At 65.8% G+C, this 101,755-nt stretch carries 105 protein-coding genes and 1 tRNA gene; 70 read left to right on the top strand and 36 right to left on the bottom strand.

The genetic code is table 11. The features are described from left to right. Positions 1-80: IS3 family transposase (locus tag HV798_RS24060; RefSeq protein WP_175167342.1), on the top strand; the 80-nt coding region annotated here is incomplete at its 5' end. 63 nt (positions 81-143) lie between these two features. On the opposite strand, the gene HV798_RS24055 is transcribed toward HV798_RS24060, so the two are convergent. The 5 genes from HV798_RS24055 to HV798_RS24035 all read right to left on the bottom strand — a co-directional run bounded on the left by HV798_RS24055 (position 144) and on the right by HV798_RS24035 (position 3,810). Beyond that, positions 144-1,121, bottom strand: a complete 978-nt coding sequence (locus tag HV798_RS24055; protein WP_175193927.1) for a bile acid:sodium symporter family protein — start codon at positions 1,119-1,121, stop codon at positions 144-146. A 144-nt stretch (positions 1,122-1,265) separates the two neighbouring features. Further along, positions 1,266-2,246: a 4-hydroxythreonine-4-phosphate dehydrogenase PdxA gene (gene pdxA, locus HV798_RS24050; RefSeq protein WP_175193928.1), complete on the bottom strand. Its 981-nt coding sequence runs from the start codon at positions 2,244-2,246 to the stop codon at positions 1,266-1,268. A 13-nt stretch (positions 2,247-2,259) separates the two neighbouring features. Further along, positions 2,260-2,568, bottom strand: a complete 309-nt coding sequence (locus HV798_RS24045; RefSeq protein ID WP_175193929.1) for a hypothetical protein — start codon at positions 2,566-2,568, stop codon at positions 2,260-2,262. Between the two features lie 98 nt (positions 2,569-2,666). Then, positions 2,667-3,125, bottom strand: a complete 459-nt coding sequence (locus HV798_RS24040; RefSeq protein ID WP_175193930.1) for an Lrp/AsnC family transcriptional regulator — start codon at positions 3,123-3,125, stop codon at positions 2,667-2,669. Positions 3,126-3,204: 79 nt separating this feature from the next. Beyond that, a complete protein-coding gene (locus tag HV798_RS24035; RefSeq protein WP_175193931.1) occupies positions 3,205-3,810 on the bottom strand; it encodes a hypothetical protein in 606 nt (201 codons plus the stop codon). A gap of 133 nt (positions 3,811-3,943) precedes the next feature. On the opposite strand from HV798_RS24035, the gene HV798_RS24030 reads away from it, so the two are divergent. After that, positions 3,944-4,189, top strand: coding sequence for a hypothetical protein (locus HV798_RS24030; protein ID WP_025140270.1), 246 nt, complete (start codon positions 3,944-3,946; stop codon positions 4,187-4,189). Positions 4,190-4,404: 215 nt separating this feature from the next. After that, the gene (locus HV798_RS24025; protein WP_232786612.1) at positions 4,405-4,659 is read left to right on the top strand and encodes a hypothetical protein; all 255 of its coding nucleotides are present in this window, start codon (positions 4,405-4,407) and stop codon (positions 4,657-4,659) included. Between the two features lie 59 nt (positions 4,660-4,718). On the opposite strand, the gene HV798_RS24020 is transcribed toward HV798_RS24025, so the two are convergent. Together HV798_RS24020 and HV798_RS24015 are read right to left on the bottom strand one after the other, a co-directional pair. Beyond that, the gene (locus HV798_RS24020; RefSeq protein WP_025140272.1) at positions 4,719-5,291 is read right to left on the bottom strand and encodes a DedA family protein; all 573 of its coding nucleotides are present in this window, start codon (positions 5,289-5,291) and stop codon (positions 4,719-4,721) included. Then, a complete protein-coding gene (locus tag HV798_RS24015) occupies positions 5,288-6,727 on the bottom strand; it encodes an aminotransferase-like domain-containing protein (RefSeq protein WP_175193932.1) in 1,440 nt (479 codons plus the stop codon). The genes HV798_RS24020 and HV798_RS24015 overlap by 4 nt, the downstream gene beginning before the upstream one ends. 169 nt (positions 6,728-6,896) lie before the next feature. Between HV798_RS24015 and HV798_RS24010 the strand changes: the two genes are divergently transcribed. The 4 genes from HV798_RS24010 to HV798_RS23995 all read left to right on the top strand — a co-directional run bounded on the left by HV798_RS24010 (position 6,897) and on the right by HV798_RS23995 (position 9,474). Beyond that, positions 6,897-7,277, top strand: a complete 381-nt coding sequence (locus HV798_RS24010) for a hypothetical protein (RefSeq protein ID WP_175193933.1) — start codon at positions 6,897-6,899, stop codon at positions 7,275-7,277. Between the two features lie 20 nt (positions 7,278-7,297). Next, a tRNA-Met gene (locus HV798_RS24005) sits at positions 7,298-7,374 on the top strand. 224 nt (positions 7,375-7,598) lie between these two features. Further along, on the top strand, positions 7,599-7,943 hold the full coding sequence (locus HV798_RS24000) for a hypothetical protein (protein WP_025140275.1): 345 nt from the start codon (positions 7,599-7,601) through the stop codon (positions 7,941-7,943). 274 nt (positions 7,944-8,217) lie between these two features. After that, positions 8,218-9,474 (top strand): TIGR03862 family flavoprotein, encoded by a 1,257-nt coding sequence (locus HV798_RS23995; RefSeq protein ID WP_175193934.1) that lies wholly within the window; start codon positions 8,218-8,220, stop codon positions 9,472-9,474. 39 nt (positions 9,475-9,513) lie between these two features. Here the strand turns inward: HV798_RS23995 and HV798_RS23990 are convergent, their stop codons facing one another. Both HV798_RS23990 and HV798_RS23985 read right to left on the bottom strand, forming a co-directional pair. After that, positions 9,514-9,918, bottom strand: a complete 405-nt coding sequence (locus HV798_RS23990; RefSeq protein WP_175193935.1) for a hypothetical protein — start codon at positions 9,916-9,918, stop codon at positions 9,514-9,516. Positions 9,919-9,982: 64 nt separating this feature from the next. Further along, positions 9,983-10,345 carry a hypothetical protein gene (locus tag HV798_RS23985; RefSeq protein WP_025140278.1) on the bottom strand — a complete coding sequence of 121 codons (363 nt, stop codon included), beginning with the start codon at positions 10,343-10,345 and terminating at the stop codon, positions 9,983-9,985. A 172-nt stretch (positions 10,346-10,517) separates the two neighbouring features. On the opposite strand from HV798_RS23985, the gene HV798_RS23980 reads away from it, so the two are divergent. The 5 genes from HV798_RS23980 (at position 10,518) to HV798_RS23960 (ending at position 14,552) form a co-directional block, all read left to right on the top strand. Further along, positions 10,518-10,649: an entericidin A/B family lipoprotein gene (locus tag HV798_RS23980; RefSeq protein ID WP_025140279.1), complete on the top strand. Its 132-nt coding sequence runs from the start codon at positions 10,518-10,520 to the stop codon at positions 10,647-10,649. 129 nt (positions 10,650-10,778) lie between these two features. Beyond that, positions 10,779-11,201: a BPTD_2524 family lipoprotein gene (locus HV798_RS23975; RefSeq protein WP_025140280.1), complete on the top strand. Its 423-nt coding sequence runs from the start codon at positions 10,779-10,781 to the stop codon at positions 11,199-11,201. Positions 11,202-11,204: 3 nt separating this feature from the next. Next, positions 11,205-11,618, top strand: coding sequence for a hypothetical protein (locus HV798_RS23970; RefSeq protein WP_025140281.1), 414 nt, complete (start codon positions 11,205-11,207; stop codon positions 11,616-11,618). A gap of 100 nt (positions 11,619-11,718) precedes the next feature. Further along, positions 11,719-13,011 (top strand): aspartate carbamoyltransferase, encoded by a 1,293-nt coding sequence (locus tag HV798_RS23965; protein WP_025140282.1) that lies wholly within the window; start codon positions 11,719-11,721, stop codon positions 13,009-13,011. Positions 13,012-13,130: 119 nt separating this feature from the next. After that, entirely contained in the window at positions 13,131-14,552 is a 1,422-nt protein-coding gene (locus tag HV798_RS23960; RefSeq protein ID WP_175193936.1) for a diguanylate cyclase, read from the top strand. A gap of 126 nt (positions 14,553-14,678) precedes the next feature. On the opposite strand, the gene HV798_RS23955 is transcribed toward HV798_RS23960, so the two are convergent. Next, positions 14,679-15,578: a recombination-associated protein RdgC gene (locus tag HV798_RS23955; RefSeq protein WP_025140284.1), complete on the bottom strand. Its 900-nt coding sequence runs from the start codon at positions 15,576-15,578 to the stop codon at positions 14,679-14,681. 151 nt (positions 15,579-15,729) lie between these two features. On the opposite strand from HV798_RS23955, the gene HV798_RS23950 reads away from it, so the two are divergent. Then, positions 15,730-15,939: a hypothetical protein gene (locus HV798_RS23950; RefSeq protein WP_025140285.1), complete on the top strand. Its 210-nt coding sequence runs from the start codon at positions 15,730-15,732 to the stop codon at positions 15,937-15,939. A 406-nt stretch (positions 15,940-16,345) separates the two neighbouring features. Here the strand turns inward: HV798_RS23950 and HV798_RS23945 are convergent, their stop codons facing one another. The 3 genes from HV798_RS23945 to HV798_RS23935 form a co-directional block, all read right to left on the bottom strand. Then, positions 16,346-18,007, bottom strand: a complete 1,662-nt coding sequence (locus HV798_RS23945) for an MFS transporter (protein WP_425486167.1) — start codon at positions 18,005-18,007, stop codon at positions 16,346-16,348. A 220-nt stretch (positions 18,008-18,227) separates the two neighbouring features. Beyond that, positions 18,228-19,604, bottom strand: coding sequence for a sensor histidine kinase N-terminal domain-containing protein (locus HV798_RS23940; protein ID WP_175193991.1), 1,377 nt, complete (start codon positions 19,602-19,604; stop codon positions 18,228-18,230). A gap of 115 nt (positions 19,605-19,719) precedes the next feature. Continuing rightward, positions 19,720-20,409, bottom strand: coding sequence for a response regulator transcription factor (locus HV798_RS23935; protein ID WP_006393745.1), 690 nt, complete (start codon positions 20,407-20,409; stop codon positions 19,720-19,722). A gap of 284 nt (positions 20,410-20,693) precedes the next feature. On the opposite strand from HV798_RS23935, the gene recA reads away from it, so the two are divergent. Together recA and recX are read left to right on the top strand one after the other, a co-directional pair. Continuing rightward, on the top strand, positions 20,694-21,755 hold the full coding sequence (recA, locus tag HV798_RS23930; RefSeq protein ID WP_025140288.1) for a recombinase RecA: 1,062 nt from the start codon (positions 20,694-20,696) through the stop codon (positions 21,753-21,755). A gap of 160 nt (positions 21,756-21,915) precedes the next feature. Continuing rightward, a complete protein-coding gene (gene recX / locus HV798_RS23925; protein WP_175193938.1) occupies positions 21,916-22,734 on the top strand; it encodes a recombination regulator RecX in 819 nt (272 codons plus the stop codon). A 121-nt stretch (positions 22,735-22,855) separates the two neighbouring features. On the opposite strand, the gene HV798_RS23920 is transcribed toward recX, so the two are convergent. Then, positions 22,856-23,773 carry a LysR family transcriptional regulator gene (locus HV798_RS23920; protein ID WP_175193939.1) on the bottom strand — a complete coding sequence of 306 codons (918 nt, stop codon included), beginning with the start codon at positions 23,771-23,773 and terminating at the stop codon, positions 22,856-22,858. Between the two features lie 184 nt (positions 23,774-23,957). Here HV798_RS23920 and metE point away from each other — a divergent pair, with 184 nt between their 5' ends. The 13 genes from metE to ppa all read left to right on the top strand — a co-directional run bounded on the left by metE (position 23,958) and on the right by ppa (position 40,367). Then, complete coding sequence (gene metE / locus HV798_RS23915) at positions 23,958-26,255, top strand: 5-methyltetrahydropteroyltriglutamate--homocysteine S-methyltransferase (RefSeq protein ID WP_175193940.1); 2,298 nt, start codon at positions 23,958-23,960, stop codon at positions 26,253-26,255. Between the two features lie 222 nt (positions 26,256-26,477). After that, positions 26,478-30,461 (top strand): Pls/PosA family non-ribosomal peptide synthetase, encoded by a 3,984-nt coding sequence (locus HV798_RS23910; RefSeq protein WP_175193941.1) that lies wholly within the window; start codon positions 26,478-26,480, stop codon positions 30,459-30,461. A gap of 145 nt (positions 30,462-30,606) precedes the next feature. Then, a complete protein-coding gene (locus HV798_RS23905) occupies positions 30,607-31,209 on the top strand; it encodes a DUF2889 domain-containing protein (RefSeq protein ID WP_175193942.1) in 603 nt (200 codons plus the stop codon). Positions 31,210-31,219: 10 nt separating this feature from the next. After that, positions 31,220-32,380, top strand: a complete 1,161-nt coding sequence (gene sucC / locus HV798_RS23900; protein WP_013392544.1) for an ADP-forming succinate--CoA ligase subunit beta — start codon at positions 31,220-31,222, stop codon at positions 32,378-32,380. Between the two features lie 22 nt (positions 32,381-32,402). After that, positions 32,403-33,284: a succinate--CoA ligase subunit alpha gene (gene sucD, locus HV798_RS23895; RefSeq protein WP_025140295.1), complete on the top strand. Its 882-nt coding sequence runs from the start codon at positions 32,403-32,405 to the stop codon at positions 33,282-33,284. A 260-nt stretch (positions 33,285-33,544) separates the two neighbouring features. Further along, complete coding sequence (locus tag HV798_RS23890) at positions 33,545-34,243, top strand: TerC family protein (RefSeq protein ID WP_175193943.1); 699 nt, start codon at positions 33,545-33,547, stop codon at positions 34,241-34,243. A gap of 113 nt (positions 34,244-34,356) precedes the next feature. Then, entirely contained in the window at positions 34,357-35,076 is a 720-nt protein-coding gene (locus HV798_RS23885) for a TerC family protein (protein ID WP_175193944.1), read from the top strand. After that, positions 35,063-35,185, top strand: coding sequence for a hypothetical protein (locus HV798_RS31860; protein ID WP_006218348.1), 123 nt, complete (start codon positions 35,063-35,065; stop codon positions 35,183-35,185). The genes HV798_RS23885 and HV798_RS31860 overlap by 14 nt, the downstream gene beginning before the upstream one ends. A 9-nt stretch (positions 35,186-35,194) precedes the next feature. Continuing rightward, the gene (hemC, locus tag HV798_RS23880; RefSeq protein ID WP_175193945.1) at positions 35,195-36,139 is read left to right on the top strand and encodes a hydroxymethylbilane synthase; all 945 of its coding nucleotides are present in this window, start codon (positions 35,195-35,197) and stop codon (positions 36,137-36,139) included. Next, positions 36,139-36,954: a uroporphyrinogen-III synthase gene (locus HV798_RS23875; RefSeq protein ID WP_175193946.1), complete on the top strand. Its 816-nt coding sequence runs from the start codon at positions 36,139-36,141 to the stop codon at positions 36,952-36,954. The genes hemC and HV798_RS23875 overlap by 1 nt, the downstream gene beginning before the upstream one ends. Before the next feature lie 37 nt (positions 36,955-36,991). Next, positions 36,992-38,182, top strand: coding sequence for a uroporphyrinogen-III C-methyltransferase (locus HV798_RS23870; RefSeq protein ID WP_175193947.1), 1,191 nt, complete (start codon positions 36,992-36,994; stop codon positions 38,180-38,182). Between the two features lie 4 nt (positions 38,183-38,186). Further along, on the top strand, positions 38,187-39,803 hold the full coding sequence (locus HV798_RS23865; protein ID WP_175193948.1) for a heme biosynthesis HemY N-terminal domain-containing protein: 1,617 nt from the start codon (positions 38,187-38,189) through the stop codon (positions 39,801-39,803). A 33-nt stretch (positions 39,804-39,836) separates the two neighbouring features. Next, a complete protein-coding gene (gene ppa / locus HV798_RS23860; RefSeq protein ID WP_025140302.1) occupies positions 39,837-40,367 on the top strand; it encodes an inorganic diphosphatase in 531 nt (176 codons plus the stop codon). Positions 40,368-40,370: 3 nt separating this feature from the next. On the opposite strand, the gene HV798_RS23855 is transcribed toward ppa, so the two are convergent. The 4 genes from HV798_RS23855 to HV798_RS23840 all read right to left on the bottom strand — a co-directional run bounded on the left by HV798_RS23855 (position 40,371) and on the right by HV798_RS23840 (position 43,674). After that, positions 40,371-41,207, bottom strand: coding sequence for an IclR family transcriptional regulator (locus tag HV798_RS23855; RefSeq protein WP_025140303.1), 837 nt, complete (start codon positions 41,205-41,207; stop codon positions 40,371-40,373). Positions 41,208-41,221: 14 nt separating this feature from the next. After that, positions 41,222-41,986, bottom strand: a complete 765-nt coding sequence (locus HV798_RS23850) for an SDR family NAD(P)-dependent oxidoreductase (protein ID WP_175193949.1) — start codon at positions 41,984-41,986, stop codon at positions 41,222-41,224. Beyond that, complete coding sequence (locus HV798_RS23845) at positions 41,983-43,194, bottom strand: ABC transporter substrate-binding protein (RefSeq protein WP_175193950.1); 1,212 nt, start codon at positions 43,192-43,194, stop codon at positions 41,983-41,985. The genes HV798_RS23850 and HV798_RS23845 overlap by 4 nt, the downstream gene beginning before the upstream one ends. Positions 43,195-43,275: 81 nt before the next feature. Continuing rightward, complete coding sequence (locus tag HV798_RS23840; protein ID WP_175193951.1) at positions 43,276-43,674, bottom strand: cupin domain-containing protein; 399 nt, start codon at positions 43,672-43,674, stop codon at positions 43,276-43,278. Positions 43,675-43,847: 173 nt separating this feature from the next. Between HV798_RS23840 and HV798_RS23835 the strand changes: the two genes are divergently transcribed. From HV798_RS23835 to HV798_RS23805, 7 genes are all read left to right on the top strand, one after another. Further along, positions 43,848-44,627 carry an SDR family NAD(P)-dependent oxidoreductase gene (locus tag HV798_RS23835; RefSeq protein ID WP_175193952.1) on the top strand — a complete coding sequence of 260 codons (780 nt, stop codon included), beginning with the start codon at positions 43,848-43,850 and terminating at the stop codon, positions 44,625-44,627. A gap of 10 nt (positions 44,628-44,637) precedes the next feature. Then, positions 44,638-45,399 carry an ABC transporter ATP-binding protein gene (locus HV798_RS23830; protein ID WP_025140308.1) on the top strand — a complete coding sequence of 254 codons (762 nt, stop codon included), beginning with the start codon at positions 44,638-44,640 and terminating at the stop codon, positions 45,397-45,399. Then, positions 45,399-46,091: an ABC transporter ATP-binding protein gene (locus HV798_RS23825; RefSeq protein ID WP_175193953.1), complete on the top strand. Its 693-nt coding sequence runs from the start codon at positions 45,399-45,401 to the stop codon at positions 46,089-46,091. The genes HV798_RS23830 and HV798_RS23825 overlap by 1 nt, the downstream gene beginning before the upstream one ends. A 13-nt stretch (positions 46,092-46,104) precedes the next feature. Beyond that, positions 46,105-47,982 (top strand): ABC transporter permease, encoded by a 1,878-nt coding sequence (locus tag HV798_RS23820; protein ID WP_175193954.1) that lies wholly within the window; start codon positions 46,105-46,107, stop codon positions 47,980-47,982. Then, entirely contained in the window at positions 47,982-48,284 is a 303-nt protein-coding gene (locus HV798_RS23815; RefSeq protein WP_175193955.1) for a Dabb family protein, read from the top strand. The genes HV798_RS23820 and HV798_RS23815 overlap by 1 nt, the downstream gene beginning before the upstream one ends. A 127-nt stretch (positions 48,285-48,411) precedes the next feature. Beyond that, positions 48,412-49,107, top strand: a complete 696-nt coding sequence (locus tag HV798_RS23810) for a fumarylacetoacetate hydrolase family protein (RefSeq protein ID WP_175193956.1) — start codon at positions 48,412-48,414, stop codon at positions 49,105-49,107. 41 nt (positions 49,108-49,148) lie between these two features. Further along, the gene (locus tag HV798_RS23805; RefSeq protein WP_006388428.1) at positions 49,149-49,280 is read left to right on the top strand and encodes an entericidin A/B family lipoprotein; all 132 of its coding nucleotides are present in this window, start codon (positions 49,149-49,151) and stop codon (positions 49,278-49,280) included. A gap of 74 nt (positions 49,281-49,354) precedes the next feature. Here the strand turns inward: HV798_RS23805 and HV798_RS23800 are convergent, their stop codons facing one another. The 3 genes from HV798_RS23800 to HV798_RS23790 are packed head-to-tail and all read right to left on the bottom strand — an operon-like array spanning position 49,355 to position 52,042. Further along, positions 49,355-51,061: a PhoH family protein gene (locus tag HV798_RS23800; RefSeq protein WP_175193957.1), complete on the bottom strand. Its 1,707-nt coding sequence runs from the start codon at positions 51,059-51,061 to the stop codon at positions 49,355-49,357. A 58-nt stretch (positions 51,062-51,119) separates the two neighbouring features. Then, positions 51,120-51,584: a peroxiredoxin gene (locus HV798_RS23795; protein WP_025140314.1), complete on the bottom strand. Its 465-nt coding sequence runs from the start codon at positions 51,582-51,584 to the stop codon at positions 51,120-51,122. After that, positions 51,581-52,042, bottom strand: a complete 462-nt coding sequence (locus HV798_RS23790) for an Mth938-like domain-containing protein (RefSeq protein WP_025140315.1) — start codon at positions 52,040-52,042, stop codon at positions 51,581-51,583. Before HV798_RS23790 ends, HV798_RS23795 begins: the two co-directional genes overlap by 4 nt. 235 nt (positions 52,043-52,277) lie before the next feature. On the opposite strand from HV798_RS23790, the gene alaC reads away from it, so the two are divergent. From alaC to HV798_RS23770, 4 genes are all read left to right on the top strand, one after another. Next, complete coding sequence (alaC, locus tag HV798_RS23785) at positions 52,278-53,465, top strand: alanine transaminase (protein WP_025140316.1); 1,188 nt, start codon at positions 52,278-52,280, stop codon at positions 53,463-53,465. Between the two features lie 173 nt (positions 53,466-53,638). Next, the gene (locus HV798_RS23780; protein ID WP_175193992.1) at positions 53,639-54,943 is read left to right on the top strand and encodes a homoserine dehydrogenase; all 1,305 of its coding nucleotides are present in this window, start codon (positions 53,639-53,641) and stop codon (positions 54,941-54,943) included. After that, positions 54,940-56,349 (top strand): threonine synthase, encoded by a 1,410-nt coding sequence (gene thrC / locus HV798_RS23775; protein WP_175193958.1) that lies wholly within the window; start codon positions 54,940-54,942, stop codon positions 56,347-56,349. The genes HV798_RS23780 and thrC overlap by 4 nt, the downstream gene beginning before the upstream one ends. A 154-nt stretch (positions 56,350-56,503) precedes the next feature. Continuing rightward, positions 56,504-56,725 (top strand): YgdI/YgdR family lipoprotein, encoded by a 222-nt coding sequence (locus HV798_RS23770; protein WP_006393778.1) that lies wholly within the window; start codon positions 56,504-56,506, stop codon positions 56,723-56,725. Between the two features lie 104 nt (positions 56,726-56,829). Here the strand turns inward: HV798_RS23770 and HV798_RS23765 are convergent, their stop codons facing one another. Together HV798_RS23765 and pepN are read right to left on the bottom strand one after the other, a co-directional pair. Next, positions 56,830-57,855 carry a class 1 fructose-bisphosphatase gene (locus HV798_RS23765; protein ID WP_175193959.1) on the bottom strand — a complete coding sequence of 342 codons (1,026 nt, stop codon included), beginning with the start codon at positions 57,853-57,855 and terminating at the stop codon, positions 56,830-56,832. A gap of 10 nt (positions 57,856-57,865) precedes the next feature. After that, the gene (pepN, locus tag HV798_RS23760; RefSeq protein WP_175193960.1) at positions 57,866-60,571 is read right to left on the bottom strand and encodes an aminopeptidase N; all 2,706 of its coding nucleotides are present in this window, start codon (positions 60,569-60,571) and stop codon (positions 57,866-57,868) included. 150 nt (positions 60,572-60,721) lie between these two features. Between pepN and HV798_RS23755 the strand changes: the two genes are divergently transcribed. Beyond that, a complete protein-coding gene (locus tag HV798_RS23755) occupies positions 60,722-61,360 on the top strand; it encodes a DUF4136 domain-containing protein (RefSeq protein WP_175193994.1) in 639 nt (212 codons plus the stop codon). 87 nt (positions 61,361-61,447) lie between these two features. Here HV798_RS23755 and HV798_RS23750 read toward each other — a convergent pair whose 3' ends face one another. Further along, positions 61,448-61,834 (bottom strand): H-NS histone family protein, encoded by a 387-nt coding sequence (locus tag HV798_RS23750; RefSeq protein WP_025140322.1) that lies wholly within the window; start codon positions 61,832-61,834, stop codon positions 61,448-61,450. 781 nt (positions 61,835-62,615) lie between these two features. Between HV798_RS23750 and tldD the strand changes: the two genes are divergently transcribed. From tldD to glcF, 6 genes are all read left to right on the top strand, one after another. Continuing rightward, entirely contained in the window at positions 62,616-64,076 is a 1,461-nt protein-coding gene (tldD, locus tag HV798_RS23745) for a metalloprotease TldD (protein ID WP_175193961.1), read from the top strand. Between the two features lie 334 nt (positions 64,077-64,410). Then, positions 64,411-65,484, top strand: coding sequence for a 3-deoxy-7-phosphoheptulonate synthase AroG (gene aroG, locus HV798_RS23740; protein ID WP_025140324.1), 1,074 nt, complete (start codon positions 64,411-64,413; stop codon positions 65,482-65,484). A 94-nt stretch (positions 65,485-65,578) separates the two neighbouring features. Then, on the top strand, positions 65,579-66,988 hold the full coding sequence (locus tag HV798_RS23735; protein ID WP_025140325.1) for an FAD-binding oxidoreductase: 1,410 nt from the start codon (positions 65,579-65,581) through the stop codon (positions 66,986-66,988). Positions 66,989-67,239: 251 nt separating this feature from the next. Continuing rightward, positions 67,240-68,739 carry an FAD-linked oxidase C-terminal domain-containing protein gene (locus tag HV798_RS23730; protein WP_025140326.1) on the top strand — a complete coding sequence of 500 codons (1,500 nt, stop codon included), beginning with the start codon at positions 67,240-67,242 and terminating at the stop codon, positions 68,737-68,739. Positions 68,740-68,751: 12 nt separating this feature from the next. After that, a complete protein-coding gene (gene glcE / locus HV798_RS23725; protein WP_175193962.1) occupies positions 68,752-69,855 on the top strand; it encodes a glycolate oxidase subunit GlcE in 1,104 nt (367 codons plus the stop codon). Between the two features lie 6 nt (positions 69,856-69,861). Next, positions 69,862-71,091 carry a glycolate oxidase subunit GlcF gene (gene glcF / locus HV798_RS23720; RefSeq protein WP_175193963.1) on the top strand — a complete coding sequence of 410 codons (1,230 nt, stop codon included), beginning with the start codon at positions 69,862-69,864 and terminating at the stop codon, positions 71,089-71,091. 116 nt (positions 71,092-71,207) lie between these two features. Here glcF and HV798_RS23715 read toward each other — a convergent pair whose 3' ends face one another. The 5 genes from HV798_RS23715 to HV798_RS23695 form a co-directional block, all read right to left on the bottom strand. Then, complete coding sequence (locus HV798_RS23715; RefSeq protein WP_175193964.1) at positions 71,208-72,647, bottom strand: NAD(P)(+) transhydrogenase (Re/Si-specific) subunit beta; 1,440 nt, start codon at positions 72,645-72,647, stop codon at positions 71,208-71,210. After that, positions 72,644-72,961 carry an NAD(P) transhydrogenase subunit alpha part 2 gene (locus tag HV798_RS23710; protein WP_006393790.1) on the bottom strand — a complete coding sequence of 106 codons (318 nt, stop codon included), beginning with the start codon at positions 72,959-72,961 and terminating at the stop codon, positions 72,644-72,646. The genes HV798_RS23715 and HV798_RS23710 overlap by 4 nt, the downstream gene beginning before the upstream one ends. 4 nt (positions 72,962-72,965) lie before the next feature. Next, entirely contained in the window at positions 72,966-74,084 is a 1,119-nt protein-coding gene (locus tag HV798_RS23705) for a Re/Si-specific NAD(P)(+) transhydrogenase subunit alpha (RefSeq protein WP_175193965.1), read from the bottom strand. 175 nt (positions 74,085-74,259) lie between these two features. Beyond that, complete coding sequence (locus HV798_RS23700; protein WP_025140331.1) at positions 74,260-75,135, bottom strand: N-formylglutamate amidohydrolase; 876 nt, start codon at positions 75,133-75,135, stop codon at positions 74,260-74,262. Positions 75,136-75,208: 73 nt separating this feature from the next. Further along, positions 75,209-76,198, bottom strand: a complete 990-nt coding sequence (locus tag HV798_RS23695) for a Bug family tripartite tricarboxylate transporter substrate binding protein (RefSeq protein ID WP_025140332.1) — start codon at positions 76,196-76,198, stop codon at positions 75,209-75,211. 188 nt (positions 76,199-76,386) lie between these two features. On the opposite strand from HV798_RS23695, the gene gcvA reads away from it, so the two are divergent. The 3 genes from gcvA (at position 76,387) to HV798_RS23680 (ending at position 79,383) form a co-directional block, all read left to right on the top strand. Then, positions 76,387-77,307, top strand: coding sequence for a transcriptional regulator GcvA (gene gcvA, locus HV798_RS23690; RefSeq protein ID WP_175193966.1), 921 nt, complete (start codon positions 76,387-76,389; stop codon positions 77,305-77,307). Between the two features lie 12 nt (positions 77,308-77,319). Continuing rightward, entirely contained in the window at positions 77,320-78,438 is a 1,119-nt protein-coding gene (mnmA, locus tag HV798_RS23685) for a tRNA 2-thiouridine(34) synthase MnmA (protein ID WP_175193967.1), read from the top strand. 123 nt (positions 78,439-78,561) lie between these two features. Continuing rightward, positions 78,562-79,383: a sulfite exporter TauE/SafE family protein gene (locus tag HV798_RS23680; protein WP_025140335.1), complete on the top strand. Its 822-nt coding sequence runs from the start codon at positions 78,562-78,564 to the stop codon at positions 79,381-79,383. Between the two features lie 95 nt (positions 79,384-79,478). Here the strand turns inward: HV798_RS23680 and HV798_RS23675 are convergent, their stop codons facing one another. Then, positions 79,479-80,090, bottom strand: a complete 612-nt coding sequence (locus HV798_RS23675; RefSeq protein WP_175193968.1) for a glutathione S-transferase — start codon at positions 80,088-80,090, stop codon at positions 79,479-79,481. 53 nt (positions 80,091-80,143) lie between these two features. Next, the gene (locus HV798_RS31740; RefSeq protein ID WP_246289092.1) at positions 80,144-80,368 is read right to left on the bottom strand and encodes a hypothetical protein; all 225 of its coding nucleotides are present in this window, start codon (positions 80,366-80,368) and stop codon (positions 80,144-80,146) included. On the opposite strand from HV798_RS31740, the gene purB reads away from it, so the two are divergent. Both purB and HV798_RS23665 read left to right on the top strand, forming a co-directional pair. Next, positions 80,297-81,628, top strand: coding sequence for an adenylosuccinate lyase (gene purB / locus HV798_RS23670; RefSeq protein WP_246289089.1), 1,332 nt, complete (start codon positions 80,297-80,299; stop codon positions 81,626-81,628). The two genes, HV798_RS31740 and purB, sit on opposite strands and share 72 nt — an antisense overlap. 57 nt (positions 81,629-81,685) lie before the next feature. Beyond that, a complete protein-coding gene (locus tag HV798_RS23665; protein WP_175193970.1) occupies positions 81,686-82,144 on the top strand; it encodes a c-type cytochrome in 459 nt (152 codons plus the stop codon). Between the two features lie 143 nt (positions 82,145-82,287). Here HV798_RS23665 and HV798_RS23660 read toward each other — a convergent pair whose 3' ends face one another. The 3 genes from HV798_RS23660 to HV798_RS23650 form a co-directional block, all read right to left on the bottom strand. Further along, positions 82,288-82,980 (bottom strand): cytochrome b/b6 domain-containing protein, encoded by a 693-nt coding sequence (locus HV798_RS23660; RefSeq protein ID WP_175193971.1) that lies wholly within the window; start codon positions 82,978-82,980, stop codon positions 82,288-82,290. Between the two features lie 190 nt (positions 82,981-83,170). Beyond that, positions 83,171-83,452, bottom strand: a complete 282-nt coding sequence (locus HV798_RS23655; RefSeq protein ID WP_025140340.1) for a hypothetical protein — start codon at positions 83,450-83,452, stop codon at positions 83,171-83,173. 680 nt (positions 83,453-84,132) lie between these two features. Further along, positions 84,133-84,492 carry a hypothetical protein gene (locus HV798_RS23650; RefSeq protein WP_175193972.1) on the bottom strand — a complete coding sequence of 120 codons (360 nt, stop codon included), beginning with the start codon at positions 84,490-84,492 and terminating at the stop codon, positions 84,133-84,135. 104 nt (positions 84,493-84,596) lie between these two features. Here HV798_RS23650 and HV798_RS23645 point away from each other — a divergent pair, with 104 nt between their 5' ends. The 4 genes from HV798_RS23645 (at position 84,597) to HV798_RS23630 (ending at position 87,605) form a co-directional block, all read left to right on the top strand. Continuing rightward, positions 84,597-85,112: a GNAT family N-acetyltransferase gene (locus HV798_RS23645; RefSeq protein ID WP_175193973.1), complete on the top strand. Its 516-nt coding sequence runs from the start codon at positions 84,597-84,599 to the stop codon at positions 85,110-85,112. A 160-nt stretch (positions 85,113-85,272) separates the two neighbouring features. Then, positions 85,273-85,977 (top strand): DUF3053 family protein, encoded by a 705-nt coding sequence (locus HV798_RS23640; RefSeq protein WP_175193974.1) that lies wholly within the window; start codon positions 85,273-85,275, stop codon positions 85,975-85,977. Between the two features lie 101 nt (positions 85,978-86,078). Then, positions 86,079-87,197: an AI-2E family transporter gene (locus HV798_RS23635; RefSeq protein ID WP_175193975.1), complete on the top strand. Its 1,119-nt coding sequence runs from the start codon at positions 86,079-86,081 to the stop codon at positions 87,195-87,197. A gap of 183 nt (positions 87,198-87,380) precedes the next feature. Beyond that, positions 87,381-87,605, top strand: coding sequence for a hypothetical protein (locus tag HV798_RS23630; protein WP_025140345.1), 225 nt, complete (start codon positions 87,381-87,383; stop codon positions 87,603-87,605). A 44-nt stretch (positions 87,606-87,649) separates the two neighbouring features. Here HV798_RS23630 and HV798_RS23625 read toward each other — a convergent pair whose 3' ends face one another. After that, positions 87,650-89,464, bottom strand: a complete 1,815-nt coding sequence (locus HV798_RS23625; protein WP_175193976.1) for a DUF4153 domain-containing protein — start codon at positions 89,462-89,464, stop codon at positions 87,650-87,652. A gap of 5 nt (positions 89,465-89,469) precedes the next feature. Then, the gene (locus tag HV798_RS23620) at positions 89,470-90,231 is read right to left on the bottom strand and encodes a S24 family peptidase (RefSeq protein WP_025140347.1); all 762 of its coding nucleotides are present in this window, start codon (positions 90,229-90,231) and stop codon (positions 89,470-89,472) included. Positions 90,232-90,430: 199 nt separating this feature from the next. On the opposite strand from HV798_RS23620, the gene HV798_RS23615 reads away from it, so the two are divergent. The 15 genes from HV798_RS23615 to HV798_RS23545 all read left to right on the top strand — a co-directional run bounded on the left by HV798_RS23615 (position 90,431) and on the right by HV798_RS23545 (position 101,733). Further along, entirely contained in the window at positions 90,431-90,688 is a 258-nt protein-coding gene (locus HV798_RS23615) for a hypothetical protein (RefSeq protein ID WP_025140348.1), read from the top strand. 269 nt (positions 90,689-90,957) lie between these two features. Then, complete coding sequence (locus tag HV798_RS23610) at positions 90,958-91,551, top strand: phage neck terminator protein (protein ID WP_175193977.1); 594 nt, start codon at positions 90,958-90,960, stop codon at positions 91,549-91,551. Between the two features lie 10 nt (positions 91,552-91,561). Next, complete coding sequence (locus HV798_RS23605) at positions 91,562-93,037, top strand: DUF3383 domain-containing protein (RefSeq protein ID WP_175193978.1); 1,476 nt, start codon at positions 91,562-91,564, stop codon at positions 93,035-93,037. Positions 93,038-93,050: 13 nt separating this feature from the next. Then, positions 93,051-93,491 (top strand): phage structural protein, encoded by a 441-nt coding sequence (locus HV798_RS23600; RefSeq protein ID WP_025140351.1) that lies wholly within the window; start codon positions 93,051-93,053, stop codon positions 93,489-93,491. A gap of 3 nt (positions 93,492-93,494) precedes the next feature. Further along, positions 93,495-93,944: a phage tail assembly chaperone gene (locus tag HV798_RS23595; protein ID WP_175193980.1), complete on the top strand. Its 450-nt coding sequence runs from the start codon at positions 93,495-93,497 to the stop codon at positions 93,942-93,944. Between the two features lie 26 nt (positions 93,945-93,970). Further along, a complete protein-coding gene (locus HV798_RS23590) occupies positions 93,971-94,129 on the top strand; it encodes a DUF6889 family protein (protein WP_198529762.1) in 159 nt (52 codons plus the stop codon). Next, on the top strand, positions 94,122-95,858 hold the full coding sequence (locus tag HV798_RS23585; protein WP_175193982.1) for a phage tail tape measure protein: 1,737 nt from the start codon (positions 94,122-94,124) through the stop codon (positions 95,856-95,858). The genes HV798_RS23590 and HV798_RS23585 overlap by 8 nt, the downstream gene beginning before the upstream one ends. Beyond that, the gene (locus tag HV798_RS23580; protein ID WP_025140354.1) at positions 95,855-96,436 is read left to right on the top strand and encodes a phage baseplate protein; all 582 of its coding nucleotides are present in this window, start codon (positions 95,855-95,857) and stop codon (positions 96,434-96,436) included. The genes HV798_RS23585 and HV798_RS23580 overlap by 4 nt, the downstream gene beginning before the upstream one ends. Further along, positions 96,436-96,738 carry a phage baseplate plug family protein gene (locus HV798_RS23575; RefSeq protein WP_025140355.1) on the top strand — a complete coding sequence of 101 codons (303 nt, stop codon included), beginning with the start codon at positions 96,436-96,438 and terminating at the stop codon, positions 96,736-96,738. The genes HV798_RS23580 and HV798_RS23575 overlap by 1 nt, the downstream gene beginning before the upstream one ends. A gap of 1 nt (position 96,739) precedes the next feature. Continuing rightward, positions 96,740-97,774, top strand: coding sequence for a phage protein (locus HV798_RS23570; RefSeq protein ID WP_051593698.1), 1,035 nt, complete (start codon positions 96,740-96,742; stop codon positions 97,772-97,774). Continuing rightward, positions 97,771-98,514 (top strand): Gp138 family membrane-puncturing spike protein, encoded by a 744-nt coding sequence (locus HV798_RS23565; RefSeq protein WP_025140357.1) that lies wholly within the window; start codon positions 97,771-97,773, stop codon positions 98,512-98,514. Before HV798_RS23570 ends, HV798_RS23565 begins: the two co-directional genes overlap by 4 nt. An 8-nt stretch (positions 98,515-98,522) precedes the next feature. Further along, positions 98,523-98,876 carry a contractile injection system sheath initiator gene (locus HV798_RS23560; protein ID WP_175193983.1) on the top strand — a complete coding sequence of 118 codons (354 nt, stop codon included), beginning with the start codon at positions 98,523-98,525 and terminating at the stop codon, positions 98,874-98,876. After that, positions 98,873-100,054: a baseplate J/gp47 family protein gene (locus tag HV798_RS23555; protein ID WP_175193985.1), complete on the top strand. Its 1,182-nt coding sequence runs from the start codon at positions 98,873-98,875 to the stop codon at positions 100,052-100,054. Before HV798_RS23560 ends, HV798_RS23555 begins: the two co-directional genes overlap by 4 nt. Position 100,055: 1 nt before the next feature. Next, positions 100,056-100,721 (top strand): DUF2612 domain-containing protein, encoded by a 666-nt coding sequence (locus HV798_RS23550; RefSeq protein ID WP_175193987.1) that lies wholly within the window; start codon positions 100,056-100,058, stop codon positions 100,719-100,721. Between the two features lie 13 nt (positions 100,722-100,734). Beyond that, the gene (locus tag HV798_RS23545; protein WP_175216580.1) at positions 100,735-101,733 is read left to right on the top strand and encodes a hypothetical protein; all 999 of its coding nucleotides are present in this window, start codon (positions 100,735-100,737) and stop codon (positions 101,731-101,733) included. Positions 101,734-101,755 lie beyond the last annotated feature (22 nt).

The following is a 101,755-nucleotide window of genomic DNA, read 5'->3' as shown; positions in this document are numbered from 1 at the left end:
ACTACAATCACGACCGTATCAAGCTCAAGCTGAAAGGCCTGAGCCCGGTGCAATACCGAGCCCAGGCCTTCGGGCTTTAGTTGACCGTCCAACTTCTGGGGGTCAGTTCACTGGGCGCGGTTTTTCATTGGGCAGCCGGACAGTCACTCTTCCGATTCGGGCCGCTTGCCGTAGCGCGCGGCCAGCACGCCGCAGACCATCAGCTGGATCTGGTGGAACAGCATCAGGGGCAGCACGATGGCGCCCACGGCGTGGCCGGCGAACAGTACCTGCGCCATGGGAATGCCGCTGGCCAGGCTTTTCTTGGAGCCGCAAAAGAGCAGGGTGATGCGGTCGGCCACGTTGAAGCCCAGCACCTTGCCCGCCAACGCCGACAGGCCCAGCGCCAACGCCAGGATTACGGCGCAGCAGACCACCAGGCCCAGGAGGGCGGGGATCGGCGTCGAGCTCCACAGGCCCTCGTTGATGGCTTCCGAGAACGCGGTGTAGACCACCAGCAGGATCGAACCCTGGTCCACGAATTTCAGCATCGCCTTGCGCTTGTGCACCCAGGCGCCGATCCAGCGGCGGGCGAACTGGCCCAGTACGAAGGGCAGCAGCAGTTGCAGCATGATCTTGCCGACGGCATCGAACGAGATCGGCGCGCTGCCGGCATTGGCCACCACCGTGCCCACCAGCAACGGCGTCAGGAAAATGCCCAGCAGGCTGGAGGCCGAGGCGCTGCAGACGGCCGCGGGCACGTTGCCGCGCGCCATCGAAGTGAAGGCGATGGCCGACTGCACCGTGGCGGGCAGGCAGCACAGGAACAGGATGCCCAGGTAGAGCTCGGGCGTCACCAGCGGTTCCAGCACGGGCTTGAGCGCCAGGCCCAGCAGCGGGAACATCAGGAAGGTGGCCGAGAAGATGGTCAGGTGCAGCTTCCAGTGAGTCAGGCCGGCGATGATGGCCTCGCGCGACAGGCGCGCGCCATGCAGGAAGAACAGCAGGCCGACCGCGATGTTGGTGATCCAGCCGAACACCACCACGCCCTGGCCGTGGGCGGGGACGATGCTGGCAATGATGACGGTGCAGATCAGGTAGAGGGTGAAGCGGTCGGGCAGGAGACGGACAAGGCGTGACATGGAGGTAGGTGGTAGAACGGAAAGCGGCGGCGCGCGGCGGGCGCCGGAATCGGGGCGTATTGTAGACCCGGGGCCCGCAGGCCGCCCCGCGGCGGGGCGCCGGTGTCCGTCAGCCGAGCGTGTGGCGCCGTGGGGCCAGGCCGCTCAGGGCGTCATGGCCAGAGCCAGGTCGAAGGCCGCCACCAGCGAGGCCTGGTCCGCGACGCCTTTGCCGGCGATGTCGAAGGCGGTGCCGTGGTCGACGCTGGTGCGCACGAACGGCAGGCCCACCGTGACGTTGACGCCGTGGTCCAGTCCCAGGTACTTGACCGGGATCAGGCCCTGGTCGTGGTACTGGGCCACCACGATGTCGAATTCACCGCGGCGCGCGCGCATGAAGACTGTGTCGCCGGGCCAGGGGCCGCTGGCGTCGATGCCTTCGTTGCGCGCCAGGCGGATGGCCGGTTCGATGATGTCCAGGTCTTCGCGGCCGAACTTGCCGCCTTCGCCGGCGTGCGGGTTCAGGCCGGCCACTGCCACGCGCGGCTGCGCAATGCCCATCTGGCGGCAGGCGCGATCGGCCAGGCGCATGGCGGTCAGTTCCGCCTGCGGCGTGATGCGCGCGATGACGTCGGCCAGCGCCACGTGGATGGTCACCAGCAGCACGCGCAGCTCATCGTTGGCGAGCATCATGGCGAAGTCCTGCGTGGCCGAGCGTTCGGCCAGGATCTCGGTGTGCCCGGGGTAGTCGATGCCGCCTTCGTGCATGGACTTCTTGTTCAGCGGCGCCGTTACGATGGCGCGGATGCGGCCGGCCTGGGCGTCGTCGATGGCGGCGCAGACGTAATCGTAGGCGGCGCGTCCGGCCGCCGCGTTGACCTGGCCATAGGGCAGGTCGGGCGGCAGGGCGGGGCCGCAGGCAATGACTTCGATCCGGCCGGCGTCGCCCGTCGCCAGGCCCGCATGGGCGATCTCGACGATGTCCAGACGCGCGCCCAGCAGCGCGGCGGCGCGCCGCAGCGCGCCTGCATCGCCGTACACCACACAGGGTGCATTCAAACCCTGGGCACAGGCCTTGACGACGATTTCGGGGCCGATGCCGGCGGCATCCCCCATGGTGATTCCCACGGGCGGCGGAGTCTTCACGATGGTTCCTGGCTTATTGCTTGTCGGTCTTGGGCGGATCGATCGCGCCGCATTCGAAATTGACCGTGGCGCGCTTGGAGCCCAGGCCCGTCGCGTGGTTGGACGTGACGGCGGGCTTTTGCAGCTTGCGGCCGATGGACTGGCAGTACTGGTCGGCGCGTTGCAGCGCCTGGTTCTTGATCTCGACCCAGGTCAGCAGCTGCGTGCCCGAACTGTACGTGACGCTGTAGCTGTTCTTGCCGGTGGACGTCACGTCGCTCATGCTGGAACAGGCGGCCAGCAGGGCGATCAGGGCAGAGGTGAAGGCAAGGCGTGCAAGCATGGGAGATCCGTAATTGGCGATAGACCACATTACAACATTATGCCGCCCCCGCCGTCCCGGCGGGCAGGGGGGAGGGCGCCGGATGGGGCCGGGCGGGGTCAGGGCGCGCCAACCGCGCTGCGGCGGTCGACCTTGCGGCTGAGCACAATGGACGTCTGGGTCTGCTTCACGCCGTCGATCAGGCCGATGCGGTCCAGCAGCGCGTCCAGCTGTTCGTGGGTCTCGCAGCGCAGGAAGATCAGGTAGTCGTACGGTCCGCTGACCGACGAGACCTCTTCGACTTCGGGCATTTTTTCCAGCTCGCGGATCACCGCCGCCGGCGTCTTGGGCAACACGCTGATGAAGCAATAGGCGCGCACCGCGGCTTCTTCCAGCAGGCGTCCCAGGCGCACGCCATAGCCGGCCACGATGCTCTCGCGTTCCAGGCGGGCGATGCGCGCCACCACGGTGGTGCGGGCCAGCCCCAGCTTGCGCGCCAGGATGGCGGCGGGTTCGCGGGCGTTGGCCTGCAGCAGGCTGAGCAGTTGGCGGTCGATGGTGTCCAGGCGTTCGTTCATGCGCCCGACCATACAAGGGCGACGCGGCGCAAGTCAATGCGCGCGCGCGGGCCTGCCGTTCTGGCGGTCCAGCGCATCGTCAACCGTCGGACTCGGGCGGTATGCCGCCTTGGTAGACGCGGCCGTCGAACTCGAAGCGCGTGATGGTCTTGAAGGCGGCATCGAAGACGCGGTCGCGGCGCGCCGGGTCTTGCGCCTGCGCCGCATCGAGCGTGAAGCGGCACAGGTCGGCGCCGCTGTCGTAGCGGGCGGCGCGCACCAGCTCGCTGACGCCGAATTCGTTGGCAAAGTGCGCGAATTCACGCAGTTGCTCCATTTCGTGGAAGGCGCCGTGGTCGCTCACCAGGCGCATGCCGAACTTGCTTTCTTCCTCGGGGCTGGGAGCGGGGGCCGGCGGCGTCGGCGCGGCGGCGGGCGCGCCGTAGTCGAAACGCGCACCCGCATCGCGCATGGCGGCCAGCACGCGCTGCCAAGCCGCCTCATCCAGCGCCAGCCGGGCGGCCATGGCGATCAGCCGCTGCCGGCCCAGGGTGCGTGGCTGCGGACCGCCGACATAGCTGGACCAGGGCGTGGCATCGTCCAGTCCGGCCAGTTCGGTCATCTGCGCGTCGCTGTAGCCCAACCGTTCCTGCAGGCGCCGCAGGGACGCGGCATCCGGGGGCAGATAGTTCTGGATCGTCTTCATGGGCACGCTCCGGTTGCGCCGCGCCGTCGGCGCCGCGCTACGCTTCATGCTAGCGCGGGCGGCGGGGCTTGCCCAGCGGCCGCGCGCACCCATGCTAGGATTTGCGCCGACATCATTGCCAGGAGGCTTACCCATGGACACCCAGGAACAAATCGCGGTCATCGTGCACACCATCTCGCACCAGGGCGGCCGCATCGATGCGCTCAACTCGGCGCTGCTGACGATGCTGCATCTGGCCAAGGGCTCGCCCGGCCTGCGCGAGGCCATCGAGGCCCAGCTCGAACAGAACTACTCCAGCCTCCTGGCCCGCTCGGAAAATCCGCAGTACGTGGCCGGCTTCGAAAGCGTGCGCGACCAGGTCATCGCCGCCCTCAAGTAGGCCTTCGGCCGGCTGCCGCCGGCAAAGTTACCCACAACTTCTGTGGACAAGCCTTGGGATAGTGCGGGCATAGACAGCCTTTTTCCTTTGATTACAAGGGCTTGCAAAAGGCGATCAAAGGCCGCGCCAAATGGCTCTGTAACCGCCGTGCGTGCGAGGCCGGCACGCACCCGCCAAGCCGGGTAATATGCGGCCCCATGCGGAATCAGTATCCATTGGAATACCGGAACAAGCCCCTGGCGGCGCGGGTTTCGGAAGCGGCAAAGCTGGCGGCGTTCGACCCCGGCAAACTTTCTCCCGAGGCGCGTGAAAGCTGGGAACGCCTGGGCCATGGTTTCAAGGCGTGGCACGACTTCGACCAGCGCCATCCCATCCTGCGACGGCTGGCCTTGCTGCCGTTCATCGGCCCCCTGTACCGCAAGGCGCGGCGCCGCCACGTCATGCTCGCCAGCGGCAAGCTGGTGTTCTGACACGGCGGGTCAGGGGCGGCCGACGCCTGGCTTGACCACGCAGCGGGCCAGTACGTCTTTCAACCCTGCTTGCGCCGCCGCCGCGCATACAGGCGATAGGCCAGCCAGACCGCAATGCCGATGGCGGCGGCCACCGCCAGCTTGGTCTCCACGCCGTGCAAACGGCCCAGCATCGACTCGATGGTCTCGCCGAACACATAACCCACCAGGCTGAAGCACACCGCCCAGATCGCGGCGGCAATGGCATTGAGCACCAGAAAACGCAGTGGCGACACGCGCGACACGCCCAGCGCAACCGGCCCTACCGTGCGCAGGCCATACAGAAAGCGCAGTGCCAGGATGAAGCCGTGCGGATAGCGGTCGATGGCGGCCAGCGCCTTGCCAAATGCCGGCTGCGCGCGGATCCGAGCCACGTAGCGATGGTCCCGGTAGCGCCGTCCCAGGTAGAACAGCGCCTGGTCGGCCAGGAACGAGCCGGCGAACGCGCACAGCATGACGTAGGGCAGATGCAGCAGGCGTTGGTGCGACAGGAAGCCCGCCAGCACCACCACGCTTTCGCCTTCGAGCAGGGTGCCGCCAAAGACCGCCCACAGGCCGTAGTCGACGATGAACTGGTGCAGGTGCGGATTCATGCGGGGCGCTCACCGACGATGCGCGCCAGGGTGCCCAGCGCCTGCGCGATGTCCGGCGTGTGCCGCTGTCCGCAACTGATGCGCAGGAAGTGGTTGTAGCGGGTGCTGTTGGAAAACATCGCGCCCGGCGCCACGCGGATGCCTTGCTTGAGCGCGGCTTCGAATACGTCCAGCCCCGAACGGCCTTCGGGCATTTCCACCCACAGCAGCATGCCGCCCTTGGGCACGCTCAGGCGCGTGCCGCGCGGGAAGTGCGCCGCGATGATTTCGGCGGTCTGGTCGCGCTGGGTCTTCAGTTGCCGGCGCAATCGCGCCAGGTGCCGGTCGTACGCGCGCGAGCCCAGGTAGTCGGCCACCGCGATCTGCGCCAGCGGCTCATTGGGCCGGCTTTGCGCGAACTTCAGCATGGCGATACGGGCCTTCCAGCGGCCGCCCAGCAGCCAGCCCAGCCGCATGCCGGGCGCCAGCGTCTTGTGCATCGACGAGCAGTAGATGACGTTGCCGGTCGGGTCCCAGGATTTGGCGGCGGCCAGGGGCGTGTCGTCGTCGGTCAGCGCGCCATAGGTGTCGTCTTCGATCAGCGGCACCTGCTGGCGCTCGCACAACGCCACCAGGCGGGCCTTTTCGGCATCGGGCATGACGCAGCCCAGCGGGTTCTGGAAGTTCGGCACGACCACCACCGCGCGGATGTTGCCGTGCGTCTGGAAGGCCAGGTCCAACGCCTCGATCGACAGTCCGTGCTGCGGACTGGTGGGAATCTCCAGCGCGCGCATGCCCAGGCTTTCCAGGATCTGCAACAGACCGAAGTAGGTGGGTGACTCGACCGCGATGGTGTCGCCCGGGCGGGCCACGGCACGCAGCGCCAGGTTCAGGGCCTCGATGCAGCCGTGCGTGACGATGACGTCGTCGGGCGTGGCATTGATGCCATTGGCCAGCGCGCGGCGTGCCAGCACGGTGCGCAGGTCCGGATGGCCTTGCGGGGGCACCGGGCTGACCAGCACCTGGGGCGATTGCCGCAACGTGCGGATCATGGCCTGTTTCAGGTCTTCCATCGGGTAGGCGTCCGGCAGCGCCGCGGCCAGCGCGAAATTGGCACTGACCGGATGGGCCTCGCACTTGGCCACGAAGTCCGACACGCGGTCATGGATGCCGACGTACTGCGCGGCGCCCAGGGACTGGCGGATGTCCGGTTCGTTCACGGGGGGGATGCTGCTGCGGCGCGGCTTGAGCACGAAGTAGCCGGAACGGGGGCGGGCCTCGATCAGGCCGTCGTCTTCGAGCAGGCGGCAGGCCTGCAGGGCGGTGGACAGGCTGACATGATGGGTACGCACCAGCGTGCGCACCGACGGCATGCGCTGCGCCGGGGCCAGGACCCCCGTCTGGATGGCGCGCCGGTAGTGGTTGGCCAGGCGTAGATAGAGCGGTTGCGGTTCCATCCGCCGATCATGCTCCCCTAGGTTGGTGTGAGGGTAGGCACAGATTCACGCAAAGTACACCAGAACAGCGGCAAAATCGAGAGTCTGCATCGGTACAGAAAGCCGGATTGTGTGGCTGTTGCGCAAAGCAGGGGACTCGTAGGCTACAGGGGTCAGATTGGAGATGACCATGGCCCTTTTTCCCGCCCCCGAATTGCCCGCCCAACGTCTTGAAATCCTGTCCGGCGCCAGCCGGCAGGTGCACCTGCGTGGGGGCGCGACCGTCGTCTGCGTCAGCGGCAGCCTGCTGGTCGTCGAGCCGCCTTATCGCTCGGAAGTGCCGCCTGGCCGGCATTTGCCGCCGCCGGTCCGCTTGAACGCGGGCGAAAGCTACCCTTTGCCGGAAGGCGGTCCGCTGGTGTTGACGGCGCTGTGCCGGACGCAGGCGATCTGCCTGGATGTTCCCAGCCCCGCGCAGCGTTTCTGGGCCATTGCCCGGGGTGTTTTTCGGGCCGTCAGCAAAAATAATCGGCAAAATGGCCTGGGTGCGCTGCACAAGATTTCAAAATGATGTATGATTCACACATCAGACGCGGGGTGGAGCAGTCTGGCAGCTCGTCGGGCTCATAACCCGAAGGTCGTAGGTTCAAATCCTGCCCCCGCAACCAGTTTCAAGCAGTCCCTGGCCCCATCGGCAGCATGCTTTTCCCGCCTGCCCAGGGCGCCACGAAAAAACCGCGACACAGGTCGCGGTTTTTTTTCGTCCCCGCCTTGCCCTGCATCAAGTCATCGTTCCAGTCCGGAGTTTCCCGGGGTCTGGCGGCCGCACAGCCGGCGGACGCTGCGCTACCATGGGTCACGCGCGCTAGTTCGCCGCACACGAGGAGGGTCCATGGGCACAGCAAAATACGATCATCCCGGCTACGTGGCCGATACCGGCACCGAAGGCAAGTATCACGTGGGCATCTGGTGCCCGCATGGCTATCCGGCCCACATCCATATCGGCCGACCGGCCGAACGGGGCGATCCCCAGGCACTGCTGCGCTTGCGCATTCCCGATGGCGTATTCCAGTCGCTGCCCGACGATCCCGAAACCCTCTGCCGCCGTGCGTTGGGCCAGGCGTTGGGTGCGGGCCTGCTGCGGTCTGTGTCGGTCGATGGCGAATACCAGGAGCTGCGCTTTCAGCTCGACGCTGAACCCTGGTCGGGGCCCATGCAGGCCGCGGGCAACGCCTAGCGGGCGCAAGTTACCCACAGCGATTGTGGACAAGCCTTGGGATAGCCACTGTGCATGTCGTAATATCCCTGTCATATCAAAGGCTTGTGGCCAACGATGAATAAATGCCCCATTCGGGGCATTTTTTTGTCCCATATGGGGCGTGCGGCATCGCGCCAGGCCCGCATGCGACAATCGCTGCCCCGGCGGCACCTGCCGCCCTGGTCCTTCCGAATCGCTTCTTCATGTACCTGCACCCGCATCCGTTGTTTGACTGCGCCAAGGCGTCGACGCCATGAACTCGTCCCTCAAGCGCGTCGCCGTCATCGGCGGCGGTCCTGCGGGCTTGATGGCGGCCGAAGGCCTGGCCGCGCAGGGGTTGGCGGTCGATGTCTATGACGCCATGCCGTCGGTGGGCCGCAAGTTCCTGATGGCTGGCCGCGGCGGCCTGAACCTGACGCACAGCGAGGCTGCGGCGCCGTTCCTGGCCCGCTATGGCGAGCGGACCGAGCACATCGAGCCCTGGTTGCGTGTGCTGGATGCCGGCGGCCTGCGCGAATGGGCGCGGCAACTGGGAATCGAGACCTTTGTCGGTTCGTCCGGCCGCGTGTTTCCGTCCGAAATGAAGGCCGCCCCCTTGCTGCGGGCCTGGCTGGCGCGGCTGCGCGCCAGTGGTGTGCGTTTTCACATGCGTCATCGCTGGCTGGGTTGGCCCGCCACGGCTGCGCCCACGGCGGCTGATCTGCGCTTCGATACGCCGGAAGGCCCGCGCAGCCAGACGGCCGATGCCGTGGTGCTGGCGCTGGGCGGCGGCAGCTGGGCCAAGCTGGGTTCCGACGGCGCCTGGCTGCCAGGACTGGCCGCGCACGGCGTCGGGGTGGCGCCGCTGCGCCCCGCCAATTGCGGTTTCGACGTGGCCTGGTCCGAGCATTTCCGGCAGCGTCATGCGGGTCAGCCGGTGAAGTCCGTGGCCATGCGTGCGGTCGGCGCGGCTGGTCCGGGGCGTGCGCGCCAGGGCGAATTCGTGGTGACGGAAAACGGCATCGAAGGCAGCCTGGTCTATGCCTTGTCGGCGCCGCTGCGCGACCAGATCGCCACGGCGGGCCACGCCGTGGCGTTGTTGGACCTGGCGCCGGACTGGACGGCCGAAAAGGTCATGGCCGCGGTGACGCATCCGCGCGGCGCGCGGTCCATGTCCAGCCACTTGCAGAGCCGGTTGGGGCTGACGGGGGTGAAGGCGGGTTTGCTGCGCGAATGCGCGGGGGCCGACGATTTTCGCGATGCGCAGCGTCTGGGCGGGTTGATCAAGGCGTTGCCGGTGACGCTGTTGCGGGCGCGCCCCATGGATGAAGCCATCAGCACGGCCGGCGGCGTGCGCTTCGAGGCGCTGACGCCCGGCTTGATGCTGCAGGCTTTGCCAGGTGTTTTCTGCGCAGGTGAAATGCTGGACTGGGAAGCGCCGACGGGCGGCTATCTGCTCACCGCGTGCATGGCCAGCGGCCGCGTCGCGGCGCGAGGCGTGGCGGACTTCCTGGCAGGCGCCAACGCGTAAGGCCGGGCCACCGGGCCCGGCGGCAGTGGCAGGGTGGCCTCAGGAGCCGTGAGGATAGGGCTGGGCGCTCTGGCCCGGACGCGGCGGCGCCAGGTCATTGACGACATGGCCCACCACGAGGCCCCCGTCGGGTTGCGCGACGATGCCGATGACTCGGGTGATGGCGCTGGCGGGCATGCTGGCATCCTGGCCGGGGTCCTGCACCAGTTGCCAGATCTTGGCCTCGCCCGACGGCATTTCGGCCTCGGCCGCTTCCGAGGCATCCAGACAGCCGCGGGCGAATACAGACCAGTCAGAAGCGCTGCAAGGCAAGCCGTGCGCGGTGGCCAGGCGTGCCAACGCCAGAGGTGCATCCGCCTGGCCAGCGGCGTGCTGGGCGGCGGCGCCCAGCGACACGTCCAGCGACAGCAAGCGGAGGAACTCTACGACATTGTCTGTATTCATTTGTGCGGTCTCCCTCGTTAGAGCTGTTCTGGCTGACCGCCGGCGGCACGCGCCGGGTGGGGGGTCAGCCGGGTCCTTGTCCTAGCATTGCGACCAGCGATTGTTTCAGGCGCGCCGAAAAAATGGGTACCGTATGCGAAACGCCATTGCGGTCGACGCCTTCCTTGAGCTGGACCGATTGGCCCAGGAAAATCTCGGGCGCCGCGGCAATGCCGTTGTAGCGCGCCAGCAGGTCATCGACCTGTTCCTGCGCGTCGGCCAGCGTGCTGCTGTCGGCCAACTGGCCCGCGGCATGGTTCTGCAAGATACGGTGCAGATCGTCGATGAAGAGCGCCAATGCGGCTTGTCCGCGGCATTGCGGCTGTTCCCAGCCCCACGCCTGCGGCGAGCCGCCGTTGTTGTTTTCCGATAGGTGTTTCTTGGTCATTTGCGAATCCTAATCCATTGCCGGCAAATAGGCGACAAGCGCGCAGCGCCTGGCGATGTGACCAATCGGTCGCACCTTGGCCGCGGCCCGGGGGGCGGGACGGCCACCCTGCGCAAACGGCGGTCTTTGCGGTATGCTGGCTTCGGTTTCCACGCCTCGATAGGAGATGCCCATGAAGAACAAAGTCATTCTTGTCATGATGCTTTCGATTGCCGCCCTGACGGCGGGGTGCAATACCGTTGCAGGCGCCGGCAAGGACATCCAGCGCGGCGGCGAGAAAATCGAGGGTGCCGCCAACAAGTAGTGGCGTTACGTTGTCCGCGCGCCCTCGGCGCCGCAAAGGCCACGCAGAAATGTTCCGGCATTTCGGGCGTGGCCTTTTTACGGCCGCTGGCATAATCGCGGGAATCCGAATCTGAAGGCAGGAAGAATCATGCGCAAGTCTGTATGGGTGGGCGTCACGTTGATGGCAGTGCTGGCTGGATGCGCCAGCAAGGGCGTCTACGAGTCCGATACCGTGCTCAAGGAAACCTTCAGCGTGGACACCAATTACCAGGCGGCCTTCCGCCGCGCCGGCGAATACGTGCGTACCTGCCACGTCAATGTGCAGCACCCCTACAACGTGGCCTACGCCTGGCGCCACACCATCGGCGAAAAGGGCGCGCCCGACGAGGTGCAGGTCTTCAAGGTAGGCGAGCCCGCCACGGTGCTGGAGCTGGTGTCCGCCGAGTCCGACGGCCCTGCCAAGTCCAAGGTCACCGTCACGGTCCTGGGCCAAGGCCGCTGGGACGCCGCTGAAATCGCCGCCGCACGCGCCTCGATCCAGAGCGCCACGCCGGTCTGCCGCAAGGGCTGATCCATGGACCCCCGCGCCCAGCAGATCCGCGCCGCCGGCATGCCGTTCGCGCTGCTGGCGGGCGCCTTTCGGTTCCTGGGCTGGTTGAACGGCGCCGCGGCGCTGGGCCTGGCGGCGTTTTCGCTGGGCATGGTGGGCGGTGATATCGCCGCCCCCGATCTGCAGTTACCCCTGTTCCTGCTGCTGGCCGGCCTGCTGACGGCCTGCCTGGGGGCCATGTTCGGGTATCTGGCGCAGGTCAGCCTGTTGCGCCAGGGCTACAACGGCCGTGTGACGCGCGGGCACCTGCCGGCGCAGACGCTGGCCCTGCTGTGCTATGTGGCCAGCGCCCTGGCTTTCTGCGCCGGCTGCTGGCTGGCGGCCGGGCAAGCCGCCGCGGACGCCTCGCCCCACATGACCACCTACGCTCGCCGATAAAAACAACGGGTAAACCCGTGTGCGCAAAAGTGTTGGACTTGCACTTGCGTTGGGAATAATATGCGCAGTGCGTATATAAACCCTTTATCCGGGACCTGTCATGACCATTTCCCAGCAAGCTTTCCTGCGCGACGCGATGCGACGCCTGAACCTCACGCGCGACGTGTTCGCGACCCGGATCGGCGTCAAGCGCCGTGCCCTGGATACCTGGCTGCTGCCTGAGGGCTCGCAGGAATTCCGGGCCATGCCGGAAGTGGTGCAGCGCTTCGTCAGCGAAATCGTCCAAAACGGCGTGTTGCTCGAAAAGTATACGCAAAGCGTACAAGACGGCCCGCTGCGTGACCGGATCGCGGTGGAAGGCAAGAACCAGTTGCTGTCGGTGGACCAGTTCACCCGGGAATCGGTCGAAGACCTGTTCCGCGTGGCCGACATGATGCAGCCCATCGCGCGCCGCCAGAAAGTGTCGCGCGTGCTCGAAGGCGCCGTGCTGGGCAACCTGTTCTTCGAGGCCAGCACCCGTACCCGCGTCAGCTTCGGCTCGGCATTCTGCCGCCTGGGCGGCTCGGTGTGCGACACCACGGGCTTCACGTTCTCGTCCATGGCCAAGGGCGAATCCATCTACGACACCAGCCGCGTCATGAGCGGCTACGTGGATGCCATGGTGATCCGCCATCCCGAGCAGGGCTCGGTCGCGGAATTCGCGCGCGCCACCAACATTCCGGTGGTCAACGGCGGTGACGGCCCCGGCGAGCACCCCAGCCAGGCCCTGCTGGACCTGTACACCATCCTGACCGAGTTCTCGCGCCTGGGCAAACTGCTGGACGGCGCGCACATCGCCATGGTCGGCGACCTGAAGTACGGCCGCACCGTGCACTCGCTGATCAAGCTGATGGCCCTGTACAAGAACGTCAAGTTCTCGCTGGTGTCGCCCAAGGGCCTGGAAATGCCCTCGTACATCATCGAACAGGCCAGCCGCAACGGCAACATCATCGAGCAGAAGACCACGCTGGCCGAAGGCCTGGCCGGCGCCGACGTCATCTATGCGACGCGCGTGCAGAAAGAGCGTTTCGCCAACGAAGAGAACGAAGGCTACACGCCCGATTTCCAGATCAACCGCGCCATCATCGACGCGTACTGCAGCCCCGAGACCATCGTCATGCACCCGCTGCCGCGCGATAGCCGTCCGGGCGCCAACGACCTGAGCGTGGACCTGAACCATGATCCGCGCCTGGCGATCTTCCGCCAGACCGACAACGGCATTCCCATCCGCATGGCCATCTTCGCGGTGCTGCTGGGCGTGGAAGGGCTGGTGCAGCACTCGCTGCGCGACGTGACGTGGCAGCACCCGTCGCACGTCGGTCCCGACGATTCGGTCTTCCACGGCCTGGAATAAACCGCACGGGGCGACGCCGCTGCGGCGGCGCGCCCGCGATTTCAAGCATAATCCGCGCTGGTTTTTCCTGTCGCGTGTCGCTCCGAGACACGCCATGGAGTCTTCGGTCGGATGGTTTTATGTCTTCGATGAGTCGCGCGGTTCCGTCGTCCCCTGATCCTGCCGGTCAGGCCTGCTACCTCAGCGCGTCCAATGCGCAGGCCTGGCAGGCAGTCTATTCGTCGGTGGACGCCTACACCCGCGGCCAGGTCGCCGCGGTGGTGTCCGACAGCGCCCACGCCCTGGTCGACGCCTTCTATTCCACCTTGCTGGCCGACGCCGAAGCCGGCCCGCGCCTGTCGCACGAGATCGTCTCCAGCCGCCTGCACAAGGGCATGAAGCACTGGCTCAAGGGCCTGTTGTGCGTGCGCGACCAGGGTGACATCGCCGCGCTGATGGCCACACAGAAAAAGGTGGGCGAAGTGCATGCGCGCGTGCACATTCCGATTCACCTGGTGATGGCCGGCGCGCGCATCCTGAAGAACGAGATCGCGCAACGCCTGCGCGCCAGCGACCTGGATGGCACGGCGGCGTCGATCGCGACCCAGTACGTCTGTAATCTCTTTGACCTGGCGATCGAGCAGATGAGCCGCGCCTTCATGCGCGACATCAACCGCGGCGCGCGCAACGACGAGGCCTACCGGCTGTTCGCGCTGGGGCAGAACATCTCGACCGAACGCGAGCGCCAGCGCGCGGCGCTGCTCGAATGGAGCCAGGCCGTGCTGATCGGCCTGCACTACCGTGCGCCGGAGCAGGTCCTGCCGCGATTGGCGGCGTCCGAATTCGGCTTGTGGCTGCAGCACAAGGGCGGCGTGCTGTTCGAAAGCGCGCCGGCGCTGGGCCAGATCACCGAGGCCGTATCGCGGCTGGACGACGTGGTGCTGCCGCGCCTGCTGCAAGGCGGGCAGGCGGGCCAGCCATCGTTGCCCGACCAGGTGCGCGAGCTTCAGGAGCTGGTGGCGCGCATCAAGCACCTGCTCAATGGCCTCTTTGACATGGTGGCGGAAATCGAAAGCGGCAGCGACCCGCTGACCAATGTGCTGAACCGCCGTTTCCTGCCGTCGGTGATCGGCCGCGAGATCCTGATCGCCACGCGCGAGCATTCGGCGTTTTCGGTGCTGCTGCTGGATATCGACCATTTCAAGGCCATCAACGACCAGTACGGGCACTCCGGGGGCGACCAGGTGCTGCGCCAGTTTGCCGAAGTGGTGCACCAGTCATGCCGGTCCAGCGACTTCGTGTTCCGTTACGGCGGCGAGGAATTCCTGGTGGTGCTGGTGGATACGGCGCGCGATGCCGCCCTGGCAGTGGCCGAGAAGCTGGGCGCCGAAATCCGCCGGCATGCATTCAGCATTCCCGAGGCGGGCGCATTGCGCATCACGGCCAGCATCGGCGTGGCGACGTTTGACGGCCACCCTGATTACGCCTATCTGATCGATCGCGCCGACAAGGCGCTGTACCAGGCCAAGCAGGGCGGGCGCGACCGCAGCGTTGCGGCGTAGGGTTGGCCGGGTTGGGCGCGGTCTGGCCGGGCGCGCGTGACGCTGCGCTTTCCCGCCGTTGCGGCATGAAAAAGGCCGCCCGGAACGGGGCGGCCTGATAAGGCAAAGCCAGGTCGGCCAGGCGCCTTAGATCTTCTTTTCGCCGCCCAGGGCCTCGACCAGTTCGGCCAGCATCTTGGCCAGCTCGCCCGTCATGAGCATCATGTCGGAATCGAACTTTTCGTCGTCGTTGGTGGCCATGTTGTCATTGCCTTCCTTGAGCACGTCCAGGGGGGCAACGCGCTTGACGTCCAGGCCTTCGGTCAGCACGAACGAGATGCGGTCGGCCCAGGTCATGGCCAGGCGCGTGCACTGCTTGCCCGACTGGATGTGGCGGCGCACGTCGTCGGCGTCGATCGAGTGCTTGACGTAGCGGATGGCCGCGCCGCTTTCGCCGGACGAGCGCAGTTCGGTGTCCTGGTCGATGCTGAAGTTGGACGGCGCTTCGTCTTCGGCCAGCCAGCCGGTCATGGCCGAGGCGGGCGACTGCGCGACGTACAGGTTTTCGAGCGGGAACGGATCTACGCACTTGGCCAGCAGGCCGATGACTTCGTCGGCCTTGGCCGAGGCGGCGGCGTCGATGACCAGCCAGTGGTTCTGCGGGTCGATCCAGACGCGGGTGTCGCGGTAGACGCTGAAGGCGCGCGGCAGGAGCTCGTCGGTGACGCGTTCCTTGATTTCCTTCATCTGCTTGCGGCCGGGCTTGTAGCCTTGCTGCTCTTCGATTTCCTGGGCGCGGGCCTTGGCGACCTGATTCACGACCGTGCTGGGCAGCAGTTTCTTTTCGGCGCGCAGGTTGAGCAGGATCTGCCCGCCCACGACGTGGGCCAGGCCCCCGTTTTCGCGCGGGGGCACCCAGCCCAGGCTTTGCATTTCGAGGTTGTTGCCGGCTTGGTAGGCATGCCGCGCAAGCGTTTCTTCAAGCTGCTCGCCGGTCAGGGTCCACGGCGAGGAGAGGCGGTAAATCTTGAGATTCTTGAACCACATGAGCGTCGGCCAAAAGGGTAGATTCTATACGACCCTGGCCGCTTTGCCGCAGCGGTGCAATACGATGGGGCGAGGCGACACGTTCTGTCACTGACACATGTCCGCCCTTGCGGTAATGTCCGCGGCAACCGTGTGCAAGAGGAGAGAAAGCATGAAAGTCGTCGGCGCTATCCTGATCGTGCTGGGCATTGCCGCTTTGGCCTACAAGGGCTTCAGCTACAAGTCCGAGGAAACCGTGCTGCAGGTGGGTTCGGTCAAGGCTACGGCCGAAACCGAGAAGTCCGTGCCGATCCCCATGTGGGCCGGCATCGCGGCCATCGTGGCGGGCGTGCTGGTCATCGGCGTCGGCATGCGCCGCTAAAGCGCGCCTTCGCGTCATCCCGGGCGGCCGATTCATCGGCCGCTTTTTCATGCGCGCGCATCTGAGTGCACAAGCATTCGGGCGCATGAAAAAAAAGCGGCCCGGCTCAATAGAGGCCGGGCCGGTACGGGAGCACACAATACCGCGTCATAAAAGGCTCGCGGGGAACGCGGTATCGGTGTCAGAACACTAGCCCTGCAACCGCCTGACAGGGGGATCAATCGCCAGGCGATCAGGCGCAAGGCCGTAATCTGAGGCGCCAGTCTAATTGTCAAGGTCTGACAGCGTCCTGAATCCAGCAGGCCTTTCGCGCTACGCGCGACAGGCCTGCGAAAAAAAAAGCTCCCAAGGGAGCTTTTGAAAGGCCGGGTAGGCGCAGCAGTCCCACCCGGCGGGGGATGGTCGTTTAAGCGTTGATGTCGTTGTCCTTGGATTCGCGCACGAACAGCGTGCCGATGACCAGGGTCATGACTGCGATGATGATCGGGTACCACAGGCCGTCGTAGATGTTGCCGGTGGCGGCGACGACGGCGAAGGCGACCGGGGGCAGGAAGCCGCCGAACCAGCCGTTGCCGATGTGGTACGGCAGGCTCATCGAGGTGTAGCGGATGCGGGTCGGGAACATTTCCACCAGCATGGCCGCGATCGGGCCGTACACCATGGTCACGTAGATCACCAGGATGGTCAGCAGCACGACGACCATGACGTTGTTGCTTTGCGCCGGGTCAGCCTTGGCGGGGTAGCCGTGGCTGCGGATCGCGGCGGTCAGGGCCTTGTCCAGTTCGGCGGCCTTGGCCTTGAAGTCGGCGGGCGCCATGGCCTTGCCGTCGAACGAGGCGAACTCGTCGTTGCCGATCTTGACCTTGGCGAGCGAACCGGCGGGGGCCGCTTCGTTCTTGTAGTTCACCGAGTTGCGGGCCATGAACGACTTGACCACGTCGCAAGAGCTGGTGAACGAGGCCGTACCCACGGGGTTGAACTGGAACGAGCAGGTGGTCGGGTCGGCGATGACCGTGACCGGGGCGCTGGCCTGGGCCTTTTCAAGCGCCGGGTTGGCGAAGTGCGTGATGCCCTGGAAGATCGGGAAGTACGTCGCCGCAGCGATCAGGCAGCCGGCCATGATGATGGGCTTGCGGCCGATCTTGTCCGACAGGGCGCCGAAGATCACGAAGAACGGGGTGCCGATCAGGAGCGCGATGGCGATCATGATGTTGGCGGTGTTGGCGTCGACCTTCAGCGTCTGCGTCAGGAAGAACAGCGAGTAGAACTGACCCGTGTACCAGACCACGGCCTGGCCGGCGGTCAGGCCCAGCAGCGCCAGGATCACGACCTTCAGGTTCTTCCACTGGCCGAACGATTCCTTGATCGGGGCCTTCGAACCCTTGCCTTCTTCCTTCATGCGCTTGAAGGTGGGGGATTCATTCAACTGCAGGCGGATCCAGACCGAGATGCCCAGCAGGATGACCGAGATCAGGAACGGAATGCGCCAGCCCCAGGCCTTGAAGTCGTCTTCGCCGAGGTAGGTGCGGATGCCCAGGATCACCAGCAGCGACAGGAACAGGCCCAGGGTCGCGGTGGTTTGAATCCAGGACGTGTAGAAGCCGCGGCGGCCATGCGGCGCGTGCTCGGCGACGTAGGTCGCGGCACCGCCGTATTCACCGCCCAGCGCCAGGCCTTGCAAGAGGCGCAGGATGATCAGGATGGCGGGAGCGGCCATGCCGATGCTGGCGTAGCTGGGCAGCACGCCCACCAGGAAGGTGGACAGGCCCATCAGCACGATGGTGACCAGGAACGTGTATTTGCGGCCGACCAGGTCGCCCAGGCGGCCGAACACCAGTGCGCCGAAGGGGCGCACCGCGAAGCCGGCGGCGAAGGCCAGCAGCGCGAAAATGAAGCCTGCGGTGGGGTTCACGCCCGAGAAAAAGTGCTGGGCGATGATCGCGGCCAGCGAACCGTAAAGATAAAAGTCGTACCACTCGAATACCGTGCCCAGCGACGAGGCAAAGATGACGCGGCGTTCATCCTTGGTCATCGGGCGCGGTTCCGCGGATGGACCGCGACCTGCCATGGTAGTTGTGCTCATGATGTCTCCTCGATTTTTTCTGGCCGGCGGTTTTCCGCCGTGCGTCACCCTCCGCCGGCGAGACCGACATCGAGCTATGCGCAAGGTTGGGGCGCGAGGCTGACGAGGTTCTGACGTGACCCTTACCTGAATCTTAAAATTGAAACTAAAAGTAACTTTCCCTGGGAGAGCTAGGGATAGTCCTAGGCAGGGCAGGACGGCGACGCTAGGCGTCCAGATCGTCGGCGGGTTCGGAATAGAGCGGGAACACCACCCGGATACGGGTGCCCGGCAGGTCGGAGTGCGGCGTCGGATGGTCGCTGATGAGCACGGTCGCCTGGTGCTTCTGGGCGATCTCCCTGACGATCGCCAGCCCCAGGCCGCTGCCGTCGGACAGCGTGCCCAGCACGCGATAGAAGCGGTCGAACACGCGTTCGCGCTCTTCGGGCGCGATGCCGGGGCCGGAGTCCTCGACCTCCAGCACGCCCTGGCCATCCTGTTCCTGCACGCGCACGGTGATGTGGCCGCCGCGTGGCGTGTAGCGCAGCGCGTTGTCCACCAGGTTGTTCAGCAATTCGGCCAGCAGCAGGGGGTTGCCATTGATCAGCACCGGGGTTTCCGAGCCTTCGAAGCCCAGGTCGGTGCTGAGCGACAGCGCCTGCGGCACCCAGTGCATGGCCTGCTCGTAGGCAATGGCGTTCAGGTCGGTGGCGGCCAGGCCGATGGCGCTGGGGTTCTCGGCGCGCGCCAGCAACAGCAATTGGTTCACCAGGCGCGTCGCGCGCTCGGAGCCGGTCACCAACTGGCGCAGGCTGGACTGCATTTCTTCGGGACTGGCGTCGCGCAGGGCCAGCTCGGCCTGCGTGCGCAGGCCGGCCAGCGGGGTCTTCAGTTGATGCGCGGCGTCGGCGACGAAGCGGCGCTGCGCCTGCACGTTGGCCGACAGGCGATCGAGCAGATCGTTCATGGCCGCGACCAGCGGCGCGATCTCGGATGGCGCGGCGCGTTCGTCGATGGGCGACAGGTCGTCGGGCCGGCGTGCCCGCAGCCGCTGCTGCAGCGCGTTCAGTGGCGCCACGCCGCGCGACAGCCCGAACCACACCAGCAGCACCGCGATCGGCAGCACCACGAACTGCGGAATGATCACGCCCTTGATGATGTCGTTGGCCAGCTGGGTGCGCTTTTCGACCGTCTCGGCCACGATCAGCAGCGCGGGTTGGGTATTGGGCAGGTTCAGGTCGACCCAGGTGTAGGCCAGGCGGATGCCGAAGCCGCGCAGGGTGTCGTCTTCGTACTGCACTTCGCCGGGACGCGGCTGGCCGACCGAGGCGGGCAGCGGCAGGGCGCGGTCGCCGCCCAGGTATTCGCCGCGGCTGCCCAGGGCCAGCCAGAAGACGCTGTCGGTCTCGTCGGCGCGCAGCACTTCGCGCGCCGGATCGGTCATGCGCAGCACGGCGCGGCCGTCCTGGGCGTGTACCTGGCGGGTCAGCACGTGCAGGTTGTTGGCCAGCGCCCGGTCGTAGGGCACGTTGGCGATGTTCTGCGCCACCACGTAAGTGATGGCCACGCTCATGGGCCATAGCAGGAACAGGGGCGCCAGCATCCAGTCCAGGATCTCGCCCAGCAGCGAGCGCTGCGGCGGCGCGAAGCTGGGGCCGCGGGCGCCGGCCCGCATGACATCCAGCGCTTCCTGGTTGAGCGCCTCTGGCGTGGCGGGCTCAGCTTGCGAGGTACGCCGCACCCTGGTCCCGTTCGAGGCAATAGCCCAGGCCGCGCACCGTCACGATCTTCACGCCGCTGGGTTCCAGCTTCTTGCGCAGGCGGTGCACATAGACTTCGATGGCGTTGGTGCTGACTTCTTCGCCCCATTCGCACAGGTGGTCGACCAGTTGGGTCTTGCTGACCATGCGGCCGCTGCGGGTCAGCAGGATCTCGAGCAGGCTGACTTCGCGTGCGGACAGGTCCAGCGTCTGGTCATCGACCATGGCCACGCGGCCGGTCTGGTCGAACACCAGCCGGCCGTGCTTGAGCAGCGTGGCGCCGCCGCCCGCGCCGCGGCGGGTCAGGGCGCGCACCCGGGCTTCGAGTTCGGACAGCGCGAAAGGCTTGGCCATGTAGTCGTCGGCGCCCAGGTCCAGGCCTTTGACGCGTTGTTCGATGCTGTCGGCGGCGGTCAGGATGAGGACGGGCAGGGCGGAATTGCGGGCCCGCAGGCGGCGCAGCACTTCAAGCCCGGCCAGTTGCGGCAGGCCGAGGTCCAGGATGAGCAGGTCGAAGGCCTGGGCCGCCAGGGCGGAATCGGCGGCCAGGCCGTCGCGTACGGCGTCGACCGCGTAGCCGTTGTGGCGCAGCGAGCGTGACAGGCCGTCGGCCAGGATGCTGTCGTCTTCGGCGATCAGGATACGCATGGGCTGCTGAAAAATAAGGAAATCCGGCATCGCGCAGCGGGCGCGCGCTGGCCGCCGGGGGGCACGAAGCCCTGGGGCGGGAGGCCCGGCGGGCAAAGGGGACATATCGCCGGGGGTATCCGCGATTCTGTCACAGGCGACCGGGCTTGCCCACTCAGGGAATACGTGGAAAACTCTGGCACACTGGTTTTTTGTACAGTACAATCCGATGCCATAATCTGCGCTATCCGAAATCTCTCGACAACCCCGTACCGCGCCCCGATACGTTACAGACAGGACTCTACATGGACGACAAAACCACCAAGGCCGCCGCTTCGGAAAAAGCCAAGGCGCTTGCCGCCGCGCTTTCGCAGATCGAAAAGCAGTTCGGCAAGGGCTCGATCATGCGCTACGGCGACAACGAGGTCTCGCACGACATCCAGGTGGTGTCCACGGGGTCGTTGGGGCTGGATATCGCGCTGGGCGTCGGCGGTTTGCCGCGGGGCCGCGTGGTTGAAATCTACGGTCCGGAATCCTCGGGCAAGACCACGCTGACCCTGCAAGTCATTGCCGAAATGCAGAAAATCGGCGGCACCTGCGCCTTCGTCGACGCCGAACACGCGCTGGACGTGCAGTACGCCAACAAGCTGGGCGTCAACCTGACCGACCTCCTGATCTCGCAACCGGACACGGGCGAGCAGGCGCTGGAAATCACCGACGCCCTGGTGCGTTCGGGTTCGGTCGACCTGATCGTCATCGACTCGGTCGCGGCCCTGGTGCCCAAGGCCGAAATCGAAGGCGAAATGGGCGATTCGCTGCCGGGCCTGCAGGCCCGCCTGATGAGCCAGGCGCTGCGCAAGCTGACCGCCACCATCAAGCGCACCAACTGCATGGTCATCTTCATCAACCAGATCCGCATGAAGATCGGCGTCATGTTCGGCAACCCCGAAACCACCACCGGCGGCAATGCGCTCAAGTTCTACGCCTCGGTGCGCCTGGATATCCGCCGCATCGGCTCCATCAAGAAGGGCGACGAGGTCGTCGGCAACGAAACCCGCGTCAAGGTCGTCAAGAACAAGGTGGCGCCCCCGTTCAAGCAGGCCGAATTCGACATCATGTACGGCGCCGGCATCTCGCGCGAAGGCGAAATCATCGACCTGGGCGTGGCCGCCAACGTGGTGGACAAGTCCGGCGCGTGGTACAGCTACAACGGCAACCGCATCGGCCAGGGCAAGGACAACGTCCGCGAATACCTGAAAGAGCACAAGGAAATCGCGATCGAAATCGAAAACCGCGTGCGCGAAAACCAGGGCATCGTCAGCCGCGCCGCTGAATTCGTCCCCACCGCGGAAGACGACGCCGAGTAAATCGTTCGGTAATCCGTCGCCAGGCCCCGATGCCGGGTCCTGGCTTCGCCGCCGGGCTCACTTGCCCGGCGGCCAGCGGCAGGCTCCCATGCTTTCGGTCTCTATGTCTCAGGGGCCGGCATGAGAGACCTGCCGCTGGCACTTAGCAAGCAGGAAGCGCATGAGCTGGAAACCCTCCGCCGCGTCCGCTGACCGCCTACGCGCCAAGCTGGACGACGAATTCGAAACCGTGGCCAAGCCCGAAGGCTTGCGCCGCACGTCGGACGCACGGCGCGAGGCGGATGCGGCCGGCCAGGGCAGCAACGACGCGCCGCCCGATCAATGGCAGCGCAGTTCTGAAATGCGGGCGGCGGGCCGCAAGGGCGCGTCCGGCCGATACGGCTCGCGCGCAGGTTCTGCTCGAGAAGGAGAGGCTTCAGGCCGCGATCCGTCGGGCCGCGATCCGTCGGGCGGCGAACCGTCGGGCGGCGATCCGTCGGGCGGCGATCCGTCGGGCGGCGGACCGTCCGATCCCCCTCGCAAGGCCAAGGCCCCGCCCAAGGGGCCGTCCTTGAAGATGCGTGCCGTGGGGTATCTGTCGCGGCGCGAGCATGCCCGCGAAGAGCTGGCTCGCAAGCTTGCCCCCCATGCCGAAGATCCGGCCGAAGTCGACACTGTGCTCGACGCGCTGGAAAAAGAAGGCTGGCTGTCCACCGAACGCTTTGCGCAAAGCCTGGTGCACCGGCGCGCCTCGCGCCAGGGGGCGGCCCGCATTGTCCAGGAACTGCGTCAACACGGCGTGGACGACAACCAGGTGGCCGAACTGCGCGAACAACTGCGCGCCACGGAATACGACCGCGCGTTGGAAGTCTGGAAAAGAAAGTTCGACGCCAAGCCTGAAGATCGCGCGGCCTATGCCAAGCAGGCGCGCTTTCTGGCCAGCCGCGGCTTTGCGCACGATGTCATTCGCCGCATCCTGGGGGCGGGCGACGACGAATGACGTCGCCTGGCGGCGTCCCGTCGAATCACGCTAAGGCCGGATCGCCGGACCGCCGGCCGCTGGAACCTCGGACTGAGAGCAACGGGTTCGTGGCGCGATGGCCCCGCGTACGCCGCTGCCCTTACTTCGCCGACTTGATGCCGCTGAGCGTCTTGAAGCAGACGTCGCGCGTCAGTGTCAGGAATTCATCGATATAAGACGCGTCCGTGTCTTCGCTGCGCACCGTGGCGTACAGCGTGCGCCAGACGCCTTGCGGCCCCAGGCGGCACTGGCGCAGCCAGCCCTGGTTCATGTATTCGGTCAGCGCCCAGTTGGGCAGGGCGGCCACGCCCCGGTTGCTGGCGACCAACTGCGCGATGATCGGCGTCAGTTCGGCCTTGCGGATGGCGGCGGGTTCGACGTCGGCCGGGTCCAGGAAGGCCGTGAAGACATCCAGGCGCTGCTTGTCCACCGGGTAGGTGATGAGCGTCTGGTCGGCCAGTTGGTCGGGCATGACGAACTTGCTGCCGGCCAGCGGGTTGGACTCGGACACGGCCAGCACCAGCTCGTACTTGAAGAGCGGCAAGTATTGAACGGCATCCAGCGGCTGCGGGTCGGACGTGATCACCAGGTCCAGATCCCCCCGTACCAATGCCGGCAGGGGGGCGAAGGAAAACGCCGCCGACAGGTCGAGCGCGACATCCGGCCATTGCACGCGGAAAGCGTCCAGCGCCGGCATCAACCATTGAAAGCAGGAATGGCAATCGATCGCCAGGTGCAGGCGGCCGGTACGGCCAGCGGCCAGGCGCTGCAGTTCGCGCTCGGTGGCGCGCATGCGCGGCAGCACTTCGTCGGCCAGGGCCAGTACGCGCAGGCCTGCCGTGGTCAGCCGGGCCGGGCGGGTGCGGCGGTTCAGCAGCGGTGTGCCCAGCCGGGTTTCCAGGTCGCGCAATTGGTGCGACAGCGCGGATTGGGTCAGGTGCAGGCGCTCGGCGGCTTCCTGCAGGCTGCCGCCTTCACGGATGGCGGTCAGCGTTTCTAGGTGGCGGATTTCCAGCATGCGGGCGGTGTAAAGGGCAGGGCTTAGCCGGCGCGGCGGGGGCTCCCAACCCAGTAGGTGGGAATGAACTTATATTGTATGAGATTTTCTCATCTTATGAATGTAGACATTGATTTTGATTCATTTTGATTTGGCGGCAGAATAGCCTTCACATGAACAAATTTTGTCGAACAAAGGGATAGCCATGACTACGATTCATAATTTGGGTTTCCCCCGCATCGGGGCCCACCGCGAGTTGAAACGCGCTGTCGAAGCCTACTGGGCCGGCAAGCAGACCGCCGAAGCGTTGGAACAGACGGGCCGCGACCTGCGCGCCCAGCACTGGAATCTGCAGGCCGCCGCCGGCCTGAAGTTCGTGCCCGTGGGCGATTTCGCCTGGTACGACCAGATCCTGGAATGGACCACCCTGCTGGGCGCCGTGCCCGCGCGCTTCGGCCAGAAAGACAATGAACCGGTGTCGCTGGACACCTTGTTCCGCATGGGCCGTGGCCGTGCGCCGTCGGGCAAGCCCGCCGCTGCCTGCGAAATGACCAAGTGGTTCGACACCAACTATCACTACATCGTGCCGGAACTCGTTCCCGGCCAGACCTTCCGCATCGCGCGCGAATCGCTGTTCGAGCAGGTCCAGGAAGCCCAGGCGCAAGGCCATGCCGTCAAGCCGGTCATTCCGGGTCCGTTGACCTGGCTGTTCCAGGGCAAGGGCGACGCGTTCGCCGCGGGCGCCGCCGATCCGGCCAAGCTGCAACTGCTGGCCAACCTGGTGCCGGTGTACGAAGACGTGCTGGCGCGTTTTGCCAAGCTGGGCGTGGAATGGGTGCAGATCGACGAGCCGATCCTGGCGCTTGACCTGCCGCAAGCCTGGCGCGACGCCTTCAAGCAGGTGTACGCCACGTTGTCGTCCAGCCCGGTGAAACTGTTGATTGCCACGTACTTCGACGGCCTGAAGGACAACCTTGCCACGACGCTGGGCCTGCCGGTCGCCGGCCTGCACGTCGACCTGGTCCGTGCGCCGGAACAACTGGCCGACGTGGTGGCCGGCCTGGGCGCCGACAAGGTGCTGTCCGCCGGGGTGATCAATGGCCGCAACATCTGGCGCACCGACCTGGACGCGGCGATCGCCACGCTGGCGCCGGTCAAGCAACAACTGGGCGAACGCCTGTGGCTGGCGCCGTCGTGCTCGCTGCTGCATGTGCCGGTGGACCTGGCCAACGAAACCGAACTGGACGCCGAGCTCAAGAGCTGGCTGTCGTTCGCCGCGCAGAAACTGGAAGAACTGAGCCTGTTGGGCCGCGCCCTGGACAGCGCCACGGAACCGTCGGTACAGGAGGGGCTGGCCAGGCAGCGCGCCGCCCTGGCGGCTCGCCGTTCGTCGGCCCGCATTCACAACCCGGCCGTGGCCCAGCGCATGGCCGCCTCGGCCAGCGTGTCGCGCGACCGCGCGCCGTTTGCCGGCCGTATCGCTCGCCAACAGGAAGAGCTGGGCCTGCCCGCCTATCCGACCACCACCATTGGATCGTTCCCGCAGACCGCCGAAATCCGCGCGCTGCGTCGCGACTGGAAGTCGGGCGCGCTGACGGACTCGGCCTACGAGACGGCCATCCGCAAGGAAATCGAGGAAGTGATCCGCTTCCAGGAAAAGGTGGGCCTGGACGTCCTGGTGCACGGCGAACCCGAGCGCAACGACATGGTGGAATACTTCGGCGAGCTGCTGGCCGGTTTTGCCTTCACCAAGAACGGCTGGGTGCAGAGCTACGGCTCGCGTTGCGTCAAGCCGCCGATCATCTTTGGCGACGTGGCCCGCCCCGCGCCGATGACGGTGGGCTGGTCGTCCTACGCGCAGTCGCTGACCGACAAGCCGGTCAAGGGCATGCTGACCGGCCCGGTCACCATCCTGCAGTGGTCGTTCGTGCGTGACGACCAGCCGCGCGAACAGACCTGCCGCCAACTGGCGCTGGCCCTGCGCGACGAAGTGGTGGACCTGGAAGCGGCCGGCATCAGCGTCATCCAGATCGACGAGCCGGCCATCCGCGAAGGCCTGCCGCTGCGCCGCGCCGACTGGCAGGCGTACCTGGACTGGGCCGTGGATTGCTTCCGCCTGTCGACCGCCGGCGTGCGTGACGAGACGCAGATCCACACCCACATGTGCTATTCGGAGTTCAACGACATCATCGAATCCATCGCGGCCATGGACGCCGATGTGATCACGATCGAAACGTCGCGCTCCAACATGGAACTGCTCAAGGCGTTCGAAGACTTCCGCTATCCGAACGACATCGGTCCGGGCGTCTACGACATCCACTCGCCCAACGTGCCCGAAGTGGACTGGATGGTCGGCCTGATGGAAAAAGCCGCCGCCCGCCTGCCCAAGGAGCGCCTGTGGGTCAACCCGGACTGCGGCCTGAAGACGCGCGCCTGGCCCGAAACCGAAGCCGCCCTGATCGGCATGGTGCAAGCGGCCCGCGCGCTGCGCAACGCCGCATGACCACGCCGCAGAATCACGCCTCATAAGAAGCACGCGGCCAATCGGGCTGCGGCCTGATCTGCCGGGCAGGTTCGCGCCCGGACTGCCGGGCCCGGCAGCCCGGCCCCCTGGTTTGTGCACCTCACGCACAAATCAGGGGTTTTTTTGGGCCACCGCTTGAACGAAACCGCGCCTTGTGGGTCAATAAGCAAAAATCCTACTCACCGGATTGTTGCCGTACCTATGATTCTCCAAGGCCCTTATCGGCCGGATCTGCTTGCCGCGGAAACGTTGCCCGATATTCTGGAAGCCACGATCCTGCGGCATCCCGCCGCTGTCGCCATCCAATGGCTGGATCAATCACTGACCTACGACACGCTGGGGCGTCGGGCCGACCTGGCTGCGCACCACCTGATCGAGGCGGGCGTGCGGCCCGGCGACATCGTCGGCCTGTGCCTGCCGCGCGGCGATGACCTGCTGGTCATGCAGGCGGCCATCGCCAAGGCGGGCGCCGCCTGGCTGCCGTTCGAATCCGATACGCCCGCCGACCGCATGCTGGTCTGCCTGCAGGACGCGGGTTCGCGCGGCCTGATCGCCGGTGGCGACGTGCGGCTGGACGGCATGCTGACTTGGACCACCTGGCAGTTGTCCGAGCCGGTCGAGGGGTCACTGCGCCGGCGCGCGGGGCTGCTGCCCGAGCACCCGGCCTACGTCATCTACACCTCGGGGTCTACCGGCAAGCCCAAGGGCGTGCCCATCAGCCAGGCCAGCATCTGCCACTTCCTGCGCAGCGAAAACGAAGTGCTGGGCGTGCGCCTGGGCGACAAGGTGTACCAGGGCTTTTCGGTCGCCTTCGATATGTCGTTCGAGGAAATCTGGATCAGCTACCTGGTCGGCGCGACCCTCTGGGTGGCCCCCAAGATGCTGACCACCGATCCCGAAGCGCTGCCCGAGGCCCTGGTGCGCGAAGGCGTGACGGTGCTGCATGCGGTGCCCACGCTGCTGGCGCTGTTCGGCCGCGACGTGCCGGGCCTGCGCATCGTCAACCTGGGCGGCGAGATGTGCCCGGAATTCCTGGTGCAGCGCTGGGCCACGCCGGGCCGCCGCCTATTTAATACCTACGGCCCCACCGAAACCACCGTGTCGGCCAGCCTGGCCGAACTGCTGCCCGGACAACCGGTCACCATCGGCACGCCGCTGCCCAACTACGGCATGCTGATCCGCGGTGAAGACGGCGCGGTGCTGCCGCAAGGGCAGACCGGCGAACTCTGTATCACCGGCCCCGGCGTAGCCGGCGGCTATCTGGGGCGCCCCGAACTGACGGCCGAGAAGTTCCTGGCCAACCCGCGCCCCACGGGCGAGCACGACACCCGCATGTACCGCAGCGGCGACCTGGCCCGCATCGACGAAAACGGCCAGATCCAGTGCCTAGGCCGCAGCGACGACCAGGTCAAGGTGCGCGGCTTTCGGGTCGAACTGGGCGAGATCGAGGCGGCCCTGTACCGCCAGGCTGGTGTGGGCGCCGCCGCCGTGGTGCTGCGCGATCTGGCCGGCATCGACCAGCTGGTGGCATTCCTGACGCCCGAGGGCGACGCCCGGCTCGACCCCCACGCGCTGCGCGCGGCGCTGGCTGCCGAGTTGCCGGCCTACATGATTCCCGCCCGCTTCGAGCTGGTGGCCGAGGTGCCGCGGCTGACCTCGGGCAAGATCGACCGCAAGGCGCTCAAGGCGCGCGAACTGGCCACGGCTTCCGAACCCAGCGGCGAAGACGACATCCCGGCATCGGCCGGCGAACACGCGCTGTTCGAGGCATTGCGGCCGCTGTTTCCGGGCCAGCCGTTGCGCCTGGCCAGCGACTTCTTCCGCGACCTGGGCGGCCATTCGCTGCTGGCCGCGCGGCTGGTGTCGTCGCTGCGCAAGCATCCGCAATTCTCCGCGCTGACCATGCACGAGCTCTACCAGCATTCGGTGCTGGGGGCGCTGGCGGCCCGGCTGGACACGCTGGCGGACGAGGCGGCGGTGGTGCCGACCGAGGCTGGCGCCACAGGCGAGGGCGTAGCGCCAGAGCGTGCGCCCGAATGGCGCCGCTGGGCCTGCGGCCTGGCGCAGTTGGCCGTGCTGCCGCTCTTGATCGGCGTGCGCATGCTGATCTGGCTGACGCCGTTCTTCACCTATCACTACTTCACCGGCGACGAAGGCGATTCGGTCTGGGGCGCCGTGGCGCTGTCCATTGCCAGCTACCTGGCCTGCAACCTGCTCAGCTTCGGCGTGGCGGTGGTGTGCAAGTGGGGCATCCTGGGCCGGCTCAAGCCGGGCCGCTATCCGCTGTATGGCTGGACCTTCTACCGCTGGTGGCTGGTCGACCGCGTGCTGGACATCCCGCCCGCGCATCTGCTGGCCGGGTCGCCGCTGCAGGCCTGGTACCTGCGGGCGCTGGGCGCGCGCATCGGCCGCGACACCGCCATCAGCCGCATTTCCGTGCGTGCGCCCGACCTGCTGACCGTGGGCGACGGCGCCAGCATCGGCGCGGCGGTCAACCTGGAAAACTTCGAAGTGCGCGGCGCGCACTGGGAAGTCGCCCCGATCGTCCTGGCCGACAACGCCTATATCGGCTCGTATGCGGTGGTGCAGGGCAACGTCACGATGGAAGACGGCGCCCGCCTGGAAGGCCTGTCGTCCCTGCCGGCCGGTTCGCGCATTCCCGCCGGCCAGATCTGGACCGGCGCGCCGGCCCGCCACGATCCGCAGGCCCGTGCCCCCGAACTGCCGCCGCGTCCGGTGCGCGAAGGCCGTTGGGCCCGGCTGGACGTGCTGGCCTATGCCGGCGGCGGCACGCTGATCGCCGCGCTGTTCTTCATGCCGGTGTTCCCCAGCTTCGTCTTGATCGACTGGATCGACGCGCGCTGGCTCGACCTGATGGGCTCGCGTGTCTGGTGGCCCAACGCGTTCCTGGCCTATCTGTTGCTGGCCTTGCCCGCCAGCGCCTTGCTGCTGTTCCTGACCGTGCTGGTCTCGGCCATGCTGCGCTGGGCGTTGCTGCCGCGCCTGACGGGCGGGCGTTGGCCCGTCTACGGCCAGATCTACCTGCGGCGCTGGCTGACCAACCAGATCCAGGAATCCAGCCTGAGCGTGCTGCACGGCCTGTATGCCTCCATCTACGCCGGCACCTGGTACCGGCTGCTGGGCGCCAAGGTCGGGCGGGGCACCGAGATTTCCACCGCGATGGGCATCGTGCCCGACATGCTGACCCTGGGCCGCGACAGCTTCATCGCCGACGGCGTGATGCTGGGCGACGAGGAAATCGACCGTGGCTGGATGACCATGCGGCCCACCGTCATCGGCAACCGCAGCTTCGTCGGCAACGGCGCCTACGTGCCGGACGGCTCGGTGCTGCCCGACGATGTGCTCATCGGCGTGCAGAGCCGCGCCCCCGCCAACGCCCGCATGGCCAGCGGCCAGACCTGGCTGGGCAATCCGCCGCTGGCGCTGCCGGCGCGCGAGCAGACGGCCGGCTTTCCCGAGCACCTGACCTTCCGCCCCAGCCTGGGCCGCAAGGTGGCGCGCGGCGCGGTCGAGGGCATGCGCATGATCCTGCCGCTGGCCGTGGTCATCGCCGTGGGCTACCTGACGGTCATGAAGGTCATCCCCATCGCCGTGCGCGACGGCTTCCTGGCTGCCTTCGATGAGCTGATGCTGGCCGGCGTGCTGTATGGCGTGGGCACCTTCCTGTTCCTGGTGCTGCTCAAATGGCTGCTGATCGGCCGCTACCGGCCGCGCGCCGAGCCGATGTGGACGCCGTTCGTCTGGAAGAGCGAAGCCGTCACCAGCCTGTACGAGTCCATCGCGGTGCCCAACTTCTTCAATTTCCTGCGGGCCACGCCCTGGCTGCCGCTGGCGCTGCGCTGCATGGGCGCCAAGATCGGCAAGCGAGTGTTCATGGACACGACCGACGTCACCGAGTACGACTGCGTGTTTATTGGGGACGATGCCGTGCTGCACGCCTGGTCGGGGCCGCAGACTCACCTGTTCGAAGACCGGGTCATGAAAATCGGGCCGGTTCGCATTGGCAACGGCGTCAATGTCGGCCCGCGCACCACGATCCTGTACGACACCCGGGTCGAAGAGGGCGCCCGCCTGGGGCCGCTGACGCTGGTGCTCAAGGGCGAAAGCATTCCCGCCGGCCAGGCCTGGATGGGCAGTCCGGCCACCCCGTGGACGCGGCGCTGATGCGCCTGGCGGCCGCGGGGCCGGCGCCAGGGCCGCGCGGCGCGCATCAAGACGGTTGGGGCAGGGCGGGCTGCGCTATACTTTGAAGGTTTTGTTGCCGCGCACCATTCTTTGCCCGGCCCTTTTCGCCCCGCAGGCCCCAAGCATGCCCTTGCCACCGCCGGATTGTCCTCGCCAGCCGCTGCACACGCGTTCGATACGTGTGCAGTCGTATGCGCGCGATGACGGCAATTGGGACCTGGAAGCCGAGCTCATCGACGTCAAGGCGTACGATTTTCCCAAGCGCGACGGCGAAATGTTCAAGGCGGGGCAACCCATCCACCATATGCACCTGCGCATTACCATCGACGGCGATTTCACCATCGTCGCCGCGCAGGCCGTCTATGATGCCGCTCCCTATGGCGAGCATTGCATGGCCATCGAATCCGCCTACCAAGACCTGATCGGCATGAACCTGCTCAAGGGGTTCCGCCGCCAGGTCAAGGAACGGTTCGGCCATGTCGAAGGCTGTACGCACATGACCGAGCTGTCGCAGGTGCTTCCCACCGCGGCGGTCCAGACCATGGCCAACCGCCGGCGGCAGGAAAGCAACCCGAACCGGCGTCCATTCCAACTGGACGGCTGCCATGCCCTGAGCACCGGCGGCCCGGTGGTGGCTGAGCACTATCCCAAGTGGTACACCGGGGGCAGCGCTGAGGCATCGGCCGATTCGACCTCCGATTCACCTTCTCTTTCTCATACGTCCTGACAGGTAACACATGAAAATCCACGAGTATCAAGGCAAGGAACTGCTGAAGCAATTTGGCGTCCCCGTGCCGCGCGGGATCCCCGCACTTTCCGTCGACGAGGCCGTGGCTGCCGCTGAAAAGCTGGGTGGACCGGTTTGGGTCGTCAAGGCACAAATCCACGCGGGCGGCCGCGGCAAGGGCGGCGGCGTCAAGCTGGCGCGCTCGCTCGACGACGTGCGCAAGCTGGCCTCGGAAATCCTGGGCATGCAGCTGATCACGCACCAGACCGGCCCGGAAGGCCAGAAGGTCCGTCGCCTGTACATCGAAGACGGCGCCGACATCCAGAAGGAATACTACGTGTCGCTGGTCACTGACCGCGCCACGCAGAAGGTCGCCTTCATCGCCTCCAGCGAAGGCGGCATGGACATCGAGGAAGTGGCTCACTCCACCCCCGAAAAGATCATCACCGAATACATCGACCCGCTGACCGGCCTGTCCGCCGAGCAAGCCACCAAGATCGCCAACGCGATCGGCCTGCCCGCCGACTCGACCGCCCAGGCCGTTGACGTGTTCCAGAAGCTCTACAAGTGCTACATGGACACCGACGCCTCGCTGGTTGAAATCAACCCGCTGAACCGCGACAGCAAGGGCAACATCATCGCCCTGGACGCCAAGTTCAACTTCGACCCCAACGCCCTGTTCCGCCACCCGGAAATCGTCGCCTACCGCGACCTGGACGAAGAAGATCCCGCTGAAATCGAAGCCAGCAAGTTCGACCTGGCCTACATTCAGCTCGACGGCAACATCGGCTGCCTGGTGAACGGCGCCGGTCTGGCCATGGCCACGATGGACACCATCAAGCTGTTCGGCGGCGAGCCGGCCAACTTCCTGGACGTCGGCGGCGGCGCCACGGCCGAGAAGGTCACGGAAGCCTTCAAGATCATGCTCAAGAACAAGAGCGTGAAGGCCATCCTGGTCAACATCTTCGGCGGCATCATGCGCTGCGACGTCATCGCCGAAGGCGTGATCGCGGCTTGCAAGGCCGTCAACCTGAACGTGCCGCTGGTCGTCCGCATGAAGGGCACCAACGAAGAACTCGGCAAGAAGATGCTGGCCGACTCCGGTCTGCCGATCATCAGCGCCGACACGATGGCCGAAGCCGCCACCCGCGTCGTAGCCGCCGTCAAGTAAAGAAAAACCCAAGGATTCACAAATGTCGATTCTGATCAACAAGGACACCAAGGTCATCACCCAGGGCATCACGGGCAAGACGGGCCAGTTCCACACCCGTATGTGCCGTGAGTACGCCAATGGCAAGGCCGCTTTCGTGGCCGGCGTGAACCCCAAGAAGGCGGGTGAAGACTTCGAAGGCGTGCCGATTTTCGCTTCGGTGAAAGACGCCAAGGCCGACACCGGCGCGACCGTGTCCGTCATCTACGTGCCGCCGGCCGGCGCCGCCGCCGCCATCTGGGAAGCCGTCGAGGCCGAACTGGATCTGGTGATCTGCATCACCGAAGGCATCCCCGTCCGTGACATGCTGGAAGTCAAGAACCGCATGAAGGCCAAGGGCAGCAAGACGCTGCTGCTGGGCCCGAACTGCCCCGGCCTGATCACCCCCGACGAAATCAAGATCGGCATCATGCCCGGTCACATCCACCGCAAGGGCCGCATCGGCATCGTCAGCCGTTCGGGCACCCTGACGTACGAAGCCGTGGCGCAAGTCACCGAGCTGGGCCTGGGTCAATCCAGCGCCGTCGGCATCGGTGGTGACCCCATCAACGGCCTGAAGCACGTCGACGTCCTGCGCATGTTCAATGACGATCCCGACACCGACGCCGTCATCATGATCGGCGAAATCGGCGGTCCGGACGAAGTCAACGCCGCTGAGTGGGCCAAGGACAACATGAAGAAGCCGGTCGTCGGCTTCATCGCTGGTGTCACCGCCCCTCCCGGAAAGCGCATGGGCCACGCTGGCGCCCTGATCTCCGGTGGCGCCGACACGGCCGACGCCAAGCTGGAAGTCATGGAAGCTTGCGGTATCCGCACGACGCGCAACCCCTCCGAAATGGGCAAGCTGCTCAAGTCGGTGCTGTAAAGTCGGTTGCATGGCAAAAAGGCCCGCCTTGGCGGGCCTTTTTTTCGTTCGTTTTGCGGTGTTTCCTAGGGAAACCCCGTGTCCATGATGCGGCCGGTGAAACATACGGAAAGCTGAACGAAACTATAATGAAAGAAATTCCGCACGTACCCAGCAAGAATGCCGTCGGGCTCGCACCAAGACGGTCAGTACGTCTTTTTGTCTTTTTCACCCATTCATTTGGTTTGTCCTAGGGGGATCACGTCCTAGGAAAGAGAGGTATGGAACTCAGTTCAGCGGCATTCTGGTTAGCGTTGCTCCAGATCATTTGGGTCAACATTCTGCTGTCGGGCGATAACGCCGTGGTCATTGCGCTGGCCGCACGTTCGCTGCCCCCGGCGCAGCAAAAGAAAGCGATCGTGATCGGCTCGGCCGCCGCGATCATCATGCGTATCGTGCTGACGCTGGTCGCCGCCAAGCTGCTGATGCTGCCGTGGCTCAAGCTCATCGGCGCGCTGCTGCTGGTGTACATCGGCGTGACGCTGCTGCTGCCCGAAGGCGAAGAAGAGGGCGACGGCAAGACCCATGGCAACCTGATGACCGCAATCCGCACTATCATGATTGCCGACCTGGTCATGAGCCTGGACAACGTGGTGGCGGTTGCCGCCGCGGCGATGGGCGACACGACCCTGCTGGTGCTGGGTCTGGCGATCAGTATTCCGCTGGTGATTTTTGGCAGCACGCTGCTGCTCAAGGTCATCGAACGCTTCCCGCTCATCGTGTGGGTGGGGGCGGCGCTGTTGGGCTTCATTGCCGGCGAACTGCTGGTGGGTGATCCGGCCCTGCAAGAACCGGTGGCGCGCATCGACGCGGCATTGGGCATGACGCAGCACAGCTTCGGACTCCTGACCGGGGTACTGGGCGCGGTGCTGGTCCTGGCAATCGGTAAAGTTTTGCTGATTCGCCAGAAAGCTGACTGAAAGCTGAACTACAATAATAAGTTGTTTTGAATAGGCCCGCCGCGTGCACAACGCGGCGGGTCGGCCGGCACGGGGCCGGCTTTTCTTTTGATAAATGCCTTCGGGGGTTCAAATTGCTTGAGTTTTTCCAGACGCTGAGTTGGGCAGCGGTATTCCAGATCATCCTTATCGACATCCTGCTCGGCGGCGACAACGCGGTGGTCATCGCGCTGGCCTGCCGCAACCTGGAGCCCAAGCAACGCATGCAGGGCATCCTGTGGGGCACCGCCGGCGCCATCATCCTGCGCGTCGTGCTGATCGCCTTCGCACTGACCCTGCTGTCGATTCCGTTCCTGAAGGTCGTGGGCGGCCTGTTGCTGGTGTGGATCGGCGTCAAGCTGCTGGTCCCCGAGGACGACGCGCACGGGAACGTCAAGGGCGGGACATCCATCGTTGCCGCCATCAAGACCATCATCATTGCTGACTTCGTGATGAGCCTGGACAACGTCATCGCCATTGCCGGCGCCGCCCAGAACGCCCACGCCGATCACCAGATCGGCCTGGTGATCTTCGGCCTGGTCGTCAGCGTGCCCATCATCATCTGGGGCAGCACGCTGGTCCTGAAGCTGATCGACAAGTACCCGCTGGTTGTTACGTTTGGCGCGGCGCTGCTGGGCTGGATCGCGGGCGGCATGCTTATTACCGATGTGGTTGTCGAACGTCAATTCGGCGTTCAGCCCACTACGGTTAAAATCGCTGCTGAAATTATCGGCGCCTTGCTCGTTGTTGTCCTTGGACGGTGGCTGGCAAGCCGCAAAACCGCTTCCAAGGAATCAGCACATGAGTCTGCGTAGATCCGTCGATCCCCAGCAATCCGAATCGGGCCTGAGCCTGTTGCAGGGCCTGTTCGTGCTGGCCATCCTCGGGGTAGTCGCGACGGTCATCGTCTCCAACTTCGTTTGATGACGCCTCGTGTCACTGCCACAACGCCTGGTCATTGCGACCCGCGCCAGCCGGCTTGCCCTGTGGCAAGCCGAGCATGTGCGCGATCGGCTGCGCACGCTGTACCCAGCGTGCGCGGTTGAACTCCTCACCCTGACGACCCGAGGCGACCAGATCCTCGACCGCACCCTGTCCAAGGTGGGCGGCAAGGGCCTGTTCGTCAAGGAACTCGAAAACGCGTTGCTCGACGGCCGTGCCGATCTGGCCGTGCACAGTCTGAAAGACATGCCGGTCGATCTGCTGGCGCCATTCGAACTGTGCGCCGTGCTCGACCGTGCGGACCCGCGCGACGCCTTCGTCTCCAGCCGCTATGCCACACTGGCCGATCTGCCGGCCGGTGCGGTGGTGGGTACGTCCAGCCTGCGCCGCGAGTCCCAGATCCGTGCGCGCTATCCGCAACTGGTGGTCAAGCCGCTGCGCGGCAACCTGGATACTCGCCTGGGCAAGCTCGACCGCGGCGAGTACGACGCCATCGTGCTGGCTGCCGCTGGTTTGAACCGGCTGGGCCTGACCGACCGCATCCGCTGCCTGCTCGATCCGGCCGACTGCCTGCCGGCGGCCGGGCAGGGCGCGCTGGCCATCGAGATCCGCGACGACCGCGACGACCTGCGCGCCTGGCTGGCCCCGCTCAATGACGAGCATGCCACCTTGTGCTCGTTGGCCGAACGCGCCGTGTCGCGGCGCCTGGGCGGTTCCTGTCAGGTGCCGCTGGCGGCCTATGCCGAAATCTCGGGCGACAGCCTGACCCTGCGGGGCCTGGTGGCATCGCCCGATGGCACGCGCATGCTGCACGCCGAACGCACTGGCCCGTTGGCCCAGGCGCAGGCGATCGGCGAGGCGGTCGCCGCCGAGCTGTTCGATGCCGGCGCACAGGCCATTCTCGACGAGCTGCTGCAAGACGCCGAACCCGACTGATGGGCAAGGCCGCCGCCGCTCAAGCGCCGCGCGTGGCTGTCCTGACGCGGCCTGCCGGCCGCAACGAGGCCCTGGCCGGCCGGCTGCACGCCGCCGGCTGGACCGCCTTCATCCTGCCCGCCCTGGAAATCCATCCCTTGCCCGCACCCGCTGCCAGCCTGCCCCGGCCGGCCGACTACGACATGGTCGTGTTCGTCAGCGGCAATGCGGCGCGGCAGTACCTGGACCAGCTGCGCCAGGCCGACGGCGCGGTAGCCTGGCCGGCGCACGTCGCGGCGGCCACCGTGGGTCCCGCCAGCGCGGCGGGGCTGTTCGAGCTGCCCGGTTTTGGCGCGAATACAACAGTCCTGCATCCCGGCGAACACGCCGCCAGCCATGATTCCGAGGCCCTCTGGGACGTGCTTTGCGGCCTGCCGCAGCTGCCGCGGCGCGTGCTGCTGGTGCGCGGTACCCAGGGCAGGGACTGGCTGGGCGATCAATTGCAGGCGCATGGCGTTGCCGTGACACGTCATGCGGCCTACCAGCGCTGTCCGGCGCACTGGGACGCGAGCCAGTTGGCCACCCTGCAACGCTGGGCCGCGGACGGTGTGGCGCCCTGCTGGCTCATCACCAGCGGCGAGGGCGCCGATGCCGTGCGCGATGCCCTGCAGGCGGCCGGATTGGCCCCGTGGTGGGCCGACTGCGGCTTCGTGCTGACACACCCCTCGCTGGCACGGCGCGTGCCGCAGCCCGCGCCTGGCAAGGCTACGCAAGCAATGGTAAAAATCTGCTTGCCCAACGACGAGTCGATTTTCCAGGCTTTTGTTGCTGCTTGATTCGTTGCATCGGACGGACACCGAATACAATCGCGTCATGACAGACAAGACTCCCGCTACCGATCCGGCCGTTCACCCGGCCGCCCCGGGTGCCAGCGCGCCCGCATCGGCCCCGGCCGATCCCGTCAAGGCCCGTCCGGCCAAGCGCGGCAGTGGCCCATTGGTCACCGCGCTCATCCTCGTCATCCTCCTGGCCGTCGGCCTGGGCTTTGCGCTGTGGAAGCAACGCACCCAGTTCGTCGCCGCCGGACGCGAGGTCGCCACGCGCCTCGATACGCTCACGACCGATCTCGCGCAGGCCCGCAAGGACACCCGCGAAGCGCTGGCGCTGGCGCAAGCCCAGGCCGGCCGCCTGGGCGACCTGGAAGACACCGTCCGCGAAACCCAAAGCCAGTACAACGCCCTGCAACAGGCCTGGCAGAACTTCAACGACAGCGCCAGCGACGAACTGCTGGCCAACGACGTCGAACGCCTGCTCACCATCGGCAGCCAGCAACTGCGCCTGGCCGGCAACGTGTCCAACGCCATCGTTGCGCTGGAAACCGCGCAATCGCGCCTGGCGCGCGCCGACCGTCCGCGTTTCTCCAGCCTGCAGCAGGCCATCAACGGCGACCTGGATCGCCTGCGCGCCGTGTCCACCGTCGACATCCCGGCGCAGTCTGCCCGCATCGAGCGCCTGTCGGCGCTGCTCAGCAAGGCGCCCCTGCTGGTGCCGGACGCCGCTGCCCCCGGCATCGCTCCGGCCAGCGAGGCTCGTCCCGCGGCCCCGGCCCCGACGATCGATCCTCAGGCCGACCTGCCGGCCGACGCGCCCTGGTGGCAGCGCTGGCGTGCCGAAGTGGCCTCGTGGCCCGGTCGCGCCGGTTCCGCGCTGGCCCACGAACTGGGCGGCCTGATCACCATCCAGCGCGTCGACGAACCGGCTGCGTTGCTGCTGTCGCCCGAACAGGCCGACCAGGTGCGCGCCACGCTGCGCCAGCGCCTGCTCACCGTGCAGTTGTCCATGCTGATGCGCCAGCCCGCCGTCTGGAAGAGCGAACTCGACAACGTCGGCACCACGCTGGCCAAGTACTTCGACAATCGCTCTCCCGACACGGTCGCGGCACAGACCCTGGCCCGCGAACTGGCACAGACCGACATCGCGGTGCGCATGCCCGACGTCTCGGATAGCCTGAACGCCATCGCCGCCCTGCGCGCCGCCGGCTTCAAGACCACCGACCAGGACTAAGGCCATGCGTACCTGGTTCTGGACTCTGCTGCTTGCCGTCATCGCCGTTGCGCTGGCGGTGGTGCTGCGCTCCCATTCCGGCAACGTCCTGCTGCTGGTCTGGCCGTGGCGCATTTCCATGTCGCTCACGCTGGCGGTCCTGTTGATCGTGGCGGCGTTCGTGGTGCTGTACATCGGCCTGCGTCTGCTGGCGTGGCTGCTGGCCATTCCCGACCGCGTGCGTGCGTGGCGCGGCAAGCGTGCCCAGGCGCGCGACCACGAACTGCTCGAGCGCGGCTGGATCGGCCTGCTTGAAGGCCGCTATTCGCACGCCGAAAAAGACCTGACCAAACTGCTCGAGCAGACCAAGGTGCAGACCCGCCGCGTGCTGGCCGCCTTGTCCGCTGCCCGCGCCGCGCATGGCCTGGGCGAATTCGACCGCCGCGACCGTCTGCTGGCCAACGCCCAGGAACAAGCGGGCACCGACCCCGGCTTGGTTGAAGCGACCGCCACGGTGTCGGCCGACATGCTGCTGGACCAGGGCCGCGCCGAGCGCGCGCTGGCCGTGCTGTCGCCGCTGGCAGATGGCGGCGCCCGCCATCTGCATACGATGCGCCTGCTGCTGCGCGCGCATACGGCCCTGGGCCACGATGAACAGGTCTTCACGCTGGCCCGCGGCCTGCTGCGCCGCAATGCCCTGGCCCGCACCGAAGGCGATCACCTGATCGACGTCGCCGGCGCCGCGCGCCTGCGCGCCGGGGCTGCCAGCGATGCCTGGCGCGCCATCTGGAAAGACCTGAAGGCCGAAGAACGGCTGCTGCCCGAAGTGGCGCTGGCTGGCGCCTCTGCCTTCGAGGCAGCGGGCGAAGCCAACGAGGCCGCCAAGGTGCTCGAAGCCGCTATCGCCGTGAAGTTCAATCCCGCGCTGGTGGCGGCCTACGCCCGCTGCGACGCCGAACAAGTGTCGCGCCGGCTGGCCAAGGCCGAAACCTGGCTGCAGCAGCGCCCGACCGATCCCGACCTGCTGACCGCGCTGGGCATGCTGTGCCTGAACGGCCAGCTGTGGGGCCAGGCCGAACGCTATCTGCTGCGCAGCCTGTCGCGCCGCAGCGATGCGCAGACCCATGCGCTGCTGGGCAGCCTGTACGACCGCCTGGATCGCCCGGCCGACGCCGTGCGCCACTGGCGCCTGGCCACGGCCGCCAGCATGGCGCTGCCGGTGCTGGCCGCCGACGCGTCGCTGCCGGCCGCCGACATCGGCTCGGATCCTTATCGCGTCGACGCCGAAGGCGGTTATGCGGTGGGCCTGTCGGATGCCGATGCCGACATCGGCGGCGATTACCCCGCGCTGCCCCCCGCCGTGGCCGCGTCCGCGTCCGACTACGTGCTGGATCCGGATGCGCGCGCCAGCAAGGAACAGCAGGCCCGTGCGCTGGCGCCGGAAGACGCGCCCGTGGCGGGCGGCTCGTCCGACTTCGACGAGTATTTCGACAGCGCCCCGATCCCGGCGGCGGCTTTCGACAGCCCCGTACCCAGCTACTCGCCAGTGCCGCCCGCGGCGCCGGCGGTGCCCAAGCCCGCCGCGCCTGCCGCGCCGGTGCCGACCACCAAGCCGCCGTTCAAGGACGACGGTTCGCTTTGATCCCTTTTCAGTTCAGACCAACAAGGTTTAATCATGAGTCTTGATCGCGTGTCCCCCGGCAAGAAGCTGCCGGAAGACTTCAACGTCATCATCGAAATCCCCATGAACGCCGACCCGGTGAAGTACGAGGTCGACAAGGACACGGGCGCGATTTTCGTTGACCGCTTCATGCTGACGGCCATGCACTACCCGTGCAACTACGGCTACATCCCGCAGACCCTGTCCGAAGACGGCGACCCCGCCGACGTGCTGGTGCTGACCCCGTTCCCCATCCAGATCGGCGCCGTGGTGCGCTGCCGCGCCATCGGCGTGCTGGAAATGGACGACGAGTCGGGCGGTGACGCCAAGCTGCTGGCCGTGCCGATCGAAAAGCTGTACCCCCCGTACCGCAACATCAAGTCGTACGAAGACCTGCCGACCGAAGACGTCGCTCGCATCCAGCACTTCTTCGAGCACTACAAAGACCTGGAAAAGGGCAAGTGGGTCAAGGTCAAGGGCTGGAAGGGCGTCGACGCCGCCCACGAGGAAATCGTCAAGAGCGCAGAACGCTACAACAAGGCCTGATACTCAGGCTTTGCGCCGCGCCGGGCTTGCCCCGGCCGGCGTCTTCAGGCGGCGCGGCCGCGACGGCATGATGCCGATCGCCGCCGCGCCGTTGTTTTGCGGGCCCACGAGATTCTGCGACACCTCGGCCGCCGCCGTCTGGATGCGCGTTTGCAGCAGCGCCAGGCGGTCGGGCGGGGTACGGGCTTCGGCCGCGATGAACACCAGGCTGCCGACGACTTTCTGCTCAGGGCTGAAGATGGCCGAACCAATCCCCATCAGCCCAGGGTCGACCTCGCCATGCGACACGCACACGCCAGCGGTGCGCAACCGTTTCAGGTTGGCGCGAAACGCATCCCAGTCTTCGCCCAGCCCGGCCTCGCGGATTTCGGCCGCGTGCCACAGCATCAGGTTGCGCAACTGGTAGGGTGGCAGATTGGCCAGGATGGGCTTGGCGGTGGCGCCGCGGAACATCGGAAAGGGCCGGCCGCGCGCATAGCTGGATTCGATCGAATGGTCGGTCCAGTAGCGGTCCACGCACATGACCTTGTCGCCGTAGTAGCTGCACAGCATCAGGTTGGCGTGCAGCTCGTCGCCGGTGGCGCGCATGACCTCGCGCGCCGCGCGCATCAGCGGATCGTGCTGGCGCAGGTGGCGGTCCAGTTCGATGATGCGCGAGCCCAGCACATAGGCGCCGCCCGCGGTCGGCGCCAGGAGGCCGCTTTCGGTCAGCGACTTGAGATAGCGATAGGCGGTGGCGCGCGAGCACTCCAGATGCGCCATGACGTCCTCCTGGAAGGCGGCGGTGGTGTCGTCGCGGAATAGATCGAGGATGGACAACATGCGATCGGGAGTGCTCATTGCTGCAGACGCGCCTAGTGAATGTGGAAGCCGCCGTTGACGTCGACCACGATGCCGGTTGAGTAGGAGGACAGGTCCGAGGCCAGGAAAAGAATGGCCTGCGCGACTTCGACGGGTGAGCCGAAGCGTTGCAGCGGAATGCCCTGTTTGAGTTCTTGTTCCCAATTTTCGCCGAATTTGCCGAGCGTCATGTCCGTTTCGATGATGCCCGGCGCCACGCAGTTGGCCCGCACGCCGCGCGGGCCCAGTTCGCGCGCCAGCGCCTTGGTGAAACTGATCACGCCGCCTTTGGATGCGGCATAGTGCGAGCCGCCCAGCAGTCCACCGCCACGCAGCGCGGCGGTGGACCCCAGGTTGACGATGGCCGGGCGGCGGTCGCTTTCCAGCAGTCGGGGCAGCGCGGCGCGCGTGACGTTGTACGTGCCCGTCAGGTTCACGTCGAGCATGCGGCGGAATTCGTCCTCGGCCAGGTCCCAGATGCGGGTGGCGGCGACGATGCCCGCGTTGTTCACCAGCACGTCGACCCCGCCCAGCGCTTGCGCAGCCCGGGCGACCGCCTGTTCGCACGACGCCGTGCTGGACACGTCGCAATGCAGGTTGACGCGGCTGCCGGCCAAGGCCGCGTCGGCCTCGTCCGGATAGGCGTAGTCCAGCACCGCGATGGTGGCGCCTTGCGCGAGGAACTGCGCCGCGATGGCGGCGCCGATGCCACGGGGGTTGGCGCCCCCCGTGATGATGGCCCGCTTGCCGGCCAACAGTTCAGAAGTGCCGTCGGTCATGACTTCACCAGCGGGCAACCGCCTTGGTTCAGCGGACGGAAGGCCTGTTCGGCGGGAATCTTGCGCACCAGCGTGTAGTAGTCCCAGTCGCGCTTGGACTCGGACGGCTTTTTCACCTGGAACAGGTACAGGTCGCGCATCACGCGGCCGTCTTCGCGGATGCGGCCGTTGTCGGTCATGAAGTCGTTGATCGGCGTGTCATGCATCTTCTTGAGCACGGCTTCGGAAGCATCGGTGCCGGCTGCCTTGACCGCGTTCAGGTAGTGCATCGTGGCGCTGTAGTTGCTGGCCTGCACCATCGACGGCATGCGGCCGGTGCGCTTGAAATAGCGCTCGGACCACTGGCGCGCCTTGTCGTCCTGGTCCCAGTAGAACGGCTCGACCAGGTTCAGGCCCTGGGCGTATTCCAGCCCGACGCTGCGCACATCGACGATGCTCATGAACAGGGCAGCCACGCGCTGCTTGCTGCCCATGATGCCGAACTCGAACGCCTGCTTGATGCTGTTGATGGTGTCGCCGCTGCCGTTGGCCAGCCCGATCACCTGGGCCTTGGACGCCTGGGCCTGCAGCAGGAACGACGAGAAGTCGGCGCTGGCGATGGGGTGGCGCACGCTGCCGACCACCTGGCCGCCCTTGGCCTTGACCACCGCCATGGCGTCGCGTTCCAGCGAATGGCCGAAAGCGTAGTCGGACGTGATGAAGAACCAGCTCTTGCCGCCGTCTTCCATGACGCCGTTGGCCACGCCCGTGGCGTAGGCGTAGGTGTCGTAGGTCCAGTGGATGCCGTTGGGCGAGCAGGCCTTGCCGGTCAGGTCGGCCGAGCCGGCGCTGGTGAAGATCACCACGCGCTTCATCTGGCGTGTCAGGTCCTGCACCGCCAGGGCGATGGCGGAATTGGGCACGTCCAGGATCAGGTCGACCTTCTCGTTCTCGTACCAGCGGCGTGCGATGGACACGCCGATGTCCACCTTGTTCTGGTGGTCGGCGGACACCACTTCGATGGGCTTGCCGAGCACGCTGCCGCCGAAATCCTCGACTGCCATCTTCACGGCCTCGACGCCGAACTTGCCGGACAGGTCGGCCATCATGCCGGACTGGTCGCCCAGCACGCCGATCTTGACGACATCGTCCGACACCTGGGCGTGGGCCGACAGCGAAACCGCACCCAGCGCGCAGGCGGCCAGGCAAAGCTTGAAACGGGTCTTCATGGTTTGTCTCCTTGGGGGCTTTATGTCTTGTTGCGCGCCGTCCTGTGCCGGCCGGTCACGCGGATGCGGCCGGTGCGGCGCCTATTCCAGCTTCTGGCCGGCGAAGGCGTCGATGAACAGGTTGGGTTTGAGAAAGAAGCTGAGCACCAGCGCACCATGCGGCGCGCGCGCCACGTGCTGGTTGCCGCGCGGACGCCAGACGTAGTCGCCGGCGCGCACTTCGCCTTCGGCATCGACGATGGAGCCTTCCAGCACGTAGGTCTGTTCGACCTCGACGTGCTCGTGCAGCGGCAGTTCGGTGCCGGGTTGCCAGCGGAACAGGGCGGTCAACAAGCCGGATTCCTTGTCCTGCATCAGCACCTTCATATCGATGCCTTCCACCTGCGTGGGTTTCCAGGGCAATTCGTCGACTTTCAGAAAGCGCGAAGCCAGCGGCGGCAGCGCATTGGCTGCGGGGCAGCCGGGGGTTTCGAGGGCCATGATGTCTCCTAGCCAGAACTCGTTATGGAAGATAAACGAAGAATCTTGTTATTGAGTGTTTAAAAATAGTCGCGTATATTGAGATTAATGTCAACGTCGTTTTGAACCAAACAGAACGGCGAGGGCACAGGCCGGACCCAGAGATCCGGTGCATATAAGACAAGGAGACAAGCTTGAATCAGGACTATCTGGGCCAGACCTTCGGGCTGGCCGGGCGCACCGCGCTGGTGACGGGGGCCGCGCGCGGGTTGGGCTACGCCATTGCAGCCGGCTTGGGCCGGGCAGGGGCCCATGTGGTGATCAACGATCTGTCGCAGGCGGCCTGCGATGCGGCTTGCGCACAACTGGCGCAGGCCGGCATCACCGCGCGCAGCGCGGTGTTCGACGTGGCCGACGGCGCCGCCGTCGCCCAGGCGGTCGCCCAGCTGGAAGCGCAGGGCGTGCAGATCGACGTGCTGGTCAGCAACGCCGGCAACCAGAACCGCAAGCCGGTGGTCGAGATGACGCCCGCCGAATGGCAGGCGCTGCAGAACGTCCACGTCAATGGCGCGTTTCACTGCGCCCGGGCGGTGCTGCCCGCCATGGCCGCCCGCGGCTTCGGCCGCATCGTGCTGATGTCGTCCGTGGCCGGGCAGGCCACCATGCCCAACATCGCCGCCTACGCCACCGCCAAGGGCGCCATTGCCGCCTTCACCCGTGCGCTGGCCGTGGAATACGGCGCCAGCGGCATCACCTGCAACGCCTTGGCGCCAGGCTTCGTGCGCACCGATTTCACGCAGGGGCTGCAGGACAACCCCCAGTTCCAGTCGTTCCTGGCGACCGCCGTGCCGACCGGGCGCTGGGCCGCGCCGGAAGACATCGCGCCGGCCGTGGTCTACCTGGCCTCGCCGGGCGCGTCCTTCGTCAATGGCCATGTGCTGGCCATTGACGGCGGCCTGTTGGCCCGCATGTAGGAGACGCGCCATGAGCACCCAAGCGGTTCTGTCCGCCCAGGGGCTGGTCAAGCGGTTCGGCGGCTTCAATGCCGTCGACGGCGTGTCCCTGGCCCTGCGCGAAGGCTCCATCCATGCATTGATCGGCCCCAACGGCGCCGGCAAGACCACCTGCTTCAACCTCCTGACCAAGTTCCTCACGCCGGATCAGGGCGTGATCCATTACCGCGGCCGCGACATCACGGCGCTGGCGCCCGAGCAGATCGCGCGCCTGGGTATCGTGCGCTCGTTCCAGATCTCGGCCGTGTTCCTGGGGCTGACGGTGCTGCAGAACATGCGTGTGGCGCTGATGCGCCAGCATGGCGACGGCTTGCGTTTCTGGCGCAGCCGCCGCAGCGTCGACCGCCTGAACGACCAGGGCCTGGCCCTGCTTGAGGCCGTGGGCCTGGGCGGCCTGGCCGATACCACCGCCGCGCTGCTGCCCTATGGGCGCAAGCGCGCGCTGGAAATCGCCATGACGCTGGCGCTGGAACCTGAAGTGATGTTGCTGGACGAGCCCATGGCGGGCCTGGGCCAGGAAGACGTGGCCCGCATCGCGGCGCTGATCCGCCGCGTGTCGGCCAACCGCAGCATCCTGATGGTCGAACACAACCTGTCGGTGGTGGCGGACCTGTCCGACACCATCACCGTGCTGGCGCGCGGTGCGGTGCTGGCGCAAGGCGACTATGCGGCCGTCTCGCGCGATGAGCGCGTCATCACCGCCTACATGGGCTCGGACGAGGGAGAGGCCTGATGCTGTCGATCAAAGACCTCAACGCCTGGTACGGCGAATCGCACGTGCTGCATGGCGTGGACATCGAGGTGCAGCGTGGCGAACTGGTCACCATCCTGGGCCGCAACGGCGCCGGCAAGACCACGTTGCTGCGCGCCGTCATGGGCATCCTGGACAAGCGCCGCGGCTCGATCCGCCTGAACGGCCAGGAAACGGTGGGCATGGCGCCGCACCGCATCCCGCGGCTGGGCGTGGTGTATTGCCCGGAAGAACGGGCGGTGTTCCGCAGCCTGAACGTCACCGAGAACCTGTTGCTGCCACCGCGCCTGGCCGACGGCGGCATGTCGCTCGATGAAATCTACACCCTGTTTCCCAACCTGCGCGAACGCAGCGCCAGTTCCGGCGGCAACCTGTCCGGCGGCGAGCAGCAGATGCTGGCCATCGCCCGCATCCTGCGCACCGGCGCCCAGCTGATCCTCCTGGACGAACCCACCGAAGGCCTGGCCCCGGTGATCGTGCAGCAGATCGGCCAGGCCATCCGCACGCTCAAGGAGCGCGGCTTCACCATCGTGCTGGTCGAGCAGAATTTCCGCTTCGCCACCAAGGTGGCCGATCGCCACTACGTGATGGAGCATGGCTGCGTGGTCGACCAGTTGTCGGCGCAAGAGGCGCGCAATGATCCTGCCCGGATCGCGCGCCGCCTGGGTGTCTGAGGGGGAGAATCCTGTGTTCGAAATTTTCGGCGTGCCGTCTACGGCACTATTCGGCCAGCTCCTGCTCGGCCTGATCAACGGCTCGTTCTACGCCTTGCTCTCGATCGGGCTGGCGGTGATTTTCGGCCTGTTGAACATCATCAACTTCGCCCATGGCGCGCAGTACACCGCGGGCGCTTTCCTGGCCTGGATGCTGCTGAACTACCTGGGCGTGAACTACTGGGCCGCGCTGGTGCTGGTGCCGCTCATCATGGCGGCGTTCGCCATCGTGGTCGAACGCCTGCTGATTTCCCGCACCTATCGCATGGATCACCTGTACGGGCTGCTGCTGACCTTCGGCCTGGCGCTGCTGATCGAAGGCGGCCTGCGCCAGGCCTATGGCGTGTCGGGTTTGCCCTACACGATACCGAAGGCGCTGTCGGGCGGCGTGAACCTGGGCTTCATGTTCCTGCCCTGGTATCGCGGCTGGGCGGTGGTGGTGTCGCTGGTGCTGTGCCTGGCCGTGTGGGTGCTGATCGAGAAGACGCGGGTGGGCGCCATGCTGCGCGCCGCCACCGAGAACCCGACGATCGTGCGCTCGTTCGGCATCAATGTGCCGCTGCTCATCACGCTGACCTACGCATTGGGCGTGGCGCTGGCGTCGGTGGCGGGGGTGATCGCCGCGCCGATCTACCAGGTCAGCCCGATGATGGGTTCGAACCTGGTGGTGGTGGTATTCGCGGTGGTGGTGATCGGCGGCATGGGTTCCATCATGGGGGCGATCGTCAGCGGCTTCGGGCTGGGCATCATCGAAGGGCTGACCAAGGTGTTCTACCCGGAAGCGGCCAACCTGGCGATCTTCATCATCATGGTGCTGGTGCTGCTGTGCAAGCCCGCGGGCCTGTTCGGCAAGCCGTTGCAGGTGCAGAACGTGCTGGCGGCAGAAGCCACCCGCCAGCCGGTGCAACTGAGCCGGCGCGCCATGCGCGTCTGCATGGCGGTGCTGGCCGTGGTGGCGCTGGCCGCACCCTGGTTCGTCTACCCGACGTTCCTGATGAAGGTGCTGTGCTTCGCGCTGTTCGCGGCGGCCTTCAACCTGCTGGTGGGCTACGTCGGGTTGCTCTCGTTCGGCCACGCGGCCTTCTTCGGCGCGGCGGCGTACGCCACCGGTATCGTGATGAAGCTGCTGGGCGCCACGCCCGAACTGGGTCTCCTGGCCGGGGTGCTGACCGGCGGCCTGCTGGGGCTGGCGTTCGGCGCCATCGCCATCCGCCGCCAGGGCATCTACTTCGCCATGATCACGCTGGCGCTGTCGCAACTGGTGTACTTCATCGCGGTGCAGGCGGGCTTTACCGGGGGCGAAGACGGCTTGCAGAGCGTGCCGCGCGGCAAGCTGTTCGGCCTGTTCGACCTGGAAGGCGTGATGCCCATGTATTACTTCACGCTGGCCGTGTTCGCGCTGGGCTATGCCTTCGTGCTGCGGGTGTTGAATTCCCCCTTCGGCGAGGTGATCCGTTCGGTGCGCGACAACGAGCAGCGCGCCCGTTCGCTGGGGTATTCCACGTCGCGCTACAAGCTGCTGGCCTTTACGCTGTCGGCCTCGGTGGCGGGGCTGGCGGGTGGCTTGAAGGTGCTGGTGTTCGGCGTGGCATCGCTGACCGACGTGCACTGGCACGCCAATGGCGAGGTGGTGCTGATGGCGCTGCTGGGCGGCATCGGCACGGTGTTCGGTCCGCTGGCGGGCGCCTTCACCTTTGTGTCGCTGCAGAACTACCTGGCGCCGCTGGGGTCCTGGGTGCTGATCGTCCAGGGCGCAATCTTCGTCCTGTGCGTCCTGCTGCTGCGCGACGGCATCATGGGCCTGGTGTCCCGGGCCTGGCTGGCGGTCTTCCGTGAGAAAAAGGAATCCTGATGTTCTTGCATATCGTGATGCTGCAATTGTCCGGCGCCGCCGATGCGCGCTTTCATGCCCATGTGCAGGCCTACTGCGACCGCATCCTGGCTGAATGCGATGGCGTGGCGGGCTACGCCTTCCGGCCCAACCAGGCCAGCCGGTCCGACGGGCTGACCCACGCCGTGGTGGCGACGTTTACGGATGCCGCCGCCCACGACCGTTACCAGGTGTCGCCTGCCCACCAGGAAATGAAGGCCTATATGGCCGGATTCATCGAGCGGCTGGTGGTGTTTGACGGCGAAATCCCTACAATTTCCTGAAACTCGCGCCCCAAGGCCGAATCGCCGCCTTGCCGAACGGGGGGGACCCCCGTCCCCCCGGAAAGGGATAAACTCGCGGATGATTTTTGGCCACCGGGCTGCCTCACTCGTCATAGGTTGATCGATCATGGACTACGTATTGCCTCCCCAGCCGCAAACCGCGGTTCCCGTAGCCGGCAGCGCCGCGCTGTTCCCCGTGCGCCGCGTCTACTGCGTCGGCCGCAACTACGCCGAGCACGCCAAGGAAATGGGCTTCACCGGCCGTGAAGATCCCTTCTTCTTCTGCAAGCCCGCCGACGCCGTGCTGAGCGTGGCCGATGGCGAAACCGGCAAGATGCCGTACCCGCCCAAGACCTCCAACCTGCACTATGAAATGGAACTGGTCGTGGTGCTGGGCAAGGGCGGCCGTGACATCCCGGTCGAAGAGGCCAACGAATGCGTCTGGGGCTACGCCCTGGGCCTGGACATGACCCGCCGCGACCTGCAAGGCGAGATGAAGAAGCAGGGCCGCCCCTGGGAAGTGGGCAAGGCCTTCGACCTGTCGGCCCCGCTGGGTCCGATCCACCCGCGCAGCGTGGTCGGCACCCTGGACAAGGGCGCGATCTGGCTCGACGTGAACGGCCAGCGCAAGCAGGCCAGCGATATTTCCCAGATGATCTGGAACGTGCCGGAAAGCATCGCCTACCTGTCGACCCTGTTCGAACTGCAGCCGGGCGACATCATCTTCACGGGGACCCCGGAAGGCGTGGGCGCCGTGGTGCAGGGCGACGTCATCACCGGCGGTGTGGAAGGCCTGGGCGAGCTGCGCGTCCAAATCGTTTAAAGTACGCCCCGGATCCGTTTCTTCACTTCAGGAGCGCCAGCATGCGCAGCAAGATCGTGCTGACCGCCTTCGTCGTGTTCGGCTTCGTGCTCGCCGGTTGCAATACCGTTGCGGGCATGGGCAAAGACATGTCGCGGGCCGGCAACGCCATCACCAACGCCGCGGACAAGTAATCGTCCGGCGGCGGGAAAAGAAAAACCCCTTGATTTCTCAAGGGGTTTTTTCTTTTGAGGGCGTAGCGTGGGGGCTACAACACATCACCCGCGTAGTCGGCCAGGCGGGAACGTTCGCCGCGTTGCAGCGTGACGTGGCCCGAATGCGGCCAGCCCTTGAAGCGGTCGACCACGAACGTCAGGCCCGAACTGCCTTCGGTCAGGTAGGGCGTATCGATCTGGGCAACGTTGCCCAGGCAGATCACCTTGGTGCCGGGGCCGGCGCGGGTCACCAGCGTCTTCATCTGCTTGGGCGTCAGGTTCTGGGCCTCGTCGATGATCAGGTACTTGTTCAGGAAGGTCCGGCCGCGCATGAAGTTCAGGGATTTGACCTTGATGCGTGAACGGATCAGGTCCATGGTGGCGGCGCGCCCCCAGTCCCCGTTGCCTTCGCCTTCGCCCATGTTCAGGACGTCCAGGTTGTCTTCCAGGGCGCCCATCCAGGGAAGCATCTTCTCTTCTTCGGTGCCGGGCAGGAAGCCGATGTCTTCACCGACGGGCACCGTGACGCGGGTCATGATGATTTCGGTGTAGCGCTTGGTTTCCAGCACCTGCGTGATGCCCGCGGCCAGCGCCAGCAGCGTCTTGCCCGTGCCTGCCTGGCCCAGCAGCGACACGAAGTCGCATTCCGGGTTCATCAGCAGGTTCATGGCGAAGTTCTGCTCGCGGTTGCGCGCCGTGATGCCCCAGACATTGTTCTTGCCGTGGGTGTAGTCGCGCAGCGTCGCCAGCACCGCCATCTTGCCGCTGACCTCGCGCACCTGGGCATACAGGGGCATCTGGCCTTCGAAATAGACGAACTGGTTGACCACGAACTGCGAGCACAGCGGGCCGTGGATGCGGTAGAACGTGGTGCCGCCCTGTTGCCAGGATTCGACGTCCTTGCCGTGCTTGTTCCAGAAGTCTTCGGGCAGCTGCATCACGCCCGAATACATCAGGTCCGAGTCTTCCAGGACATGGTCGTTGAAGTAGTCTTCGGCGGCCATGCCCAGCGCACGGGCCTTCAGGCGCATGTTGATGTCTTTCGACACCAGGACGACTTCGCGCTGGGGGTATTTTTCCTGCAGGGCCCGCACCACGCCCAGGATCTGGTTGTCGGCCTTGCCCATGGGCAGGTCCGAGGGCAGGGTGCTGTGGATGGCGGTGGTCTGGAACAACAGGCGGCCGGTGGCGTCCTTGTTGCCCAGCTTGGCCAGTTCCAGCCCATCGTCCAGCTGGGTCGTGTCCTGCACCAGCGCGTCGAGCGACCGGCTGACCTGGCGGGCATTGCGCGCCACTTCCGACATGCCCTTTTTCTGGTGGTCCAGCTCTTCGAGCGTCATCATCGGCAGGAAGATGTCGTGCTCTTCGAAGCGGAACAGCGAGCTGGGGTCGTGCAGCAGCACGTTGGTGTCCAGCACGAACAGCTTGCGCGGCGCGTTCTGGGCACGGGCCTTGCCGCGCTTGGCCGGGGCCGCGGCGGGCTTGGCCTGGCGGGCTTCGGCCCGGGGGGCCGGAGCGGCGGGCGCAGGCGGTGGCACCTGGCGGGCAGGCGCGGGAATCTGCGCCTTGCGGGCCGGTGCGGCCATGCCTTCGAGTTCGGGCTGCATCAGCAGCTCGTCTTCGTCGTCCTCGGCCAATGCGGCCTGGGTGTTCGACCGCGCAGCGGCAGTCTTGGGGGTGCGGGCCTGCGCCCGGGCGGTTTCGCCCGAGGGGAAGGTCAGGATGGCTGCGGGGCGGGTAGGCAACTTCGGAAGCGGCATATGCGTCACTCTCCAGTATGGGCCGGCTATAGCGCCTGACGGGTATTCCTGTGCACGGCTAACCGATGCTTTTTGCGGCCTGCAGGACTTCCTTGGCGTGGTTCGGGACCTTCACCCCGCGCCACTCCTGCACCAGCACGCCATAGGCATCGATCAAAAAGGTGCTGCGCTCGATGCCGCGCACCTGCTTGCCGTACATATTCTTCTGCTTGATGACGCCGTACAGATTACAGACGGTTTCGTCGGCGTCGGAGATGAGAGGGAAAGGAAGTTCGTACTTGGCCTTGAAGTTCTCGTGCGATTTCAGCGAATCGCGCGAGATCCCGACCACCACGGCGCTGGCCGACAGGAAGTCGGCATGCAGGTCGCGGAAATCCTGGCTTTCGGTGGTGCAGCCAGGGGTGTTGTCCTTGGGATAGAAGTACAGAATCACGGCGCGGCCCTGGCATTGCTCGAGGCTGATCGGGCCAATGGTGCTTTCAGCGGTGAACAGCGGGGCGGGTTTGCCTATGATCGGCATCATGTCTGGGGATCTCCGTTGGGGGGGATGAGGGCGACGACGACGCGCCGGCCCTCCGCCATCAGGATGTTGTAGGTGCGAGAGGCGGCGTGGGTATCCATGATTTCCACGCCGATGCCCGCCGCCAACAGGGGACGCAGCACGTCGGGACGCAGGAACTGTTGCCGGCCGCCCGTGCCCACCAGCAGCACTTCGGGCGCGTTGGCCGGGCGGCTGGGGGTGGCTTCGGGTTCGTCCAGGAAAGCCAGCGGGTCGCGGACGGGCTCGGACAATCCGGCCGCCTGACGCAAGAGGGTGGGGGTGATGTCGGCCGGCGACTCTACGGGCCAATGGGTAACTTCGCCTTCGGGGCCAAAAGCGACCGAGGAGGAAAAACGTACCTGGTTGACCTCGATATAGCCGTCACCATAGGCGGTGACGGTGTTCAGAGCGGCCGTCGCAGGATCGGTATGCAGCTTCAATAAATACTCCGGCTTTATGCCTCCGATAATAGCGCATGAACCGGGCGTTATGTTGCAGTGTGTCCACTAGGGAAATAGGGCCTTTTCAGCCCCATTTGCCGCCTAGGCGTCCTTGCGCTAGATTACAGGGTTTTGTTGCGCTGCAATCGTTTGCTGGCGCGGCTTTTGAGCCCTTTTCCCCTTCGCGCCTTCGCGCCCTGGTTTTTTTGCCCCTTCGCCCCTAAGGATTCCCATCATGAGGAAGTTCTCTCGCATTGAGCGTTTGCCCCCGTACGTTTTCAACATTACCGGCGAGCTCAAGATGGCGGCCCGTAGGCGCGGCGAGGACATCATCGACATGTCGATGGGCAATCCCGATGGCGCCACCCCCAAGCACATCGTGGACAAGATGGTCGAAGCCACCATGCGCCCGACCACCCACGGCTATTCGGTATCCAAGGGCATCCCGCGCCTGCGCAAGGCCATCTGTGACTGGTACCAGCGCCGTTACGCCGTCGAATTCGACCCCGATTCCGAAGCCATCGTCACCATCGGCTCCAAGGAAGGCCTGGCTCACCTGATGCTGGCCACCCTGGACCGCGGCGACACCGTGCTGGTGCCCAACCCCAGCTACCCGATCCACATCTATGGCGCGGTCATCGCCGGCGCCAACATCCGCTCCGTGCGCATGACGCCGGGCGTGGACTTCTTCGAAGAGCTCGAACGCGCCGTGCGCGAGTCGATCCCGAAGCCCAAGATGATGGTGCTGGGCTTTCCCAGCAACCCCACGGCCCAGTGCGTCGACCTGTCGTTCTTCGAACGCGTGGTGGCGCTGGCCAAGGAACACGACATCCTGGTGGTGCACGACCTGGCCTACGCCGACATCACCTTCGATGGCTACGTCGCCCCCTCGATCATGCAGGTGCCCGGCGCGCGCGATGTCGCGGTCGAGTTCTTCACCATGAGCAAGAGCTACAACATGGCGGGCTGGCGCATCGGCTACATGGTCGGCAACCGCGAGCTGGTCGGCGCGCTGGCGCGCATCAAGAGCTATCACGACTACGGTACGTTCACGCCGATCCAGGTGGCGTCCATCGCCGCCCTGGATGGCCCGCAGGATTGCGTGAACGAAATCGTGGCGCAGTACCAAAGCCGCCGCGACGTGCTCGCGCGCGGTCTGCATGAAGCAGGTTGGAATGTGGAAATTCCCAAGGCGTCCATGTACATCTGGGCGCAGATCCCCGAACCCTACAGGGCGATGGGCTCTTTGGAATTTGCCAAGCGTGTCCTGTCGGATGCGAAAGTGGCCGTGTCCCCCGGGATCGGCTTTGGCGAATATGGCGACGAATACGTGCGCTTCGCGCTTATCGAAAACGAGCAGCGCACCCGTCAGGCGGTGCGCGGCATCAAGGATATGTTCCGCAAGGACGGTTTGCTGAAGTAGGGTTCCCCGTAGCGCTGCGCGCTTCCCCCCCAGGGGGCATGCTGGCGGACCGGCGGAGCCGGATCCGCGGCATCCCGATCGGGGGGCACCTCGTGGCTGCAGCCGTTATTGCGTGAGCAATTTGGAGAAATGAAATGAATTCCCCTCAACGCCCGCCCGCAGAGGGCGCCGCGATGAATCCCATGAAAGTGGGCCTGCTCGGTCTGGGCGTGGTCGGCGGTGGCACGTGGACCGTGCTGTCGCGCAATGCGGAAGAGATCGCGCGCCGCGCGGGTCGCCGCATTGAAGTCACCCGCGCCGCCGTGCGCGACGTGCAGAAGGCCCGCGCGCGCGTCGGCGACGCGCTGCGCGTCGATACCGATGTGCACGCGCTGGTGCGCGACCCCGACATCGACATCGTCGTCGAACTGATCGGTGGCGACACCCTGGCGCTCGAGCTGGTGCTCGAAGCCATCGCCAACGGCAAGCACGTGGTCACGGCCAACAAGGCCTTGCTGGCCAAGCACGGCAACGAGATCTTCGCTGCAGCGTCCGAGCGCGGCGTGATGGTGGCGTTCGAGGCCGCGGTGGCCGGCGGCATCCCCATCATCAAGGCCATTCGCGAAGGCCTGACCGCCAACCGCATCCAGTGGGTCGCCGGCATCATCAACGGCACCACCAACTTCATCCTGTCCGAAATGCGCTCGCGCGGCCTGCCGTTCGCCGACGTGCTGGCCGAAGCCCAGCGCCTGGGCTATGCCGAAGCCGACCCCACCTTCGACGTCGAAGGCGTGGACGCCGCGCACAAGCTGACGCTGCTGGCGTCGCTGGCCTTCGGCGTGCCGGTGCAGTTCGATCGCGCCTACATCGAAGGCATCTCGCAACTGGCCGCCGAAGACATCGAGCACGCCGAACGCCTGGGTTACCGCATCAAGCTGCTGGGCATCACCAAGCGCCGCAACGATGGCATCGAATTGCGCGTGCACCCGGCGCTGGTGCCGGCCGAGCGCCTCTTGGCCAATGTCGAAGGCGCGATGAACGCCGTGCTGGTCAAGGGCGACGCCGTCGGCCCCACGCTGTATTACGGCCAGGGCGCGGGCGAAGAGCCCACCGCCTCGGCAGTGGTGGCCGATCTGGTCGACGTGACGCGCCTGCACACCGCCGACCCGGGCAACCGCGTGCCGCACCTGGCCTTCCAGCCGGACGCCATGTCGGATACGCCGATCCTGTCGATCGAACAGGTCAGCACGTCGTACTACCTGCGCTTGCGCGTGGATGACCAGCCGGGCGTGCTGGCCGACATCGCGCGCATTCTGGCCGATCGCTCGATCTCGATCGGGTCGATGATCCAGCAGCCTTCGCACATCGGCGGCGCGGACATCATCTTCCTCACGCACGAAGCGGTGGAAGGCAACGTCAATCAAGCCATCGAGCGCATCGAGGCCTTGCCGTTCGTGCGGTCCAAGGTCACCCGCCTGCGCGTGGAGCATTTGGCATGAACTACCTCTCGACCCGAGGGGGCATGGCCCCCCAGCCGTTCTCCGACATCCTGCTTGAAGGGCTGGCGCCGGATGGCGGCCTGGCCGTGCCCGAGCAACTGCCCCAGATCTCGGCGGAAACGCTCGAGTCCTGGCGTGGCCTGCCGTATGCCGACCTGGCGTTCGAGGTCCTGTCGCGCTTTGCCACCGACATTCCGGCCGACGACCTGCGTGGCCTGACCCGCGCCGCGTACACGTCGCAGATCTTCAACAGCGAAGACATCGTCCCGCTGCGTCCGCTGGACAACGGCCTGTCGCTGCTGGGCCTGTCCGAAGGGCCGACCCTGGCCTTCAAGGACATGGCCATGCAGTTCCTGGGCCAGGTGTTCGAATACGTGCTGACCCGGCGCAACACCACGCTCAACATCGTGGGCGCCACCTCGGGCGATACGGGTTCGGCCGCCGAATACGCGCTGCGCGGCAAGCGCGGTGTGGCCGTGTTCATGCTGTCGCCGCACGGCCGCATGAGCGCGTTCCAGCGCGCCCAGATGTACTCGCTGCAAGACGAGAACATCCACAACATCGCCGTGCGCGGCGTGTTCGACGAAGCCCAGGACATCGTCAAGGCCTTGGCCGGCGACCTGGCGTTCAAGTCCAGGTACCGCCTGGGTGCGGTCAATTCCATCAACTGGGCGCGCATCGCTGCGCAGGTGGTGTACTACTTCCACGGCTGGTTGCGCGCCACCGACAAGCCGGGCCAGCAGGTCTCGTTTGCCGTGCCGTCGGGCAACTTCGGCAATATCCTGTCCGGCCATATCGCGCGCAGCATGGGCCTGCCCGTGCGCCGCCTGGTGCTGGCCACGAACGAGAACAACGTGCTGGAAGAATTCTTCCGCACCGGCGTCTACCGTCCGCGTCCGGCCGAGCAGACCTACGCCACGTCCAGCCCGTCGATGGACATCTCGCGCGCCTCGAACTTCGAGCGCTTCGTCTTCGACCTGGTTGGCCGCGATGCCGCCCGCGTCAAGGCCTTGTGGTCCGACCTGGCGCGCGACGGCTTCTTCGACCTGTCGGCCCTGAAGCCGCAATTCGAAGAACGCTACGGCTTCGTGTCGGGCGCCAGCTCGCACGAAGACCGCCTGGCCACCATCCGCTCGCTGTACGACCAGACCGGCGTGCTGGTCGATCCGCACACCGCCGATGGCGTCAAGGTCGCGCGCGATCACGTCGAACCGGGCGTGCCGATGCTGGTGCTCGAAACCGCCTTGCCCGCCAAGTTCTCGGAAACCATCGAGGCCGCGCTGGGCCGTCCGGCCACGCCGCCGGGCAACCTGGCCAACCTGGAATCGCTGCCGCAGCGCGTCGAAGTGATGGACTGCGATGCCGCCGCCGTGCGCCGCTACATCGAGGCCCACGCCAAGGTGTAAAGGCTGCTTGCGGATGTATTGGGTTGCAACCCCTCGCCGGTGTGAGCCGCGAGGGGTTTTTTACGTTCTTACGCACTTTGGCCACAACCCGTCACTTATTGCGCGCCATCATCCGATACAGTGAATCCACCATTCACACTCGGAGAACACGCCCATGAACCTGAAGACCATGACGTTGGCCCTGGTGGTGACCGGAGTTGGGGTGCTGGCCGGATGCTCGTCGCCCTCGGTCATTCAGCAACGGGACGGGACCTCGACCGTCACCCCGGATACGCCCACCTATGACAAGAAGTCGGGCATGTACGAGTACGACAAGGACGGCAAGAAGGTCCAGATCAACAAGGACGACGTGAAGTCCATCGAAGAAGTGAAGTAGGACCGGCGCACGCCGCGTGCCAGTCGCCGCGCCCAGGCGCCGCGCAAGAAAAAAGCCCCGGCCTAGGCCGGGGCTTTTGCATGGGCGCCGTGTGACGACGGGGCTTATTTGGCCGCTGCCGCAGCCTCGGCGTGATATCGGCCCACGCGTTCGACTTCGTTCTTCGAACCCAGGATGACGCTCACGCGCTGGTGCAGCTTGTCCGGCTGGATGTCCATGATGCGCTGTTCGCCGTTGATCGACGCGCCGCCGGCCTGCTCGACCAGGAAGCTCATGGGGTTGGCTTCGTACATCAGGCGCAGCTTGCCGGCCTTGCCGGGTTCACGGGCATCCCAGGGGTACATGAAAATGCCGCCACGGGTCAGGATGCGATGCACGTCCGCCACCATCGAGGCGATCCAGCGCATGTTGTAGTCCTTGCCCAGGGGGCCGGTGGTGCCGGCCAGGCAATCGTCGACGTAGCGTTTGACCGGGGCGGCCCAGTGACGCATGTTCGACATGTTGATCGCGAATTCCTTGGTGTCTTCCGGCACCCGGATGTTTTCGTGGGTCAGCACCCACGAGCCCATTTCGCGGTCCAGCGTGAAGCCCACCACGCCATTGCCGATGGTCAGCACCAGCATGGTCTGCGGGCCGTACACGGCATAGCCGGCCACGACCTGCTTGTTGCCCGGTTGCAGGAAGTCGGCTTCGCAGACCGGGGCGCCCGACACATTGTGCGGCGCCTGCAGCACCGAGAAGATGGTGCCGATCGAGACGTTCACGTCGATGTTCGACGAGCCATCCAGGGGATCGAACAGCAGCAGGTATTCGCCCTTGGGGTAGCGGTTCGGGATGAGGTGGATGGTTTCCATCTCTTCCGAGGCCATGGCCGCCAGGTGGCCGCCCCATTCGTTGGCTTCGAGCAGGATTTCGTTGGACAGGACGTCCAGCTTCTTCTGGACTTCGCCCTGCACGTTCTCGCTTTCGAGGCTGCCCAGGACGCCGCCCAGGGCGCCCTTGCTGACCGCATGGCTGATCGCCTTGCAGGCGCGCGCGACGACCTCGATGAGCAGCCGCACTTCGGGGGCCAGGGCCTGGGCGGAGCGTTGCTGCTCGACCAGGTATTGGGTAAGTGTTTTACGTTTCAAAAGGTTCTCCCTATGCTGCGAATTCTAATGCCTTGGATACGATTTCCTGAACGTTGCGCGACAGCCCCTCGTGCCCGCGGACCTGTTGCAGGGCCGCTTGCATCGGGGTGCGCAAGGCCGGCACGAAGCGCGACCAGTTGTCCAGCGCGCGCGCCAGGCGGGCGGCGATTTCCGGGTTGAGGGCGTCCAGCGCCAGCACCTGCTCGGCCCAGAAGGCGTAGCCGGTGCCGTCGGGATGGTGCATGCCGCGGGCGTTGTTCAGGCAGAACTGGAACACCAGGGCACGTGCGCGGTTGGGGTTGCGCAGCGTGAACGCCGGGTGTTTCATCAGCTCGCGCGCCGTCTGCACGGTGGTGTAGCGAGCCGCCGCCTGCAAGGCAAACCACTTGTCCACCACCAGCGCGTTGTCCTGCCACTTGTCGTAGAACGCGGCCAGCGCCTGTTGCGGGAATTCGCCCTGGCCGTAGTTGATCAGCGCAGACAGCGCGGCCATGCTGTCGGTCATGTTGCCGGCGTGTTCGTATTGCTGCTCGGCCAGGCGCTGCGCCTCGTGTTCGCCTGCAGCCATCAGGTGGCTGAGCGCCAGGTTCTTCAGGGCGCGCTTGCCGGCCGGCACCGGCGCCGGGCTGTACTCGCCCGGCGTCTGGTTGTCGTCGAAGGCCTGGCGGAACTCCGCGGCCAATTGCCGGCCCAGTTCGGCGCGCAGGAAATCGCGGGCCACGGCCAGGGCCGGCGGGTCCACGGCCTGCATGCGCTCGGCCAGCGTCTTTTCCGACGGCAGCGCCAGCGCCCGGGCGCGGTAGGCGGCGTCCAGGCTGGGGTCCGTCAGGAGGGCGCGCCAGGCGTCGATGAAGGCGGGGTCCGCGTGCAGCGTGCGGCCGGCCTGGCGGGCATCGGCCAGGCTCAGGATCTGGCGCGTGGCCAGTTCCTGGCCCGCTTCCCAGCGCGCGAACGGGTTGCTGTCGTGCGCCGACAGCAACGCGAGTTCGGCGTCGGTCCAGTCGTAGTCGACGATCACGGGGGCCGAGAAATCGCGCAGCAAGGACGGCACCGGCAGCGCGTCGATGCCGTCGAAGTGCCATTGCTGGGTCTGGGTAGTCAGTTCCAGCAAGGCGGTTTCACGTTCGGCGCCTTCGTGGCGCAGGGGCAGGGCGCGGCCTTCCCGGTCGAGCAGGCCGATGGCGAAGGGGATATGGTAGGGCGCCTTGACGAAACCGGCGGGGGCTTTCTTTTCGACGCCGACCGGCTGGCAATCCTGCGACAGCGTCACCGTGACGCGGCGTGTGGCGGCGTCGTGCTCGAGCTTGACCGTCACGCGCGGCGTGCCGGCCTGGCGATACCAGTTGCGGAACACGGCGAGGTCGCGTCCGGGATGCTGGCGCACATACACCGATTCCATGGCGGCGACGAAGTCGTCGCAGGTCACGGCCTGGCCGTCGTGGCGGCGGAAGTATTCGTCCATGCCGGCGCGAAAACCGGCTTCACCGAGCAACGTGTGCTGCATGCGGATGACTTCGGCGCCTTTCTCGTACACCGTGGCGGTATAGAAATTGCCGATTTCCTGGTAGCTGTCAGGCCGGATCGGGTGGGCCATCGGGCCCGCGTCTTCAGGAAACTGCGCGGCGCGCAGGGTGACGACATCGTCGATGCGTTTCACGGCGCGGGCGCTGGCGGCGGCCGCTTCGTCCATGTCCTGCGCCATCATGTCGGCGCTGAATTCCTGGTCGCGGAATACGGTCAGGCCTTCTTTCAGGCTGAGCTGGAACCAATCGCGGCACGTGACGCGGTTACCGGTCCAGTTATGGAAGTATTCATGGCCGATGACCGATTCAATGCCCTCGTAATTGGCGTCCGTGGCCGTCTCGGCGTCGGCCAGCACATAGGCGGCATTGAAAATGTTCAGGCCCTTGTTTTCCATCGCGCCCATATTGAAATCATGGACGGCCACCACCATGAAACGGTCCAGGTCGAGTTCCAGGCCGAAACGGGTTTCGTCCCAGCGCAGCGCGCGCACCAGGGAATCGAGCGCCCATTCGGTCTTGGTCTCGGCGCCCGGGTCGCTATAGACCTGCAGCAGCACGTCGCGGCCGCTGGCGGTCTTGACGGTGGTTTCGCGGTGGGTCAGGTTGCCGGCCACCAGGGCGAACAGGTAGCAGGGCTTGGGGAACGGGTCTTCCCATTCGACTTCGTTGCGGCCGTCGGGCAATTGGCGCGAGGCGACCAGGTTGCCGTTGGAGAGCAGTACGGGGTAGGCCGGCTCGGCGCGCAGGGTCACGCGGTAGCGCGACATGACGTCGGGGCGGTCGGCAAACCAGGTAATGCGGCGAAAGCCTTCGGCCTCGCATTGCGTGAAGAAATTGCCGCCCGATACGTACAGGCCCATCAGCGTGGAATTGGCGGCAGGCTTGCAGCGGCTGACGATTTCCACCGAGGCGTCGGCGGGCAGGCCGTACAGTGCCAGGCTGTGCTCGGACTGGTGGTAGCGGTCGGCGGCCAGCGGTTGGCCATCGACGGCAACCGAGACCAGTTCCAGGTCTTCGCCGTCCAGCACCAGGGCGGCATCGGCGCTGGCGTCGGCCTTGCGCTGCACCTGCATGACGCAGCGCACCTCGGTGGCCTCAGGGGCCAGGTCGAATGCCAGCGCAACGTGGGGAATATCGTAGGGGTAGGGCTGGTAATCCTTGCGGTATACGGTAACGGGCGTGTCTGTGCGCATGGGATTGCAGTCCTGTATGAACGGAGATTCCTATTGTAGTGGCTGGGCAGGCGGGTGCAGGGTCGCCTGATGGTCTACCGCAAACTTTTGCCGGCCCGCACGGTCAAACGTCAGTATGATGGCGCCGTCGCGCGCAATGAGGAGTCGCAAATGTCCCGTTCTTCCCGTTTCAATGCCGGCCGCTGGGCCGCGGTACTGGCTGTCATGGGGGCATTGGTACTGAGCGGATGTGCGGCCCCGACGGTGTCGGCCCGCGTCACCTCATTCCAGCAATGGCCGACCGGCGTCGAAGGCCAGACCTACCAGTTCGTGCCGGCCGACGCCTCGCAAGCCAATAATCTGGAATACCAGTCCTACCAGGATATGGTCCGCGCCGGTATCGGCGCGACCGGGCTGGTCGAGGCCCAGGGCGGCGCCAAGGCCCGTTTTGACGTCTCGTTCAAGTATGGAACGACGCAGACCCAGATCATGGTACGGCGTCCGTACGACCCGTATTACAACGGCGGTTACGGCTACGGCGGCTTCTACGGGCCGCGGCCTTGGGGCGGTTACTACGGTTACTGGGGGCCGGAATGGGTCGATGTGCCCATGGTCGTCCAGCGCAATACCTTGACCCTGCAGATCCACGACACCCAGCGGGGCGGCGCCGAGGTATACCGGTCCAGCGCCTTCATACTCAGCGAACGGGACAATTTCATTCGCACGATGCCCTATCTGGTCCGTGCAATATTTGACAATTTCCCGGGAAATAATGGCGCAGAACGTGAAATCCAGTTCCCGGTTCAGTGAAATTTCAGGTGCCGCGCATGCGGCGTTAAAATAAAAAAGGCGCACCAAAGTGGTGCGCCTTTTATTTTTCTTACTGAATAATAGGTTTTATTCTTTGATAAGAAAACTGTCGCGCGTGGCGCCGTTGGCTTCTTCGGCGGCGAGCCAGCGCGGCGCCTTGCCACGACCGCTCCAGGTTTCCCCGGTTTGGGGGTGGCGGTACTTGGGCGCAACGGCGCGTTTGGCGGCGTTGGCGGGGCGGGCGGCAGCGCCAGCCTTGCGGCGGCTGCTGGGCGTGGCTGCACGGGCGGGCTTGTTCGAGCCGAAAGCGGCGGCAATTTCGTCCGGGGTGATGTCGTACTCGCGCATGGACGTGATGATCGAAGCGATCACGGGCTTGCGGCGCTTGGTTTGGAGGACTTCAGCCTTCTTTTGGAGCTTGTTGATTTCCTTTTCGATCTTTGCTTGCAGAGCTGCGTAGGTTTCTCGGGCCATGGTTTATTCCTGATTATGGAACTGCTTTAATCGCCGGCGAAGTTATGTTTATTTGTTGTGCTTCGCATAATACAGAAATTGGAGCTTGATTGCCGCAGTTCCGGACTAATTACTTTGTATCAAAACCGCCGGAGAGTGTTTAGACTTGCGGGTTCCCGCCAAGAACAAGTATTGGGAATGATATTCCCAAATTTGGGACTAATTGAAACAAATGAAGCGTTGGTTCATGAGGCGGACGAATGTCTGTTCCAGGACTTGAAAAAAGCGCTTTTTGTTTCATGAAGCGAGCGGATGTCAGGAAAATCGCCGTTTTTCCCGTTGCGCGGTCAGCGCATTTCGGGTTTCTCGAATGCTGAGAATGGGGCTGATTCGTCGCTCAACCGGCGGTTGAACGCGGCCGCGTCATGCGCAAATGTTTTGCGGTTTCTACGGGTATGCCTATTTTCATCGGTGCACTACAGCTGAGATATACGACGACTTATTGCTCGGGTGTATTCACAGGTTTTAGTTTTTCGTTCCAGTTGTATGACAAGTTTGAAATGACAGCGCCGACCCTGGGCCTGGCGCTCGAAACCGGGTGGCCGGCACGTCCTGCGCTTTTCCAACGGGACCATTTGCCGGTTTTCAATGTGGTCAATACGTAGTTTGAGTCAGTCCCTGATTTGTTAACTTGATAGGTAATATCCCGCGCTGGGGACGCCGGGCCCGTGTCGGCGTTACGATAGAGGCTTGAGCGTCAATGCAGGCGCGTTCCCGCGCCGGCGCCCCCCAACAGAGTCCTATGAAAATCATCGATCCCGCTATTGCTTCCCTGGCCACCGCCAAATCGCTGTTGCTCGACCCCTGGGGGCTGACCGAGGCCGACATGGCGCGCGCGCTGGGCGAAATCTTCACCCACAAGGTCGACTATGCCGACCTTTACTTCCAGTACACCCGCAGCGAAGGCTGGAGTCTGGAAGAGGGCATCGTCAAGACCGGCAGCTTCTCGATCAGCCAGGGCGTGGGCGTGCGTGCCGTGAGCGGCGAGAAAACCGCTTTCGCCTATTCCGATTCGCTGTCGGCCGACGCGCTGCTGTCGTCGGCCCACGCCGTGCGCGGCATTGCCCGGCGCGGCGCGGGCAAGGTCAAGGTGGCGGCCCAGGTCGAAGCCGAAATGGGCCGCAGCCTGTATGCGGACATCGACCCCGTCGCAACGCTGAGCGCACCCGAGAAAGTGGCGCTGCTCGAACGCATCGAGCGCATGGCGCGTGCCCGTGACCCGCACGTGATCCAGGTCATGGCCGGCCTGGGCGCCGAATACGACGTGGTGCTGGTGGCCGGCAGCGACGGCCGCCTGGCCGCCGATGTGCGTCCGCTGGTGCGCCTGTCGCTCACCGTCATTGCCGAACGCAACGGCCGTCGCGAAATGGGCCATGCCGGCGGCGGCGGCCGTCTTGGCCTGGCTTATTTCACGGACGAAATGTTGCAAAGCTACGTCGAGCGCGCCGTACACGAGGCCATGGTCAACCTGGAAGCGCGTCCCGCGCCGGCCGGCGAAATGACCGTGGTGCTGGGCTCGGGCTGGCCCGGCATCCTGCTGCACGAAGCCGTCGGCCATGGCCTGGAAGGCGATTTCAACCGCAAGGGTTCCAGCGTGTTCTCCGGCCGCATCGGCGAGCGCGTGGCGTCCAAGGGCGTCACCGTGATCGACGACGGCACCATTCCGGACCGCCGCGGTTCGCTCAACATCGACGACGAGGGCAATGCCACGCAGCGCAATGTCCTGATCGAAGACGGCATCCTGCGCGGCTACATGCAGGACACCCTGAACGCCCGCCTGATGAAGACCGCCGCCACCGGCAACGGCCGGCGCGAGTCGTTTGCGCACCTGCCGATGCCGCGCATGACCAATACCTACATGCTGGCCGGTGACAAGGCGCCCGAGGAAATCATTTCGTCGGTCAAGCGCGGACTGTATGCGGCCAACTTCGGCGGTGGGCAGGTCGACATCACCAACGGCAAGTTCGTGTTCTCGGCGTCCGAGGCCTACATGATCGAAGACGGCAAGATCACCTACCCGGTCAAGGGCGCCACCCTGATCGGCAACGGTCCCGACGCCATGACGCGTGTGTCCATGATCGGCAACGACCTGAAGCTGGATTCGGGCGTGGGCACCTGCGGCAAGGACGGCCAGAGCGTGCCGGTGGGCGTAGGCATGCCCACGGTCCGCATGGAAGGCCTGACGGTCGGCGGAACAGCCTAGTAAAGCCCCCACGCCGCGCGGTTCGCGCTGGCTGCACCCCGAGGGGGCTGTCCGGCCTTCGGGCGGCCGGGCGGCCGGACGGCAATTCTTTCGGGACAGTTTGGGAAAATTGTGCTAGAGTCTTTCGCTATGAAATTCGCGTCCCCCGCCTTTTACTTTTATTTTTATGGTTTTCTGAAGCCGCTGGCGGAGGAAGGGACGCGCTCAATCTGAAGTTTGGAAAGAATCCCCCCCAAAAAAGCCGCCAGCGAACTGGCGGCTTTTTTTGTGCCGCCAGCTTGAGGAAACAACCCCGGAGCATGCGCCCCGTGGCGGGAAACCCAGGAGCAGTACCGTGTCACACAATACCGACGACCTTCGCATTCGAGAAATCAAAGAACTGAACCCGCCCGCGCACGTGATGCGCGAGTTCGCATGCACGAAAGAGGCATCCGATACCGTGTTCTCCGCCCGGCAGTCGATGCACCGCATCCTGCACGGCATGGACGATCGCATGATCGTCGTGATCGGGCCCTGCTCGATCCACGACACCCGTGCCGCGATCGAGTATGCGAAGCGCCTGAAGCCGGTACGCGACCGCCTGAGCGCGGACCTGGAAATCGTGATGCGTGTGTATTTCGAGAAGCCGCGCACCACGGTGGGCTGGAAGGGCCTGATCAATGATCCCGACCTGAACGGCAGCTTCGATATCAACAAGGGTGTGCGCGTGGCCCGCGAACTGCTGCTGGACATCAACAGCCTGGGCCTGCCGGCGGGATGCGAGTTCCTGGACATGATTACTCCGCAATACATTGCGGACCTGGTCTCCTGGGGGGCGATCGGGGCGCGCACGACCGAAAGCCAGGTGCATCGCGAACTGGCTTCCGGCTTGTCGTGTCCGGTGGGTTTCAAGAACGGCACGGATGGCAATGTGAAGATCGCGGTCGACGCGATCAAGGCGGCTTCACAGCCGCACCATTTCCTGTCGGTGACCAAGGGCGGGCATTCGGCCATCGTCTCGACCGCGGGCAACGAGGACTGTCACGTCATCCTGCGCGGCGGCAAGACGCCGAACTACGATGCCGCCAGCGTCGACGCGGCCTGCCAGGACATGTCCAAGGCCGGCCTGGCGCAGCGCGTCATGGTCGATGCCAGCCACGCCAACAGCAGCAAGAAGCCCGAGAACCAGACGCTGGTGATCGAAGACGTCGCGCGCCAGATGGAAGCGGGCGATGCGCGCCTGGTCGGTGTCATGGTCGAAAGCCACCTGCTGGGCGGCCGCCAGGACATGGTGCCGGGCACGCCGCTGGTCTATGGCCAGAGCATCACCGATGGCTGCATCGACTGGGACGCCTCGGTGGCCGTGCTGGAACGCCTGGCGCATGCGGTGCGCGAACGCCGCCGCGTGGCGCTGACTTCGGGCAAGTGACCTCGGCTTACCGCAAGCCGCCCCTTGGGGCGACTTGCGGCGCCCGGGGGCGGCGTAAAATATCCGGATCGTCCCATCCGAGAAAACGCTGATCATGAACGCTCCCTTGCACGCTGAATCGCTGCGCCGCGCGGTGCCGGCCGCCTGTCTGGAGGCCCTGCGCGCCCGTTTCGGCGACCGCTTTTCCGAATCCGCCGCGGTGCGCGAGCACCACGGCCGCGACGAATCGCCGTATCCCGCCATGCTGCCGGACGCGGTCGTCTTCGCCCACACCACCGAAGAAGTCGCCGAGGTCGCCAAGCTGTGCAACGAGCACCGCGTGCCGCTGATTCCCTACGGCGCCGGGTCGTCGCTCGAAGGCCACATCCTGGCGATCCAGGGCGGCATCAGCCTGGACCTGTCGCAGATGAACAAGGTGCTGGCCGTCAACGCCGAAGACCTCACCGCCACGGTGCAGGCCGGCGTGCTGCGCAAGCAGCTCAACGAAGAAATCCGCAGCACCGGCCTGTTCTTCCCGATCGATCCGGGCGCCGACGCCAGCCTGGGCGGCATGGCCGCCACGCGCGCCTCGGGCACCAACGCCGTGCGCTACGGCACCATGCGCGAAAACGTGATGTCGCTGACCGTGGTCACCGCCGATGGCCGCATCGTGCGCACCGCGGGCCGCGCCCGCAAGTCGTCGGCCGGCTACGACCTGACCCGCATTTTCGTGGGCAGCGAAGGCACGCTGGGCATCATCACCGAAGTGACGGTGCGCCTGTATCCGCAACCCGAGGCCGTGTCGGCCGCGGTCTGCAATTTCCCCACGCTCGATGCCGCCGTGCAAAGCGTGATCGAAATCATCCAGATGGGCGTGCCGGTGGCCCGCGTCGAATTCATGGACGCGGCCAGCGTGCGCTCGGTGAACCTGCACAGCAAGCTGACGCTGCGCGAAACCCCGCTGCTGGTGTTTGAGTTCCACGGCAGCCCGGCCGGCGTCCAGGAACAGGCCGAAACCGTGCAGGCGATCACCGCCGAACACGGCGGCATGGACTTCGAATGGGCCGAACGGCCCGAAGACCGCAGCCGCCTCTGGACCGCTCGCCACAACGCCTATTTCGCCGGCCTGCAGCTGCGCCCCGGCTGCCGCGCCAGCACCACCGACGTCTGCGTGCCGATCTCGCGCCTGGCCGATTGTGTGCGCGACACCGTCGAAGAACTGGACCGCGCCAGCTTCCCGTATACCATCGTGGGTCACGTGGGCGACGGCAACTTCCACGTGCTGATGCTGCTGGACGCCGACAGCGAACGCGAATGGCAGGAATCCGAAACCATCAACCACAACCTGGTGCGCCGCGCCATCGCGGCCGATGGCACCTGCACCGGCGAACACGGTGTGGGCCTGCACAAAATGCAATTCATGGCCGAAGAGCATGGCGACCACGCCCTGGAACTGATGCGCAGCCTCAAGCACGCATTTGATCCGAACAACATCCTGAACCCGGGCAAGATCGTGTCCTGGTAAGCCGCCGTCAGGCGGTACGTAAAAGGCCGGCGGGGCAACCCGCCGGCCTTTTTCATTGAGACGGGGCGGGCCAGGCGGGTTTTGCCCGATGGGCCGGGGCGTTCTCACCTGATGGGAATGAATTCGGGCGCACTTTACGGCTGGTTACGTCTGCATCGGCCGTCTCGCCTGTTGGCCATACGCACGGTATACGCAGGATGCGGGTAAATCCCGGCCTGCGTCCAGCCTGCGGTCGCGCTATTGTTGCGCTCATGAATTCTCTGGTCGAAACCGGCCTGGCACACGTGCAGGCGCCTTATTCGTTGCAGCAACTCGTCGAGGCGTTGTCGGCCGCGCTGCCGTCGCATTGCGTGCTGTTTCGCGAAGAGGACACGCGCCCGTACGAATGCGACGGGTTGTCGTTGTACCGGGCCTTGCCCGCCGTGGTGGCCCTGCCGGAAACCGAAGAGCAGGTGCAGTCGGTCATGCGCATCTGCAAGCGGCTCAATGCGCCGCTGGTGGCGCGCGGCGCCGGCACGGGCTTGTCTGGCGGTGCGATGCCGCACAGCCAGGGCGTGCTGCTGGGCCTGTCCAAATTCAACCGCATCAAGCATATCGACCTGGCCAGCGCGACTGCGGTGGTCGAGCCGGGTGTGCGCAACCTGGCCATTTCCGAAGCCGCGTCGCCTTACGGGCTGTACTACGCGCCGGACCCTTCCAGCCAGATTGCCTGTTCGATTGGCGGCAACGTCGCGGAAAACTCCGGCGGCGTGCATTGCCTGAAATACGGGCTGACGGTGCACAACGTGCTGCGGGTGCGCATGGTCACCATCGACGGCGACGTCGTGGAACTGGGTTCGGAAGCGCCTGACGCCCCCGGCCTGGACCTGCTGTCAGTGTTCATCGGCTCGGAAGGCATGCTGGGCGTGGTGACTGAAGTGACCGTCAAGCTGATTCCCAAGCCGGCCTGCGCGCAGGTGGTGATGGCCAGTTTTGCCAGCGTCGAGGCGGCGGGCAACGCCGTCACGCAGGTCATCGCCGACGGCATCATTCCGGCCGGCCTGGAAATGATGGACCGCCGCGCCACGCACATGGTCGAACCCTTCGTGCGCGCGGGCTACGACATGGACGCGCAGGCCATCCTGCTGTGCGAATCGGATGGCACGCCGGATGAAGTGGCGCACGAGATCGCACGCATGGAAGCCATCTTCCGCGCGGCCGGGGCCACCCGTTGCCAGGTGTCTGCCTCCGAAGCCGAGCGGCTCAAATTCTGGGCGGGACGCAAGAACGCGTTTCCCGCCGCCGGGCGCGTGTCGCCCGATTACTACTGCATGGACGGCACGATTCCGCGCCGTCATCTCGCACGGGTGCTGGGCGCCATCGAACAAATGGAAGACGAGTTCAGCCTGCGCTGCGCCAACGTCTTTCATGCGGGCGATGGCAACCTGCATCCGTTGATCCTGTTCGATTCGAATAAACCGGACGAAGTGGAGCGTGCCGAGAAATTCGGCGCCGCCATACTCGAACTGTGCGTGCAGGTAGGAGGAACCGTGACTGGAGAGCACGGTGTGGGAATGGAGAAAATAAATCAAATGTGCGTGCAATTCTCTCGCGAAGAACTCGACGCGTTCCTGGCGGTCAAGCGGGCGTTCGACCCGCCGTGCCTGCTGAATCCTGAAAAGGTCATCCCCACGCTGGCCCGCTGCGCCGAATACGGCAAGATGCATGTGCATGCGGGCGAGTTGCGCTTCCCGGATCTCGCTCGCTTCTAGGACGTTCCCCCTATGGATTTCGTCCTGTCGGAATTGTGCGACCAGGTCATGACGGCGCGCGCCGGTCACAAGCCGCTGTTCGTCATGGGCGGCGGCAGCAAGGCGTTCTACGGCAACTACCGGCCTGTGACGCCGCAAGACGGCCATTGCCTGCTGGACATGACGCCGTTTCGCGGCATCGTCAGTTATCACCCCTCCGAGCTGGTGGTGACCGTGCGCGCCGGTACGCCGCTGGCCGAACTGGAAACGGCGCTGGCCGAACATGGGCAGATGCTGGCTTTCGAACCGCCGCATTTTTCACCCGCGGCGACGGTGGGCGGCTGCGTGGCAGCCGGCCTGTCGGGGCCGCGCCGCATGAGCGCCGGCGCCTTGCGCGATTTCGTGCTGGGCGCGCGGCTGCTGGATTCGGATGGCCGGGTGCTGTCGTTCGGCGGCGAGGTCATGAAGAACGTGGCGGGCTATGACGTGTCACGCTTGTTGGCTGGGTCGCACGGGATCTTCGGCGCCATTCTCGAGGTGTCGCTGAAAGTCGTGCCCAAGCCGATCGAGGAGGTGACGTTGGCGTTGCCGTCCACGCAGGCGCAGGCCCTGGCCAGCTTTGCGCTGTGGCGAGGCAAGCCGCTGCCGATTTCCGCGACCAGCTGGACGGGAGCGGCCCAGGACGAAGGCTTGATGCATGTGCGCCTGTCCGGCGCGCCGCCGGCCATAGCCAGCGCGCGGCAACTGATCGGCGGCGACGCGCTGGCGCCCGATGCAGCCCAGTCCTGGTGGACGGGGCTGCGCGAACAGACGCATGCGTTCTTCGCCCCCGCCCGACCCTTGTGGCGGCTGGCCCTGCCGCCCACCGCGGCCGCGCTCGGGCATGGCCCGACGCTGATCGAGTGGGGCGGCGGCCAACGCTGGCTGTCCGGTCAGCAGGATGCCGCCGAGCTGCGCGAGCTGGCGCAGCGGCTGGGCGGCCATGCGACCTTGTTTCGACCGGCGGGCGTCAAGCCGCCGGCCGATGGCGTGTTCCATCCGTTGTCGCCGGGCATCGCGTTGATCACCCGCCGTCTCAAGCAAGAACTCGACCCGGCCGGCCTGTTCAACCCCGGCCGCCTGGTCCTGGAGCTATAGCGCATCATGCAAACCAATCTGGCAGCCTGGGCCCGTGATACCGATCTGGGAAAAGAGGCCGACGCGATCCTGCGGCGCTGCGTGCATTGCGGCTTCTGCACGGCCACCTGTCCGACCTACCAGGTGCTGGGCGACGAACTGGATAGTCCGCGCGGCCGCATCTACCTGATCAAGCAGGTGCTGGAAGGCGCGGAGCCCACCCAGTCCACGCAGCAGCATCTGGACCGCTGCCTGACCTGCCGCAATTGCGAGACCACATGCCCCTCAGGGGTGCAGTACGGCCATCTGATCGACATCGGCCGCCAGATCGTGGAAGAGCGCGTGCCGCGGCCATGGGCCGAAAAGGCCAAGCGCAAGATGCTGCGACGGGCCATGTTGTCGCCCCTGTTCGGCCCGGCCATGCGCATGGGCCAGGCCGTGCGCGGCCTGTTGCCCGAGGCCCTCAAGCGCAAGGTGCCCGAACGCCGCGCCCCCGGCGCGCTGCCGCAGGTTGAAGGGCATGCACGGCAGGTGCTGATGCTGGCCGGCTGCGTGCAGCCGGCCATGATGCCGACGATTGATGCGGCCACCATCCGGGTGCTGGATGCGGTGGGCATCGGTGCACGCATCGCGCCCGGCGCCGGCTGCTGCGGCGCGGCCAGCTTTCACCTGGATGCGCAGGCAGCCGCGCTGGACCAGATGCGCGCGAATGTGGATGCCTGGTGGCCGCTGGTGCAGGACGGTGCGGTCGAAGCGATTGTCATGAACGCGTCGGGTTGCGGCGCCATGGTCAAGGAATACGCCCACCATTTGCGCCACGATCCGGCCTACGCCCAGCGGGCGGCCGACATCGTCGCGCGGGTCAAGGACGTGGCGGAAATCGTGGCGCCTCATGCCGCGCAGCTGCGCGGGCGATTGGCGGGCAAGGGCCTGCGGGCGGCATATCATCCGCCCTGCACGCTGCAGCACTGGCAAGGCCTGCGGCCGTTGTCGGAGCAACTGCTGGCGGACCTTGGGTTCGAGCTGCTGCCGTTTGCCGACAAGCACCTGTGCTGCGGCTCGGCGGGCGCCTATTCGGTGCTGAATCCGGAGATTGCGCTGACGTTGCGCGACCGCAAACTGGGCGCCATTGCGCCGGGGGCACCGGATGTGATTCTGTCGGCCAACATCGGCTGCATCGGCCATCTGCAAAGCGGCACGGATACGCCCGTGCGGCATTGGATCGAGGTGGTGGACGAGCATCTGGCCCGCGCCTAACCGCGGCGGGAGAGTCGCCCGCGGCGCTTGAGCGCCGCGGGGAGCCGGATGCAAGGTCGGGTGGCGCGGCGCTTATCGCGCCGCCTTGCTGGATAGCGCCCAGGCAGGCGCCCGCGTCATTCCACGGCCTTGACCATGTCTTCGAGCACCTTCTTGGCGTCGCCAAAGACCATCATGGTGCGGTCCATGTAGAACAGTTCGTTGTCCAGGCCGGCGTAGCCGGAGGCCATCGAGCGCTTGTTCACGATCACCGTGCGGGCCTTGTAGGCTTCCAGGATGGGCATGCCGGCAATCGGCGACTTGGGGTCATTCTTGGCGGCCGGATTGACCACGTCGTTGGCCCCCAGCACCAGCACCACGTCGGTCTGGCCGAACTCGCTGTTGATGTCTTCCATTTCGAAGACCTGGTCGTAGGGCACTTCGGCCTCGGCCAGCAGCACGTTCATGTGGCCGGGCATGCGGCCGGCGACCGGGTGGATGGCGTACTTGACCGTTACGCCGCGCTCGGTCAGCTTTTCAGCCAGTTCCTTGAGCGCGTGCTGCGCGCGGGCCACGGCCAGGCCGTAGCCCGGCACGATGGTCACGCTTTCGGCGTTGGTCATGAGGAACGCCGCGTCGTCGGGGCTGCCCGACTTGACGCTGCGCTGCGCGGTGCCGCCCGCGGCCGCGGCGGCGCCGGCCTGGCCGCCGAAGCCGCCCAGGATCACGTTGAAGAACGACCGGTTCATCGCCTTGCACATGATGTACGAGAGGATGGCGCCCGACGAACCTACGAGCGACCCTGCGATGATCAGCATCGGGTTGTTCAGCGAGAAGCCGATGCCCGCCGCCGCCCACCCCGAATAGCTGTTCAGCATCGACACCACCACGGGCATGTCGGCGCCACCGATGGGGATGATGATCAGCACGCCCAGCACGAAGGCGATCAGGGTCATGATGACGAAGGGCGTCCAGTCCTGGGTCAGCATGAACCACACGCCCATGGCCAGCATCAGCAGCGCCAGCGCCAGGTTGAGCATGTGCTGGCCCGGGAACACGACCGGTGCGCCCTGGAACAGCCGGAACTTGTACTTGCCGGACAGTTTGCCGAAGGCGATGACGGAACCTGAGAAGGTGATGGCGCCGACGAAGGTGCCGATGAACAGCTCGAAGCGGTTGCCGGTGGGAATCAGCGTGCCGGCCGCGACGATGCCGAAGGCGTGAGGCTCGGCCACCACCGCCACCGCGATGGCCACGGCCGCCAGGCCGATCATGCTGTGCATGAAGGCAACCAGTTCGGGCATCTTGGTCATTTCGACGCGCTTGGCCATCAGCGTGCCGACCGATCCGCCCACCAGCAGGCCCAGCAGCACCCAGCCCAGCCCGATGGTGGCCGTGCCGGAGCGCGCCAGGCCGACGATGAGCGCGCCGGTGGTCAGCACGGCGATCGCCATGCCCGCCATGCCGAAGGCGTTGCCCAGCCGCGACGTGGTGGGATGCGACAGGCCCTTGAGCGCCTGGATGAAGCACACCGACGCGATCAGGTACAGCAGCGTGACAAGGTTGAGCGAGATCATTTCGCTTCCTCCTTGGCGGGCTTTTTGTCTTTTTTCTTGAACATCTCCAGCATGCGCCGCGTGACGAGGAAGCCGCCGAACACGTTGACCGCGGCCAGCGCCACGGCGAATACGCCCATGCCGCGCGCCAGTCCGCCTTCGGTCAGCGCGGCTGCCAGCATGGCGCCGACGATGATGATGGCCGAGATGGCGTTGGTGACGGCCATCAGCGGCGTATGCAGCGCCGGGGTGACGTTCCAGACCACGTGGTAGCCGACATAGATGGCCAGCACGAAGATGATGAGATTCATCAGGGTGGGGTTGATCGCTTCCATGCTGTCAGTTCCTCCGCGTCACATTGCCGCCTTCGCACACCAGGCAGGCCGCCACGATTTCATCGTCGCGCTGGATCGCCAGCGCGCCGTCCGCATTGATGATGAGTTTCAGGAAGTCGAGAATGTTGCGGGCGTAGAGCGCCGACGCATCGGTGGCCACCAGGCCGGGCAGGTTGGTCAGGCCGATGAGGGTCACGCCGTGCTTTTCCACCACCTTGCCTTTCTCGGACAGCGGGCAGTTGCCGCCGCGCTCGACCGCCAGGTCCACCAGCACCGAGCCGGGCTTCATGGCCGCGACCGTTTCCGCCGAGACCAGCGTGGGCGCCGGGCGGCCGGGAATCAGCGCCGTGGTGACGACGATGTCGGCCTGCTTGCAGCGTTCGGACACCAGCGCCGCCTGCCGCGCCATCCAGGCCGGCGGCATTGGCCGCGCGTAACCGCCCACGCCTTGCGCGATCTCGCGCTCTTCGTCGGTTTCGAAGGGCACGTCGATGAATTTGGCGCCCAGCGATTCGACCTGCTCACGCGCAGCAGGGCGCACGTCGGATGCCTCGACCACCGCGCCCAGGCGCTTGGCCGTGGCGATGGCCTGCAGGCCGGCCACGCCGGTGCCCAGCACCACGGCGCGGGCAGCCTTGAGCGTGCCCGCGGCGGTCATCATCATGGGGATCAGGCGGCCGTAGTGGTGGGCCGCCAGCAGCACGGCCTTGTAGCCGGCCAGGTTGGCCTGCGACGACAGCACGTCCAGGCTTTGCGCACGGGTGATGCGGGGCGCGGCTTCCAGCGCGAAGCCGACCAGGCCGGCGCCGGCCATCTGCTGCAGGCCTTCGGCGTCGAACGGATCGAGCATGCCGATGACGACGGTGCCCGATTTCATCTGCGGCAATTCGGCGGGAGAGGGGGCGCGAACCTTCATGACCAGCTCGGCCCCCAGCGCATCCTGGGCGGTGCCGAGCGTGGCGCCCGCGGCCTCGTAGGCGTCATCGAGATAGCGCGCGGCGCTGCCCGCGCCACGTTCCACGACTACGGTGTGTTTGCCGCCGACGTACTTCTTGACGGTTTCCGGTGTTGCTGCGACACGGGTTTCCCCGTCTCGGGTTTCTTTGGGTATCCCGATGTGCATACGACGCCTCTCCTAAGAAGGTTCGCCGTAGTTATACACTGCCCCGCCCGTGGACGGCCCGGCCGCCCAAAAGAAAGCCCCATGGGGTTAACCATGGGGCTTTGAGGCTTGCGCCTCGGTCATACCGGCCAGTCTGATGGGCTGCTGGCCGGCACTGGCGCGCAGGCGTCCGGCGTCAGGCCGTCTGCGCGCGAGTCCAGTCGATCAGCGCGGCGGTGAGGTCGCGCAGGTCGGCTTTCAGGCGGCCGTAGTTGGCCGACGGACGCAGGCTGACTTCGTCCATGTACAGATTGCGGTTGATCTCGATCTGCAGGCTGTGGCGGCCTTCGTCGGGGCGGCCGAACGCGCGCACCAGTTCGACGCCCTTGTAGGGATCGTTCACGGTGACGTTGTAGCCGCGCTCGCGCAGCCACGCGGCGATGAATTCACGGAAGGCCGGGTCGCTGGTGCTGCCGTCGCGGTCGCCCAGCACGAAGTCGGGGTGAACGAGGCCAGGACGGTCGGTGGCGTAGGCGCCGGCCACGCTGGGCATCGAGTGGCAGTTGATGTGCCAGACCTTGCCGAACTTCTGGTGGGCGCTGTCCAGCACCTGGCCCAGGGCGGCGTGGTAAGGCTTCCAGCAGGCTTCGATGCGGTGCGTGACTTCTTCCACGGTGAGCTTGCGGTCGTACAGCGGGGTGCCGTCGTCCAGCATGCGCCAGATCAGGCCCTTGCCCAGCTTGACCTTGGGCGAGGCATTGACCGGGCCGGGCCACGGCTGGTCCAGCAGCAGCTGGTCGATTTCGTCGGGAGCGCGATTGGCGTCGATGTAGGCGCGCGGGAAGCCGGCGGCGATCAGGGGCACGCCCATGTCGACGGCGTCGCCCCACAGGTCGTCAACCCAGGTGTCCTCGGCCGTGCGCAATGCGCCAAAGGCCACCGCGGGCGCGAAGTCGGGCGGGTAGGCGGTGCCGCTGTGCGGGGAGTCCAGCACGAGAGGGGCCGAGGGCGCCGAATTCGGATATTGCTGCGGAAGGTCGAGCCGGTAAGACAGGGGTTGGGAAATTCGCATATAGGGGTGTTGCGTTCGTGAATCGGAGGTCCCCGCCGCGCGCTCAGCGCGGCGGGCGGGGACCGAAGATCGCTTAGTCGATCTTCACGTTGGCTTCTTTGGCGATGCGCTTGTTCTTGGCGATTTCCGCCGAGATCTGCTTGGCAAAGTCAGCCGAGCTGTTGGCGGCCGGTTCGGCGCCCAGCGCTTCCAGGCGCGTCTTGACGTCGGGGTCGGCGCTGACCTTCTGAACGGCGGCGTTCAGCTTGGCCAGGATGGGCTCGGGCAGCTTGGCCGGGGCGACCAGGCCGAACCAGGAGGCGTCGTTGACGGCCGGCAGGCCGACTTCGGCGAACGTGGGCACGTCGGGCAGGCTGGCCACGCGCTTGGGCGCGGCGACGGCCATGGCGATCAGGCGGCCGGACTGCACGTGCGGCAGGGTGGACGGCAGGTTGTCATACATGACGTCGACCTGGCCGGCCAGCGCGTCGTTCAGGGCCGGGCCCACGCCGCGGTACGGCACGTGCATCAGGTCGGTGCCCGAGGCCATCTTGAACAACTCGCCCATCATGTGCGACACCGAGCCATTGCCGGCCGAGGCGTACGTCAGCTTGCCCGGCTGGCTCTTGGCCAGCTTGATGAACTCGGCCATGTTCTTGGCCTGCACCTTCGGGTTGATGGTCATGATGTTCGGCACGGCCGCCAGGTTCGAGACCGGCGTGAAGTCCTTTTCGCCATCGAACGGCAGGTTCGGGTAGATGGCCGGATTGATGCCGTGCGTGCTGACGGTGGCGATACCCAGCACGTAGCCGTCCGGTGCGCTGCTGGCGACAAACGCGCTGCCGATCGAGCCGCCGGCGCCGCCGCGGTTTTCCACCACTACGGTCTGATTCAGTTCCTTGCCCAGCTTGTCGGCGAACAGGCGGCCGACGATGTCGGTGGTGCCTCCGGGCGGGAACGGCACGATCAGTCGGATCGGCTTGCTCGGGTAGGCATCTTCGGCATGGGCGATGCTCGAGGTCAGCGGCGTGGCCAGGGTCGCGGCAGCGACACACAGGCCCAGGACTACATTACGGCGTTGCATGAATTCCCCTATGAATTGGAACGCGGATGCGCAAAGGCAGACGCAAACAGGGCGATTCTTTCGTGCGGGGCGGGTTTGCGCAAACGAAAGTTTCTCCGTAAGCTATGACTTTTTTTCATGCCTCTTTTGCGGCGAAGTTTCTTTTTGTAACTTCGCGCCAGCCGGACCGGGCATGGGAGTTCTGCGACATGAGACGGTTCTGTCCTTCGTTGACCGACCTGCAGGCGTTTGAAGTGGCCGCCAGGCACAGCAGCTTTACCCGCGCCGCCCAGGAATTGTGCGTGACGCAGGGCGCGGTCAGTAAGCAAGTGAAACACCTGGAGGAGTTCGTCGGGGTCGAACTATTCCTGCGGATCAGGCAAGGCCTGGTTCTGACCGAGGCCGGCCGCAGCTACCTGACCAAGGTGCAGGCCGGGCTGGGCCAGATCGAAGCTGCCACCGTCGAGCTGATCGCACACCAGGGGCAGGGCGGCACGCTCAACCTGACCTGTATGCCGACCTTCGGCGCGCGCTGGCTGATCCCGCGCCTGACGGCCTTCATGCGGCTGCGCCCCGACATCCACGTCGAATTCCTGCCGCACCGCCAGGGCTACGACTTTTCCACCCCCGAACTCGACGCCGCCGTGCGCTTTGGCGAAGGCATCTGGCCCGGCAGCGGCGCCGACTATATCGTCGGCCGTGAAATCCTGCCGGTCTGTAGCCCGCGCCTGATTCCCGGGGGCTGCGGCTCGCCGCCAGACCTGCTGGCCTATCCGCTGCTGCACCATACGTCGGCCCTGGAAGGCTGGCGGGACTGGTTCGAGCAGGCCGGCTGCGATACCCGCCGCAGCCTGGAAGGCGCACGCTTTGATCAATATGCGCTGCTGTCGCAAGCTGCCGCCGCCGGTTTCGGCGTGGCGCTGATTCCGCGCTGCCTGATCGAGGACGAGCTGCGCGACGGCAAGCTGGCGGTCGCCATCCAGCTGCCGATCCGCGCCCGTATGGGGTATTACCTGTGCTACCCAGACCAGAAGGCCAATCTGCCGACCCTGCAGGCGTTCCGCACCTGGTTGATGGAAGTTTCGCGGGCGGCCGAGCCGCAGCCGCAGGAAGCCGCCAGCCCACAGTAAAATGGCCCCATCATGAGTCAAATATCCACCAAGAAAGGCCGCGTTGTCGTCGGCATGTCCGGCGGGGTCGATTCTTCGGTCACCGCCTGGCTGCTCAAGCAGCAAGGCTACGAGGTCGTCGGCCTGTTCATGAAGAACTGGGAAGACGACGACGATTCCGCATACTGCTCCACCCGGCAAGACCTGCTGGACGCGGCCAGCGTGGCCGACCTGGTGGGCGTGGAATTCGAATTCGTCAATTTCGCCGCCGAATACAAAGACCGCGTGTTCGCGGAATTCCTGCGTGAGTATTCCGCCGGGCGCACGCCCAATCCGGACGTGCTGTGCAACGCCGAGATCAAGTTCAAGGCCTTCCTGGACCACGCCATGGCGCTGGGCGCCGAGCACATCGCCACGGGCCACTACGCCCGTGTGCGCGAAGTGCCGGCCGCTGGCGGCGGCTCGCAGTTCCAGCTGCTCAAGGCGCTGGACGGCTCGAAAGACCAGAGCTATTTCCTGCATCGCCTGAACCAGGCGCAGCTGTCGCGCACGCTGTTCCCGCTGGGCGAGATCCACAAGACGGAAGTGCGCCGCATCGCGCACGAGATCGGCCTGCACAATGCGGCCAAGAAGGATTCCACCGGCATCTGCTTCATCGGCGAACGCCCGTTCCGCGAATTCCTGAACCGTTACCTGCCCACCGAACCGGGCCCGATCCTGACGCCCGAAGGGCAGAAGGTCGGCCGCCACGAAGGCCTGTCTTTCTACACGCTGGGCCAACGCAAGGGCCTGGGCGTGGGCGGCGTGAAGGGCCGCCAGCGCGAAGACGGCACGGCTGAAGCCTGGTACGTGGCGCGCAAGGATCTCGAACGCAACATTCTCTATGTGGTGCAGGGGCACGATCATCCGTGGCTCCTGTCCGGTTCGCTGCGGGCGCAGGACGCCAGCTGGGTGGCCGGGCACCCGCCTGTGGCGGGCAGCTATGGCGCCAAGACGCGCTATCGCCAGGCCGACGCTGCCTGCAGCCTCGGCCAAGCCGAGGGTGACGCCTTCGTCCTGGATTTCACCGAACCCCAGTGGGCCGTCACGCCCGGCCAGTCGGCCGTGCTTTACGATGGCGATGTCTGCCTGGGCGGTGGCATCATCGTATAGACGCCTTTGGGGCCATGCGGGCTCCGAGGCGGCACAGGCAGGTCCAGCCAGGCCCCGCGGGCGTTGCGCCCCCGGGGCCTGGCATTTGGTAGAACGATAAAAACCGATAACGAGGAGAGGGATGTGGATGTAACGATGGTGTTGTGCCTGTTGGTCCTGGGCGGCGTGACGGGTTTTCTGGCGGGATTGCTGGGCATCGGCGGGGGCATGGTGCTGGTGCCGTTTCTGACCATGCTGTTTGCCTGGAAAGGCATGGCGCCCGACCTGGTGGTGCACGCGGCGATTGCCACGTCGATGACCTCGATCCTGTTCACCTCCGTCTCCAGCGTGCGGGCGCACCAGCAGAAGGGCACGATCAAGTGGGGCATCGTCTGGGCCATGGCCCCCGGCATCATCATTGGCGGCCTGCTGTCAGGCGGCGCGGTGTTCGCGGCGCTCAGCACCTTCTGGCTGTCGTTGTTCTTCGCGCTGTTCGTCGGTTATTCCGGCTGGAGCATGCTGCGCAACAAGAAGCCCAAGCCCAGCCGCCAGATGCCCGGCATTGCCGGCACCAGCGCGGCGGGCGCCGGCATCGGCTTTCTGTCGGGGCTGGTGGGGGCGGGCGGCGGCTTCCTGTCGGTGCCCTTCATGGTCTGGTGCAACGTGGCGCTGCATAACGCGGTGTCCACGTCCGCCGCGCTGGGGTTTCCCATCGCGCTGGCCAACAGCGCCGGCTACATCGTGTCGGGCTTGAACGAGGCCGCCAGCCGGCCGGGCATGCTGGGTTTCATCTATTGGCCGGCCCTGCTGGCGCTGGTGTGCACCAGCGTGCTGACGGCGCCGCTGGGCGCGCGCATGGCGCACCGCCTGCCGGTGGCGACCCTGAAGCGCGTATTCGCGTGCCTGCTGTTCGCGTTGGCGGCGTACATGCTGTCCAAGGCCTGGCAGACTTACGCGGCGGGCTGAAGGCCTGGCAGTGGCCCGGCGCCCGCGGGCGCCGGACGTGAAACCGGCCGCGCGAGGCGGCCGGAGCAGTTCGGGCAAGAAGCGGCAGAGCCGCGTCAGGCGGTCTTGGGCGCCGTGTCCACGAACGATTGGCGTTGCGACAGCTTGTCGTACAGGCGGGCCAGGTTGGATTGGCCGGCGCGCCAGTCGAGTTCGGCAAAGCGCAGGTCCAGGTAGCCCAGGGCGCAGCCCACGGCGATATCGGCCAGGCTGTAGTTGATGCCCATGCAGTGGGCGTTGTCGCCCAGGCTTTTGTTCATGGCGTCCAGGCTCGCATGGATCTTGCCGTACTGGCGTTCGATCCATTCGGGGCTGCGCTGCGCTTCGGGGCGCTGCTTTTCCTTGACGATCGTGACGCAGGCGTCGAGCAGGCCATCGGCGATGGCTTCCCAGCATTTAACGGCCGCGCGGTCACGGCCCGGCTGGGGAATCAGGCGGGCGACGGGCGACAAGGTGTCCAGGTATTCGACGATGACGCGCGAGTCGAACAGGGCGCCGCCATCTTCCATGACCAGGCAGGGCACCTTGCCCAGCGGGTTGTACGTTTGGATCTGCGTGTCGGCGGACCAGACGTTTTCGAGTTCAAGCCGGTAATCCAGCTTTTTCTCGGCCATGACGATACGCACTTTGCGCACGTATGGACTGGTAAGCGAGCCGATCAGTTTCATGGATTTACAAGCGGAGTCGGAAAGCGGCCGAAGTATAGCAGGCCGCATGACGGTCAAACCGTCCGCAGGACGGAATCCCGTTCAGTTTGCCACAATGTTGCACGGCCCTGAATGATAAAATCGCCGGGTTTTCCCATCCGCAGCTTTTTCTTTCCCAGACCATGCAAATCGCCGACCAGCTTAGCCAACTTAATGCCCTTTCGCCACTGGATGGCCGATACGCCTCCCGCGGCGATGCGCTGCGCGGGCTGCTTTCCGAGGCCGGTTTCATGGCCCACCGCGTCGAAGTCGAGGTGGCCTGGCTGGTGGCCCTGTCCGACGCCGGCCTGCCCGAGCTGCCCGCTTTCTCGCAAGCCGCCCGCGACCGCCTGCAGCAGCTGGTGCGCGACTTCTCCGAAGCCGACGCCGCCCGCATCAAGGACATCGAACGCGTCACCAACCACGACGTCAAGGCGGTCGAATACTGGCTCAAGGAAAAAGTCGCCGACGACGCCGAACTGGCACGCGCGGCTGAATTCATCCATTTCGCCTGCACCTCCGAAGACATCAACAACACCTCGCACGCGCTGATGCTGTCGCGCGCCCGCAGCGAAGTGGTGCTGCCGCGCCTGCGTGAAATCGCCGCCAAGCTCAACGACATGGCGGTGGCCCAGGCCGACCAGCCGATGCTGTCGCGTACCCACGGCCAGCCCGCCAGCCCGACCACGCTGGGCAAGGAATTCGCCAACGTCGCCGCGCGCCTGAACCGCGCCATTGCCGCCGTCGAAGCGGTCGAACCGCTGGCCAAGCTCAACGGCGCCACCGGCAACTACAACGCCCACCTGTCGGCCTACCCGGAAATCGACTGGCCCGCCTTCAGCCAGCGCGTGCTGGCCGGCCTGGGCCTGACGCAAAACCGCCACACCATCCAGATCGAACCGCACGACTGGATGTCGGCCCTGTTCGACGCCGTGGTGCGCGCCAACATCATCGTGCTCGATCTGGATCGCGACATCTGGGGCTACGTCGCCCTGGGCTACTTCAAGCAGCGCCTCAAGGACGGCGAAGTCGGCTCGTCGACCATGCCGCACAAGGTCAACCCGATCGACTTCGAGAATTCCGAAGGCAACCTGGGCCTGGCCAATGCCGTACTGCGCCACCTGTCGGACAAGCTGCCGATCTCCCGCTGGCAGCGTGACCTGACCGACTCCACCGTGCTGCGCAACCTGGGCGTGGGCCTGGGCTATTGCCTGGTGGCCTGGGATGCCTGCATGCGCGGCCTGGGCAAGCTGGAAGTGAACGTGGCGGCCATCGACGCCGACATCGACGCCTGCTGGGAAGTGCTGGCCGAGCCGGTGCAGACCGTCATGCGCCGCTACGGATTGCCGCAGCCCTACGAACAGCTCAAGGCCTTGACGCGCGGCAAGGGCATTACCGAAGAAGCCCTGCGAGAATTCATCCAGGGCCTGGCGCTGCCGGACGAGCCCAAGGCCCGCCTGCTGGCGATGACCCCGCGTTCGTATATCGGCCTGGCTGCGGAGCTGGCCCGGGCGGTATAGTCGCCATGCCGCGCGCCTGCGCGCGCGGCATTCTTGTTGTACTTACGGGAGATTGCAATGAAGAAGTTGTCCACGCTCGCTGCGCTGGCCTGTATGACCGTCGGGCCGCTGCTGGCGACCTCCGCCCATGCGCAGTTCGCCAAGCCTGAAGATGCCGTCAAGTACCGCCAGTCGGCCTTGACCCTGATGGCCTCGCACTTTGGCCGCATGGCGCCGGTGATGAAGGGCCAGGCGCCTTACGACGCCGCCCAGATCAAAGCCAACGTCGAAGTGCTCAAGACGCTGTCGGCGCTGCCGTGGACGGCCTTTGGCGCAGGCACGGAAGGCGGCGACGCCCGTCCGGAAATCTGGAGCGATGCCGCCGGCTTCAAGCAGAAGCAGCAGGCCTTCCAGGACAACATCGTCAAGCTGTCGGCCGCCGCCGACGCCGGCGACCTGGACAAGCTGCGCGCCGCGTTCGGTGACGTGGGCGCCAGCTGCAAGGCTTGCCACGACGCGTACCGCAAGAAGAAGTAATCCGCTTTCCCGCGCTCGCGGCGCGGGCTGGCAAGCGAAAGCCCCTCGTCAGAGGGGCTTTCTTTTTGGTGATACGGGGCGCAGAAGGGCGGGGCGTGGGCGGCGGCGTCACAACCGCGACATCGGCCTGTGCCGCCTGGGCGCTATGAAAACGACATGTCGGCGGCGATCTCGAGCGACCGGATCCACAGCACCAGCGCGGTGACGCAGGCGCCCAGGATCAGCGCGCGCAGCCACACGGCCAGCCCGTCTTGCGTGGGCGGCGTGCCGGGCGGCACGTCCTTGGGGTCGACATTGCCGGTGATGATGGCGCGCACCAGGCGCTTGCGGCGCACCACGGCATACCAGGCCACGGCCAGCAGATGCAGCGCGACCAGGCCGATGATGACCCATTCGTTGAGCTTGTGCCACGACGTGAGCAGGCCGGAGGTGGCTTCGCTGACGTGGCCGAACAGCGGGCCCTGCGTCATGATGTCGTCGGTGGTGAACAGGCCGCTGACGGCCTGGAACCCGATGACCAGCAGCAGCGCCAGCACCGACAGCGCGCCCAGCGGATTGTGGCCGGCAGGGGCGGCGGCGCCCTTGAGATAACCCACCACGGCGCGCGGGCCGCGCACGAACTGAGTGAAGCGCGCATAGCGTGGGCCGACAACGCCCCAAAGCACGCGAAAGATGATCAGGCCCAGCGCCGTACAGCCAAAGCGCACGTGCCAATCCATGTACAGGCCGCCGAGCTTGACGCTGACGAAGGCGCCGACAATGCAGACGACCAGTGCCCAGTGAAAGAGGCGGGTGGGAAGGTCCCAGATGCGGATGGCCTGCCGGTTGTTTTGCATGAAGCTCTCGCCAAGACTGCGTTGCTTGCGACTTTATCACGCACAAATGAAGCCGCCGCGGGTTCAACCGCGGCGGATTTGATCTGGCCCATATTGGGCTGGCCCATATTGGGCCAGCCCGTAATGATCTGGCCCATGCTGGCCAAGCCCGGCAGCGCCGATCAGGCGCTGCCGAGGGCCGGGTAACTGCTTAACGCGCGGCGCGTCGCACCGGTTCGATGCGATGCACGTGCTCGTGACGGAAGCGGATGCGCTGGCCAGGGGCCTTTTGCGCAGGCGCTCCGCAAGGCACGACTTCCGTGGTGTACGTGGTCGTGCCGTCGATCGGCGCGTTGAAGATCACGGTGGCGCGGATGGCCGGGCCGTTCGCCGGTTGCAGGTAAACGATGTCGCCGATATGGATCGGCATGTTGTCCAGCTTGGTATGAGCCGGGCGTCGGATCAGGTCCGAGGTAGTGAAACGAGTATTCATGGTGTGTTCTCTTTCAAGTTCTTGTTATGGGAATTGCTGCGCAGCGCATGCCGCGTAGACCGGACGAGAGTGCTGTAACGCATCGCGTCCTGTCCGCGTGCCGAGTCATGCATGACACTAACGCATAACCGCTGCCGATCCTTTGCGCATTCTCATGTTTTGCTTGCGCGCGGGGGTGGCTGCGGGGTTGCGGCCCCAGGCATCGGCTTGGGGCTCGCTGCCGGAACCTTGGCGGGCTGAATGGATCGCGGGCCGGGTTCTGGCGTGTGGCTGCTTTGGGATGCGGGCCACGAAATAGGGTGGTTCGAACTGCTTTGTGATCTTGCCGGACTGGGCGGCGCGATCGCGATAACGCAAGTTGCCTTGCGGCTTGGCATGCCGAATGCTTGTTGTCGCAGCAGTTTGTTGTGCTGCGGTTTGTATTGGGCTTGTTGCCTGGGTTTGGCGACCTGAGTCTGCGTTTTTAGGGTTATCTGTCGCAGAACCTGGATTCGCCAATCTGGGGTAATCCACCCCTTTGGCTTGAGCCGAATTAACGTTTTGAACTAACGTTTTATAGGTGTTTTGGCCGACTCAACTGACAATACTAGCGCTAGTTCGGTGATTTTGCAAGGCTTTTTTGATGGTGCAGGTAAAAGGGGGGGGCGCAGGCCGTGCTGGCCCCCCAGGGCGCCCCGAGATCAGTGCGTGGCCGGGCGCGCCTGGCGCTGCGCTTCGATGATCAGGCCTTCCAGCCGCGGCGACATGCGCAGGGCGACCTGAGCGGCGGTCGAGCCATCGGGGCGGGTTTCGGTCTCCAGCGCCAGTTCGACGCGTTCGCCGTCGAAGGCCTCGGGGGCGGCCTGGATCTGGACGTAGCGATTGAGCAGGGCATCCACGGCCTTTTGCGCGTCGGCCAGGGCTTCCTGGCTCAGTTTGTCCGGTCCCAGGTACTGATTGGCCACGCGTGCCAGATCGTTCATGAAAAACATCAGGGCGGCGGCGCCGTGGCAATCGGGATGGGCAAAGCCCCAGGTGTCGGGGGATGAGTCTTGGGTCATGTCAGGGAAGCGGCAAAAGTGACGGGCGGCCGCGCGGGCCGGCAGGCCGCCATTTTAGGCGATGCGCCGCGCGGGTCTGCCGGCTCAGGCATACTTGGCGCCCCATGATCAGACTTGCCACTTTCGCCGACCTGGGCTTGTTGCCCGATATCGAACGCTCCGCCGCCGGCCGCTTCCTGGGTACGCCCATGGCCTGGGCCAGCGCGGGCGACCCTTTGCCCGAGCCGGTGTTGGCCCAGGCCTTGGCCGACGGCCTGCTCTGGGTGGCGCTGGACGATGCGGGCGTGCCCGCCGGTTTTGCGTTGGCCCGGCCGCTGGGCGCCGACCTGTTCCTGGCCGAAATGTCCGTGGCCTTGCCCCAGCAGGGCCGCGGCCTGGGCCGGGCGCTGCTGCAGGCGGTGATCGACCACGCGTCGGCGGCACGGGTCTACCGTGCCGTGGTGCTCACCACGGATCGCGAACTGGCCTGGAATGGCCCGTTCTATCGGCGGGCAGGCTTTGTCGAGGTGCCAGCCGAGCAGCAGGGGCCGCCCTTGCGCGCGCAGTTGCGCCACGAGGCGGATGCCGGGTTCGATGCGGCGCGCCGCTGCGCGATGCGCTTGCCATTGACGGCGCCTTGACGGCTTGAAACGGGCAGCCCCTGTGTCAACTCGATTCGATGGCAACAAAATCCGCCCGGGCGCGGCCTGCGGCGGGCGCTTCGGGATAATCTGCCCCAAGGGCGCCCACGCGGCGGCAGGCGTGCGCCCCCGGGCAGTGTTCTACGCAAGGAGGATAGGCATGGCAATCTGGCGGATGTGCCTGGCGGGCCTGGCAGCGGCGTCGATGCTGGCGTTGACGGGATGCGGCAACCGGGAACCCGAGCAGCGCGCGGCCTTCATCCAACTGCTGCAAAGCCGGATCGACGCGGGTGCCCTGGTGCCTATCGGTAAATTGAGCGACACCGAAAAAGACGCCGTGGGCGATTACGACGACGCCTATGCAGTGATCACGCGGTTCCAGGAATCCATGGCCAAGGCGGCCGCGCCGCTGCGCCAGGTGATGGCGGCCGAAGCCATCCGCTCGGTGAACGACATCATGCAGCGGCGGCAAGCTTTCGAGGCAGCCCGCAAGACGCTGGCCGACAGTGCCGGTGACCTGCAGACGGCTCGCGCCAAGGCGGACCAAGCCCGCAGCGGCCTGGCGCTGCCCCCGGACCTGGCGCCTGTCTATGACGGCGTGTACGACGAGGCCGTCACGGCGCCCGCCAACGAGCTGATGCAAGCCGCGGGCACCCTGGATGCGGTGGCGCGCGATGCCTTGGGCGTTGCCGACTTCGTTGCCGCCCATGCCGCGGACATCACGCTCGAGGATGACCAGGCCAAGGTGGCCACCCCATCCCTGCAGCAGGCATTGAACCAGCGCCTTCTGGACTTGAATGCGCGCGCCGTCGCCCTGGAGCAGGCAAGGGCGACCGTGCAACGCGCCGCGGGCGGCGCTTCCTGATCGCCGGCAAGGCGCCGCCAGCCCAGGCGGCGCGCGGGCCGGGGGCGCCAGGCCTTTGTACAATGCGGGTCTCGCGGCGTCTGCCGCGCCTTGGACGGAACATGAGTCAATCTTCCAGCTTGCACTACAGAACCTTCCTGCTTTTGCTGGTGGTCGTATCCATCGCGTTCGGCTGGCTGCTCTGGCCTTTTTACGGCGCGGTGTTCTGGGGCGCCATCCTGGCGATCCTGTTCGCGCCGTTGCAACGCCGCCTGGTGGCGCGCATCGGCGGACGCCGCAATCTGGCGGCCCTGATCACGCTGCTGCTCGTGCTGTTCCTGGTGATTCTGCCGCTGGTGGTCATCAGCGGATCGCTGGTGAACGAAGGCGCCAATCTCTACCAGAGCATCAAGTCCGGCCAATTGAATTTTGGCGCATATTTCCAGCAAGCCATGGAGGCATTGCCGCCTTCCGTGCATGACCTGTTGGCGCGCTTTGACCTGGCCGACATTCCCAGCCTGCAGGAAAAGCTCAGCGCCGGCGCCATGCAGGCCAGCCAGTTCCTGGCGACGCAAGCCCTGAGCATTGGCCAGGACACGTTCCAGTTCGTGATCAGCTTCGGCATCATGCTGTACCTGCTGTTCTTCCTGCTGCGCGACGGCCCGCAACTGGGCCTGCGCATCAAGCGCGCCATGCCGCTGAGCCACGCGCACAAGCAGCACCTGTTCCGCAAGTTCACCACCGTGGTGCGCGCCACGGTCAAGGGCAACATCGCGGTGGCGGCATCCCAGGGCCTGCTGGGCGGCATCATCTTTTCCATCCTGGGCATCCAGGGGGCGTTGCTGTGGGGCGTCATCATGGGCTTTCTGTCGCTGTTGCCCGCGGTGGGCGCCGGCCTGATCTGGGCGCCCGTGGCGATCTATTTCCTGCTGACCGGCGCCACCGTCAAGGGCGTGGTCCTGATCGCGTTCGGGGTACTGGTGATCGGCATGGTCGACAACGTGCTGCGCCCGATTCTGGTGGGCAAGGACACCAAGATGCCCGACTACGTGGTGCTGATCTCGACCCTGGGCGGCATGGCGTTGTTCGGCCTGAACGGCTTCGTGATCGGCCCGTTGATTGCGGCGCTGTTCATGGCCAGCTGGGACCTGTTTTCGCCGCCTGACGAAGAAGTCATCGAGCCCATCGAGCCGCGGCCGCCCGTGCCTGCCGACGACGATCCGTCCGCCAAGACCCGCTAGGCCAGCGCTGCGCGCCGCTGGTGTGCCGTCAATCCATCGTCAGCCGGCAGGGTGTATGGTGTAGCGCAGAGCCGGCCCCATCGGGGCCGGCCTGACCCGTAATCGACCCCGTATATCAACCCTCGATGCCGGCGTCCGCGGCGCTTGCCGCTGCCGGCCTCGCTTACCTGGAGCGCGTCGGACATGGATTGGAAGCTGCATAAATCGGGCTGGATCGAAGAACGCAACTTCGATATCGAATTCGCCGAAACCCCCGAGGGCTATCACGCCCGCGTGCGGGTCTTCGGCTTTCCCGTGCTGGAAGACACCAAGCACGTCTTTCCGAACGAGGCGCTGGCGGAAAAGGGCGCGCTGACGCTGCTCAAGAGCCAGTTCACGGGCACGCCGGACCTGGAAGAAAAGCCCTGAGGTAAAGCCCTGAAGTAAAGCAGGCGCCTGCGTTGTAGCAGGCGCTAGTGCAGCGGCAGGCGCTGCCCGCCGACTATCAGGTCGCGATCGGGGCGGGGTTCGGTGTGAACCTGGCCCTGCGTCAGCGCATTGCCGATATCGTCCGGCTGGCGGTCTTCGGTCCAGCGGCGCGATTGGTTGCTGACAGTGCGCCAGGTGCCATCGCGGTCTTGCGTATAGGTAATGAATTCTTCGTAGCCGCCCCGCTCGGTGAATTGGCGCGGGGGCACATACAGGACCAGGTCATGGGCGCCAACGCTCGTGATATCGGCGTGGATCAGCCAGCAGCGCCGTGAGGCAGCGGCGGGATCCTTCGTGGCGGCCTGGTCGGCGCTGATGCAGCGATTGGTCTGGAAAGGATCGGAAATCGTGGCAGCGGCCCACCAGCCATCGGGTATCGGGCTGCCGGCGGGGTAGACGTTAAAGGCGGGCATGGCCGGAGGCTTGGCGGTTTTCGAGCCGCTGCGTCGCGGATCGCGCCAGTCGTAATAGTGGCCCTTCAGCGCCAGGTCTGCCGCGGTGGCGATCTCGGGGCTTTGCGCCTGGGCCGCGCCGTCGGCCAGCCGTTGCAGGGCATGGCGGCCGTAATCGCCGTGGTCGCGCGCCATGGACAGGTAAGGGTAGTCGCCGGGCGGCACCGTGCCGTCGATCAGGCGTTGGGTCTGGCTGTCGGCCGTGAGACGGTCGGGGCTGAGCAGCGGCGTCTGGACCCCTGCCAGCATGGCCAGGGCGCAGAGCGCAGCCGCGATGTTGGTGGCCCCCAGGATGGCATGGAATCGCCGCGGCGCCAGGGCCGCCAGGGCGTAGCCCGCCGCGTAGACGGCCAACAACGCCGCAAGATAAAGGCCCCACACGCGGGGCGTGGTCCAGCCGTACTGCTGCACCCGTACCACCAAGCCGTACACCGCAACACATGCCAAGAGCAGCAGGCCGATCGCCGCCACCCGCAGCGCGGCCTGCAATCTCGGCCCGAACGGGGGCGCGTCGGGGCTGTCTTGCCAGGCGGAGTTGATGAGCTTGATCCAGACGGCGCTGAAAGCGATCAGCGCCCCTGCGGACAGCGCCCGCGCTTGCAAGTCCAGCGTGAGGCGGGCGGCCAGCGCCAGCACGAAGGCGATGCCGATGAGCGCCACCAGCGGCAGCAGCCAGGCGGTGAGCGTGAGCCACGAGCGTTGCAGGGTGTCTGCCAACTGCGGGCGGCGGCGTACGCCGACCAGGCACAGCGCCAGCACCAGCGGCATGACCGTCAAGGCGAACCAGATGGACTGGACCAGGTCGTCGACCACGATGATGCCGATCATGCGGAACATCTGGCCTGTCGCCCAGAACAGCAACCACACCGCCAAGGTCAGCCCGCCCGCCAGGGCCAGCGTGACGGTCATGCGCCAAGCCGCGCGAAAGACCCCCGGGTAATTCCAATGCGGGGTGGACGGGTCCAGCGCCTGCACCAGCGGCAGCAGCATGAAGGCGCTGGCTGCCGTGATGACGGTGGCCACGGCGCGCAGGCCGGTGCTGTCGCCATCGACCGGCAACGTGCCCAGCAGCGTCGTCAGGCTGTAGGCATGCAGCGCGGGCAGCGCCACGCCGAAGGCGGCCAGGGCCACCAGCCAGCGCCGGGTGGACGGCATGCCGGCCAGCAGGGCGCCGGCCAGCGGCACCAACCACACGAATTGGATGGCGAACATGGTGGCGTAGGTGCTGCGCCATGGCCACACGTGGTGTTTCAGCGCCGCATGCAGCGCCAACGCACCCAGCGCGCCGAGCACGCCGTAGAGCAGGATGGTTCTTTCGGCGGCCGACAGGCGGGAAAGTTGGGGCATGGGGGTCAGAAGTCCTCGCTGCGCCAGACCTTCAGCACGCGGCCGAAGACCTCGAAATCCATGCCTTCGGTGATGTCCCAGGCGTCGTACTTGGTGTTTTCGGATTTCGCCCGGACCACCAGGCCGGTGGCGGTGGGGATGCGCTGCAGCCGCTTGATGAAGCCTTCGCTGCCGACGCGGAAGAAATAGATGGCGTCGTATTCGACGGCCTGCACGCCCCGGTCGACGATCAGGGGATCGCCCGGGTTGAACATGGGGCGCATGGAATCGCCGAAACCCGTGACGATGCACAGATTCTTCGAGGCAGAAAAGCCCCGGACATTCTTTTGCAGCCATTCAGGGCTGACGTTCCAGCTTTGAATGACGCCTGGCTGGTCGCGCAGTTCCAGGCCATTACCCATTGCGCCTCCGGTATCGAACTGGGCGATGAGGACGTTGTCGAGGTTCGGCCTGCCCAGCCGTGCATGGTCGAAAGAGACAAGCCGGCCGGCCGGCTCGTCTGGCATGGCGTCGGGCGAAAGCTCGCGCCACAGGTCGGGATGGGGAAGATCCATCCAGTGCGCGGGCTGGCCCAGGCCCACCGAGAGCTTGGCGGCCAGGGCATCGCCGACCTTGCGGGGGCTTTTGTCCCGCTTGCCTTGGAATCCTTGAAGGATCTGGTCGAGGTACTTGCGACTGACCCCGGCGCGTTCGGCCAGGCGGTCCACGCCCCCGGCTTCGTGCACGGCGTACTTGAGGTTGTTCAGTCGGATCGATCGGATGTCCATGGTAGCGATAGTAGCAATCCGCTACCCGAAAGTACAGTAGCGATTCGCTGTTGACTTCATGGTAGCGACTCGCTACCATGAATTGCAACTCCACGACAGTCGGGCTGGCCGCTAGCCGACGCAGGAGGACCACAACCGGCATAAACCTGGAACAAGGATGACGAGGCATGGCAACTGGTTTTGAACGGGGGGCGTCCCGATGAAATACGCCAAGGAAGTCCTGGACACGATGTCGGCCCATCCGGGCCGGCCGTGGCGCATGGCCGAGCTGGTGCGCGGCGCATCCGGGGCACGTGAACTGTCGCGCCGTGAACGCAATGCAATGCGCCAGGCCATCCTGCGTGTCCTGGAAACGTTGCACGATGGCGGCCAGGTGGCGCGCATCGAGCACGCCCGCAATTCGCTCGCCTATGTCTGGAGCGAAGTGCGACACGAGGAGGATTGCGCCCACGCCTGACCTTGCTGCACAATTCGTTCATGCCGTCCCGCATTGCGTCGACGGTTCCAAACAAGGCCCGCCCAGTGCGGGCCTTATTTATGAGAGGGTACGTACGTCCGGCCAACGCGTCGGCAAGTGCTCTTTGCAGTTCCCCTGACCAGGCTCGCCATCGGCGGGCCTTTTTCATTTGCGCGCCCCGCGTTCTCGCCGAGAACGCGGGGCGTTTTGCTTGGCGCCGCCTTCAGGGAACACGGCGCTCGGGCCTACCCACAACAAAGGAGCGACGCATGGCGAACAGTTCGGCCACCGGCGGCTACCTGGCGCCCCTGGCCATTTCTCCGCCTCTGGAGGATGCCGAACTCGAGGCGCTGTTCCAGGGGTTCATTGCCGGCGTGTCCGGCCTGCCTCTCAACCTGGTTCGTACACGCTGGCCTGCTGCCGGCGTGGAACCGCCCGCGCAAACCGATACCTGGTGCCTGATGGACATCCGGTCGCAGCGTGCGGACGCCGGTCCGGTCGTGGCTCACGACCCCACCGGAGAAGGATCTGATTCATACGTTCGGCATGAAGACATCGAGGTGCTTTGCTCGATGTTCGGGCCGCGCGCACTGCGCCATGCGGCGCAGTTGCGCGACGGCGCCGCCGTGCCGCAGAACCGTGAACCCTTGCAGGCGCAAGGCATCGCGGTGAGCGGCGCGGGGCCGATCCTGGCCCAGCACGAACTCGTGAATCAGCAGTGGATACGGCAGTTCGACATGACCTTGCGCTTTGCGCGACAGGTCATCCGCAGCTATCCGGTCCTGAATCTTCTGTCGGCGCAGGTCACGACGCATGCCGCGTCGCTGTCCCCGACGGACAACACCAACCACCTTGCAGATTAAGGGATTTACCATGGCTAATGGATTGCCGGTATCACGCCTGATCAACGTTACGATCAACATGTCGCCGCTGGCGGCGCAGGGCGCGAGCCTGAACACCGCCCTGTTGCTGGGCTCGTCCGCGGTCATCGACACCGGCGAGCGCATGCGCGCTTACGGCGGCATCGATGCCGTCGCCGCCGATTTCGGCACCACCGCGCCGGAATACCGCGCCGCGCTGCTGTACTTCCAGCAGACGCCCCAGCCTTCGCAGCTGTACATCGGCCGCTGGGCCAAGGGCGCCACGTCGGCGACGCTGCGCGGCGCCGTGCTGTCGGCGGCTGAAAAAGAACTGTCCGCCTGGACCGCGGTCACCGCGGGCGCCTTTGCCCTGACGGTCGACGGCACCGCCAAGTCGATCAGCGGCCTGGACTTTTCGGGCGCCACCAACCTGAACGGCGTGGCCTCGATCATCTCGACCGCGCTGGTGTCCGCCTCGGTGCTGTGGAACGGCTCGCAGTTCGTCGTGACCTCGAACACCTCGGGCGCCACCTCGACGCTGGGCTATGCGTCGGCACCCGGTACCGGCACCGACATTTCGTCGATGCTGGGCCTGACTGCCGCCCAGGCTTCGGCCCCCGTCGCAGGCATCGTTGCCGAGACGCCGGTGGACGCCGTGGCGCTGTTCCTGGACCGCTTCGCCAACAAGTTCCTGGGCCTGGCCTTCGCCGACGCCGAACTGACGAGCGCCCAGCACCTGGCCGTGGCCGGCCTGATCGAGGCCGACCAGCGTCACCTGTACGGCGTGTCGACCCAGTCGCCCCAGGTGCTGGACCCGACCCACCACGACGACATCGCCAGCCAGTTGAAGGCGCTGAAATACAAGTACACGATCGTGCAGTTCTCCAGCGCCAATCCGTACGCGGTGGCCTCGCTGCTGGGCCGCATGCTGACGGTGAACTTCAACGCCAACAACACCACGATCACGCTGATGTACAAGCAGGAGCCCGGCATCGTCGCCGAGACCCTGACCAGCAGCCAGGCCGACACGCTGGCCGCCAAGAACTGCAACGTCTTCGTCAACTACGACAACGACACGGCGATCATCCAGTACGGCGTGACGCCCAGCGGCATCTTCATCGACTCGGTCTACAACGCGATCTGGTTCCGCAACCGCGTGCAGACCGACGTCTACAACCTGCTCTACACCAGCCCCACCAAGGTGCCGCAGACCGATGCCGGCAACCAGCTGATCGCTTCGGTGATCGAGGCTGCTTGCGAAGCCGCGGTGAACAACGGCTACCTGGCGCCGGGCGTCTGGAATTCGGCCGGCTTCGGCGCGGTCAAGCAGGGCGACACGCTGTCCAAGGGCTATTACGTCTATGCCCCGGCAATCGCCACGCAATCCCAGGCCGACCGCGAAGCGCGCAAGGCCGTTCCGTTCCAGGTCGCCGCAAAGGAAGCCGGCGCCATCCACACCGTCGACGTTCTCGTCACGGTCAATCGCTAATCAGGAGTCGCAGATGTCTACCTATTCGTTCGCTGATATCAGCGCCAGTCTCATCGGCCCGGGCGGGGCGATTTCGCTGGGCTACGGCTCGGGCAATGCCGACGAAGGCATCACCGTCGCCATGGCCGCGTCGCGCAACACCATGACGGTGGGCGCCGACGGCGAAGTCATGCACACGCTGAACGCCAACAAGAGCGGCACCGTGACGCTGACCTACCTGAAGACGTCGCCGGTCAATGCCCAGCTGCAGGCGCTGTACGACGCGCAGACGCTGGATTCGCGCCTGTGGGGCAAGAACCTCATCACCGTGACCAATCCGGCCACCGGCGATGTGACCACGTGCCGCTCGTGCGCATTCGGCAAGCGTCCCGACCTGACCTACAAGAAGGACGGCGACACCGTGGCCTGGGTATTCGACGCGGGCAAGATCGACACCATTCTCGGAACCTACTAAGCCATGTCCCTGGAAATCGACCTGAACGGCAACCGGTATTCCATCGGAAAACTGAGTGCCAAGCAGCAGTTCCACATCTCGCGCCGCATCGCGCCGATCCTGCCGACGCTGATTCCGGTGTTCGTCCGCCTGGCGGGCGGCAACCGGGTGGTGTCGGAAGACCCCGGCGGCCTGGCCGATGTCCTGCAACCGCTGGCCGACGGCCTGGCGGCGATGAAGGATGAGGATGCCGAGTACGTGCTCGACACGTGCTTGCAGGTCGTCCAGCGCAAGCAGGAGCACGGCTGGGCCGGCATCTGGTCGGCCAGCCAGCGCACGCCCATGTTCCAGGACATCGACCTGGGCGTGATGTTGCCGCTGGTGATGCGCGTCATCACCGTCAACCTGGGGCCTTTTATGCAAGGGCTGCTTACGAGCCAGACGAGCAGCCCCGAGGCGACACAGGCTGGCTGAAAAGCCTGCCGGGCGGCGAAGACTGGTTGCTGGCGCCGGTGCTTGAGGGGCTCTGCAAGTACGAGTCCCTCAAGGACGGTTCCCTGGACCTGGCCGACATCGCGCTCCTGAACGACGCGCTGTCGGTCCGGGCAGACAACAAGGCGGAAGCGCACCGCCGTCTAATGGCAGAGAAGAATGGCTAACACATCAGACTTGCAGCAGGCCGTCGTTGCTCTGGGATTCCAGATCGACGCCAAGAGCCTGCAACGAATCGAAGACGCGCTGAACATCATGGCGCGTGGATTCGACAGATTGAATTCGTCGATGGCGCAGACCGGCCAATGGGTTGGTCAGATGGCCGAGAAGTTGGAAGCGGTGTATTTCGGCGCCCAGCGCGTCGGGGCATCCGCAAGCAATCTGCGGGCGTTCGGCGCAGCGGCTCAGGACTTCGGCGTTTCCGCCCAGACTGCCGAAAGCAGTTTGAAGTCGCTGAAGCAGGCCATGGAAGATGGCACCGCTGCCGATTTTCTCAAAGAGAGCGGCCTGGGTGTCGATACCGTCGACAAGACCACGGGCAAGCTGCGCGACACCGTCCAGGTAATGGGCGACGTTCTGGCGCAGGTGCATGCGCTGTCTCCCCAGGATGCCCGCCGCCTGGCTGGAAACCTGGGCATCGACGATGAGTTGATGGACCCCAAGCGCGCGGCCCAGCTGTTGCAACGTTACCGCGAGATACGCCAGGCCGCGGCAACGACCGGCCTGGATACGGTATCGGCAGACGCGCACGAATCGATGAACTCGATTCGAGAAATCGGGCGCACCATCGACAACATTTCCACGAAAGTGGCAGGCGCATTCCTGGAAAAACTCAAGGGCCCATTGCAGGAATTCTCGCAATGGTTCCAGACCAATGGCCCGCTCATCGGTGAACGCATGGCCGAGGTGGCCAAGGCCATATTGGACATGGCGCTGGCGGTTGCGCCGGTGCTGGGATGGGTCGCAGGGGCCATTCTGGAGCTGGACGCCATCACCGGCGGCTGGAGTACCCGAATCGGGCTGGCAATTGCTGCGTTCCGGATGTTGGGTGGGGCCGAGCTGGTGACGGGCTTGCTCCAGTTGGCCGAGGCAATCGGCGCGGTGAACCTGGCCAGCGGTGGGCTTGGCGCCGCTGGCGGAATGGGCGGTTTGCTCCGTTTTGTCGGTCGCAAGCCCTTGCTTAGGCTAGGCGCGGCCGGCGTGCTGACCGAGGGTTTTCTGAGTCTGGCGGATTTGGCGCAGCCGTCCATTCCCGGTGAGAGCGATGAGGAGCACCGGGCACGCACGGTAGACCATGTGTCATCCGTCCTGTCGGTTCCCCCCCCATTCCTGCTCTCGACCAAGCTGGCGATGGACATGATGATGCTGTTTTACAAGCCAGCAGCACCGGGTTCAGGCGGCGTCAAGGTAGGGCCGTCCAGTTTTTCGGACTTGCCCCGAGTGCCGCGGCCAGTCTTTGAAGGCTCGACGGACCCGGGCGAGAGCACCCAATCGGCGCCAGAAGCGGCATCCGGCCAGGCAGGGGCTGACCGATTGCGCATGGTCGAACAGGCCGATTTGGCCGCACGCGCTGCCGGTGAGAATTTTCAGCGGCTTCTCGAGGGCATGCCCGCGTCGAGCCGCGGGCTGCTCATGGCTTCCGACAGCGCAAGCCTGCGCCTGCCTGCTTTCGGTGAACCGATACCTCAATCGCTGTCAGCGCCCTGGGACGGCTACCGCAGTGGTGCGCTGGAAGTGAGGCTGAACGTCGAGTCGCCGCAAGTCAACCTGAACGCCACGACCCACATCTACGTGGAAGGCGCCGCGGACCCGATGGCGACCGCGACGGCTGTGGCCGCCCAGCAGGATCGCGTTTTCGCAGACCTGACACGCAACACGCAGGGAGCATACCAATGACGGATTTGAGTTCGGCGGGCCTGGACATGGTGCTGCTGCATACCAAGAAAATCGGCCAGATCGAGATCGCCGCGGTGGTTCAGGAAACCTACACGGATACGTTGGAAATCACCTCGCATCCCGTGGATGGCGGCCCGGGCGGCCCGCGCACGATCAACGACCACGCATTCAAGAAGCCGCGCGAGGTCGTCATGCAGTGCGGCTGGAGCAACGCGGACTACGAAGGCCTGCTGGGCGCCACCGCTGAAGCGCTGCCGAACGGCCAGGCCGCGGCATCCGACTACGTGACGGCGGTGTACACGCAGCTGCTGGCATTGCAGGAATCACGCGAGCCCTTCGACCTGATCACCTGCCGGCGCAAGTACAGCAACATGCTGATCCAGAGCCTGAAGGTGGATCACAACAAGGATACGCAGGGCAGCTTGCGCGTCACGGCCAACCTGGTCGAGGTGCAGATCGTGCATGCCCGCGAGACGGCGGTGCCGCCGCTGCCGCGCCATGCCGATGCCAGGAAGACCGGCGGGCCGATGGAATGCGGCACCCGCAATGCGACCGTCGCGAACCCAAGGAGCCCATGATGGCCAGTTTCTACGAGATTCCCTTGCTGCCGGTGCCGCAGCGTTTCACGATCGCCCTGGGCGGCAAGGAATACCGCCTGACCGTGCAATACCGTGACGGCTGGGTGCTGGATATCGACAGCGCCGAAGGCGAGCCGCGGGTGGCGGGCATTCCCCTTGTGACGGGCGTGGACCTGCTGGGCCAATATCGGCACCTGGGGTTTGGCGGCGGCCTGTGGCTGATCAACGCCAGCCTGTCCGACGATCCGCCCACCTATGAAAACCTGGGCGTGCAGGCCAAGCTCTACTGGAAGGCGGGCTGACATGGCGACATCAACGCACGCGGTGGGCGGGGTGGATTACGCCCGGCAATGGCTGCGCGGATCGGAACTGCTGATCGGCAACGACCAGGGCCTGGATCTGTCGGACTTTCATTTCACGTTCGAGATCAAGCACACGGATTCCTCCAAGCCCAGCACCGCCAAGATCCGCATCTACAACCTGGGCGAGGCCGCCATCAGCCGGATTCGCCGGGAATACAACGTGGTCATGCTCAGAGCAGGCTACCAGGGCAACCTGGGCACGATCTTCCATGGCACCTTGATCGAGGCGTCCAGCGGCACGGAAGGGCAGACCAACCCCTACCTGGACATCGTCGCGGCGGACGGCGACCTGCCGTACAACTTCGCGACCATGAGCCAGACGCTGCAAAAGGGCGCTACGGTGCATGACCGTGTGCAGGCGGTGCTGGCCGCCATGAAGCCGATGGGCATTACCGCCGGCTACATGGCCGAACTGCCGCCGGGCGCGAGCCTGCGGGCCAACGTCAATGCGGGCATGTGCCGCGATGTGCTGGACGATCTTTGCCGCACGGCAGGGTGCATCTGGCGGATTCACGACAACCGGCTCGAGATCGTGCCGGAAAAGTCGTACGTCCGCGAAACGGTGCAAGTGCTGACCGACGAAACCGGCGTCATCGGCCGGCCGGAGCAGATCGACAAGGGCATCAAGGTCAAGATGCTGCTCAACCCTGCCATCAAGCCTGGCCGGCTGGTCTACCTGAACAACGACAGCATCAAGCGCTATCGCTACCAGACTGAGGCCGAGCAGGCCAGGCTGAAGAAGGAAAAGGCCGCCAAGGGCAACGGCGCGAAGCCGGCCCCGCCGGAGCCTGACCTGTCCACCCAGCGCAAGCTGGCGGACAACGGCTACTACTACGTCATGGTGGCCGAGCACAACGGCGATACCCGCAAGACCGATTGGTTCACCACGATCACGTGCCTGGCCTGGGACGCCACCCTGGAACCGCCGGGCGAACTGTCCGGCCAGCTTCAACCTGCCCCGAAGGAGGCCTCATGAACCGACGTGAACGGCTCAATGATCCGAACGTGGCGCTGCAGGACGCGATCCGGGGCGCCATGGCCATGACCTGGACGGCGCTGCCCGGCATCGTGCAGTCGTTCGATCCGGTGGCCATGACTTGCGTGGTGCAGCCCGCGATCAAGGCGCGCAGGACGCTGCCGACGGGCGCGATCGTGACCGATGCGCTGCCGCTCCTGGTGGATTGCCCGGTCCACTTTCCGTCGGGCGGGCAGTGCACGCTGACCTTTCCGGTCGCGCCGGGCGATGAATGCCTGGTGGTGTTCTCGTCGCGCTGCATCGATGGCTGGTGGCAATCGGGCGGCGTCCAGGAGCAGGCGGAGTTGCGGATGCACGACCTGTCGGACGGCTTCGTGTTCGTGGGGGTGCGGTCGCAGCCCCGGGTGATCCCGAACGTCAGCACCGGCGCCACCCAGTTGCGCAGCGACGATGGTTCGACGCTGATCGAACTGGACCCGGCCAGCCAGAAGGTCCGGATCGTGGCACCCGGCGGATTCGACGTGGTCGCGCCCCGGTCGACGTTCTCGGATCAGGTGCTGGTGCAGGGGCTGTTGACCTACGTGGCCGGCCTGGTCGGCAGCGGCGGCGAAGGCTCGGCCGCGCAGATCACAGGCGTCTTCAACGTCATCGGCCAGATTCTGGCCAACGGCAAGCGGGTGGACGACACCCATACGCATACGGCCCAGGGGGCCAACGCGGTCACGACGCCGCCCAACTAAGGACACCAATGCGCTATCGAAAAATGGACGCTAACGGGGACTACTCGTTCGGCGGGCAGCAGGCCGACTTCCACCGGGACACGCCCGAGGCGGTGGCCCAGGCGGTCAAGACCCGGCTGATGCTGCTGCGCGGCGAGTGGTTCCTGGACACCAGCGAAGGCATGCCCTGGCGGACCGAGGTCCTGGGCAAGCGCTTCGAGGCTTCGTACGACGGAGCGATCCGCGAGCGGATCCTGGGTACGCCCGGTGTGACGGGCATTGCCGAGTACTCGAGCCGGCTTGATGCCGAGTCGCGGGCACTGGCCGTGGCCGCCACGATTTCAACCCTTTATGGCACCGCCATTGTGCAGGCAGCATTATGACGATACTTTCTACAGCGCCGGTGGTCGATGTCGCCGGTATTCGGGCCCCGTCCTACGGCGAGGTGCTGCAGTACCTGCAGGAACAGTACCGGGCCATCTACGGGCCCGACACCTACCTGGAAGCCGACAGCCAGGATGGCCAGCTGCTGGCCGTGTTCGCGTCCGCCATCAACGACGCCAATATCGCGGCCATCAATGTCTACAACGCCTTCTCGCCGGCCACCGCCGCGGGCGGCGCGCTGTCGTCCAACGTGAAGATCAACGGCATCAGCCGGGCGGTTGCGTCGCAGTCGACTGTGGATCTGCGCCTCATCGGCCAGGGCGGCGCCCTGATCAGCGGCGGCATCGTCAAGGACGCCAACGGCATTCAATGGCTGCTGCCGGCGCAGGTGACGATTCCGCCCGAAGGCGAGATCACGGTCACGGCGACGTGCCAGCAGATGGGCGCGGTTGCGACGCCGGCGCACACCGTGGACCAGATCGCGACGCCGACCCGTGGCTGGCAGTCCGCCACCAACCCCGCGGCCGCGGCGCCGGGCGCGCCCATCGAGAGCGACGCGGCGTTGCGGCAGCGGCAGGCCGTCTCGGTCGCGCTGCCGTCCAAGACCGTGTTCGAGGGCACCATCGGGGCCGTGGCGACCGTGCCGGGCGTGAACCGCTATGCGGCCTACGAGAACGACACCCGCGCCACCGATGCCCACGGCCTGCCGCCGCATTCGATCAGCCTGGTGGTGGACGGCGGCGATGCCGTCGCCATCGCCCAGGCCATTGCCGCCAAGAAGACACCGGGCACCGGCACCTACGGCACCACCACGGTGGTGGTGAACGACATTTACGGCATCGCGCATCCCATCAACTTCTTCCGGCCTGAATTGCTGCCGGTCACCGTGGACGTGCGCATCCGCGCCTTGCCGGGCTATACGGCGGCGACCGGCGTGGCGCTCAGGCAGGCGGTGGCCGACTACGTCAACGGCGTCGCCATCGGCGGCGGCGCCAGCGGCTCGGTGGAGTGGGGCGATGCCATCAGCGCCGCCAATGGCGTGGCGGGCAACGGCACCTTCAAGATCGCGGCGTTGACGTTGTCGGCGGCGGGGGCCACGGGGTCGCCGGACGTGGCCCTGACGTTCAAGCAGGCCGCCTCGGCCACGCTGGACAGTGTCCTGCTGACGGTGGTGTGACATGGCGGACATCAGCGAATACTCCGGCCTGCTGTCCGCCTACCACCGCGGCAAGCCCAACTTCACCGCCACCGTCCAGGCCCTGTGCCAGGGCATGGTGGACCTGCGCAACCTGTACGGCGGGCTGCCGGATGCCTTTGACCTGGACCGGGCGGTAGGCCACCAGCTGGACGCCGTGGGCCGGTGGGTGGGGCTGGCGCGACGCATCAAGACGCCGCTGGCGGGCGTGTATTTCTCGCACGATACCGGCGGCCTGGGCTTTGACCAGGGCGTGTGGCAGGGCCCGTTCGATCCGGACAGCGGCCTGACCGAACTGGACGACGAGACCTACCGCCTGCTGCTGCGGGCCAAGATCGGCGCCAACCACTGGGACGGCACGCTGGAGACGTCGGCCGCCATCCTGGACCGCATCTTCGGCGGCGGCACCCATGTCTTCATCCAGGACAACGGCGACATGTCGGTCGACATCGGCGTTGCCGGCACGCCGCCGTCCGCGCTGTTCCTGGCGCTGCTGACCGGGGGCTACATCCCGCTCAAGCCCGAGGGCGTGCGCATCAGTTACTACGTCATCCCCTCGGGCGAGGGGCCTTTGTTCGGTTTTGACGTTCAAAACCACTACATCTCGGGGTTCGACAGCGGACTCTGGGGCTCGCTTTTTGCCGGTTGAATAAGGACATTCCGTGGCTATCAATCAAATTCTTCCCTTCGGCACCGTTCCCGGCGCCAACGTACTGACGCCTGCCGACTACCAGGCGCTGGCTGCCCGGCTGGGCGGCTTCTCGGCCGGCACGGCCAAGTCGAAAGAGCTCAACACCGTCTGGCGCCAGGCGTCTTTCGTGACGGCCATGATCGCCCAGTACATCGCCGACAAGTCCGGCCAGGACGTGCTGGACAACGGCGACCTGGCGGCCCTGCAGGCCAAGTTCGTGGCGGCGCTGGCGGCTTCGCCGGCATTCACGGGGGCGCCGACGGCGCCTACGCCGGACGTCAGCGACAAGAGCACCCGGATCGCCACCACCGCGTTCGTGTCGGGCAACTTCCCGCGGATCTATCCGATTGCGGCGTTGCCGACGCAGGACATCGGGCCGATCATCGTCGCCGAGTGCGCCGAAGTGTGGATCTGGTCGTCCACCCAGTACTTCAAGGGCTATCGCTCGCCGCTTTGCGGGCGGCCCCTGGACGGTCATACCAGCGTGCCGCTGGTCAGCGAGCTCGATGCCATCGGCGGCTTGATCTCCAAGACTGGCTACGCCGCCCTGTGGGGGTATGCGCAGGAACAAGGCCTGGTCAGGACGGAGGCCGTCTGGCAGGCGAACCGCGGCACGCATTGGTTCTCGGACTACTCGGCAAGCGAGTTCCGCGTGCCGGATTTGCGCGATATGTTCCGGCGATTTACGGGAACTGACGCTGACACTGCAAATGCGGAGCGCTCGTTTGGTTCACGACAAGGCCACGCCGTTGGAGCCCACCGGCACGCCCTCAAGTCGGCCTCTGCTGGCATCGCGCCAAACACCCTCGGGACCGCTGGAACGGTCGACGCCCTTGCCCTGAAAGATATGACCGGACCCGGTCTCGTGGTGAACACCACTTTGGACCAAAACGTCATGGCATCTGGCGAGCGTATTGGCGTTGAAACTCGTCCTATCAACATCGCCTATCACCCGCGCATACACGCCTGACGTCCTCTTCACTGCAAATGCG

The sequence above is a fragment of the Achromobacter deleyi genome, from assembly GCF_902859705.1.
Lineage (GTDB): Bacteria > Pseudomonadota > Gammaproteobacteria > Burkholderiales > Burkholderiaceae_B > Achromobacter > Achromobacter deleyi.
This window is presented reverse-complemented; position numbering and strand designations above follow the sequence as displayed.

Excerpts from the sequence above, each read along its gene's own strand:
- HV798_RS23960 (WP_175193936.1), top strand. The coding sequence starts at position 13,131 with ATGTCTTCGATGAGTCGCGCGGTTCCGTCGTCCCCTGATCCTGCCGGT.
- HV798_RS23995 (WP_175193934.1), top strand. The coding sequence starts at position 8,218 with ATGAACTCGTCCCTCAAGCGCGTCGCCGTCATCGGCGGCGGTCCTGCG.
- ppa (WP_025140302.1), top strand. The coding sequence starts at position 39,837 with ATGAGTCTTGATCGCGTGTCCCCCGGCAAGAAGCTGCCGGAAGACTTC.
- HV798_RS23940 (WP_175193991.1), bottom strand. The coding sequence starts at position 19,604 with ATGCTGGCGCCCCTGTTCCTGCTATGGCCCATGAGCGTGGCCATCACT.
- HV798_RS23945 (WP_425486167.1), bottom strand. The coding sequence starts at position 18,007 with ATGGCAGGTCGCGGTCCATCCGCGGAACCGCGCCCGATGACCAAGGAT.
- HV798_RS23645 (WP_175193973.1), top strand. The coding sequence starts at position 84,597 with ATGATCAGACTTGCCACTTTCGCCGACCTGGGCTTGTTGCCCGATATC.
- HV798_RS23710 (WP_006393790.1), bottom strand. The coding sequence starts at position 72,961 with ATGGAAGCGATCAACCCCACCCTGATGAATCTCATCATCTTCGTGCTG.
- HV798_RS23605 (WP_175193978.1), top strand. The coding sequence starts at position 91,562 with ATGGCTAATGGATTGCCGGTATCACGCCTGATCAACGTTACGATCAAC.
- thrC (WP_175193958.1), top strand. The coding sequence starts at position 54,940 with ATGAACTACCTCTCGACCCGAGGGGGCATGGCCCCCCAGCCGTTCTCC.
- mnmA (WP_175193967.1), top strand. The coding sequence starts at position 77,320 with ATGAGTCAAATATCCACCAAGAAAGGCCGCGTTGTCGTCGGCATGTCC.
- glcE (WP_175193962.1), top strand. The coding sequence starts at position 68,752 with ATGGATTTCGTCCTGTCGGAATTGTGCGACCAGGTCATGACGGCGCGC.
- gcvA (WP_175193966.1), top strand. The coding sequence starts at position 76,387 with ATGAGACGGTTCTGTCCTTCGTTGACCGACCTGCAGGCGTTTGAAGTG.
- HV798_RS23675 (WP_175193968.1), bottom strand. The coding sequence starts at position 80,090 with ATGAAACTGATCGGCTCGCTTACCAGTCCATACGTGCGCAAAGTGCGT.
- HV798_RS23585 (WP_175193982.1), top strand. The coding sequence starts at position 94,122 with ATGGCTAACACATCAGACTTGCAGCAGGCCGTCGTTGCTCTGGGATTC.
- HV798_RS24035 (WP_175193931.1), bottom strand. The coding sequence starts at position 3,810 with ATGAAGACGATCCAGAACTATCTGCCCCCGGATGCCGCGTCCCTGCGG.
- HV798_RS24000 (WP_025140275.1), top strand. The coding sequence starts at position 7,599 with ATGGGCACAGCAAAATACGATCATCCCGGCTACGTGGCCGATACCGGC.
- HV798_RS23660 (WP_175193971.1), bottom strand. The coding sequence starts at position 82,980 with ATGCAAAACAACCGGCAGGCCATCCGCATCTGGGACCTTCCCACCCGC.
- HV798_RS23620 (WP_025140347.1), bottom strand. The coding sequence starts at position 90,231 with ATGGACATCCGATCGATCCGACTGAACAACCTCAAGTACGCCGTGCAC.
- HV798_RS23825 (WP_175193953.1), top strand. The coding sequence starts at position 45,399 with ATGCTGTCGATCAAAGACCTCAACGCCTGGTACGGCGAATCGCACGTG.
- HV798_RS24015 (WP_175193932.1), bottom strand. The coding sequence starts at position 6,727 with ATGGAACCGCAACCGCTCTATCTACGCCTGGCCAACCACTACCGGCGC.
- HV798_RS23705 (WP_175193965.1), bottom strand. The coding sequence starts at position 74,084 with ATGCACATCGGGATACCCAAAGAAACCCGAGACGGGGAAACCCGTGTC.
- HV798_RS23695 (WP_025140332.1), bottom strand. The coding sequence starts at position 76,198 with ATGCAACGCCGTAATGTAGTCCTGGGCCTGTGTGTCGCTGCCGCGACC.
- recX (WP_175193938.1), top strand. The coding sequence starts at position 21,916 with ATGAGCTGGAAACCCTCCGCCGCGTCCGCTGACCGCCTACGCGCCAAG.
- HV798_RS23970 (WP_025140281.1), top strand. The coding sequence starts at position 11,205 with ATGGACCCCCGCGCCCAGCAGATCCGCGCCGCCGGCATGCCGTTCGCG.
- tldD (WP_175193961.1), top strand. The coding sequence starts at position 62,616 with ATGAAAATCATCGATCCCGCTATTGCTTCCCTGGCCACCGCCAAATCG.
- HV798_RS23650 (WP_175193972.1), bottom strand. The coding sequence starts at position 84,492 with ATGACCCAAGACTCATCCCCCGACACCTGGGGCTTTGCCCATCCCGAT.
- HV798_RS23640 (WP_175193974.1), top strand. The coding sequence starts at position 85,273 with ATGGCAATCTGGCGGATGTGCCTGGCGGGCCTGGCAGCGGCGTCGATG.
- HV798_RS23560 (WP_175193983.1), top strand. The coding sequence starts at position 98,523 with ATGCGCTATCGAAAAATGGACGCTAACGGGGACTACTCGTTCGGCGGG.
- HV798_RS23955 (WP_025140284.1), bottom strand. The coding sequence starts at position 15,578 with ATGTGGTTCAAGAATCTCAAGATTTACCGCCTCTCCTCGCCGTGGACC.
- HV798_RS23755 (WP_175193994.1), top strand. The coding sequence starts at position 60,722 with ATGTCCCGTTCTTCCCGTTTCAATGCCGGCCGCTGGGCCGCGGTACTG.
- HV798_RS23715 (WP_175193964.1), bottom strand. The coding sequence starts at position 72,647 with ATGATCTCGCTCAACCTTGTCACGCTGCTGTACCTGATCGCGTCGGTG.
- HV798_RS23950 (WP_025140285.1), top strand. The coding sequence starts at position 15,730 with ATGAAAGTCGTCGGCGCTATCCTGATCGTGCTGGGCATTGCCGCTTTG.
- recA (WP_025140288.1), top strand. The coding sequence starts at position 20,694 with ATGGACGACAAAACCACCAAGGCCGCCGCTTCGGAAAAAGCCAAGGCG.
- HV798_RS23610 (WP_175193977.1), top strand. The coding sequence starts at position 90,958 with ATGGCGAACAGTTCGGCCACCGGCGGCTACCTGGCGCCCCTGGCCATT.
- HV798_RS23810 (WP_175193956.1), top strand. The coding sequence starts at position 48,412 with ATGGACTACGTATTGCCTCCCCAGCCGCAAACCGCGGTTCCCGTAGCC.
- HV798_RS23910 (WP_175193941.1), top strand. The coding sequence starts at position 26,478 with ATGATTCTCCAAGGCCCTTATCGGCCGGATCTGCTTGCCGCGGAAACG.
- glcF (WP_175193963.1), top strand. The coding sequence starts at position 69,862 with ATGCAAACCAATCTGGCAGCCTGGGCCCGTGATACCGATCTGGGAAAA.
- HV798_RS24020 (WP_025140272.1), bottom strand. The coding sequence starts at position 5,291 with ATGAATCCGCACCTGCACCAGTTCATCGTCGACTACGGCCTGTGGGCG.
- pepN (WP_175193960.1), bottom strand. The coding sequence starts at position 60,571 with ATGCGCACAGACACGCCCGTTACCGTATACCGCAAGGATTACCAGCCC.
- metE (WP_175193940.1), top strand. The coding sequence starts at position 23,958 with ATGACTACGATTCATAATTTGGGTTTCCCCCGCATCGGGGCCCACCGC.
- HV798_RS23565 (WP_025140357.1), top strand. The coding sequence starts at position 97,771 with ATGAACCGACGTGAACGGCTCAATGATCCGAACGTGGCGCTGCAGGAC.
- sucD (WP_025140295.1), top strand. The coding sequence starts at position 32,403 with ATGTCGATTCTGATCAACAAGGACACCAAGGTCATCACCCAGGGCATC.
- HV798_RS23850 (WP_175193949.1), bottom strand. The coding sequence starts at position 41,986 with ATGACCGACGGCACTTCTGAACTGTTGGCCGGCAAGCGGGCCATCATC.
- HV798_RS23815 (WP_175193955.1), top strand. The coding sequence starts at position 47,982 with ATGTTCTTGCATATCGTGATGCTGCAATTGTCCGGCGCCGCCGATGCG.
- HV798_RS23855 (WP_025140303.1), bottom strand. The coding sequence starts at position 41,207 with ATGAGCACTCCCGATCGCATGTTGTCCATCCTCGATCTATTCCGCGAC.
- HV798_RS23550 (WP_175193987.1), top strand. The coding sequence starts at position 100,056 with ATGGCGGACATCAGCGAATACTCCGGCCTGCTGTCCGCCTACCACCGC.
- HV798_RS23840 (WP_175193951.1), bottom strand. The coding sequence starts at position 43,674 with ATGGCCCTCGAAACCCCCGGCTGCCCCGCAGCCAATGCGCTGCCGCCG.
- HV798_RS23700 (WP_025140331.1), bottom strand. The coding sequence starts at position 75,135 with ATGCGAATTTCCCAACCCCTGTCTTACCGGCTCGACCTTCCGCAGCAA.
- HV798_RS23890 (WP_175193943.1), top strand. The coding sequence starts at position 33,545 with ATGGAACTCAGTTCAGCGGCATTCTGGTTAGCGTTGCTCCAGATCATT.
- HV798_RS23905 (WP_175193942.1), top strand. The coding sequence starts at position 30,607 with ATGCCCTTGCCACCGCCGGATTGTCCTCGCCAGCCGCTGCACACGCGT.
- HV798_RS23730 (WP_025140326.1), top strand. The coding sequence starts at position 67,240 with ATGAATTCTCTGGTCGAAACCGGCCTGGCACACGTGCAGGCGCCTTAT.
- HV798_RS23985 (WP_025140278.1), bottom strand. The coding sequence starts at position 10,345 with ATGACCAAGAAACACCTATCGGAAAACAACAACGGCGGCTCGCCGCAG.
- HV798_RS23780 (WP_175193992.1), top strand. The coding sequence starts at position 53,639 with ATGAATCCCATGAAAGTGGGCCTGCTCGGTCTGGGCGTGGTCGGCGGT.
- HV798_RS23600 (WP_025140351.1), top strand. The coding sequence starts at position 93,051 with ATGTCTACCTATTCGTTCGCTGATATCAGCGCCAGTCTCATCGGCCCG.
- HV798_RS23665 (WP_175193970.1), top strand. The coding sequence starts at position 81,686 with ATGAAGAAGTTGTCCACGCTCGCTGCGCTGGCCTGTATGACCGTCGGG.
- HV798_RS23920 (WP_175193939.1), bottom strand. The coding sequence starts at position 23,773 with ATGCTGGAAATCCGCCACCTAGAAACGCTGACCGCCATCCGTGAAGGC.
- HV798_RS24040 (WP_175193930.1), bottom strand. The coding sequence starts at position 3,125 with ATGAACGAACGCCTGGACACCATCGACCGCCAACTGCTCAGCCTGCTG.
- HV798_RS23570 (WP_051593698.1), top strand. The coding sequence starts at position 96,740 with ATGGCGACATCAACGCACGCGGTGGGCGGGGTGGATTACGCCCGGCAA.
- HV798_RS24010 (WP_175193933.1), top strand. The coding sequence starts at position 6,897 with ATGGCCCTTTTTCCCGCCCCCGAATTGCCCGCCCAACGTCTTGAAATC.
- HV798_RS23630 (WP_025140345.1), top strand. The coding sequence starts at position 87,381 with ATGGATTGGAAGCTGCATAAATCGGGCTGGATCGAAGAACGCAACTTC.
- HV798_RS23805 (WP_006388428.1), top strand. The coding sequence starts at position 49,149 with ATGCGCAGCAAGATCGTGCTGACCGCCTTCGTCGTGTTCGGCTTCGTG.
- HV798_RS23595 (WP_175193980.1), top strand. The coding sequence starts at position 93,495 with ATGTCCCTGGAAATCGACCTGAACGGCAACCGGTATTCCATCGGAAAA.
- HV798_RS23655 (WP_025140340.1), bottom strand. The coding sequence starts at position 83,452 with ATGAATACTCGTTTCACTACCTCGGACCTGATCCGACGCCCGGCTCAT.
- HV798_RS23990 (WP_175193935.1), bottom strand. The coding sequence starts at position 9,918 with ATGAATACAGACAATGTCGTAGAGTTCCTCCGCTTGCTGTCGCTGGAC.
- HV798_RS24055 (WP_175193927.1), bottom strand. The coding sequence starts at position 1,121 with ATGTCACGCCTTGTCCGTCTCCTGCCCGACCGCTTCACCCTCTACCTG.
- HV798_RS23580 (WP_025140354.1), top strand. The coding sequence starts at position 95,855 with ATGACGGATTTGAGTTCGGCGGGCCTGGACATGGTGCTGCTGCATACC.
- HV798_RS23980 (WP_025140279.1), top strand. The coding sequence starts at position 10,518 with ATGAAGAACAAAGTCATTCTTGTCATGATGCTTTCGATTGCCGCCCTG.
- alaC (WP_025140316.1), top strand. The coding sequence starts at position 52,278 with ATGAGGAAGTTCTCTCGCATTGAGCGTTTGCCCCCGTACGTTTTCAAC.
- HV798_RS24045 (WP_175193929.1), bottom strand. The coding sequence starts at position 2,568 with ATGCTTGCACGCCTTGCCTTCACCTCTGCCCTGATCGCCCTGCTGGCC.
- HV798_RS23870 (WP_175193947.1), top strand. The coding sequence starts at position 36,992 with ATGACAGACAAGACTCCCGCTACCGATCCGGCCGTTCACCCGGCCGCC.
- HV798_RS23735 (WP_025140325.1), top strand. The coding sequence starts at position 65,579 with ATGAACGCTCCCTTGCACGCTGAATCGCTGCGCCGCGCGGTGCCGGCC.
- HV798_RS23865 (WP_175193948.1), top strand. The coding sequence starts at position 38,187 with ATGCGTACCTGGTTCTGGACTCTGCTGCTTGCCGTCATCGCCGTTGCG.
- HV798_RS23935 (WP_006393745.1), bottom strand. The coding sequence starts at position 20,409 with ATGCGTATCCTGATCGCCGAAGACGACAGCATCCTGGCCGACGGCCTG.
- HV798_RS23555 (WP_175193985.1), top strand. The coding sequence starts at position 98,873 with ATGACGATACTTTCTACAGCGCCGGTGGTCGATGTCGCCGGTATTCGG.
- HV798_RS23625 (WP_175193976.1), bottom strand. The coding sequence starts at position 89,464 with ATGCCCCAACTTTCCCGCCTGTCGGCCGCCGAAAGAACCATCCTGCTC.
- HV798_RS23830 (WP_025140308.1), top strand. The coding sequence starts at position 44,638 with ATGAGCACCCAAGCGGTTCTGTCCGCCCAGGGGCTGGTCAAGCGGTTC.
- HV798_RS31860 (WP_006218348.1), top strand. The coding sequence starts at position 35,063 with ATGAGTCTGCGTAGATCCGTCGATCCCCAGCAATCCGAATCGGGCCTG.
- HV798_RS23615 (WP_025140348.1), top strand. The coding sequence starts at position 90,431 with ATGAAATACGCCAAGGAAGTCCTGGACACGATGTCGGCCCATCCGGGC.
- HV798_RS24030 (WP_025140270.1), top strand. The coding sequence starts at position 3,944 with ATGGACACCCAGGAACAAATCGCGGTCATCGTGCACACCATCTCGCAC.
- HV798_RS23575 (WP_025140355.1), top strand. The coding sequence starts at position 96,436 with ATGGCCAGTTTCTACGAGATTCCCTTGCTGCCGGTGCCGCAGCGTTTC.
- HV798_RS23965 (WP_025140282.1), top strand. The coding sequence starts at position 11,719 with ATGACCATTTCCCAGCAAGCTTTCCTGCGCGACGCGATGCGACGCCTG.
- HV798_RS23770 (WP_006393778.1), top strand. The coding sequence starts at position 56,504 with ATGAACCTGAAGACCATGACGTTGGCCCTGGTGGTGACCGGAGTTGGG.
- HV798_RS23635 (WP_175193975.1), top strand. The coding sequence starts at position 86,079 with ATGAGTCAATCTTCCAGCTTGCACTACAGAACCTTCCTGCTTTTGCTG.
- HV798_RS23845 (WP_175193950.1), bottom strand. The coding sequence starts at position 43,194 with ATGAAGACCCGTTTCAAGCTTTGCCTGGCCGCCTGCGCGCTGGGTGCG.
- HV798_RS23750 (WP_025140322.1), bottom strand. The coding sequence starts at position 61,834 with ATGGCCCGAGAAACCTACGCAGCTCTGCAAGCAAAGATCGAAAAGGAA.
- HV798_RS23975 (WP_025140280.1), top strand. The coding sequence starts at position 10,779 with ATGCGCAAGTCTGTATGGGTGGGCGTCACGTTGATGGCAGTGCTGGCT.
- sucC (WP_013392544.1), top strand. The coding sequence starts at position 31,220 with ATGAAAATCCACGAGTATCAAGGCAAGGAACTGCTGAAGCAATTTGGC.
- HV798_RS23875 (WP_175193946.1), top strand. The coding sequence starts at position 36,139 with ATGGGCAAGGCCGCCGCCGCTCAAGCGCCGCGCGTGGCTGTCCTGACG.
- HV798_RS23795 (WP_025140314.1), bottom strand. The coding sequence starts at position 51,584 with ATGATGCCGATCATAGGCAAACCCGCCCCGCTGTTCACCGCTGAAAGC.
- HV798_RS23800 (WP_175193957.1), bottom strand. The coding sequence starts at position 51,061 with ATGCCGCTTCCGAAGTTGCCTACCCGCCCCGCAGCCATCCTGACCTTC.